Source organism: Aquimonas voraii, assembly GCF_900101825.1.
Lineage (GTDB): Bacteria > Pseudomonadota > Gammaproteobacteria > Xanthomonadales > Xanthomonadaceae > Aquimonas > Aquimonas voraii.
Genome location: NZ_FNAG01000006.1, coordinates 1 through 115,343 on the forward strand (window position 1 = coordinate 1; position 115,343 = coordinate 115,343).

Sequence of the window (115,343 nt, forward strand, 5' to 3'; positions counted from 1 at the left end):
ACTCCGCGGTGTAACGCTTGCGCTTCGACATGGACACTCCTTCAGCTCACTATGAGCCTTCCTGAAAGTGTCCGCAGAATCGGGGTAGAACCCAAGGACCGAGGCGAGGGTCAAGCTCCGGTCGGCCGGGGCCCACCCTATGCGGTCTTCGGTTTGCGGGTTCGGAGCGTCGGAGCGTCGGAGCGTCGGAGCGTCGGAGCGTCGGAGCGTCGGAGCGTCGGAGCGTCGGAGCGGATGCTGCCTGCACCGCTCGCGCTTGCAAGCCCGCGCTCACGCCCCCAGCTAGGGACATTCCGGGCGCGACCGCGCCGCCACCCATGTCCCACGCCGCCATGCGCGAAAGCTTCCATGCCACCACCATCGTCAGCGTCCGCCGCGGCAGCGAGGTCGTCGTCGCCGGCGACGGCCAGGTCACCCTCGGCAACACGGTCATGAAGGCCAATGCGCGCAAGGTGCGGCGCATCGCCGACGGTCGCGTCGTCGCCGGCTTCGCCGGCGCTACCGCCGATGCCTTCACCCTGTTCGAGCACTTCGAGGCCAAGCTGGAGAAGCACGGCCAGCTGATCCGCGCCGCCGTCGAACTGGCCAAGGACTGGCGCACCGACCGCCGCCTCGGCAAGCTCGAAGCGCTGCTCGCGGTCGCGGACCGCGAAACCTCGCTGATCATCAGCGGCAACGGCGACGTCATCGAGCCCGAAGGCGGCCTGATCGCCATCGGCTCCGGCGGCCCCTTCGCCTTGGCCGCGGCCCGCGCCCTGCTCGAATCCACCGATCTGCCGCCGGACGAAGTCGCGAAGCGCGCGCTGAAGATCGCGGGGGATATCTGCATTTACACCAACCACAACGTGGTCCTTGAGCAGCTGTGAGCTGCCGGGATTAGGGATTGGGGATTCGGGATTCGTACAAGCGTGCTGCGGCGAGCATTTTGCTCTTCGCTCTTACGAATCCCGAATCCCCAATCCCGAATCCCCTCGCAACCCCGCCCCTCCAGCCGGCCTCCCAAAGCCTCCACACACACGGCAACGACGGACCGAAGCGCAATGAACATGACCCCCCGCGAGATCGTCCAGGAACTCGACCGCTACATCGTCGGCCAGAACGCGGCCAAGCGCGCGGTCGCGATCGCGCTGCGCAACCGCTGGCGGCGCATGCAGCTGGACGAGGGCCTGCGCAATGAAGTCACGCCCAAGAACATCCTGATGATCGGGCCCACGGGTGTGGGCAAGACCGAGATCGCGCGGCGGCTGGCCGCGCTCGCCAACGCGCCCTTCGTCAAGGTCGAGGCCACCCGCTTCACCGAAGTCGGCTACGTCGGCAAGGACGTCGAGCAGATCATCCGCGACCTCGCCGACCAGGCGGTCAAGCTGCACCGCGAGCAGGCCAAGACCCGCGTGCGCAGCCAGGCCGAGGACCGCGCCGAGGAGCGCATCCTCGACGCCCTGCTGCCGCGCCGTCGCGACCCGTCCGGCTGGCCGATGGCCGATGAGGGCGGCAGCGATTCCGACACCCGCCAGAAGCTGCGCAAGCAGCTGCGCGAGGGCAAGCTGGACGAGCGCGAGATCGAGATCGAAACCCAGCAGAACCTCGGCCTCGACATCATGACCCCGCCGGGCATGGAGGACATGGGCCAGCAGATCCGGCAGATGTTCAACCAGATCGGCGGCCAGAAAGCCCAGCGCAAAACCGTCAAGATCCGCGCCGCCTGGCCGCAGCTGATCGAAGAGGAAGCCGCCAAGCTGGTCAACGAGGACGAGGTCCGCCAGCAGGCCATCGAGAACTGCGAGCAGAACGGCATCGTCTTCATCGACGAGATCGACAAGGTCGCCAAGCGCTCGGAAGGTTACGGCGCCGACGTCAGCCGCGAAGGCGTGCAGCGCGACCTCTTGCCGCTGGTCGAGGGCTCGATGGTCAACACCAAGTACGGCACGGTGCGCACCGACCACATCCTGTTCATTGCATCCGGCGCCTTCCACCTCGCCAAGCCGTCCGACCTGATCCCCGAGCTGCAGGGCCGCTTCCCGATCCGGGTTGAACTGACCGCGCTGACCCGCGAGGACTTCCGCCGCATCCTCACCGAGCCCAAGGCCGCGCTGACCCGGCAGTACCAGGCCCTGCTCGGCACCGAGGGCGTCAAGCTTGAATTCACCGACGACGGCATCGAACGCCTGGCCGCCATCGCCTACGAGGTCAACGCCCGCAGCGAGAACATCGGTGCCCGCCGCCTGCACACCGTGCTCGAACGCCTGCTCGACCAGATCGCCTTCGAGGCCCCCGACCGCGAAGGCGACACCGTGCGCATCGATGCAGCGGAAGTCGACGCCAAGCTCGGCGCGCTGGTGAAGGACGAGGACCTGAGCCGCTACATCCTCTGAGTCGCCAGCGGGCGGGCGAGGAGCCGCGCGCACCTGCGAGACGATGATCGAAGGGCGGCGGAAAGCTCCCGGGCGCGGCAGGGCAACAGCACATTTGGTTTCCCGGAACAGACAGCCTGCAAAGTTCAAGACAGCCGGCACTACCGTCGTGAAGCTTCCGTTGCACACCGGTGCAGAGTGAATTAGTCTTCAGGACGACGGAGCCACCGTCGATCATGGAGAAAACTAATGAACCGGAATGAGATGGAAGAAGTCATGCCCCCCCAGAACCAGTCATCGACCGAGTTGGCGGATTTCGACGACATGATGCTGCCACCTCAGGATCAGCGCCCGGCACTCATGTTCCGGGCTGAGGCCTGAACGAGGCACTGCCACTGCAGGTCCCAATAGGCGCCTGCGGTGGCCGCTAACTCACAGGCAGACGCCTCGACACTCGGCAGGCCCAAGCTAGAAAGTAAATGCAACAAGCGGCTCAAGACTACAGCAGATTAACCCAGTTGCTGCGGGGGGCACGAAGGGCGAGGTCACCCAGATCGTTGGGCCTGGACGTTCTCCCAATTGCGATCCAGATTGCCGAAGAGACGATCAGGCGTCAGTTTCTTGACCAGACCTCGTTGGAATCCGCTGATCTGAGAACAGGACTCATCGTTTACCGAAGCAGCGAGATCGAGATCTGCCTTGTTGAGGTGCGCGCCGATAACACGTTCCTCATATCCAGTTTCCCGAGCACTCACCTTTTTCTTGAACCACTCTTCTCCGCTGCGACGATTTACGCATCATCAAGTCCAGTCTCGGCACTAACCACCCAGATCAGACTGACTCCAGTTCATGACTGGGCAGACTTCAGCGGCGGGATTCTTCTCCCGCCGGGCTTCGGGCTGGCATTACCAGAAGGCTCACGCAGCCTGAGTTTCCAGGCAAGACTTCTGGGCAGCTCCAATCTTTCTCACGTTGTGTGCGGCCGCACTCTCCAATCCACTGGCATACGCCTTGAGAGTTCGACACCGTACAGACTGGCTGCGATCCTGGACGCCGCGCGAGATCTGCCGTGCGACTCGCTGGATCGAGCGGCTTCTGCTCTCGTGGAAACCGACTTGTTCTTTTTGAAGGCCCGGGCTAGGAAACGATTGGGATCTCGACCATGAAGAAGTTTGGCCGAACCAGTCTGCCGCCCATTTCGCTGGACGAGTTCCTTAGGGACTTCGGGACCAACCCTATTGGAGTATCGCCAGAAGGTGATGAACGCGCTGCCCTCGCCCTCCAGCAGCTTTGTCTGACTCGGGATATTTTGGGAAATTGGGCTCTGAAGGTCGTAGAAAGCGGCATGCAGGAGCAGCATCGAAACCCTTATGACGTTACCTCATTCGTGCTTTGGCGATCGCCATGCTGGATGCTGCGCGCGAACGTTTGGTACCCCCTGAATGAAAACACCCCGGCCTGGGCGAAGCGCGCCGCAGCCAATATCTACAGGATTGGTCACAACCACGACCAGACGCTGATTAGCTGCTGCTTCTGGGGCCCGGGATATCAAACGGTGACAGCTTGCGCTGTTGACGAATCCAATTCGGCGAGATTCGAGTTAACCCCATCTACAACAGTAGATTTCGGCCCCGGCGAAGCCATAATCTATGACGCGTTCTGCGACTTCCATGCTCAACTCCCTCCAGACCAGATCACGGTATCCATAAATCTAATTGGAACGTGGCCTTCGGCCAAGCGCGATTCAAAGATCGTGGACCTTGATTCAGGGAGAGTTCTTGGGTCCGCTTCCAGAAGAAGCGAGCATGAAGTCCAGCTCAGCAAAGCGATGCAAAGACTCGCGGAACTGCGAGCAGATTGCGAGCTCAAGATGACGAGTCCGCACTCAGTAGCATAGCGATTTCTTGCATGCATTCACTGCGAGTCCATTCACGGGCGATAGACCGGCATAGCCGGCACTCGCAGTAGCCCAAAGGCGCCGTTCAGGCCACCTCGCGACCGCCTACTCCGTTCTGGCGTCTTATGTCTGCAAGCGTTTGGGCAAGGTGTCGTGGAAGCAAGCGACACCTGGGGTGGTGCGCTTCAGGAGGCCCTGCTGGTGACCAGTCCGGTCAACTCGACCGCGAAGGCGACACCGTGCGCATCGATGAAGCGGAAGTCGACGCCAAGCTCGGCGCGCTGGTGCAGGACGAGGACCTGAGCCGCTACATCCTCTGAGGGGCCTGGACGCCACCTGATCGATCGGTGGCCGCCCCACGGATGGCGGCCGTCACCGGTTCAGGCGACAATCGGGCGTCCGGCAGCGCCATAGCGGCGTCGAATGGCCGAAGGGGAACCGGGGCGAATGAGCAGCGTGCTCGAAAACACGCAGCAGCAGGACGGCCGCGCGGTCGCGCTGCTGCGTGCCCTGCTGGTGGCCGACCTGGTCGATTCCACCGCCCTGGTCGAACGCCTCGGGGATGCGCGCGCCGCAGACGTTCTGCGCCAGCACGACCGTCTGGCCCGCCGCCTCATCCGCGAGCACGCCGGGCAGGAGATCGACAAGACCGACGGCTACCTGGTGATGTTCGAGCGCCCGGTGCAGGCCGCTGCCTTCGCGCTGGCCTACCAGCGTGCCTTGCGGGAGCTTGCGGGCGATGCCGGGCAAGCGCTGCGCGCGCGCGTCGGGATCCACGTCGGCGAAGTCATGGCCTGGCAGAACAGCGCCGAGGACATCGCCCGCGGTGCCAAGCCCATCGAGGTCGAGGGCCTGGCCAAGCCCGTCGCCGCACGCCTCATGGGGCTCGCCCTGCCGGGCCAGGTGTTGATGTCGGCGACGGCCTTTGGCCTCGCCCAGCGCGCCCACGACGAACTGGAAAGCGCCGGCTTCCAGCCGCAGTGGCGGCGCCACGGCGACTACGCGCTGAAAGGCGTACCCGAGCCGGTGACCGTACACGAGGTCGGCGAGACCGATATCGCTCCGCTGCGCCCCCCACACGTGGGCGGCAAGGCGCAGCGCGTGGTGCCCCTGTGGCGACGCCCGTTCGTGCTGGTCGCCGAGTTCGCGGTGGCCCTGCTGGTGCTGGGCCTGTTCGCCTGGGACTACCTGCGGCCGACGCAGGCAATTGCGTTTTCGGCGCGCGACTGGGTGGTCATGAGCCAAGTCCGTAATCTGACCGGCGACGAGCGATTGGACGACGCGCTGGACGCCGCCTTCCGCATGGGCATCGAGCAGTCGCGGCATGTGAATCTGTTTTCGGATCTGCAGGTGGCGAGCGCACTGCGCCGCATGGGCGCCGAACCCGCGCAGCCACTCGTGCGCGATGCGGCCGTGCAGCTTGCCCAGCGCGAGGGCGCTCGTGCCGTGTTTGCGCCGAGCGTTGCCCAGATCGGTGAGCGCGTACGCGTCAGTGTCGATCTGATCGATCCGGTCAACGGGCGCAGCGTCGCGAACCACTCTCGTGATGCTGAGTCCTTGCAGGAGTTGCTCCCCGCCGTGGATGCCGTGACCCAGGAACTTCGCGAGGCCCTGGGTGAATCGCTGACCAGCATCAGCGAGACCTCGGAGCCGCTCGAGAAGGTGACCACCGGCAACCTCGAGGCCTTGAAGGCCTACTCGCTGTCACTTCGCGAGATGGCGCAACAGAGGCCGGCCGAGGGGATCGCGCTGCTGCGGCATGCAATCGAACTGGACCCCGGCTTCGCGGCCGCGCACGGAAAGCTGGCAGGCCTCTTTCTGGGGGCCGACCAGTTCGCGGCCGCCGAGGCTTCGCTCAAGGCTGCCCGCCAAGCGCCCGAGCGCTTGTCCGCACGCGAGCGGATGGGAATAGAGGGCCTCGCGAGCTTCTTTGGCAGCTATGAATCCATGCAGCAGACCTGGCTCGTGTTGAGCCAGCTCTATCCAGACTATCCGGCAGGGCCGCAGAATCTCGGCGTGGTGCGTTGGTACTTCGGCAATGATTTTGCCGGCGCAGCCGAAGCCTTTGACACGGCAAGCCGTATCCAGAACCCGCTGCGCAGCTTCTCGCTGCAGCAGTTCGCCAGCATGCAAGTCGCGCTTGGCCATAACGAGGCCGCGGAAGCCGCCCTGAAGGCGGCTTTCGATGAGGGCCAAACATCACTGTTCGACATTCAGGTAGATCCCCTTCTCGTGCAGCGCCGCTATGCGGAAGCGCTTGCCGCGTCCACCTTCAACCAACGCCCCGAACCGCCACAGATGCGCACCTGGAAAGCGTTGCGGAGGGCGGCGATCCATCTCGACCAAGGGCAACACGCCGCAGCGCTGGAGGTCCTGTCCCAGTTGGAATCGAGCTTCGGCGATCAGATCCCCGCTCCCGACCGCGTTCGGCTCGCGCTTGCCCGGGCGGCGGTGGAGCCGCAACCGACCCCGCAACAGATCAGCACATGGGTCGAACTGCTCGAATCCGAAGCAGCCAGAACTGCGACCCTCGAGTACGCTGATCGACCGACGGAATATCTGGTTCTTGCCCTTGCACTTCGGGCGGCGCGCTGGGGCGAGACCGAATCAGCGCTGCGGGCTGCAGAAATCATTCGCACGCGCCAGAGCGGATTGGCGCTGCCGGTGATGGAAGAGCTGCAGAGCGCGATCGCCTGGGAAACGGGAACCGAGCCTTCTCGACCGCATAGCTCGGTCAACAGCCTGCAACGGGTCGGCAGCGAGTACCGACGGAAGCGCGACGACGCTCCAGCAGAAGCAGAGAAGCTGGCGCGACAGCTGTGCGCGGCGCGAGGCGCGGCGATGTCGGAATGGGGCTTCGGCTTTAGCCTGATGCTGCAGAACCTGATGGACAGCAATCGGGCCTGTCTGGATGCCGCTGACATGGCGGACGCCCGAGGCTCAGCCGCCGAAGCGAGCGCACTGAGAGATCCTGTATTGAGAGCATTGGCCGGCGGCTGACGGGAAAGTCCACGGTGACCCCACCGTGACTGGGCCCACGGTGCACTCGCCGCGGGCCCAGTCGGCGAGGCGCTACTCGACCATGAAGATGAAGAGACCGGTCTGGCCCTCGAGCTTGGACGCGAAAGCAGCGCGATTGGCCTGGATCGACTCTTTGGTGGGCAGACGGCGGATGGCGGGCACGTGCGCCGGATCGACGTTGATACCGAGCGTGTGCAGTGCCAGTGCCGGGTTGCCGAGGAATTGCTCGCGGAAACTGTCGTCGCTGCCCAGCTTGTCGAGAAGGGTGTTGGTGACTTCAGGCGTGAAAACGCAGTTGGACATGATCGACTGGCTCCGTGGTGGGTGCGATGGGTATGGTGACTGTCAGCACTCGGGCGGCACAATGCGCGCCCTGTACCGCGCAGGAGCCTAGCATGCTGATTCGTCGGCTTGAGCCGCTCTTTTCGGAGCGCGTCGAGCAGCTGGAGTTCGATCTGGCCACGCTGTTCGGCAGCACCAGCGGGTTTGGTGCACGGGCACATTGGCGGGTGCTGAGCCCCCTGCACGACGCGCCCTTCGAGTTGGCCGACGGCGACTTCCATGCCCTGATGAGCATTAGCGGAAAGCTCTGGACGGAAGTCACCGAGGTCGGCGCCAAGCTTGGCGAAACGCGGCTTCAGCAGTGGCTTGAGCAGGGCCTGCTTCAGCGCTGGCAGCCCGACAGCGGCGAGACCCTCGCCCACTGGCACGGCCCCAGCGCCGTCATGCACCGGCATGCGCGCTGGCGCAATGTGGATGCCAGCGCTCCCGAAAGTGCCGATGCACCGCGCTCGCTGGCGGAGATGGTGGCGCGCTATGGGCCACCGCCTGACGAGTATCTGCGCCGCGCCGACGCCCGCGCGCACACACCACTGCCCGCGCCCCAGGCCGGCGCACTCGAAGCGCTGTGCGCACGTCGCGTGACCTGCCGCAATTTCGATGCGGCGCGACCGATTACAGTCGAGACCGCGGCCAACCTTCTGCATGCCGTGTTCGGTCAGCAGGCGCGCGCCGAGGTCACGCCCGGTGCCTTCGCGATCAAGAAGAACAGCCCCAGCGGCGGCGGCCTGCATCCGATCGAAGCCTGTGTGCTGGCGCAAGGGGTTGCCGGTGTTGCCTCGGGCCTTTACCACTATCGCGTGGACGCACATGCACTCGATCTGCTGCGTTCACCCGACGAGCTGCCCGGCGACTTCGCGCTGACTGCGGTCGCGGGTCAGCACTGGTTCCATCAGGCACCGCTGCTGGTGTTCCTGGTGGCGCGCTTCGAACGCAGCCAGTGGAAGTACCGCAACCATCCCAAGCTCTATCGGGCAATCACGCTCGAAGCCGGCCACCTCTCGCAGAACCTCTACCTCGCCGCTACCCAGCACGGGCTGGGCGCCTTCATCACTGCGGCAATCAACGAGATCCCGATCGAAGACGCGCTGGGCCTGGACCCGATGCAGCAGGGCGTGCTGGCGATTTGCGGCATCGGCCACCGTGCCGCCGAGCGAACCACGGTCGAGCTGGATCCGGCCGGTACGGTCTGGCCCGTGGCGCCCTGAACCGCACTGCCGCACAATCGACCGCCTGAACGACCCTGGCCGGACGCCGGGTTCGTCACGCGGGGCCGGGAGCCCGCTTGAGCTGCGCGTCTGCCCCGCGGGCCGGCCGCGCGGCTGCCGTGCGAGGAGCTGCGATACCAATGAACGCCCAGCTTGCACCGGATGACAGCGACATCGAACCTGCGCCCGAGGGCGCGCAGGCGCTGCTGCGCAGCGTGGTCATCACCGACCTCTGCGATTCCACCGCCCTGGTCGACCGCCTCGGGGATGTGCGCGCCACCGAGCTGATCCGCGCACATGACCGTCTCCTGCGCGGCCTGATCCGCGAGCACCGCGGGCAGGAGATCGACAAGACCGACGGTTTCCTGAGCCTTTTCGAGCGGCCCATCCAGGCCGTGGCCTTCGCGCTCGCCTACCAGCGCGGCTTGCGTGCGTTCTCGCTGGAGCACGGCATCGAGGTATCGGCGCGCATCGGCCTGCACGTCGGCGAGGTGATGACCTGGCAGAACGACGAGGCCGATATCGCCAAAGGGGCGAAGCCCACCGAGGTCGAGGGCCTGGCCAAGCCGGTGGCGGCGCGCCTGATGGGCATGGCCCTGCCGGGCCAGATCCTGCTCTCGGGCGTGGCCTACACCCTGGCCCATCGCGCCGAAAGCGAACTGGGCGCCGCGCTGTCGAGGCTGCAGTGGAAAGCGCACGGCGACTTCCGCTTCAAGGGCGTGGCCGAGGCCGTGCCGGTCTACGAGATCGGCGAGGAAGGCATCGCCCCCTTCAAGGCGCCGGCCTGGAGCGGCAAAGCCCACCGCGAGGTGCCGCTGTGGCGGCGACCGGTGATGTTGGCCTTCGAGGCGATTGCCCTGATCGCCGCCCTGGCGCTTCCGGCCTGGCATTTCCTCAAACCCGAGCCAGCGATCGCGTTTGCCGAGCGCGACTGGGTGGTGCTGGCCGACCTGCGCAACCTGACCGGCGACCCGCGCTTCGACGACTCGCTGGAACAAGCCTTCCGGATCGGGCTTGAGCAGTCGCGACATGTGAACGTGCTGTCCGATCTGCAGGTGCGCGACACCCTGCAGCGCATGCAGCGCGACAGCGACAGCCCGGTGGACCGCAGCATCGGCGCCGAGATCGCGATGCGCGAAGGCGCCCGCGCCCTGGTGCTGCCGACGCTGGCGGAAGTGGGGGGGCGGCTGCGGTTCACGGCCGAAGTCATCCACCCGAATACCCAGGCGACGGTGTATTCCGAATACGCCGACGGGCGAGGCGCGGAAGCGGTGCTGCCGCTGGTGGACGAGGTGAATCGCAAGCTGCGCGGGCGCTTGGGTGAAGCCGTGGATCAGGTCAGCGAAAACTCGCGCGCGCTGGAGCGGGTGACGACGCCGAATCTCGATGCACTGAGTGCTTACACACGCGCACGAGCGCTCCTTCTTGAGCGAAATGTGTCGGATGCCATTTCTCTGTTGAATGCCGCGCTTTCGCTGGATCCGGAATTCGCAGCCGCCTCGCTGGAACTCGCGATCATCATGAATGATCGTCTCGATCCTGAAGGCGCCCTCGCGCACCTCAAGCTCGCTCTAGCTAACTCGAACCGCTTGACCCATCGCCAGATTCGACATGCATCAGCGCTGGAAAAAACAATCGCGAGCGCTCCGGAGGAAGCGATTGAAGCGTGGCGCACCCTGACAATCGAGTTCCCAGACTTCTATGTCGGCTGGGGAGCGCTTGCGTGGTACCAGTGGATATACATGAACGACTTGGCAGCTGCCAGGCAGGCTGTGGAGAGGAATATCGACGCCCGCAACCCTCGACGCAACGTCGGGCACTACCTGCTCGGCAGCCTCCTACTCGCAAGCAACGACCCGCTTCAGGCGATCGAGCAGTTCAAGGTGGCGGAAGAGCTCGGACTGAAGGTTGAGAACAGAATCTATAGCTCGGCATACGCGGTACAACGGGATTTTTCCCGCTCTCGCTCAGTGCTTGAACGCGGCACAGTGAGCGATGCGAGTGAGGGCGGCGCGAGCAAGGCGTTGGCGTTTGCGACTCATCTGGCTGATCGTGGTCGCTTGAAGGAGGCCCAAGAACTGCTCGCCCGGACAAGAGCATCGATCGAAGGACAGCGAGGCTTCCCTTCCCGTGTGCTTGCAATCGCAGAGAGCGCGGTGCTCACAGCCGAAGACGAAGAGCATCACTCCGTTTTGGCTACCGCTCTGGCTCGCGCGCTTTCCGACCAGGATCGCGAAGCGCGGTCAACCCTGTCACTGGAAGCGTCGACGCGAGCCTTGGAAGCATGGGCAGCTGCTGGCCTGTCCGAGCCGCTGGCAGGCGAAGCCTCAACGCCTAGGGACGTCGCTCGATCCCAATCAGTTAGGGCACAGATCGAGGCATTGGAGCGCGCCCGGCGGATGCGAGTAGAGGGACAGGCAGCAGCGGCTGCTAAGTTCCTAGGCGATCGGATTTCAGTGACTAGTCCTTTCGCCATGCGGGTGGAACTGATGCGCGCGCTAGTGGATGCTGGAGACTTTGAGGCGGCCGAGGCTCATGCAAAATGGGTCAGCGAGAACCGCGGCCGAGCGTATGTTGAGCCAGACGTGCTCTACGGCTTGGCGCCCTACAACGCCTTCTGGTCATCACGCGCGCTGTTGCTGCTTGCGCGAATTCACCTAGAGCTCGCGCAACGCGACGCCGCCAAGAAATACCTCAGCGAATTCGAGGCAGTCGTAGACGAGAGCGAACTGAGCAGCGCCACACTCCGAGAGCTTGCAGAGATTCGGAGTCAGCTACAGCCTGCTGCCTCGTAGGCAAGCTACGGATTGACGCGCCCGGGAGTAACTCTCAGCTTTGTGCTCAGTACCCTTTCAGGGTCGGCACAATCATCATCATCGCATCCTTAAACTGCTCAGCCGCGACGTCCTTCGCCAGCGCCTCAAACACCCCCTTGTCAGCCAAGGCCCTCGGTGCAAGACAGGCCGACTTGAGCTCGCCGATCACGCCCTGCGGCACGCCCACTTCTTCCAGTGCGGCCTGTGGATTCTTCTCGAAGCGGGCGCGGAAAGCGTCGTCACTGGCGAGGCGCTTGAGCAGGCTGAGGCCGGCTTCTTGCGGAAGCGATGCGGACATGTGAACCCCCCTGTGGTTGTCGCTGCCGGAGTGTAGTCGAAACGCATCCAGCGTGAAGCACCTTCTTTCGTATCATCGCCGCCCACGCTCCCCGCTCCGGTGACCTGCCCATGTCCGACCCCACCCTGCTTGCCGCGCTGCTCTCCACGGCCCTGGCGTCCGGGGCGGCGGCCCCGCCGCGCGATGCCGCGCTTGCCGAAGCCCTCTCGGGGCTGTGGTGCTTCTCGCGCGACGAGGGCCGCAGCTGCTGGGCCTGGGAAGAAGTCACCGCCGATGGCGGTCTGCGGGTCTGGGGGCAGACACCCGATGGCTTGAACCGCTTCTGGTCCGAGGGGCGCTACACCGTCGAAGGCGTGGTGACCTGCGTCGAGATCACTGCCTCCAGCGAGCACGCGCCGCATGTGGCAGGCGATGCCTTTTGCGCCGAGGTGGTCCACGTCGATGAACGCGTCCACCGCTTCCGTGCGGTCGGCGGCACGCGCGAGACGGTGACCTACCGGCTGGCCGACACCGCCGAAGCGCCGCGCTTCGAAGACGCGCGCGCCAGCCTGGCACCCGCGCTCATTTCGCCCTGAGGGCTTGCGCTGCGAGCTTGCGCTGCGAGGGCGCGCGGGCACTGCGATGGCACGCGCTGCACCTGCGCGGCATGGCCGCGCTGGCGGCAAGCCTGGCGGGCGCTGCAGATTCGCCAGATGCGCGCCGGCGCGCCGCAGTGCGCAGCCGCGCCTGCGCAGCCCCGGCGCGTTCCGCGCGCATGCACTTCAGCAGCCCACCCGAACGAAGCGGCGCACCGCTACCATTCCCCTCCCACGTTCTGCGAAGAACCCCATGCGCCTACGCCGTTGTCATGCCCTGCTGATCGAACCCCGCGAGGTTCGCGAACTCGACCTTGAGGCGCTGCTGATGGGCCAGCCTCGCCTAAGCAGCACGCGACGATGGATCGCGCTGGCCGCCCATATCGACGACGAGATCGAGCTGAGCGCCGAGCAGCTCGCGGCGCTGGGCGACATCTCCAGCGAAGACGCGGTGGAGCACGCGGCACTTGCCGAACGTTTTGGCGCCGCACTGATCGACAGCCTGGTCGCGCAGCGACTGCTGCTGGCCGCGGACGAGTCCACCGAGGCCGATGCCCCGCTGCGCGCCGACGCCGCAGTGCGCAGCGGCCACTGGCGCGGCCTGGCGGCGGTGATGCATCGACACCTGCGCTGGCGCGGCGTCAACAGCGAAGAAGCACGCACCTCGGGCGCGCTGGGCAATAGCGACCAGGAGATCCTGGAGCGCTTGGGCACGCCGCCCGAGGTCTCACGCGCGCGCGCCAGCGCGGAGGCTGCACAGGCCCTGCCTGCGCCGGCAGCCAACGTGCTGCCCAACAGCCCGCTGCGCGCCACCTGCCGCAACTTCGATGCTTCGCGCCAGCTGCCGCTGGAGGCCCTCGCCACTGTGCTGCATCGCGTGTACGGCGCGCAGGGCCGCAGCGTGGTGTCGGGCGTGCCGGTGCTGAAGAAGAACAGCCCCTCGGCCGGCGGCCTGCACCCGGTGGAGGCCTATCTGCTGGTGCGCCATGTCGAGGGGCTGGCGACCGGCCTCTACCACTATCGCCCTGACACCCACGCCCTGGAGCCGCTGCAGCCCTTGAGTGACGAAGAGGCCTCACGCTGCGCCAGCCTGTTCGTGGCGCACCAGCCCTGGTTTGTCGATGCACACGTGCAGGTGATCCTGGCGGCGCGATTCCGTCGCAACTACTGGAAGTACCGCAACCACGCCAAGGCCTACCGCGCGGTCATTCTCGACTCCGGCCACCTCTCGCAGATGCAGTACCTGGTGGCCACCGAGTTGGGCCTGGGCGCCTTCATCACCGCCGCCGTCAACGAGGGCGACATCGAAGACGCCTTCGGGCTCGACCCCATGCAGGAAGGGGTGATCGCCGTCACCGGCTTCGGCTGGCGCGGCGAGCGCATGGAGGTGCTGGAGTTCGACCCCTTGAAGCAGGTGTGGCCGGCATGGACGGCCGAGCCGCAGGGCTGAGCGCCGCCCTGCCTGCACGTTTCGAGCCGGGCGCGATCTGCGCCGGGTTCGGTTCTGCCCCTGACGCGCCTGCGGCCAGGGTTTTCATCTCAGAAATCCAGGAGGTTTCCATGTCGCAGTTCGATGCCCTGAACCGCTCCACGCTTGATCACTCCGCGCACGCCTTCGACCGCTCAAGCGCAGCCGATACCGGCACGCCGCCGCAGCAGGCGCCGCGGCCACGCTTGAGCCAGCAGCAGGCGCTGGAGCTGGTGCGTCTGCTGGCCAGCAGCGACAGCTTTCGCGCGCTGACGCTGAACCACCCGCAGCAGGCGCTGGAGCAGCTGGGCCTTGCGCCGGAAGCAGCCCTGCGCCTGCTGGAACCCAGCGCCGCCACGACCTGCCGCCTGGCGGACAAGGCCGTGTTCGCCGAGCTGCTGGACGCGATGCAGGCTGGCGCTACAGCGTATCGCATGGATATGTCCGTGCCGCAGATCCGCATTCGCTGAGTTGCGGGCCACCGCCAAGAGCGAGGCGAGGCGGGGCAGCGCGAGCTGCCCCGCCTCCCTCGGGAACATCGAACGTGTAAGGCTGAGCCGGAACCGACAGCCCCGGCAGGAGGCGCGCGCGGCGGCACCGTTACGCCCAGCCCCCCGCCGACGCGCGCTACGCGAAGGAAAGCCTGGGAACATGCATCGCCATCGCGACACTGGTCGTCTGGCTTCGCATGTCCCGCAGCAGCGCCTCGAACACCGCCTTGTCCGCCAGCTGCCGCTCGCGCAGACACTTGCGGTCGAGCATGCCGATCACCTCGGCCGGCACGCCGATCGACAGCAGGGCCGTCGCCGGATCGGCGGCATAGATCGCGCGGAACGCATCGTCCTGCGCCAGACGCGCGAGCAGAGCCTGGCCCTGGGCCTGGCTCAGCGAGCGCGTCGGGGCTGCTTCGAGCTGCGCATCGTTGGCGGTGTCGAGGGTCTGGTTGTGGGCTGTGTACTGGTCCATGGGTCAAATCTCCCGAGCGGATCGAAGTGGTTTGAAGGGGTGGCCGCGGCCTGCAGCAAATCGGCGCCTGCTCATCGAACTGCGGATGCGGCAACGCAAGCGCAGCCCGGCGCAGCGTACGCCAGCCCGATGCGCGAGGGTGAGCTCCGGGCTGTCATTTGCGCCGCCGAATCGTGCGGTGGCTCGCATATCCTGAAATGGGTCGATCCGGGAGCTTGCTGTTAGCCAACCTATTCAAGCTCTCTGTCAGCGGCGCTCGGCGCCACCCGCACGGCGTCGCCGTTGCCCCTCTCGCATGCATGCACTGAAGAGTCCACGTGCGACGCATGAGACGTGGCGAGCGGGGTGCGATGGGGCACACTTGGCGATTCGTTCTGTGGGAGGTCTGTGGCGTGGCGATCAAGCGGTGCAAATTGGTGGTGCTGCAGCTTCGAGAAGAGCGTGCGGTGGATCTGGAAGCCCTGCTCTCGGGCGCGCCCAGCGTGGTTGCGCGAAACCGCTGGGTGGCCCTGGCGGCACATCGGGATGGCGAGGTGGAGCTGGATCAGAACGAGATCGCCCTGCTGGGTGCGGTCACGTCGCTGCATGGTTCGGAAAGAGCCGCCCTGGAGGCGCGCTTTGGCGCGGCGGCGGTGCAGCGGTTGCTGGATGAGCAGCTGCTCTGGGACGCCGCCACGCAGGCTTCGCCCGAGCCCTCCATCCTCGATGACTGGCACCCCTTGTCGGCGGTGGCCCATCGGCACTCGCGCTGGGCCGGGGTGGACACAGGCGCGGCGGCCGAGCAGTTGGCCCGTTCGGGGCAGCGCCTGACCGATGCACTGGGCGAGGCACCGCCCACCGTGGCCGAACCCGCAGCGACCTCGGCCCGGATCGACTTGCCGTCGGTGTCGCAGGGCGCGCTGGCCGAGCTGTGCCGCAGGCGCGTGACCTGCCGCAATTTCGATGCGGGCCGACCTGTCGCGCTGGAGACGATGTCACGGGTGTTGGCCGGCACCTACGGCGCCATCGGTGAGTTCGCGATGGCGGGCGTGCAGGTGGTCAAGAAGCCGGTCGCCTCGGCCGGCGGGCTGCACGCCATCGAGCCCTATGTCATCGCGCAGCATGTGGAAGGCCTGCGGCCTGGGCTGTACCACTACAACGGCGTACAGCACAGCCTGGGCCCAGTACAGCTGCTTGAGCCTCCGGCGCTGCGGGCGCTGCTGAGCGAGGCGCTGGCCGGCCAGTTCTGGTTCGAGAACTGCCCGGTGTTCGTCGTTCACGTCGCACGCTTCGGACGCAACTTCTGGAAGTACCGTCGCCACGCCAAGGCGCTGCGCGCGCTGACGCTGGATTCAGGCCACCTCTCGCACCAGCAGTATCTGGCGGCCACCGAGTGCGGCCTGGCGGCGTTCATCACCGCAGCCATCAACGACCACACGCTGGAAGCCGCCTTCGGCCTCGACCCGATGCAGCAGGGCGTCATGGCCATCAGCGGCTTCGGCTACCGCGGTGGCGCGATGGAGAACCTGGAGTTTGATCCCAACACCGTGGCGTGGGAGAACTGGGCGACCGAGGCGGCGGGGATGGAGTGAAAGAGCGCCGCGCGTGAAGCCGCGCGGCGCTCTCATCCACGATCAACTGCAAGGTCAGCGTAGGCTTTCGAGCCCCTCTCTGAGCCGAGCCTAAAGTGGGTCGACCATGGAATCTCAGAGAGACCCGTGACCCGCTGAAGCACCACTGGCAGCCGTGGCGGAGCGAGCGCCTAGCGTCTGCACGGCGCTCAGCTCTCTAGACTCGGACATCTGAACCTTCAGATGGTGGATCGAAAACGACATGGCCAGCCGGAAGGACTCGCCGCCGATGTCGGAAAGAATCTTCTCGAAGACGGCCTTGGGGGCTGCTTCCTGAGGCGACAGGCAACGGGGAGACAGCTGCATCATCTGCTGCGGGGAAAGGCCGATCTGCCGCAGGCCTTCAATAGGATTACGCGCGAACAGCGCGCGGAAGTCATCGTCAGCCGCCAGTCGACGGATCAGCGATTCGCCCAGGGGGCCGTCCAGAAGTACGTTGCTCATTTCTTGGCTCCAGAGTTTAGTTAGGCATCGGCGTGATAGGTACGCTTCAGGAATGATCCGAGAGCCTTCTTGACGCCGACGCCTCGCGAGTGTGCCACGCGTGCAGAGGATGATTGAAGGGAGGACGGGCTTTTTGTAGGAGCGAGCTTGCTCGCGACCCGTAAGGTGGATACAAAGCTCAGGCTGCGGTCGCGTGCAAGCTGGCTCCGAGAACCGCGCGCGGACCAATTCAGGCTTCTTCTAGAACACCTGTACCGCGGTCCGGAGCTGCGGCGTTCTGGGGCTTTCCGCGAGGCTTGAGGAAATCGAAGACTGCGGCTTCAGTCCCATCGCCACCTGCCCAAGCGCCCTGCCCTGTGCCACCCTGCGCCGATGCATCACGACTGGACGACTCTGCCCCTGGGCGCCGGGGGGCGCAGCCTGATCGAGGCCAGCGCCGGCACCGGCAAGACCTGGACGATCGCCGTGCTCTACCTGCGCCTGCTGCTGGAGCAGGGCCTGTCGCCGCGCGCGATCGTGGTCACCACCTTCACCGAAGCCGCGGCGCAGGAGCTGCGCGAGCGGCTGCGTCGGCGACTGCTGTGGGCGGAGACGCGGGCAGCGGCTTTCGTGAGCGCGATAGACCGCGGAGAGTCACTGGGCCCCCGCCTGCGCGGGGGCGACGGGGATGAAGCGGCTTCGCCTGGTTTTGCCGCGGGAGGCACACAGGGCGTCGAGAGCACCTCCGATCCCGCCCTCGACTGGCTGCAGGCCCGCTGGCGCACCCCCGGCACCGCCGCGCGCGACCTGCAGGCGCTGCGGCTGGCGCTGGCCGAGCTGGAGCACGCGCCGGTCAGCACCCTGCACGGCCTGTGTCGGCGCATCCTGGCCGAGCAGCCGATCGAAGCCGGCGCGGACTTCCGCGCAGCCGAGCTGGTGTCCACCGAGAGCCTGCTGGACGAGCTAAGCGCCGATTTGTGGCGTCGCCTGCAGCAGGGCTCGGAGGACGAGCCGCTGTACCGGCTGCAGCGGATGACCGGCAAGCCGCTGTCGCTGGCCCAGCTGCGCGGCCTGCTGAAGTCGACGCTGATGGCCGGCATCGAGGTCGAAGCGCCAACGCTGCCAGCCGAGGACTCGGAGACGGCACGACGGGCGCAGCCGGATGCCGCACGCGCGGCGCGGCTGCAGGCGGTGGTGGACAACGCGGCGCTGTTCAACAAGCGCGCCAAGCTGCCGCGCGCGCTGGCCGCGCTGGCGCAGGCCCTGGACCCCGCGCGCAACACGCAGGGCCTGCCGGCCTGGCAGTGCCTGGGCGCGGACGACATCGAAGTGCTGGCGAATGCGCGCGCGCTCACCGGGGTCAGCAAGCCCGGCAAGACGCACGCCGGGCTGCTCGCCGCCACCGAGTTCGCGGCCGCGCTGTGCGAAGCCGTGCTGGCGCGCATGCAGGCAGCGCCGCAGGCCTTTCTGCATGCATTGGCCGCCGCCGGGCGCGCGCGCATGGACGCACTGCTGAGTCTGCGCCGGCAGCAGAGCTTCGACAGTCTGCTGGAGAGCGTGGATGCCGCACTCGCGCGGGAAGCGCAGGCGGCAGGGGATGGCGGCCGGCGGCCACTGGCCGACACCCTGTTCGCGCAATGGCCGGTGGCCCTGGTGGATGAGTTCCAGGACACCGACGCCCTGCAGTTCGGCATCCTCGATCGCCTGTATCGCGATGCTGCCGGCCGCGAGCGCGGGCGGCTGGTGATGATCGGCGACCCCAAGCAGGCGATCTACCGCTTCCGCGGCGGCGACATCCACGCCTATCGACGTGCGGCCGAGCAGGTCGACGAGCACCTGAACCTGGCGGTGAACCAGCGTTCGTCGCGCGCGCTGGTGGCCGGCTGCAATGCGCTGTTCGCGCTCGGCGGCGAGGCGCTGTCGACGGATGCCGACCACGACATCCGCTACCTGCCGGTGCAGGCCGCGGGCCGCGCCGATGACAAGCCCTATCGCGTCGGCGGCAGCGCGCCGGAAGCTGCGCTGGTGCTGCATTTCCAGGCCGATAGCGCCGGCGGCCAGGAGGCGCGCCGACAGACCGCGCTGCGCGCCTGCGCCAGCCAGATCGTCGAACTCTTGAACGATCCTGCCCATACGCTGGACGGCCGCCGCCTCGGCCCGGCCGACATCGCCGTGCTGCTGCCGCGTGCGGCCGACATCGCGCGCCTGCGCCTGCTGTTGGAAGCGCGCGGTGTGCCTTGTGTCGCGACCAGCCGCGACAGCGTGCTGGCCGGCGACACCGCGCGCGAGCTGCAGGTGCTGCTGCACGGCGTGGTGCATCCGGGCGATGCCGGCGCGCTGCGTGCGGCGGCCGCCACGCGGCTGTGGGGCGCGCGCTTCGCCGAGATCCGCCGCTGGCAGGACGAGCCCGAGGGCCTGCAGCAGGTGGCGCTGCGCTTCCGCGCCCTGCATGCCGTGCTGATCGAGCGCGGCGTGGCCGGGGTGATCGAGGCCCTGCTGGACCAGATCGCCGAGCGCGCGATGTCGACGCGACGCGGCGAGCGCCTGCTCACCGACCTGCGCCATCTCGGCGAGCTACTGCAGGAGGCCAGCGAAGACCTCGGCGGCCCCGAGGAGCTGCTGGCCTGGCTGCAGCACCAGCGCGAGGGCGCGGCGGTCGACGAAGCCGCCGCCGACGAGCGTCAGCTGCGCATCGAGTCACAGCAGCCGCGGCTGCGCCTGTTGACCCTGCACGCCAGCAAGGGCCTGGAGTTTCCGATCGTGTTCCTGCCGCTGATGTGGGCCAATGGCGCGGGCAGCGACCGCGCGCCCTGGCGGCGCAGCGATGCGCACAGCGCGCGGCCACGCCTCAGCTATGCGGAAGAGGCCAAGGCCCAGCAGCAGGCCGATCTGCAGGATGAGCGCTTTCGCCTGCTCTACGTGGCGCTGACCCGCGCCGTGCACGCCTGTCATGTGTACGCGCTGGACCCGACGCGGCCGAAGCGCGCGGGCTGGAACCTCCAGGCGCATCAGGGCGTGGATGCCGCACCGTTGGATGTGCTGATGCAGCGCGCGTTCGAGGCGCGACCCGAGCTGGCTGCGGCCTTGCAGGCAGGCGAAGCACCGGCGCTGCATCCGATCGGCCTGCGCGCAGCGTGGCCCGCGGCGACTCGCACGCGCTTCGCCGAGGCGGACCGCAGCGACACGCCGCGCCGCGCGCGTGAACTGCGGCCGCTGCCGGCGCGCGCGCCCGAGGCCAAGCACAGTTTCACCTCGCTGAGCCGCGCCGGCCGCGCGCAGAGCGAGGCCCTGCTGGATGCGGAAGCGCCGGCGCAGGACGAGTCGCTGCCGGTGGAGGCCGCCCGCCTGGAGAGCGTTCACGACGAAGCTCCGCATCCCGACCTGCTGGCCCTGGCCGGCCTGCGCGGCGCCGGCTTCGGCAACGCCCTGCACAGCCTGCTGGAGCTGCGCGTGATCGGCACGCCGCTGGTGCAACAGCTGGAGCATGTGCAGGCCACGCTGGCCGGCGCGGGCCTGCGCACGCGCGACTTCGAGCCACTGGGGCTGGCGCGCTTCAGCGAGCGCCTTGCGCAGCGCCTGGATGCCGCCCTGGCGGCGCCGCTGGGGCTGGAACACGCACCCGGCCTCACCCTCGCTGAGGTGCCGGCGCGGGACCAGCGCGCCGAGCTGGGCTTCGACTTCGCCCTGCCCGAGATCGCGCTGGCGGATCTCGCGGCGGCCTGCGCGCGGCACGGCGAACCCGAGCTGGTACCGGCGTCCTCGCGACGGATCGCGGGGCTGATGAACGGCAAGATCGATCTGGTGTTCAGGCTCGGCGAGCGCTTCCACGTGCTCGACTACAAGGGCAACTGGCTGGGCGAGCGCGTGGGCGATTACCTTGGCGAACGTCTCTCCGCGGCGATGGACCACAGCCATTACCGCTTCCAGGCCCTGCTCTACACGCTGGCGCTGGACCGCTACCTGCAGCAGCGTCTCGGCGATGCATATGGGCGTGAACAGCAGCTCGGCGAGTGTGTGTACCTGTTCTTGCGCGCGGCGGGGCTGGCGCCGGGTGCGGGCGTGTGGCGGCAGCGCTTCGCACCGGGCCTGATCGAGGACGCGCAGGCGGCATTGGCGGGCGCATGGCACACGGCGGTGGCGGCATGAGCGCCGCCTGGGACGAGGCCGGTCGCTTCGATTTCCGCCGCCGGCTGGGCGAGGGTTTCGATGGCGAGGACGGCGAGCTGCGCGCCATCGACCGCGCGGTGGCGCGCTGGGTGCTGGCGCACGGCGGCTCGATGCTGCTCGCGCGGGTCGCGGCGGCGGCCAGCCGCGCCGAGGGCGAAGGCGACAGCGTGCTGGTGCTGGCCGGGGACGGCAGCGGGCGCTTCATCGCGCCGCTGAGCGAGGACGCACTCGCGGCCCTGAGGAACGAACCGCTGGTGGCGAACGTCGGACAGGCGGCGCGGATGGCGGTGGGCGGAGATTCCGATGCCACCGCAGCGGCGCACGGCTGGGCATTTGTCCTCGACGGCACGCAGTTCTACCTGCGGCGCAGCTTTGCGCATGAGCAGGCGCTGGCGGCGATGCTGCGGGCGCGGCGCGGGGATTCGCCTGCGTCGCGGATCGGCACCGGGGCGGCGACCAGCTCCGCTGGGCCAGGGCCCGCCCTATGGGATGTCGAGGGCGATGCCGGCGGCGATGCGGCAGCGGGCGTGAGCGCTGAAGCGCTTGAGCGCTGGATCGATCAGCTCTTCGGCGGCGATCGCAGTGCGGCGGTGCAGGCGCAGCGGGCGGCGGTGGCGGGCTTCATGGATCGACGGCTGTTCGTGCTGACCGGCGGGCCCGGCACGGGCAAGACCACCACGGTGCTGCGCATGCTGCTGCTGCGGCTGCGCGCGCATCGGCAGCGCTTCGGGGCGTTTCCCCGTCTGCGGCTGGCCGCGCCGACCGGCAAGGCCGCGCAGCGGCTGGCCGAGAGCCTGCAGAGCGGGGCGGCTGCCCTGCGGGAAGGCAAGCGATCTGCGAGCGCCCTGGCTGCCGGCTCGAGGATGGATTCCGATGAATCTTCCGCTGCAACCTCAAGCACAGCTTCTGCCGCAGGCACGAGGGTCGCGACAACCGCGACGGGTCCCGACGCGCTTGCGGCTGAGACGCGCGCCATGCATGCGCGGACATCCACTGGAGATTCAACGGCTCGCCCCGCGCTCGATGCCACCGAAGCCGACGCGACAGCCTTCGATACCGACTGGGCGCCCGCGCTCGACCATGTGCTCGCCGCGGAAGCCGGCACCCTGCATCGCTTGCTCGGCAGCCGCGGGCCGGCGCGCGGACATGCCTGGCATTCCGGCCGCAGGCTTCCGCTGGACCTGCTGGTGATCGACGAGGCCTCGATGGTCGATCTGGCCCTGCTGCGTGCCAGCTTCGAGGCGCTGCCCGAAGACGCCGCCGTGCTGCTGGTCGGCGACGCCGAGCAGCTGGCCTCGGTGGGCACCGGCTCGGTGCTGCGCGATCTGGTCGAGGCCCTGCAGAGCGATCCACGCGGCGATCTGGTCCGGCTGCAGCACAGCTTCCGTGCGGAGGCCGCGCTGCAGCCGCTGAACGCGGCGATCGCGGCCGGCGATGCCGCAGGCTTCACCGAAGCCGCGGCGCGGGCGGGCGAAGCCTTCGCGCTGCGCGCCGTCGGCGATGCGCGCCGTCTGCAGCAGGCCTTGATCGAGCACACGCAGCGCCTGCACACAGCGCTGGATGCAGGCCAGGTGTTCGCCCCTTTGCCGATCGATGAGTCCGCGCAGAGGGCGGCGATCGCGCGCGCCCACGCCGCCCTGCGCGAGGTGCAGTTGCTCTGCGCGCTACGCGAGGGGCCGTTCGGCGCCCTGGCCTGCGATGCCGCCATCGACAGCGCGCGGAAGCGCCGGCTCGGCCTGCCCGAGGGCCAGGCCTGGTATCCGGGGCGCGCAGTGATCGTGCTGCAGAACGACTATGCCGCCGGCCTCTTCAACGGCGACATCGGACTCTGCCTGCGCTCAGCCGACGGCAGCCTGCGGGTGTGGTTCGAGGCGCGCGGCACGGAGGGCGCGGGTCCGCGCGGGCTCGCCCCAGGCGCCCTGCCCCTGCACGGCGGCGGCTTCGCGCTCAGCGTGCACAAAAGCCAGGGCAGCGAGTACGGCGAAGTCGCCCTGCTGCTGCCGCCCGATCCCGAGCACCCCATCCTCGGTCGCGCCCTGCTCTACACGGGCGCCACCCGTGCACGCCGCGCGCTGTCGCTGTGGAGCACCGAGGCCGCCCTGCGGACGGCGCTCTCGCGCCCGACCCAGCGCGTCAGCGGGCTCGCGGCGCGGCTGACGCCGGCCAACGACCGCTGACGGCTGCATCGCGCAGCCTCGGCGGCGTTTCCGCTGGCCGCACCCGTGCGCCCGCCGGGAGCAGTGAAGGCCGGCCTCGATTCGCAGTGCCCTGTGCGGCTTCTGGGCGGGCCGGAACAGGTCAAGGCTTCAGCGGTTCACCGCTGCCGCTTGAGGTGCAGTCCTCGCGCGCCGACCACGCACGTGCGCATTCGTTCGCGCCTGCCTGGGCCCAGCGCAGTCGCCACCCTGGGGAAAGCGAGTCGGGCAGGCCGGGGCGGAATGCGGCCGCCAATCGTCTCGGCAGGGGCCTGCGCCGACCGTCCTTGCGCTCAGCCGGCTTCGGCGAGCCGCTTCAGGCTGGCCAGCCCCGCTTCGAAGTCCGGGCCGACCAGACTGTCCATGAACAGGCCGAACCAGCGACTGATCGGATTGCCGCCCATATCGCCCTCGTTCGACCAGGACAGGCGCACGCCGCTGCCGGCAGGCTCGATGCGCAGCACGCCCTTCGACTCCATGCCGAAATCGGGAAAGCGCAGCACGTAGTCGACGCGCTCGCCCGGCACCGCGGCGGTGAACTCCATCGCGCCATTGCCCTCGGTCGCGCTCTGCCAGGACCAACCGGCACCCACGCCGGCTTCCGGCCCCGTGTATTCGATCCGCATGTCCGGGTCGCGCGCGTTCCAGGCCGACCAGCGCTTCCACTCGCGCGGCGAGGCGATCAGCGCATACACCTCGGCGGCCGGCGCCTCGATCTGCACCGCACGTTCGACCTTGAAGGCCGAGGGCAAGGCGAAGCCCACGGCGACCAGCAGCACGACGGCCACGACCAGCGCAGCCAGCAGCTTCAACACGAGCTTCATCAGAGTCCTCCCCCCGGAAGAGCCCTGGAGCCTAGCAGCCTCAGGCCCCCCGAAGCATGCCGCGGGCGCGCATCGCAGGTAGCGCGGCTGCATCGCCCCGCGCCGGGCGTCGCCCGCGCAAGCTGCTACCGTTGCTGCGGCCCCGACTGGAAACCGCACGATGTCCAGACTGCTGTTCTTCCTGCTGCTCTGCCTGCTGTTCCTCGTGGCTGCGCCGCTGCTGGCGCAGGACATCTCCACCCCGCTCGCATCGCCTGTCGAAGCAGCGGTGCTTGATCCCGAGACGCTTGCCAGCACGGACACGCAGGCCACTGGGACGGGAATCGAAAGCGGACCGCCGGTCGATGCGCTGGCCCAACACATCGACGGTCTGGTCGAAGCCCTGCGCCGCGAGCATCTGCTGCCCGGCGTCACCCTCGCACTGGTGCGCGCGGACGCACCGACCCTGCTGCGCGGTTATGGCCATGCCGACCTCGCCGCGCGCACGCCTGTCGATCCGCAGCAGACCCTGTTCCGCATCGGCTCGGTGTCGAAGACCTTCATCTGGACCGCGGCCCTGGTGCTGGTCGATCGCGGCCAGCTCGACCTCGATACCGACGTCAACACCTATCTGCAGGCGGTCAAGGTCGGGCCGGCCTTCGATGCGCCGGTGACCATGCGCCAGCTGATGAGCCACCGCGCCGGCTTCGAAGACAGCTTCCAGGTGTTCGCGGTCGGCGACGACGATGCGCGGCCTCTGGCCCAGCTGCTGGCCGAGCACCAGCCCAGGCGCGTGTATCCGCCGGGCGCGCGGACGTCATATTCGAACTGGGGCTCGGCGCTCGCCGCGCAGGTGGTGGCCGACATCGCCGGCGAGGACTACGGCAGCTTCCTGCGCCGCGAGCTGCTGGATCCACTGGGACTGCGCGACACCGTTTGGGAAGGGCCGACGCGGATGGACGCCGCCACCCGCGCGCGTCTGGCGCAGGGCTACAGCGAAAGCGGCGGCGTGCTGAAACCCGAGCACGAGCTGCAGCTCGGCGCCTACTGGCCGGCGGGCGGCATCTCAACCACCGCGGCCGACATGGCGCGCTGGATGCGCTTCCATCTGAACTCGGGTGAGCTCGATGGGCGTCGCCTGCTGTCTGCAAGCACCCATGCGCTGATCTGGACGCGTCCCTACAGCGACCGCGCCCAAGCCGCGGATGTCACCCACGGCTTCATCCAGTCGCCCTTCCGCGGGGTGACGCTGACCGGTCACGGCGGCGCCACCGAGAGCTATCTGAGCAATCTGGTGCTGGTGCCCGAGCTCGGCCTTGGCGTGTTCGTCAGCCAGAGCAGCGGCGCCAGCCGGAACCTCGTGCAGCGCCTGCCGGAACAGCTCGTCGAACGGCTGCAGGCGCTGCCTCCTTCGACACCACTCGCGGCCGAACACGGTGACCCGGGGGCGCTGGCCGAGGTGGATGGCGACTACCTCAGCAATCGCCGTGTCTTCAGCAGCTTCGCGGCGATCTTCGGCGCTTTCGACGGGCTTGCCCTGCGGGCGGTCAACAGCGACACGATCGCGCTGGACGCGGGTACCCGCAGCGGCGAGTACCGACGCATCGGCGAGGACCTGTTCGAATCGGCCTTCGGCCAGCGTCTTGCCCTGATCCGCGGCGCCGATGGCCGCGTGGCCGCGTTTGCCGACGGCAGCGGCGTGCACAGCTTCGAGCGTGTCGGCGGCTTGAGCTCGCCGCAGTGGCTGTTCGCAGCGCTGGGCGCCAGCCTGCTGCTGGCTGTCTCGACGCTGGGCGGGGTGGTCTGGCGGCTGGGACGCAAGCGCTATGGCGGCCCCACCGATGCCCTGGTCGGCGGCGTGTCGGTGCTGGCGGCGTTGTGCGTGCTGGCCCTGATCGGCTGCTTCGTGGCGGTGTCGATCGCCTTGCAGGATGCCGGTGCCGCCGACCTGCCCGGCAACTATCCGGTGCCGGCGATGCTGTGGACGCACTGGGCGGGATGGGCGGTGGTCGCGGCCTCACTCACCATGCTGTTGATGCTGATGCCGGCCTGGACGCGCACGCGCTTCGGCCTGTGGCGCAAACTGATGTTCACCCTGTTCACCTTCGCCCTGTTGTCCCTGTCGGTCGAGCTGTGGCTGTGGCGGGTGATCGGGGCGGCGGTGGTGTGAGGGCGGGGATCGGGGATCGGGATCGGGATCGGGATCGGGATCGGAAGAGTTTCGGCCTGAGCCGCGACGCGAGCCACCCGAATGCCGACCTCCCCTCTCCCCTTGAGGGAGAGGGGCTGGGGGAGAGGGGTAGGAAGCTTGCGGCGAAATTTCACCCCTCTCCCCAACCCCTCTCCCACAGGGGGAGAGGGGCTCAACAGCGGGCTTGCGGAAGCTCTACGAAGCCCGAAGCCCGAAGCCCCAATCCCCAATTTCTAACCCCGGCTCTTGCCCACCTCGGCGCGCATCTCCGCGATGACCTTGGCGTAGTCCGGCGCGTTGAAGATCGCCGAACCCGCGACGAAGGTATCGGCGCCGGCCGCCGCGATCTCGGCGATGTTGTCGACCTTGACGCCGCCGTCGACCTCCAGCCGGATGTCGCGGCCCGAGGCGCGGATGCGCTCGCGCGCCTCGCGGATCTTGGGCAGCACCGAGGGCAGGAAGCTCTGGCCGCCAAAGCCCGGGTTGACCGACATGATCAGGATCAGATCGATCCGGTCCATCACGTAGTCGAGGTGGTGCAGCGGGGTGGCCGGGTTGAAGACGAGGCCGGCCTTGCAACCGGAGTCGCGGATCAGCTGCAGGCTGCGGTCGATGTGCTCGCTGGCCTCGGGGTGGAAGCTGATCAGGCTGGCGCCGGCCTTGGCGAAGTCGGGAATGATGCGGTCCACCGGCTTCACCATCAGGTGCACGTCGATCGGCGCGGTGATGCCGTGCTTGCGCAGCGCCTCGCAGACCAGCGGGCCGACGGTGAGGTTGGGCACGTAGTGGTTGTCCATCACGTCGAAGTGCACCCAGTCGGCGCCGGCGGCGAGCACGTTGCGCACCTCTTCGCCGAGGCGGGCGAAGTCGGCGGAAAGGATGGAGGGTGCGATCAGGGCTTTCGACATGGCGGCCTCGGGACGGCGGGGGGTTGGGGTTCGGCACGCGCGCGATCAGCCTTCGCGCTCAGCGCGGATGCGGTCGTAGGCGGCGTTGATGGCGCGCGCGCGGGCCTCGGCGCGACGGCGCACGGCGGCCGATTCGTTGGCGACGCGATCGGGATGGTGGCGCGACATCGCGCGGCGGTAGGCGCGATCGATCTCGTCCATCGAGGCCTCGGGCGCGACTTCCAGCACCGCATAGGGGTCTTCGCCGCGGGCGGGCCGCGGCGAACGCAGGGCCAGCCAGCCGCCGTCGAAGCCCCAGCCGATCAGGAATCCGAGCACCGCACCGGCCGGATGACGCAGCAGGATCCAGCCGAAGGAGAAACCCAGCAGTCGGCCGGCGTAGCGCATGGGCTAGTTGGCGTCGCTGTTGGCGGCCGCGGCTTCAGCCGCCGCCGCGCGCTGGCCCTGCCGCGGCTGGCTGGCATACCAGAGGGCCAGGGCGTCGAGGTCGGCGTCCTGCAGCGCACCCACCACCGCCTGCATGGGCGGATGGCGGCGCTCGCCGCTCTTGTACTTCTGTAGTGACTGGCGCAGATAGGCCTCGTCCTGACCGGCCAGGTGCGGGTTGCCGGGCGCCAGCGCGATGCCGTCGACGCCGTGGCAGCTGGCGCACATGCCGAGCTGGGCCGGGCGTTCGATCGGCGCATCGCCGGCCGGCGCACCGGGACTGCAGGCGGAGAGTCCAAGGCCCAGCAGGGGGGCCAGCATCAGGGCGCGTACGTTCATGGCCGCGCATTCTACCGGCCCGGTGTCTGCGCAAGGTCGGCGTCCGAAGCGATGACTCTGTCCGCGAGAGGAATCCGGAAGCACGTGCCGGCCCTCACGCTGGGAGCCCCGCGCCGGCGCCGCTAAACTGTCGCGCTTTCCGCCAGCCCGGGCCTCCGCCGTGACCACGACCCTGCACCAGTCCGACCTCGACCTGCCGCTGCTGCACCGGGGCAAGGTGCGCGATGTCTACGGCCTGCCGGAGAACCAGCTGCTGATCGTCGCCAGCGATCGTCTGTCGGCCTTCGACGTGGTGCTGCCCGACCCGATCCCGGGCAAGGGCGAGATCCTCTGCCAGATGTCGAACTTCTGGTTCGCGCAGACGGCCGCGCTGCAGCCCAACCATCTGTCGTCGACGCCGCTGGCCAGTGTGCTGCCGGCCGGCACCGACCTCGCCCTGTACGCCAAGCGCAGCGTGGTCGCGAAGAAGCTGAAAGCCCTGCCGGTGGAAGCCATCGCCCGCGGCTACCTGATCGGCTCGGGCTGGAAGGACTACCAGCGCACGGGGGCGGTCTGCGGCATCGCCCTGCCCGCCGGCCTCCGCCAGGCCGAGGTGCTGCCGGAGCCGATCTTCACCCCATCGACCAAGGCTGCGGTGGGCGACCACGACGAGAACATCGGCTTCGACCGCGTGGTCGAGCTGATCGGCGGCGAGCTGGCCGAGGCCGTGCGCGCGGCAACGCTGAAGATCTATCGCTTCGCAGCGGCCTTCGCCGCCGAGCGCGGCATCCTGATCGCCGACACCAAGCTGGAGTTCGGCCTCGACGAGCAGGGCCAGCTGATCGTGATGGACGAGATGCTCACCCCCGACTCCTCGCGCTTCTGGCCGGCCGACCAGTACCAGGTGGGCATCAGCCCGCCGAGCTACGACAAGCAGTTCGTCCGCGACTACCTGGAGACGCTCGACTGGAACAAGACCGCGCCGGGCCCGCGCGTGCCGGCGGACGTCATCGAGGCGACGCGCGCCAAGTACGCCGAAGCCCTGCTCAAGCTCACGGGCATCGTCGCCTGAGCGTGACTTGGGCCTGCGCGACGGGCCCGATGTTGTTGAACGGATCGCTCGCACGCACCGCAGGCACAGGCCGCGGGCGACCGCAGCCCGCGCCCTGCACCCACCCCGCGTGGCGCGAGCACGTTCGCCCCTGATGACGGCCGCCCCTCGCGGGGCTACGACTTTGGTCTTCGCAGCAAGGCCTTCGAGTCTTGGGAGGCGCCCCGCTCGCGCGAGCGACGCCCCCTGCGCGGCCGCACGATCGCGACTTACAGCGGAATCCGCAGCCGCCGCATCAGCTTGCCCATCACCCAGGCCGGGCCGATCAGCAGATAGACGAGGTCGGTGAAGAAGCTGGGCTTCTTGCTTTCGTAACGGTGGCCGATGTACTGGCCGATCCAGGCCAGCACGAAGACGCCGATCGCCAGCCACAGCAGCTGCGTGGCTCCCAAGCCGAGGTACAGCATGTGGGTGATGAAGCCCACGGCCACCAGTTTGAGCGCCATCACCAGACCCAGCGGGCGCGACAGCCGGTAGTAGTAGATCGCCGCCATCGCCATGACCATGCCCGCCCAGGCCCCATCGCGGCCCAGCGCCGGCGGCACCGGGATCAGCCAGAGCAGGGCGATCACCGACCACAGGATCAGCGGCACGCAGACCACGTGGATGGTCTGGTTGGTGGGGTTGCGATGGTCGTCCGCGTAGTTCGCGAACAAGCGTTCGACGGGGCGGCGCTCGTTAGAGGGCAAGGAGTCGTCGGTGGTGTTCATCAGCACGGCGATGGGCTGGAGCGGTCGGCCACGGTAGGGGTTTGGCGAAGCCCGGACAAGACCGTGGAAGCAGGTCGGGCAGCCCGAAGGGCTGTCCGAAAGCTCTGGCTCTTGGCTTCAAGCGGCTGAGCGACGAAACAAAACCGGAGCGAGCGTGGCGCTCTTGGTGGGCCAGGGCCCACCCTATGAAAGCCGCGAAGGCAGGCAGCCCGAAGGGACTCGGAGCGCGTGCGGCGCCCCCCGCCTCGAGCCCTCTCCCAAGGGGTGAGGGGCGGGCGCAAGCGCCAAAACGCGAAAGGGGCCCCGAAGGGCCCCGTGCTTCCGTGCCGTCACCCTCGGGCGACGTCGAAGCCTCTCAATCGTCGCCGGACAGCAGATTCATCAGGTTCAGCAGATGCGAGAACAGCACCACGATGCTGCCGAACAGGCTGACGGTGATCATGATCGGATTGGCATTGGGCTCGTGGATCAGCCGGCTGACATCCCACAGGATGAAGCCGCTCATCAGCAGCACGGCCGCACCCGAGATGGTCAGCGACAGGGCCGGGATCTGCAGGAACAGGTTGGCGATGACCGCGACGATCAGCACCAGGGCGCCGACCAGCAGGAAGCCGCCCATGAAGTTGAAGTTCTTGCGCGAGACCACGGCATAGCCGGCCAGCGCGGTGAAGATCAGGGCAGTGGCGCCGAGCGCGTTGAGCACCACCGAAGCACCGCCGGGGATGCTCAGGTAGGCGCCGATCATCGGGCTGAACAAGAGGCCGACCGCGAAGGCCCAGCCGAACGTGGCCAGGATCTGGGTCTGGCCGCTGCCGATGCGCGAGATCAGGAAGGGGCCGCCGATGAACAGGACCATGAAGGCGATCGCCATGCCCAGTCCGGTCGGTAGGCGCAGGCCGAGACCAATGCCGGCGCCAACGGCGGCGACGCCCAGCACCAGACTCAGCAGGATGAAGGTGTTGCGGACCAGGGTGTTGGTCGCGGCGACGGGCAGGGCCGCGGCGATGGGAACTGCAGGACGCTCGTTCATGGCGGTCTCCGTGAGTGGATGTGGCCTGCGATGGTAGCCGCTGGCGCCGTCAAAGCGCCCTGCAGGCGGCTCAGCGCCGCCGCGGTGGCGTCGAGCGCACTGTTCGGCCAGACCGGACAGGCGGCCGCGCGGAGGGCGCGGCCCGGGCGGCAGGTTCGGCGTCGAGAATCCTGAGCTCGCCCGGCTGCAGACCCGCCAGCGCGTGCGGGCCGATCGCCGTGCGGATGAGTCGCAGCGTGGGCAGGCCGACGGCCGCGGTCATCCGCCGCAGCTGACGGTTGCGCCCCTCGCGCAGCACCACCTGCAGCCAACTCTCCGGCACCGATTTGCGGAAGCGCACCGGCGGGTCGCGCGGCCACAGCCAGTCGGGCGGGCCATCGAAACGCGTCACCTCGCACGGCAGGCAGGGACCGTCCTTGAGCAGCGGCCCCGCGGCCAGCGCACGCAGCTGAGCGTCCGTGGCCTCGCCCTCGACCTGCACCACATAGGTCTTGGACCATTTGTGCCTCGGCTGGGTGATGCGGGCGATCAGCGGGCCGTCATCGCTGAGCAGCAGCAGGCCCTCGGAGTCGGCGTCGAGGCGGCCGGCGGGATAGACGTCAGGAACGTCGACCCAATCGGCCAGGGTCGGTCGCCCCTCGCCGTCGGTGAACTGGCAGAGCACGCCGTAAGGTTTGTTGAAGGCGATCAGCATGGGCAGGGCCTCAAACGACCGCGGCCGCACGAGGCGGCCGCGGTCGTTCAGCAGGGTTCGGAAGTCGTGAGGCCATGCGGACCCAGTCCAACCTGTCCTTGATCAGCGTTCTCGCCTGCCAGGGCGGGCGAGAACGCTGAATTCTTCAGCCTTGTCTCAAGACTCCGAGCCGCCCTCGCCTTCAGGATCGCCATCGCCCGCAGGCGGGGCCGAATCGCTGGCGGCCGGCTTGACGAAGCGCAGGGTCATGCGGTCCGACTCGCCGATCGCCACGAACTTCTCGCGGTCCTCGTCACCGCCACGCAGCACCGGCGGCAGCGACCACACGCCATTGGCATGGTCGCGGGTGTCTTTCGGGTTGGCATTGATCTCCGACTTCTCTTCGAGCTTGAAGCCGGCGGCCTCGGCCAGCGCGATCACCTGCGCCTCGGTCACATAGCCGCTGCGCCCATCGGGCTCGGTGCCTTCGGCGGCGCGGTGCTCGACGATGCCGAGGGTGCCGCCTTCGCGCAGCACGTCATAGAAGCCCTTGAAATAGGCCGGTGCTGCGCCCGAGGGCATCCAGTTGTGGACGTTGCGGAAGGTCAGCACGGTGTCGACCGAACCGGGCGCACCGAACACCGGATTGGCAGGATCGAACTGCACCACCTGCGCCTTGCCGTAGACCTCGGCATTGCCGGCCAGCTTCTCCTGGAAGCTCTTCAGCGCGTTGCCGTAGTACTCGGCGGCGCGCTCGTTGGCAGCCTTGGCCGGGTCGACCACGGCGGCGATATAGCTGCCGCCATCGCGCAGCAGCGGCGCCAGGATCTCGGTGTACCAGCCGCCGCCCGGGGTGATCTCGAGCACCACCTCGGTGGGCTCGACGCCGAAGAAGCCGAGCGTCGGCGCAGGGTTGCGGAAAGCATCACGGGCGACATTCTCGGGCGTGCGCCAGGCGCCGGCCACGGCCTGCTCGAGCGGCGACTTCACCGGCTCGGCGGGGGCCGGTGCGGGCTCGGCGGCCTTCGGGGCTTCCGCGGGTGCGGCGGCGGGCGGGGCCTCGGACTGCGAGCAGGCGGCCAGCGACAGCACGATCAACAGCGGCAGGGTTTTCTTGAGCATGGGGGACTCCTCGCGGGGTCTGCAGGGTTCAGGCGCCACCGGGAGCGGCGACGCGGTCGGATGCAGCGGGGCACGCTAGCACAGGCGCGTGAGGATGGAGATAAGGCGGGTGCCTGATCCTTGCGCAGAACACGGCTGCGGGTCGGCCTCGGCCACGCGCGCGACTGGGGCGAGCGACAGGACGAAGCGGAGCGCGCTTCGTCCTGTCCTGCGCAGGCTGGGCTCAGTTGCAGACCGACTGATAGACGCAGGCCACCCACTGCGGCTGATCGACGAACGGGTTCCGATTGCCCTGGTAGGTCTGGATCAGGGCATTGCGCAGGCGTTCGGCTTCGTCCGGCGGATCCTGCTGATGCCACTGGATCAGGGTCGAGAGCCGGCCCATGTAGCCCACCGAGGCATTGCCCGAGGTGCCGACCACGAGGCTCAGATCGTTGGTGAGGCGCAGGTCGGGCTCGGCCGCGCCGGTGCCGCCGTGGCTGCCACCTTCGTAGCGGATGTCCATGTAGAACATCGCGCGGGCCACATTGCCCTTCAGCTTCGACCAGACCTCGAACACGCTGCCGTTGGTCCAGTTGGAATTGCCCGGGTACGCGCCGCTGCCGCCGCCCTGCCCGGCATAGGCGCCGGTCGGGTACTCGGTACAGCCGCTGGGGCAGTTGTCGTACGCCTTGTTGCCGCGCGCCGCGTTGTAGGCGATGTCCGAGGCCATCAGCATGTGCAGGTCGGTGTAGGCCGAATTGGTCGGGCCGTCGTTGGGAAAGCCCAGCGAATTCGGCCAGGTGTGCTCGCGGTTGTAGAAGTCGTTGCCGCCGGCGACCTTGGCATAGGACGCATTCTTGTAGACGTCGAGGATGCGGCCGCTGTTGAGCGGATCCTGCTCGGCCTGGTTCAGAACGTCCCAGGTGTCGGTGGTGCTGGCGGTGTACGGGATGCGCGTGTGGTCGTCGATCAGCGCATGCAGACTGGCGCGCAAGGCGCTGGCGCTGCCGGTCTGCACGCCGCTGTAGTAGCCCGACGGCGGCGCGCTCGCCGTGTCGAAGCTCGGCGTGAGATTCACGCCGCTGAAGCTCGTGTAGGCGCGGATCGCCACGTGCCAGGTGCCGGCCTGCGGGCTGGCGAAGCTGCAGGTTTCGGCATTGCCGGTCTGATACGGGCGACAGTCGTAGACCGTCGTGGTGGGCGCGCTGCCATAGCGCACGTAAAGGTCGGCATCACCCGTCCCACCACTCATCGCGAAGCGCAGGTTGCTGGCGCCGGAGGGCACGTCCAGGGTGAAGGCCAGGCTGCTGCCGGCCGTCGCCGCAAGACCCGTGCGGGTCACCCCGTTGCTCAGGCTCGTGCCGCCGTCGCCACCCCCACCTGCCGCCACCAGGGTCTGCCCGCTGTTGCAGGCACCGAAGCTGGCCGCGCGCGGCGCCTGCCAGGTGAAATCGCTGGCGCGACTGCCGCTGCCGGCGAGCTGCAGGGACTGCCCGACCGGGGTGGTCGCGGTTTCGGCCACGGCGATCGGCGTGGCCACGCGACCGGCGGCGGGGCCGTCGGTGGCGGTGAAGCCGCCCTCATAGCTCAAAAGCTGGACGACGGCGCCACCGGCGTCGATCAGCGCAAACCCATCCGGGCTGCCGTTCTGGATACCCGGCACATTGACCACCACGGTGCCGTGGCCACCGCACTGGTTGGCGGTGGTGCCCGAGAGGCTGTAGGTCGCGTACTGGCGACCGTCGCTGCCGTTGTAAAGCACCAGCTTCCAGCCGCTCAGCGAAGTGCCGGCCGGGGCGATGAGCTCGACGCGCTCGCCGCTGTCGGTGCCATTGTTGTCGTAGTGGAATTCGTTGATGAAGACATCGGCGCGGGCAGCGCCGGCGGCCATCAGGCACAGCGAAGCCAGCGCACTGCAGGCAGGCGCGAGTCGTCCACGCAGGGACAGGGTCATGGGAACTCCGTAAGCCGCGCGCCGCGGCATCCGGCCACGGTCACGCTGCGGAAACGAGCGGTTCCGCGTGATGCGCGGGCCCTCCCCGGCCCTGCATCCGGCGGTGGCGGCCACCGCGGCCGCCCCAGCGCGCGCGGGAGTCGCTCCCGACGCGGCGCGCGGAGTCTGCGGCTTTCGCGTGACGCTGTGAAGTCAGCGCGCCTGCAGGCGGTTGAAACGCCGCCTGCAGGCGCAGCCGGGGCGGGCCGAGTCGGAAAAGCAAGCGCGAAAGCGGCCGCTTCGTCGGAAGGCGCTACCGACCCGTGCCGGGCCGCTGTCTTGAAAGAATCCCCGGAACGGAGTTCTTCGACACGCCGCTAAACCCGCAGCCGCGACGGATACGGCGGCACATCGGCCAGCGCGCCGGCGCGGATGTCCTCCTGCAGGGCCAGCCACCAGCCGACGGTGAAGATCTCGCCGTGGGCCTCCAGCAGGGCCTCGCGCAGTTCGGGCGAGAGCCCGAGGAACTGCGGGAACTGCTCGGGGAAGACGTCGTTCTCGTCGACGTGGTACCAGGCGCCGGCGTGCAGCTCCTCGTCCTCGTGGCGTGCGGTTGGCAGGGCGCGGAATCGACACTCGGTGACGAAGCAGAGCTCGTCGTAGTCATAGAAGATCGCCCGGCCGGCGCGACTGATGCCGAAGTTCTTCAGCAGCAGGTCGCCCGGGAAGATGTTGCTGCGCGCGAGGTCCTTGATGGCTTGGCCGTAATCGACGATGGCAGCGATCGCGCGCGCCGGCTCGACCTCGCGCAGGTAGAGGTTCAGGGGTCGCAGGCGGCGCTCGATGTAGCAGTGCGAGAACACCAGGTCTTCGCCGTCCGTCTGCACCGTCTCGCGGCAGCCCTGCAGCAGTTCGTCGAGCAGGGCCGGAGCGAACTGGCGGCGCGCAAAGCGCAGGTGGCGGAACAGCTGCGCATCGACCAGGCGGCCGACGCGATCGTGGTGGAAGACCAGCCGGTACTTCTGCTCGACCTCGGCGCGGGCCATGGTCTTCGGGTAGGCGAAGCGGTCGCGGATCAGCTTGAACACCACCGGATAGCTGGGCAGGGTGAACACCGCCATCACCATGCCGCGCTCGCCGTCGGCGTGGACGAAGGCCTCCTCGGGGTGGCGCGCGAGATGCGCGAACAGGTGCCGGTAGCGCTCGGTCTTGCCCTGCTTGGCGCGGCCCAGCACGGTGTAGAGCTCATCCACAGGCTTGTGCGGCAGCAGGGTGCGCAGGAACACCACCGCATCGCCCACGGTTTCGAGATCCGCATGGAAGTAGCTGCGGGTGTAGCCGAACAGCACGGCCACCTGGGCGCGCTCGGTGATCAGCGCATCCACGCGCAGGCCCCGCTCGGTGTGCATCAGCGCGATCACGATCGGCGCAAACCGGCTCTCGCCATAGACGCGGCCGACCAGATAGGCGCGGCGCTCGCGGTAAAACACTGTCTCCATCAGCTCCAGACCGCGCACGGGCGGCGCCTCCCAGTCGGCCAGCTGCTCACCGATGCGTTCCGCCAGCTTGCGCGCGCAGTCCTGGGGGTCGGCATAAGGCACCGCGAAGGGATAGTCCGCCAGCACGCGCGCGAACACCGCGGCGAGGTCGCCGGCCACCGCGTAGCTGCGCCGCGCCACTGGATGGGTGATGCGATCGGTGGGCGCGATCGACAGCGCCACGAACTCGATCGCCGCATCCACGCCGCGGGTCGCGAAGAAGCGCCGAGTCAGTGTGTTGAAGAAGGTCTTGTACAGTTCCTGGTCGAGCAGGCCGGCGATCAGCTCGGCATAGCGGGCGTGGATGCGCGCCCACAGGGCCTTGTCCTGCGACTGTGCCTCCAGCTGCGCGGCGAGGCGTGCACCGGCGGCGGCGACGCAGCGGTCGTAGAGCTCGATGCGCTCGACTGCATCCGAGCGCGCGCCCAGCCAGTCGCGCTGCTCGAAGCGCCGCCGCGCGCGTTGGGTGATCGCGCGGAAATGGGCGTTGTAGCCCTCGAAGGCGTCACGGATGGAGGTGGACGCCAGTTCCACGCGCGCCTCGTCGGGCGTGCGAGGCTGCATAGATTCGGATGAGAACTCACTCATGTCGGTCGGGCCGGGCAGCGCGATGGGGATCAAACCGATCTTCCGCGCGATCGGCTTGCGGCAATGTGGTCTCAAGCCTTACACCATGAATGACTTGTCAGGAACGCCCTGACCCTGCATGCGACGTATCAGGCTATTTCCTTCACCTGTCGCGTGAATAATGCACCCGTGCCCGCGTTGTTCTGCGAGGCGCTCCGGACCGGCTCTCCGACCTCCCCCACGGCCCCGGTCCCATGCTCTCCCCGAAGCACACAGCCGGATCGCAGGATGCGATTCGGCTGTTTCGTTTCTGGCTCTCGATGCGCATCTGCCGAGCGCGTCGCCCCACCCCAAGGCAAGCCTGAAGAATCCAGCGTTGCCGCCGGCCATGCAGGGCGCGCCCCTGGATCGAGCGCGCGCTGCTTGATCCAGCGTTACCGCGCGAAGCGAAGGGTCGCCGCGCAGCGGCCGAACGAGTCCGGACCTGGGCCGGACTCGCGACCACGGATCAAGGCGATGAGGGACTCGATCAGCCTTGCCCTAAAGTTCGCGCGCATCCAGCCGTTATCGATCCCGAGCCGCACAGCGGCCCGCACCGGCCCCGGTGCGGCGGGGCCTGGGTTGCCGCCTTGCTCCGCCGCACCGGGGTCACTTTCACCACACTCTCAGGCGTGGCGCGCCCACAGGCGCTCGAACTCGGTGCGGAAATCCGCGACCAGCTGGGCGTGCTCGATCACCATCAGGTTCTCCTCGTTCGAAGTGCTCGCGCTGCGGGTCCAGTTGAAACTGCCGTTCAGCAGCAGGCGGCCGTCGAAAACCGCGAACTTGTGGTGCATGTGGTAGCTGCTGCGATCCACCCTCACCGGCAGGCCCTGATCGCGCAGCCAGACGACATCGCTGCCGGCGTCGAAGGCTTTGTCGTTGTCGGTGATAAGGCGCACCGCGACACCTCGGCGGTGGCACTCCAGCAGGGCCGCGGCAAGCAGGTCATCGGCGAGGGTGAACACGCAGACATCGACCTGCGTGCGGGCCGCGCGGCACAGCGCCAGGATCTTCTGCCGACAGCTCTCGCCCGGGCTGAAGTGCGCGCTGGCGGGCTCGCGCGCGACCTGCGCCTTCAGGTCCAAGGTCTTGACCACCTGCTCCAGCCACTTCAGCGCCGGCTGCGCCTGCGCGGGGTCGGCCACCAGCTCGCGCACCAGAGCAAAGGCGCGGTTGCGCAGGAAGCGGATCGCATCGGGCGACAGCGACTGGCCGAGCTCGCGCAGCTCGTCGCGCTCGTCCACGCTGAGCTTGAGGTCAGCGAGGCTGTCGCGCAGGGTCTGGTCGAGCTGGTTGAAGTCCATGCGCAGGCTCCGGATGAAGGCCCGCGATGATCGGCGGATGCGGCCCCAGCGTCGAGCTTCGGATGCGGCTTGCCAGAGCGCGCCGGATTGGCGAGCCTGCCTGGCATCCAAGCCGACGCCTGCGCCCGACCGATGACTGCGCATCCGAACGACCTCGAATTCCTGCAGGCCTGGCGCGCGGTCGGCGCGGCGGGCGACGCACTGACCTGCCTTCAGGCGCTGCGGGACGCCTGGCGCGAACCGCAGCGGCACTATCACAGCCTGCAGCATCTTTCGGAGTGTCTGGACCTGCTGCGCGCGCATCGCGCACTGGCCGAACGACCGCACGAACTCGTGCTGGCGCTGTGGTTCCACGATGCGGTCTACGATCCGCGCGCCAAGGACAACGAGCAGCGCAGCGCCGACTGGGCAGCGCAAGCGCTTGGCGAGGCCGGCGCCGATCCTGCAGCGACGGCGCGCATCCACGCCCTGATCCTCGACACCGCGCATGCCGCCGAACCGGCGCCCGGCGACCCCAGCCTGCTGGTCGACATCGACCTCGCCATTCTCGGCGCAGCCCCCGAACGCTTCGCCGAGTACGAGCAGCAGGTGCGCGGCGAGTACGTCTGGGTGCCGGGCTTCCTCTTCCGCTACAAGCGCCGCCAGCTGCTGCGCGAATTCGCGAGGCGCGAGCCGCTGTACCGCACGCCAGCCCTGCGCGCGCGGCTTGAGGCGCAGGCGCGGATCAACCTTGCGCAGGCGATCCGCTGAAGGCCCGGGCGCTCAGCGTCCGAGCCTGAAGCCCAGGTTGAAGCCCTCGCGCCGCCACACCCAGGCCAGCAGCAGATACCAGGCCGTCATCAGCGCGCCGATATGCCACTCCAGCAGGTTCTCCATGCGGTCCTTCAGCTCGGGATCCTCGAAGCCGTTGGCGACGGCGGTATAGCCCAGACCCAGGGCCAGCATCATCAGCGAGATCGCCAGCCAGACCGTGCCGACGCGGTCCCAGCGTCCGAGCCGGCGATGCCAGTGCCGCACCACCACCAGCTGCGCAAGGTAGACCGAAGCGAAGTAGAGCTGGGCGCCATATCGGCGCAGGAAGCGATAGGCCTCGCCATCCGTTCCGAGGAAGGTGGCGTAGACCGCCAGCACCAGACCGGCGAACGGCGCCAGCAGCCAGAGACTGCTACCCGCCCGGGACTCGCCTGTGCTCTGCCGCAGCCAGACGATGGTCGCCAGCCAATGCAGGGTGAGCAGCAGCGCCGAAGGCAGCATCAGCAGCCGGAACAGGTGATTGCCCAGCCCATGCCGCGCCGCCCGACTGATCGAAGTGCAGCCTTCGAAGTAAGGCACGCAAGCAGGCACGTGGCCGGCCTCGATCGACAGCGCGTAAGCGAGGTGGGCGGCGAACACGGGCACCAGGGCGACGGCGAGAGGCAGCGGCCAGAGGGCGTAGCGGCGGTCAGTCATGGCGGAGGCCTCGCTGGGTTCGAGCGACCTTGGCTCCCAGTTCGGACACAGACGGAAGTCACGCAGAATCCGAAGTCACGCAGAAGCCAGAGCGGTCGCAGGCACAAGTAGGCGATCGCAGCGCGCTTGCCGCAAGCAGGCTTCCGCTACTGCTCTCGCAGGCGAGGCTTGAGCTTGGCGCTCGACCAAACCTGCGCCCGACAATGCACAAGGCCGCCCAAAGGCGGCCTTGTGCGTTCAACCCATCACAGCGCCCGCTTACATCGCCTTGATCAGCGCGTCCGCGAACTCCGAGCACTTCACTTCCGTCGCGCCGTCCATCAGGCGGGCGAAGTCGTAGGTGACGGTCTTGGCGCCGATGGCGGCGTCCATGGCGCTGATGATGGCGTCGGCCGCTTCGGTCCAGCCCATGTAGCGCAGCATCATCTCGCCGGACAGGATCACCGAGCCCGGGTTGACCTTGTCGAGGTTGGCGTACTTCGGCGCGGTGCCGTGGGTGGCCTCGAACACGGCGTGGCCGGTCATGTAGTTGATGTTGCCGCCCGGGGCGATGCCGATGCCGCCGACCTGCGCGGCCAGGGCGTCGGAGAGGTAGTCGCCGTTCAAGTTGAGCGTGGCGATCACGTCGAACTCGTTCGGCCGCGTCAGCACCTGCTGCAGGGTGATGTCGGCGATGGCGTCCTTGATGATGATCTTGCCGGCGGCGACCGCGGCGGCCTGCTCTTCATTCGCAGCCTTCTCGCCGCTGGCGGCCTTGGTGCGCTCCCACTGGTCCCAGGTGTAGGTCTTGTCGCCGAACTCGCGCTCCGCCAGGGCGTAGCCCCAGTTGCGGAAGGCGCCTTCGGTGAACTTCATGATGTTGCCCTTGTGCACGATCGTCACCGACTTGCGGCCGTTGGCGATGGCGTACTCGATGGCGGCGCGGATGAGACGCTCGGAGCCCTCACGCGAGACCGGCTTGATGCCGATGCCCGAGGTCTCGGGGAAGCGGATCTTGCCGAAGCTCTTGGGGAAGTGTTCCTTCAGAAGGTTCAGGAACTTCGCGTTCTCGTCCGAACCCTGCTCGAACTCGATGCCGGCGTAGATGTCCTCGCAGTTCTCGCGGAAGATCACCATGTCGACCTGGTCGGGACGCTTGACCGGGCTCGGCACGCCCTTGAACCAGCGCACCGGACGCAGGCAGACATAGAGGTCGAGCATCTGCCGCAGGGCGACGTTGAGCGAGCGGATGCCACCGCCGATCGGCGTGGTCAGCGGGCCCTTGATCGAGACGAGGTAGTCGCGGCAGGCCTGCACGGTCGAGTCCGGCAGCCAGGTGCCGAACTGGTTGTTGGCCTTCTCGCCGGCGTAGATCTCCAGCCAGTGGATCTTGCGCTGGCCGCCGTAGGCCTTCTCCACCGCCGCGTCGAGCACGCGCACCGAGGCGCGCCAGATGTCCGGGCCGGTGCCGTCGCCTTCGATGAAGGGGATGATCGGGTTGTTCGGCACCTGCAGCTTGCCGCTGTCGATGGTGATCTTGGCGCCGCCGGCGGGCGGGGTGAGGGTCGGTTCTGCCATGGGGATCCTCCCGGTTGCGGCCGCCGCCGCGGAGGCGGGGCCTTTGGATGAAAGCTGTGCCTGCAGTGATGCAGGCCGGGCGCGGTCTCAGTGCCGCGCAACGCAGCGCGCCATTGTCGCCTGCGGGGGCGTGAGCGTGAAGTGCGGCCTTCGGCAGGCGCGGACGCTTGGGCGGACTCAGCCGCGCGGCCGGCGCGCCGCCACCTCGGGCCCCATGCGGGCGAGGTCGATGCCGCCGACTTCGTAGCGCAGGCTCTGCTTGCCGCCGCGGATCGGCACCTCGATCTCGATCCAGCGGGCGGTCTTCAGCGCCTCGAAGAAGCGCCGGTCCTCCTCGATGAACATGGCCGGCACCGGAGCACCCTCGGGCTGGCTGGCCTCGAAGCGCACCGGGTTTCCTTCATCAATCTTGAGATTGACGTTGCAGCGCGCGCCGCAGGCGATGCGGCCGCCGGGCAGCAGGATGTAGACGTTCTGGCCCCACTCCGGGTGCCGGCGCAGCACCAGCTGCGGACGCTCCTCGCGCGGCTTCTGAGTGCTGCCGGCTTCGTACATGAAGGCCGTGTAAGTGGTGCCCTTGACCTCGCCCACCGCGTGGTAGACCCAGAGGTTGGCGAGACGCGTGCGCTCGCGGTCGGCGGCGGCCATGGTCTCGATCTCGGCCATCGCCGCCTGCACCTTGGCGGCGGCCTCGGTACCGGGGTACTTGGCGAGGATGTCCTGGGCATAGGCCCGCGCGAGCTGGCCGCGGCCCTCGGCGCGCGCCTGGTCGAACAGGGCGATCGCCTCGTTGGCGGCGGCGCTGTTGACGGTGGGCCCGCTGGGCGGCGGTGGCGGCGGCTCGGAGCAGGCCGCCAGGGCCAAGCACAGGGCCAGGCCGCTGCTGATCGTCAGTTTCGGGTGCATGCAAGGCTCCTTGCGAGGGGCTTGGGGTGCGGGCGACGGGCAATGTCGCCAGCGTGCAGGATTCAGGCCGCTGCCATGTCCGGATAGAGCTGCTCGGCGCGGCGGAACAGCACCCAGCTGGTGGCGATGTACTTGTCGCCACGCTGGGGCCGGTTGCCACGGTGGGTGTGGGTGAAGGCGGCGGGTGCGATCAGCAGGCTGCCGACCTTGGGCTTGACCTTGCGCTCCTGGTACAGGAACTCGGTTTCGCCCTCGTCGAAGCCGTCGTTGAGGTAGACCGTCCAGAGCAGGGTGCGGTGCAGGCATTCGGCATCGCGGTCACGGGGGTAGAGCTCGCAGTGCCAGTAGGGATAGCCGCCCTCGCCGGCGCGGTAGCGCTGCAGGTTGATGGCGCCCGGGCGGAACACCTGCTGCAGCACCGGCACCAGCCGGTCCGCATTCATCCGCTCGACGTCGCTGGCGTCGAGGCGGCGCACCTCGCCGCTGTTCGGGTCCTGCATCTGCAGCATCAGCGGCGCGATGAGGGTGTGCGGATAGCGCCGCAGGTAGGCGACAAGGCCATTGAGCATGGCCGTGTTCAGCGCCTGCTCGGCGTCTTGCCACTCGGGCCGACCCGAGATCGTCAGGTCGCTGCTGTGCTTGAGCTCGGGATAGACGCCGCCCCCGACCGCCCCCGGCTGGAGCTGGTTCGACCGCTCGAAGCGCTGGATCAGTGCCGCGCACTGCTCGCGGCTGAGCGCATTGTCGTAGACCTCGATGAAATCGTTATGGCTGTGGCTCATTGCGCGACCCGCTGGACGTGAGGACCCGGTGATGGCCGATTCTACGCGCAGGCCGTGGACGGGGAGGCGGCCAAGGAGCCGGCGCACTGGCGTACACTGCGCGCCCTCATGGACCCCCGCCTCGACCTGCGCCAGGTGCGCCGAGCCTTCGGCCGCGCCGCTTCCGACTACGCCGCGATCGCCGTGCTGCAGCGCGAGGTGGAATCGCGCCTGCTGGAGCAGCTGGTGTTCGCGAAGGGCGAACCCGCGCGGATCCTGGATCTTGGCTGCGGACCCGGTCGGGCCAGCGCCGAGTTGCGTCGGCGCTATCCGAAGGCCGAGCTGGTGGCGCTCGATCTCGCGCTGCCGATGCTGGTCGAAGCTGGCCGTGGCTGGCGCTGGTACACGCCGAAGTCGAAGCGCTTCCATCGCGTCTGTGCCGATGCCCGCGCCCTGCCCTTCGCCGAACAAAGCTTCGACCTGGTGTTCTCGAACCTCTGCCTGCAGTGGATCGAGGACCTGCCGGCCGTGCTTGACGGCCTGCGCGGCCTGCTGCGGCCGGGCGGCCTGCTGCTGTTCTCGAGCTTCGGCCCCGACACCCTGTACGAGCTGCGCGAGTCCTTCGCCGCCGCCGATCGCGCACCCCATGTCTCCAGCTTCACGCCGATGCAGGCGGTGGGCGATGCGCTGATGAGCGCGGGCTTCCGCGACCCGGTACTGGACACCGACCGCTTCACCCTGACCTATCCCGACGTCCGTAGTCTGATGCGCGAGCTGCGCGGTATCGGCGCCGGCAATGCCTGGTCCGATCGTCGCCGCAGCCTGACCGGCAAGGCGCGCATGCAGCAGGTGTTCGAGGCCTACGAGCAGCACCGTCGCGAGGGCGTGCTGCCGGCCACTTACGAGGTCTTCTACGCCCAGTGCTTTGCGCCCGAGCCCGGCCAGCCGCGGCGCCGCGAGGGCGGCGGCGAGATCGCCAGCTTCCCGGTCTCGGGCCTGAAGATCCGCCGCAAGGTCTGAGGCCGCGCGTCGCGCTCACGCCGCCTGCGCGCCTGGCTCACGCGCGCTTGGCTGTCTCGCGCGCAGACTGCCGCCGATGCTCAACGCGCTCGCCAGCCTGTTCTTCTACGCCCGCTTCCTGCCCAGCTTCTCAAGGCTCGGCTACGTCCGCCGCGCCCGCGGCTTCGAAGCGCTCGACTTCGATTTCCGCGGCCAGCGCTGGGTGGTCAGCGGTGCGACCGGCGGCATCGGCCGCGCGATCGCACTGGGCGCAGCAGCGGCCGGCGCCGACGTGGTCGCCCTGGGCCGCGACGGCGCACGCCTGCAGGCGCTGGACGCCGAAGGCAGCGGTCGCATCCACGGTTTCAAGGTCGATCTGGCGAGCGTCGCGGCCACCCGCGCCACCGCCAGCGCGCTGGCCCGCGCAGGTCGTGTCGACGTGCTGGTCAACAACGTCGGCCTGATGCTGCACGACTTCCAGCGCACCGCCGAGGGGATCGAAGCCGGCTTTGCCACCAACCTGCTCAACCATTTCGTGCTGACGGAAGGGCTGCGCGAGGCGGCTGCACTGGATGCGCGCAGCGCAGTGATCTCGATGAGTTCGGGCGGGCTGTACGGCGCGCGGCTCGACCTGGCCGCGCTGGAAGCGCGCTCGGCCGAGGATCACAACGGCCTCGCCGCCTATGCCCAGCACAAGCGCGCCCAGGTCGAACTGACCCGCTGGTGGAATGGGCTCGGAGAGTCGGCGCCGCGTGCCTATGCCATGCACCCGGGCTGGGTCGACACCGAGGGCGTACGCAGCGCCCTGCCGCTGTTCCGCCGCGTGCTGGGCCGCTGGCTGCGCAGCGCCGAAGAGGGCGCGGATACCGCGCTGTGGCTGGCGGCAAAGCGCCCCGCGCGGGCGGCCGCGGGCGGGCTGTGGCTGGACCGTCAGCGCGAGACCGAGCATGCCTTCGGCTTCACCCGCGGCGGCGCTGATGCGGCAGCTCTGGTCGCGCACCTGCGCAGGCGGCTCGACGCGCTCTGAGGCGCGTGCCCGCCAGCGCTGGCGGCGGCGCCCGCTGGCCGGCATGCTCAGGGGATGACACGGCCCAGCCCGGACCCGAACGATGCGCCAAACCGGCGCCGCATCGTCCACGTCGACATGGACGCTTTCTACGCCTCGGTCGAGCAGCGCGACGACCCGAGCCTGCGCGGGCGCCCGGTGGTCGTCGCCTGGAAGGGCGCGCGCTCGGTGGTCTGTGCGGCCAGCTACGAGGCCCGTGTGTTCGGCATCCGCTCGGCGATGCCGGCGATCCGCGCCGAGCGCCTCTGCCCCGAGGCGGTGTTCGTGCCGCCCGACTTCGGCCGCTACAAGGCGGTCTCGGCCGAGGTGCGGGCGATCTTCGCCAAGCACACCGCGCTGATCGAGCCGCTGTCGCTGGACGAGGCCTACCTCGACGTCAGCGAGGACACCCAAGGCCTGGGCTCGGGCACGGCGGTGGCGAAGGCGATCCGCGCCGAGATCCGCGAGACCACCCAGCTGACCGCCAGCGCCGGGGTGGCGCCGAACAAGTTCCTCGCCAAGATCGCGTCCGACTGGCGCAAGCCCGACGGCCTGTTCGTGATCCGCCCGGAACAGGCCTTGGATTTCCTCACACCGCTGGCGGTGGGCAAGCTGCCCGGCGTCGGCAAGGTGATGCAGGCCAAGCTGGCCGAACTCGGCATCCAGCAGGTCGGCGAGCTGCGGGAGCTGGGTGCCGAGGCGCTGATCGCCCGCTTCGGCCGCTGGGGCCGGCGCCTGCACGAGCTCTCGCTGGGCATCGATGAGCACCCGGTCGAACCCGAGCGGCCCAGCCTGCAGATCTCGGCCGAGGACACCTTCGCGGTGGATCTGGAGCTCGACGCGATCGGTGCGGAGCTGGAACCCTTGGCACGCAAGGTCTGGGCGTCGGCGCAGCGCTCGCAGCGGATCGGCCGCACCGTGGTGCTGAAGCTCAAGACCACCGACTTCCGCATCCTCACCCGCAGCCTGAGCTCGGACTCACCGCCGTCCTCATGGCAGGAACTCTTGCAGATTGCACTGGCGCTGCGTGCGCGCGTCGACTTGCCAAAACGCACGCGCTATCGGCTGGCAGGCGTCGGGCTCGCGAACCTGGTGGAAGCGGAAAGCCTGCCGCGGCAGGGCAGTCTGTTCGGACGCGGGGAATGAGCCGCCGCATGCACTGTGTGCTGCAGCAGGCCTCCGCTTGAAGGTCACCCCGCCGCGGTGACAGCGCTCGCACTGCGAGCGCGAGATGACTGCGGACTCAGCGACGCGCCAGCAGGTAAGCCGCACCGTCGCAGAGCGCGAGGCCCCAGTACCAGGCCGGCACCAGCACTTCGTGGCGGACGCGATCCAGCGTGTGCAGCAGGGTCAAGGCGAACATGGTGAGCTCCGAGGGCCGCTTCAGACAGCCGGGATGGACTGGGGCGATGCCTGTGACCAGCAGCTTCCGTGCCAGATTCCGGAAAGCGGAACCGCTCACAGTTCGCCCCGTCCGCGCGCCGGCCGGTGCACCGGTCACGGCGGAAAACCGTCCGCTGGTCGATGCGCGGCTGAACCCCGAAACACTTCCTTACAGTCGCAGGACAAGCCTTTGCACGCTGGGGCACTAGCTGACGCGGCTTGACAGCCCGCCTCACAGGACACTCACACTCGCCCGCCACCCACGCATGGACGCCCCGCATGGCCGACGCCCCGCAGACCTCGCAGTTCGCCCTGCTCGCGCAGCGCCGCTTCCTGCCCTTCTTCCTGACCCAGGCGCTGGGGGCCTTCAACGACAATCTGTTCCGCAACGCGCTGATCGGCCTGGTCATCTATCGCGTCGGCACCGACCAGGAACAGAGCCTGCTGTACTCGAACATCGCCGCGGCGCTGTTCATCCTGCCCTTCTTCCTGTTCTCGGCCAGCGCCGGCCAGATCGCCGAGAAGTATGAGAAGGCGCGGCTGATCCGCCTGATCAAGTTCGCCGAGATTCTGATCATGATGGCGGCCGCGGTCGGCTTCGCGCTCGGCTCGGTCGAGCTGTTGCTCGGCGTGCTGTTCCTGATGGGTACGCAGTCGGCCTTCTTCGGCCCGCTGAAGTACTCGCTGATGCCGCAGCACCTGAAGCCCTGGGAGCTGGTCGGCGGCAATGCCTGGGTGGAAGCCGCGACCTTCATGGCGATCCTGCTCGGCTTCCTCGCGGGCGGGCCGCTGATGCAGCTCGAGAATGCCGACCTCTGGGTGTCGGTCTGCGTGATCGGGCTCGCCATCGTCGGCTGGGGCGTGAGTCTGGCGATTCCGCCGGCACCGCCGACCGCGCCGGATCTCAAATTCAACTGGAACGCGATCAGCGAAATCGGCCACACGCTCGGCACCCTGCGCGGCCGCACCGCGGTGCTGAACTCGGTGCTGGGCATCAGCTGGTTCTGGTTCTACGGCTCGCTGGTGCTGGCCCAGCTGCCGGTCTATGCGCGCGACACGCTGGGCGGCGAAGCGGCGGTGATGTCGGTGCTGCTGGCGGTGTTCGCGGCTGGCATCGGCGTCGGCTCGCTGCTGTGCGAGAAGCTGTCCGGTCACAAGATCGAGATCGGCCTGGTGCCGCTGGGCGCGATCGGACTGTCGGTGTTCGGCATCGATCTCTATTTCGCCCAACCCGCAGACGTCGGCGCGCTGGGGCAGTCGGTCAGCGAGGTCTTCGGTCAGCCCGGACGCTGGCGGGTGCTGATGGATCTCGCCCTCATCGGCCTGTTCGGCGGCTTCTTCATCGTGCCCCTGTTCGCCCTGATCCAGTCGCGCACGCCGCGCGAGGAAGTGTCGCGGGTGATCGCCGCCAACAACATCCTCAATGCCCTGTTCATGGTGCTGGCGGCGGGGCTCGCGATCGGCCTGACCGCGCTGGAGCTGAACATTCCGCAGATCCTGCTGGTCACGGCGGTGCTGAACGCGCTGGTGGCCTGGCACATCTTCCGGCTGGTGCCGGAATTCCTGATGCGCTTCCTGGTCTGGCTGCTGATGAGCCTGCTTTACCGGCTGCGCGTGCGCGGCGTCGAGCAGGTGCCGGACGAAGGCGCCGCGCTGGTGGTCTGCAACCACGTCAGCTTCATGGACGCGCTGCTGATCTCGGCCTCGGTGCAGCGACCGATCCGCTTCGTCATGTACTACAAGATCTTCAACATCCCGGTGATGAGTTGGGTGTTCCGCACCGCCAAGGCGATTCCCATCGCTGGCGCCAAGGAAGACCCCGCACTGATGGAGAAAGCCTTCGCCGAGATCGACGCGGCACTGGCCGCCGGTGAGCTGGTCGGCATCTTCCCCGAGGGCCAGATCACCCGCACGGGCGAGATCAATCCCTTCCGCTCCGGCGTCGAACGCATTCTCGCCGCCCGCCCGGTGCCGGTGGTGCCGATGGCCCTGCGCGGCATGTGGGGCAGCCTGTTCAGCCGCCGCGACTCGGCCCTGCGCCGAATGCGCCTGCCGCGCCGCTTCCGCGCCCACATCGAACTGGCCATCGATCCGGCCCTGCCGCCCGAAAAGGCGACGGCTGCAGCGCTGCAGGACCTCGTGCAGGCGCTGCGGGGCGATTGGGCATAGGGTGGGTCTTGACCCACCCGATGGGCTCGGAGCACCGAGGCCAGTGCCGAGCGCACGGTGGGTCTCGACCCACCGCATCGACGGAACCGTGCAGACCCCCTGCCCTTCGCCTCTGGACAAGGCGTAGCGCGCCCGGCACCGTCCGGCGGTCACCCATCCTGCTCGAAGGAGCTACGCATGTTGCGAACACTGGGCCTGCTCGTCGCAGGCAGCCTCACGCTCCACGGCGCGCAGGCCGCCGAGCAGCGCGTGCTGAACCATGAAGACCTCTGGCTGATGCCGCGCGTGTCCGCGCCGGTGCTGAGTCCAGACGGCCGCCAGGTGGTCTTCACGCTCACCGAGCCGGCGTACAAGGCCGAGGAGCAGGTCAGCGATCTGTGGATCGTGCCGGCCGACGGCAGCGCCGAGCCCCGTCGCCTGACCGCCACCCGCGCGCCGGAAGCCGGGGTGGCCTGGAGCCGTGACAGCCGACGCATCGCATTCTCGACCAAGCGCGAGGCCGATGCGCAGAACCAGATCTACGTCCTCGATATCGACCGCGCCGGCGAGGCGCAGCGCGTCACCAGCCTCAGCACCGGCGCGCGCACGCCGCAGTTCTCGCCCGACGGCCGGCAGATCCTCTTCGTCAGCAACCTGCACCCGGATGCCGCCAGCGAAGAGGACAGCAAGCGCATCGCCGAAGAGCAGAAGAACCGCAAGTACAACGCCCGGGTCTACACCGGCTTCCCGATCCGCAACTGGGACCGCTGGCTGGACGAAACCCGGCCGCGCGTCTTCGTGCAGACCCTCGGCGAAGCTGAAGCCCGCGACCTGCTGGCCGGCACGGCCCTGCTGAAGAGCGCGGGCTTTGATGGCCGCACCACGCCCGGCAGTTCGGAGCTTGAGCCGGTGTGGACGCCCGATGGCGAGTCGATCGTGTTCGTCGCCACCACCAACCGCGACCGCGCGGCCTTCGACTTCACCCATGCCGATCTCTGGCAGGTGCCGGCTGCCGGCGGAGAGCCCAAGCGCTTGACCAATGCCGGCGTGGAAGGCGTCGGCGACAGCTATGCCACGCCGCGCTTCACCCCGGATGGGCGCCAGCTGCTGGCGCTGGTCAACGCGCGCAACGGGCGCATCTACAGCACCACCGACCTGGCCCGCATCGACTGGCCCTCAGGCAGCGAGTCGCGCCTGCGCATTCCGGGTGATCTCGCGGTCAGCAGCTATGCGGTCAGCGCCGACAGCCGCAGCCTCTACCTCTCGGCCGAACACGAGGGCTACGAGAAGCTCTGGCGCGCCGATGCGCGCAGCGGCAAGGTCGAGCTGGCATTCGCGCCCGAGCGCGGCGTCTACACCCTGGTCAATGCCGGCGGCCGCGGCAGCCAGGCGCGGATCATCGCCCTGCACGAGCACGCCGCGCAGCCGCCGGAGGTAGTACGCATCGAGCGCGGCGGCCGCGCCGTGCCGCTGACCCGCTTCACCGCCGAGCGGGTCGCCGCGCTCGACCTGCCGCCGGCCGAGCACTTCTGGAGCACCGCGCCGAACGGCAAGCAGATCCACAACCTGCTGATCCGCCCGCCGGGCTTCGATCCCGCAAAGAAGTACCCGCTGTTCGTGGTCATCCACGGCGGCCCGCACACTATGTGGCGCGACATGTGGGTGCTGCGCTGGCACTACCACCTGCTGGCCGCTCCGGGCTATGTCGTTCTGCTGACCAACTACACCGGCTCGACCGGCTTTGGCGAGGCCTTCGCCCAGGGCATCCAGGGCGACCCGTTGAAAGGGCCGTCGGACGAAATCAACGACGCCGCCGACGAGGCCATCGAGCGCTACGCCTTCATCGACGGCACGCGCCAGTGCGCCGGCGGCGCCAGCTATGGTGGCCACCTGGCCAACTGGCTGCAGGCCAGCACCACCCGCTACCGCTGCCTGGTCAGCCATGCCGGCCTGATCAGCCTGAAATCGCAGTGGGGTACGTCGGATGTCGCCTACGGCCGTGAAGTGGCACAGGGCGGCCCGCACTGGCAGGACATCCCGCTGTGGACCGAGCAGAGCCCGATCACCTACGCCGAGAACTTCAAGACGCCGGTGCTGGTGACCTTCGGCGAGAACGACTACCGCGTGCCGATCAACAACGGCCTCGAGTACTGGGCCGCACTGCAACGCCAGCAGGTCGAAAGCCGACTGGTGATCTTCCCCGACGAGAACCACTGGATTCTGAAGGGCGAGAACAGCCGCTACTTCTACCAGGAGGTCCACGACTGGCTGGCGCGCTGGCTGCAGCCCGACGCCGGCTGAGACGCCAGATCGGAACTGCGTAGACGCGAAGGGGGCCAGCCCGCCCCGTTCGCGTCTGCGCGACGCGCTGGTGGCACGTGCATGGCGCGGCGCTCGGAGCCGCGTTGCTCACGCCTGCGTTCCCTTGCCACAACTGCGGGCTCGCGTGTCACCGCCAGGCCCACGAGTCTGGACGTTCTCTGCCGTCTGAACCGGCCCAGTCCGAGGCCACTTGCCTGCGGCCAGTGAATGGCTCCTGCGCCGCCGACGCCCCGATTGCGTGCTTTTCACGGGAATGCGCTAATGCGCGCCGGAACTCCGTGGGGGAGGACCCGGGCGCTCGCAATGAGCGCCCGCGCGCTATCCAGCGTTTTCGGGGGGAAGGACACATGCGCAGGCAATCGCCGCGTAAATCTTTGGTGTGGCTGTGTGGCAGCCTGATCGGCGGCCTCGGTGCGTGGTCGGCATTGCCGGCCCAGAACGCCGCGGCATTGGAATACGAATTCGCCGAGATCCATGAGGCCGAGGCGCTCGCGCCGCCGGGCAAGCCCGGCGCGCCGTCGATGGGGTCGCCCCTAGGCGCGGCGCCCGCCCTGCTGGGCATGGGCTTCGACGGCGAAATCGAGCCCAACAACAGCAGCGCCACGGCCAGTCCGCTGGCCGAGCGCCAAGGCGTCGTGCGCGCCAAGCTCTGGCCGGCCGCCGACATCGACGTCTTCGCGATCGCGGCGCAGGCCGGCGACCGCCTGTACGCGGGGGTGATGACCTCCGCCTCCGCCGGGTCCGGCACCGATTCACTGCTGCAGGTGATCGCGCCCGATGGCACGACGGTCATCGAGGCCGACGACAACGACGGCAGCTTCGCCGGCACCTCCTCAGGCGTTGCCGGCACCACGCTGACCAGCGCGGGCACCTACTACCTGCAGGTGAGTTCGCCCAGCGCCACAGCCACCGTACGGCCGTACGAGCTGCACTACCGCCTGCAGGCAGGCTCGCCCACGGCCGAGGTGGAGCCCAACGATACGGCGGCAACCGCGAATCCGCTGCCGGCCAGCGGCTGGGTCAGCGGCGCGCGCGGCATCGCCGCCGCCACCGAACAGGACTGGTACAGCCTGAGCCTCAACGCCGGCGACACCGTCTTCCTGTCGCTGGACCTCGATCCCGAGCGCGACAACGTGCAGTGGGACGGTCGCCTCGGACTCGGCCTGTTCGGCGATGCGAGCAACCAGATCCTGGTCGCCAATGACACGTCCACCGGATCGGTGGCCAACCCGCTTTCGGAAACCCTGTTCATCACGGTCAAGGAAGCCGGCACCTACTTCGCCTTCGTCGACTCGGCCAACGCGGCGGTGGGCGGGCCCACCGCCACCTACCAACTGAGCGTCAGCGTGCAGCCGGCCGCCAACGAGGGGCTGAACTGCACCACCTACACCAGCACCGATGTGCCGGTGGCGATCGGCCCCAACCCTGGGCTTGCGACCTCGACGATCACCATCCCGGGCAATCCGCGGATCGCCGACTTGGATGTGAGCCTCCAGCTCAACCATGCGTTCATGAACGACATCGACGCCCAGCTGGTCTCACCGGCCGGCAACAGCGTCGGCCTGTTTACCGACATCGGCGCCACGTCCGCGGGCGGCCAGGCGCAGATGGATACCGTGTTCGACGACGAAGCGGCGATTCCGCCATCCTTCACGGCCCTGCGCGGCCTCGCACTGAAGCCGGAGCTCAACTACCGCTTGGCCTGGTTCGACGGCACCGACGCCGGTGGCACCTGGACGCTGGAGCTGCGCGACGACGCCAACACCGACGGCGGCAACCTCACCGGTTGGAGTCTGCGGGTCTGCGAGGCACCGCCGCCGCCAACTTGCGCCGCCGGTTTCACCCCGGTCACCGTCTACAGCACCGATTTCGAAGCGGGCGCGGCAGGCTTCACCAGCAGCGGTATCGCCAACGAATGGGAGCTGGGACTGCCGGCGACGGCCGGCACCACGACCACCAACCCGATCGCTGCGTTCAGCAGCTGCGCCAGCGGCAGCAGCTGCTGGAAGACCGACCTCGATGGCACCTATGACCTCAGCAGTTCGCAGGATCTGTTGTCGCCGAACATCGATCTGAGCGGCCTGCAGCCGCCCGTGCTGGTGCGCTGGTCGCAGCGCTACCAGATGGAGAGCGCCAACTTCGACCGCTACCACGTCGATTTCCGCCAGGTTGGCAGCGGCAGCGGCTTGCGCCTGTTCGAGTGGGCGGATGCGACGATGGCCAATGCCGTCGGCAACCCCACGCTGCAGATCCCAGCCGCCGCCGGCTGGAGCCAGAAACTCGTGCGCGCCGACGCGCTGGCCGGCCAGAACACCGAGCTGCTGTTTCATCTGGACAGCGACACCACGGTCAACTTCGCCGGCGTCGCGATCGACGATGTCAGCGTCACCGCCTGCCGCGCCCTGAGCGCCGACCTCGCGATCACCAAGACGAACGGCAGCACCACCTCGGTGCCTGGCGGCAGCACCACCTATACGATCACCTCGAGCAATGCGGGCCCGGATGCGGTCACCGGCGCCACGGTGACGGACACCTTTCCGGCCGCGCTCACCTGCAGCTGGACTTGCGTGGGCGCCGGTGGCGGCACCTGCACCGCCGCCAGCAGCGGCAACCTCAACGACAGCGTGAATCTGCCAGCCGGCGCCAGCGTGACCCACACCGCGACTTGCGCAATCGCGGCCGCGGCGACCGGCACGCTCAGCAACACCGCGACCATCAGCAGCACGATCACGGACCCGACGCCCGCCAACAACAGCGCGACCGACAGCGACACGCTGAGCCCGCAGGCTGACCTGTCGATCACCAAGACCGATGGCCAGACCGCAGTCCCAGCCGGCGGCTCGACCGTGTACACGATCACCGCCAGCAATGCCGGCCCCAGCGACGCGCCGGGCAGCACGGTCGCCGACACCTTACCGGCGGCCTGCACCAGCGTCAGTTGGACCTGCGTCGCTGCCGGCGGCGGCACCTGCACCGCGGCGGGCAGCGGCAACATCGGCGACGCGGCGAACCTGCCCGCCGGGGCCAGCGTCAGCTACACCGCGAGCTGCGCGATCGCGGCCGCGGCCAGCGGCACGCTGAGCAACACCGCCACCGTCAGCAGCGCCGTGACCGATCCGACGCCGGGCAACAATGCGGCCACCGACAGCAGCTCGGTACTGCCGCCCGGCGCGCTTGGCGCCAGCCCGAGCACGCTGAGCTTCGGCACCGTGAGTGTCGGCGCCACCAGCGCCAGCCAGACCGTGACCCTGTCGAACAGCGGCGGCAGCCCGCTCACGATCGCCAGCCTGGGCGCGGCAGCCGCTCCGTTCGCCCTCGTGGGCGGCAGCTGCGGTGCGGTGCCGATCACGCTGGCCGCCGGGGCGAGCTGCACGCTCGCCTACAGCTTCAGCCCAAGCGCCGCCGGGCTGGCGACGCAGTCGCTGACGGTCAACGCCGGCAGCGCCGGCAGTGCCAGCCTTGCCTTGAGCGGCATTGGCGGCGTCGGCAGCCTTGGCCTGCTCAGCAGCAGCCTCGATTTCGGACGCGTGCAGGTGGGCGCCGGCGGCCAGCTCAGCCTGACCCTCACCAACACCGGCAGCGGCGGCCTCGACGTGACCGGCCTGTCGGCGGTGAGCGCACCGTTCGCCCAGATCACCGGCGGCAGCTGTGGCGTCGTGCCCTTCAGCCTGGCCGCAGGCACCAGCTGCACGGTGCTGTATCGCTTTGCACCGACCGCGACCGGCAGCTTCAACCAGACCGTGACGGTGAGTTCGACCGCGGGCAGCGCCACCGCCAACCTGGTCGGCATCGGCTTCGTGGTCACGGCGGTGGATGCCATGGATGCGCGCAGCCTGAGCCTGTTGGCGCTGATTCTCGGCCTGATCGGCTGGGTGACCCTGCGCCGACGCGGCTGATCCGCAGGCCTGATGTAGTACGACGACGCCCCCGGGCTTTCCCGGGGGCGTCGTCGTTTGTGTACTCCGCCGGTTTCGGATGCCGCCGCTCTTCGGCAGGGGGGCATTCGAGAGGCAGCCTGCTGGCTCGGCCAAGCACGGACGATTCGACCAGGCGCCGGCCTACGCGAGTGATGGAGCGTGAGGTGGCACGGACACGCGCCAGAAGGCCGACTCGAAACCCCTCCGAGGGAGGGGCGTTGTTCAACAAGCTGCTAGAGTCCGCGCCCATGGCCCCAGCCGATCGCGACATCACCGTGCTCCTCGACGCCGCCCGCGCCGGTGACGGCACGGCCTGGCATCGGCTGGTGGAGCTGGTCTATCCCGAACTGAAGCGACTGGCGCGCAGTTCGCTGAACGCCAACCGCCACAACACCCTCAACACCACCGCGCTGGTGCACGAGTGCTATCTGCGGCTGGCGCGCGCCGAGAACACGCCGAAGGACCGCGGACACCTGCTCAGCCTGGCCGTGCGGATCATGCGCCAGGTGCTGATCGACCACGCCCGCGAGCGGCTGGCGCAGAAGCGGGGCGGCGGCGCGATCGCGGTCACCCTCGACGACGATGCCGCGATCGAACTGCAGCAGTTCGAACTGCTGGTCGAGATCGACTCGGCCCTGCAGCGGCTGGCGGCCATCGAGCCGCGCCAGGCCGCGGTGTTCGAGCACCGCTACTTCGGCGGATTGAACGACGACGACACCGCCGCCGCGCTGGAGATCTCGCCGCGCACGGTGCACCGTGACTGGGATGCCGCGCGCGCCTGGCTCGCAGAGGCATTGAACGCGGGCGCCTGAGCGCCTGCGATTCGCCCTCGCCTTCCGCGGTTGATTCTGCGCTCGCGTGCAGCACGCGCTGCGCTTTCGTCGACGCTGAGCGCTGCGCTCGGCAGGCTGGCTCTGGCGCATGCTCCACGTCGCCGCTGGCACTCAAGGCCGCGCGGCGCGGGCCTCGTCGCGGATCGCGATCGCACGCAAGGTCCGCGCGTGCTCCGGCCCCAGGCTCTCGCCAAGGATGGCGATGGCCTCGGCGAACGCCGCATCCGCCGCCTCGGGCCGCGCCGCCGCCTCCAGACTCAGCGCGCGGCCGATCTCGAACATGCCGGTCTGCCAGGCGCGCGCGCCGAGCTTGCGCCCTGCCCCCTCGACCGCCCGCGCGTGCATCGCCAAGGCCTCGTCGAAGCGGCCCTGGCGGCGGTACAGCCCACCCAGGTTGTGCATCAGGCTGAGCGTGTCCGGATGGTCGGCTTCGAGCAGCTCGAGCTCCAGCGCGAGCACGCGCTCGTACAGCGGCGCGGCTTTGTCCAGCTGACCCTGCAGCACATGCAGAAGGCCGAGGTTGGCCATCGCATTGCGGGTCAGCGCATTGGCCTCGCCGAACAGCTCCAGGCGTCCGGCCAGGACCGTTTCGAACAGGGGCTCGGCTTCGTCGTAGCGCTTCAATTCCTGCAGCACGGTCGCGGTCTCGCTGGCGAAGCGCAGGCTGATCGCATGGCGCGCCCCCAGCACCGCCTCAGCGTGCTGGCGCCCCGCCTGCAGCTGCTGCAGGGCCTCGTCGAAACTGCCGGCATGGCGCAGCGCCACGCCCAGATCGAGTTCGGCGGAAATGGTGTCGGGATGCAGCTCGCCTAGCGCCGCGGCATAGCTCGTGCGCAGCCGGCGCAAGGTGGCCACGACCTCGGCATCGCGGCCGAGCATGCGCAGCGAATCGGTATGCTCCTGGCGGATCCGCGCGGTGCGCAGCGCGTCTTCGCCGAGCCGATCGGCACTCAAGGCCAGCAGCGTGGACTGCAGGGCCTCGGCGCGGGCGTAGTCACCGCGGTGCCAGGCCAGCAGGGCCTGGAGGCGCACACGCTCCATCGCCATCGGCAGCGCGCCGGCCTCCAGCCGCATCAGCGCTGGCGCGGGCTGGGCGTCCACATACGCGGCGAGCGCGTCGAGATCGCCGCGATCCAGATCCAGCCAGGCGCGCTGCAGGGCGAGATCCGCCTGCACTTCGTCGCGACGCGCCTCCGGCAGTCGCGGCAGCAGGGACTGCGCCTGTTCAAGTTCGCGCAGGGACTCGTCCAGGCGCCCCAGCCGCTGGTACAGCGCGGCCAGCGCCTGGCGCACGGTCAGCTGCTCCAGCGGCGCCTCCGCGAAACGCGTGCCAACGCTTTCGGCAGCGCGATCCAGGGCCTCGCGCACGCTGATCTCGCGGCTCTGCGCGATCTCGGGCGAGGCCGCGGCGAGCAGGTCATCGGTGAGGAACTCGAGGGCGGTGGTTGCCACCTGCGCCTGGTACGTCGCGAGATCACGCTCCGCACGGACGCGCAGCGCCGACCAGGTGCCCAGCGCGGTCAGCGCCAGCAGTACAAGGCCCGCCGCCAGCGCGGAGTAACGATGGCGCTGCAGGAACTTGCGCAGGCGGTAGCCGCCGCGACGCGGCAGCGCGCGCAGCGGGCGCAGCTCGAGAAAGGCACGCACGTCGGCCATCAGCGCTTCGACCGTGGCGTAACGCTGGGCCGGTTCGGCCGCGCAGGCGCAGGCGATCAGCGCGCGCAGCTCGGCCGGCAGGGGGCTGCTGTCGAAACGCTGCTCGCTGGCTTTCGCATGGAGCACGGTGGTGGCGGAGGTCAGCGCCTCGGCTTCGGCCTCGCTGCCGGCCAGCAGGCGCTGCAGCAAACGACCAAGCTGGTAGATGTCGGCGGCCACCGTGAGGCGCTCGCCGCGCACCTGCTCGGGGCTGGCATAGCCCGGCGTGTGTGCGTGGTTGGCGAGCGCATCGTCCTCGCCGATCAGCTGGACGATGCCGAAGTCGAGCAGCTTGGCCTGGCCATTGGCCGCCACCAGCACGTTGGAGGGCTTGATGTCCCGATGCAGCAGGCCGCGCGCATGCGCATAGGCCACCGCCTCGCCGACCTGCAGGAACAGGCGCAGTCGCGCCCGCAGGTCGAGATCGAGGGCGCGCGCATGCGTGTCGATGCGCTGGCCCTCGATGAACTCCATCGCCAGCCAGGGCTGGCCGTCGACGCTGTGGCCGCCGTCCAGCAGCCGCGCGATGTGCGGATGGCTGAGATCGGCCAGGGCCTGGCGTTCACGGCGGAACAGCGCGCGTGCGCCTTCGTCGCTGCCGCCGCCACCGATCCACTTCAGCGCGACCGTCTGCGCGTACTCGCCGTCGGCGCGCTCGGCGCGATAGACCACGGCCATGCCGCCGCGGCCAAGCTCTTCGACGATGGCGAAGGGCCCGATGCGCTCACCCGGCTGCGGCAGCCGCGCGCGCTCGCGTTCGCGCAGCAGCGAAGCGGCAGCGGCGCCCAGCAAGGCGCCACCGGTGGCGAAGTCATCGGGTCGAATCGGCATGCGCGGCCCCCTGCCCGGCGCGGAGGCCCAGACTAACCGAGACGGGGGTGGCAAAGGTTCCACCGCGGCAGCGCGCCCGCGCCGTCGGCTACTCGAAGCCGCTGCCGAACAGCGCGGAAGACTGGAACAGCAGCAGCTCGCTGTGCAGCTGCCCCAGGCCGCTGCCGGCCGGCGCCGCGGCATGCTCGGCCTCGATCCTCACCAAGACCTCCGTGTCCAAGGGCAGCATCAGCGTGCTGCGCCACAGGCTGCTCTGGCGGACCATGGCCGGCAGCGGCGTAAAGCTCTGCCCGCGATCCAGCGACAGGCTGGCGCGCGGCAGGCCCGCGACCTCGGGGGCGGTGCTGCGTACGCCCCAGAACAGCCGCCGCAGGACATCGCTGTAGGCGAAGGCCTGACTGGCATGGCGATCGGGCGGCGCGATGCGGGCGATGCCCTGGCGCGGCTCGCCGGCGATGCTGGCGAAGCTGCCGATCACCCACAGGCGGCCGTCGCTGCCGAGGCTCAAGCCATCGGCGCTGCCGGTGAACGACAGGCTCCAACCCGGATCGTTGGCGCCGCCCGCCTCCACCCGCTTCAGCAGGCCGCCGTTGCCGCCCAGCAGCACGCGCCCATCGGCCTGCAGGGCGACCGCGCTGACCCGGGTGGTGCCGGCGTTGACGGTGGGCGCGAAGCTGCCGAGGCTGCCGTCCGCCTCCAGCCGGGCGACGCGGCTGCGCGCCTGCCCGCCGATGCTGGTGAAGGTGCCGCCGACATAGACCTCGCCGTTCGGGGCGATCAGCAGGCTGTCGACGCGGCCATTGGGGTTGGGCGTGAAAAGGGCCTGGATCGAGCCGTCCGCGCGCACCTTGGCGAGGTTCTGGCGCGACTCGATGCCCAGGGCACCAAAGCTGCCGCCGAGCACGATGCCGCCGTCCGGTGAGACGGCAATCGCGCGCACCACGGCCGTCGAATCCATCAGCAGATTGAAGCCGGTGTCGAGGCTGAGATCGGCATTCAGACGGGCGATCGCGCGCCGCGCCACGCCGCCGATGCTGGCGAAGGCGCCGCCGATGAGGATCTTGCCGTCGGCCTGACGGGCCAGCGCGTGGACGGTGTTGTCGGCACCGATCGACAGCGGCAGACGACCGCCCGAACTGTTCTCGATCAGCAGCAGGTGGCTGGCCACCTGGGCGCCGACTTGGGTGAAGTCGCCGCCCACCAGCAGGCGATCGTTGTCGAGCGGCAGCAGGGCCAAGGGCACGCGATTCAACGCGTGGCTGCTCGCCGGCGCGCGGCGGCCGCGGTGGTCCAGCTTGACCAGGCGTCCGACCGCGACCCCATTCAACTGGGTGAAGTCACCGCCCAGCCAGACGCCGTCCTCGAAGCTGGCCAGGGTGGTGAACACGCCGGTGTCGGTCTGGATGCGGAACTCGGCGTCGACCGTGCCGTCTGCGCGCACCCGGCCCAGGTTGCGCTGCTCGACGCCGTCGAGCGTGCTGAAGCGGCCACCGACGAGGACACTGCCGTCGGCCAGCTCCAGCAGCTCGCGCACGTTCTGCCCGTCCGGCCGCGCCAGAGGGCCGACCGCGCCATTGCTGCGGAGCAGAGGAATGCGCAGCAGGCGGTCGGTGCCGGCGACCTGCGAGAGGAAGTTGCCGGCCACCAGCACTTCGCCATTGCGGCGCTCGATCACGCGGCTCGCGCAGCAGCCGATCGGCAGGCTGAGGTTGTCCGGGCTCAGGCTGCCGTCGGCGCGCAGGCGCGTGTAGCTTGTCTGGTTCTCGCCGTTGACCGAGAAGAAGTTGCCGGCCACCAGCAGGTCGCCGTTGCGCGCCTGCTCGATGTCGAGAATCTCCTGCGTGATTCGCGCCTTGAAGCCGGGATCCGGACTGCCGCTCGGGTGCAGGCGCACCAGCGAACTCGGTGTGCCCGAGCCCGCCAGCCCGTCACTGCCGACGATCAGGCCGCCGTCGCGCACGCGCTTCAGGGCGAGCACGGTGCGCCCCTGGTACTGCGGCTGATCGGGATGCAGGCTGAAGTCGCCGTCTTCGGCGACGAAGGTTCGAATCAGTCGCACGAGGCTGTTGTCGATCAGGCTGAACTCACCGCCGACGAAGGCACCGCCACTGCCATCGGGTTCGATCGCATGGACCCGGCCGAAGCGCGCCGGAAAGGCCGGCAGCACCGCGCCCTGGGCATCCAGCACGACCAGCGCGCCACGGCTGCTGCCGCCGGTGAACAGATCGAAGCCCCCCACCCACACGCGTCCGTCGACCACGGCCAGCGCGTGGATATCCGCACCGCGGACCGCTTCCGGAAAGCTGGTGTCCGGACTGCCGTCAGGGTTGAACCGGCGCAGCGCGCTGGTGGTGCCGTCGAAGCGGGCCGCGACATAGACCCTGCCGTCGCCCGCATCGAGCAGCGCCTGCACTTCGGCTGAGGCGTCCAGCACCGGCGCCCAACCGTCGCGTGCGCTCTGAGCGGCCGCGCGCTGCGGCCCCGGCATGCACAGGATGAGGAAAAGGACGGCCAGCAGTGATCGGATCGACATGGCGGAGTCTCGGCGCGGGTCGCAGGAGGTCACGCGCAAAGGCCCTCGGTTCTGCCATCGCAGCGCGAGCGCGAACGCAGCGCGCTCCGGCCCAGGCGATTACTTACTGCGGACAGACGCCCTCGAAGCCATCGCTGAAGCCACGCACGGAACCGTCAACGATGCGTATCTCCAGCACGCCGAAGGGCAGCAGAGCCGCGCCGACCGGGTCGACCAGGCGCAGGCGGAAGGTCTCGTCGGGCTCGCCGTCGGCATCGGCCGCGATGGCGATGGCGATGCGCTTTGCCGCCAGATCGCCGGGACCCCAGCTCAGGACCTGGTCCGCGGGCGGGGAGTAATCGGCGTCCACGGTCGCCGTGCCCGTCTCATGGCGCAGCTGCACGCTGACGCTGGCGACGCCACCGCTCGGCCGCTGCACCCGCACTTCGAGTTCGCGGCCTTCCAGCGCGGTGGCGCGGCAGCCGCTGAAGCCGACCTGCTCGGGACCGGGGTCGGTGGCGGTGTGCGATGTGGTCGCCGTGAGATTGCCGCCCGTCGCGCTGGCGAAGGCGCCGCGCAGGGCGTCGTAGGTGGCGGTGAGCGTGCGCGTGCCGACCTGCGGCGCGATCAGGCTGCACAGGCCGCGGCTGACGTTCGGCGTCGCCGTTGGCTGCAGCGTGGCCTCGCAGCGCGCCGGGGGCGTGGTCGGCAGGTTCACCACTGCCACGCCGTTCGGCTTGAAGGGTCCGCTGGTGGCGGTGGCGATGACTTCCACTTCGAAGGGCAGCCCGGCCGGCCACGGATCCGGCGTATCCGCCACCGTGATCGCGGCAGTGTCGAAGCTGAACTCGCTGCTGCGGCCCTCGGCATCGGTGGCGATGGCGACGATCACGTCGTCGGCGCTCAAACTCATGCCGGGCGGAACCGCCAGGCTGACCTGCTTCTCGGTCTGCGCCTCGGCCTCCAGGTACACGTCGCTGTCGAGCAGGACTTCGCCCTCGTCGCCGAGCGCGCGGTAGAAGTCGACGCGCAGCGGGTAGCTGGCGTTGGCTGGCGCGGTGTCGACCCGGTAGCGCACCGAAAACGTGCCCGCGCCGACGCTGTAGGCGAGGATCTGCGGGTGGTTCTGCAGGTTGTTGGCGCCGCTGTCGGCATCGCCGGCATCGTTGGGCGTGCGCCCGGTCGCCGCGCCACCCCCCGCGGTGGAGTGCGGGAAGTCGAGGCCGATGCCGGCATTGTCGAGCAGGGTGTTGCCAACGAACTCGATCCGGCTGAGCGGCAGGCCGTTCTGCACGAAGGCCACCGACCCCAGCGAGGGCGAATTGGAGCCCTGGGCGATACCGGCGGCGAACGTGTTGCCCTCACCGGCACCCAGCCCTCCGACTCGCACCGCGTGTCCGTTGGCGCTGCTGCCGGCGTCAAAGAAGATGTGGTCGCGCTCTACGCCGATGCGGGTACCGTCAACGGCCAGGCCGAACACATTGCCCTCGATGCGCGCGGTGCGGTCCATCAGCGCGCCAGCGGTGAAGCGCAGGCCGCCGCCGAAGCCGCCCGAGAAGTTGCGCACCGGTCGCACCAGGCGGTTGTCGGTGAAGTCGATCTGCGCCACCGGCGCCGGCGGCGAGACGTTCTGCTGGCTGCGGATCTGGAAGGCGTCGCGCAGCGGCAGCGGGGTGACGCCATCAGGCGCCAGGCCGATCAGGTTGCCATGCACGCGCAGGCTGCCGGTGGCCGCGCAGACCTGTGCGCTGCCGCCGCCGGGCAGGCCGTCGACGTCACGACCGCTGCCGGCGATGACATTGCGATCCTCCGGGTTCGGCCCGCCGATCAGCACCTCGCTGGCGGTACACACCGACAGCGACAGCACATGGCCGTTGCCGCTGTAGTCGGGCGCAGTGCCGGCCGCGGTGACGCCGAACCAGTTGCCCTGCAGCACGAAGCGCGGCCGCGCGCCCGAAATCATGCCCCCGCTGGGCAGGAACATCGCCACCCCGCGCAAGGTGAACGCACCCTGCCCCTCGAACAGGCGGAAAGAGTTGAAGCCGGGCGCATTCGTGATCTCGATCCTGAGCTCGGCGTTGTGGGCGCCAGGCGCCGGAATCGTGTTGGGCTGCGCACCCGGCTGGGTGTAGCCATCAATGGTGAGGGGCTGGGTCACGCTGAAGTCGGCGGCAACAGCGATCCGGCATACGCCGGTGCTGGCGCTGCAGCCGGGGTCGGAGAGCGGGATGTCGAAGACGATCTCGTCGGCATCGATCGCGGCATTGGCGCGGGCGATCGCTCCGCGCAACGAGCAGTCTCCGGGCGCCGCGGTACAGGCGGTGAGGCCGGCGCTGTCGCTGCTGCTGTCGACCGTGAAGACCGCAGCCTGCGCGGACGCATGGACGAGGCAGAACAGCGAGGCCAGCAGGACAGGCGGCAGCAGTGGGCGGTTCATGGCGGGTCACCGAGGAGGCAATGAGGCATGCGGTCATCGGGGGTCACGCAAGAGCGCCCCGATTTCTGCCATGCCCCGTGGGGATTCGCGCTGCGCGCCCATGTCGACCTCTGCGCTTGCACTACTCGAAGCCGTTGTCGAACACCCGGCTGAAGTCCGGCACCTGCAGCCGGTACAGCTCCTCGCCGACCGCACCGCGCGCAGTGAACAGCACGCGTCCGCCGACGCGCCGCAGAGCGAAGGGATTGCTGCTCGCCGGACCTTGGGCGAGATCGCCGCCCACCAGGTCCAGCAGCTGACCGTTCAGCAGCAGGCGCAGCTCGCGACCGTCGTTGACGGGCGCACTGCGATGCGCGGCGAACACGAGGGCGCCGCCGTCCAGCGCCACCGCCTCGCGCCCCACCGCCTGCAGGGTCTGGGCGGCGCTGTCGTAGGCGCAGCGGGTGCCGGCTTCGCTGCCATCGCTTTCAAACAGGGCGCAGCCGGGCTGCTGCGAGCTCACCGCGCTGAAGTAGACCCGACCGTTGGCCTGCGCCAGCACGCCGTGCAGGCTGGTGTCACCGAAGGCGTTGCCGGGGCCGGCGAACAGATCGATCACGCGGCGGGTGCCGGCCAGCGTGCCGTCGCTGACGTACAGCTCGCGGCCGTGGCTGACGCTGAAGGCGGTGAAGAAGACCCGCCGCCCATCGCTGACGAAATCCTGCGGAAAGCTCGCCGGCGGGCCGGGGTTGATGTCGAGCAGGCGCTGCGTGCCCTGGCCGGTGCCGTCGCTGACCCAGAGCTCCTCTCCGAACACGCCGTCGTCCGCACGGAACACCACCAGATCGGGCAGACCCGCGCGCCCGCTCAGCGTTATGAGCTCGCCCGGCCGGCTGGACTCGGCGCCGGGGCGGATATCGCGCACCAGGCTCGGCGCGTCGTTGGCGTCGAGCGCGAACAACTCCATCTCCGAGCTGGCCGTCTTGGCTACGAACAGCAGGCGCGAACCCACGGCCGCAAGCAGTCTGCGGTTACTGAAACAGAGGTTCTGCACCCGCCGATCACCGGGCTGCGAGAGATCGGTCACCACCGCTGTGCCGGCGGCGGTGCCGTCGCTGCGGGCGATCTCGACATCGCCGAAGCTGTTGTTGTCGGTGGTGGCCAGGAAATAGACGGCGCCGTTGCGCTCGACATAGCACTCCAGCGCATCGGTCACCGCGGGCAGGCCAAGGCTCTCGCTCTGCCCCGCGGCGGTGCGGGTCATCAGCACGCTCTGTGCACCCGTGTGCCAGAAGCGCCCGAGACGCTCGCCGATCAGGTCGGACATGTCCGGCCGCGGCACGGGCGGCGAGAGATCGGCGGCGTCGAGCTCGAAGTTGAGACGCTGGCTGCCGTCGAACGCCGAGACGAAGGCGCGATCGCCGAAGCTCGCCACCATCCTGACCTGGCTGTCGCCGACCGCCGCGCGGAAGCTGCCCAGCGGCAGCGTGCCCACGCCGAGCCCGCTGCTGAACCAGGGGTCGCCGTCGTTGATGTTGGCGTTGCCGGGCGCGTGCGCGAACATCACCGTGGTGCCGCTGCTGGCCATGACACGGATGAAGCCCGGCTGGCTGAGCGCGCTGCCGCTGATGTCGAGGGTGCCGGCCGCGGTGCCATCGCTGACCCAGAGCCGGGCCGCACCGCCCAGCGCGGGGTTGGGAAACGCCATGAACACGCGGGTGCCATTGCCGCTCAGCAGGCGGCTGAAGCCGCTGACCACGGCAGGCACTCCCTGGCTGCCGTTGACCAGCTCCTTCAGCAGCGTCGTACCGGCGGCGGTGCCGTCGCTGACGTGCAGCTCGCGACCCACGCCGCTGGCAAGACCGGTGAACAGCAGCCGGTTGCCCAGACTGATGAGCGCCTCGGGCGAACTGCTCGACAGCAGCAGCGTACCGGCGGGGCTGCCGTCGGTGACCTTGAGCTGGCTGCCGCGCACGTAGAACAGGCGGAACAGCGGTGCATTGAAGGTCAGCTGGCCCATGGCGAAACTTCCGCCTGAGCTGTCGAGCAGCTGCGAGCTGGCGGCGCTGTTGCCGAACACGCGCAGCTCGGAGAGGTTCTGGACGAAGTCGCTGAGCACGAAATAGGTGTTGGGGCCCAGTGCGACGAACTCGGAAATCCTCCGGTTGGGCCCGAGGTCGAGGCCCCCCACGCCGCTGGTCCCCGAGGGTGCGCCGCTGCTGCTGGCATAGCTCAGCAGGCGCAGCTCGGTGCCACCGCCGGGCCCGACGGCGAGCAGGCAGATCTGGCTGGTGGAGCACAGCTGCACCTGACCGGGATTGGACGAACCCGGTCCCGCCACGAGGTCGGCTTCCAGCTGCACGCTGCCGCCGGCGAGGCGCCAGAGCTCACGGCCGACATCGGAACGCGTGGCGGTGAAGAAGGTGCGCGCGACGGGGCCGCCGCCGGCACTGAAGCTGACCCGGCGGAAGGCCTCGGGCCGCGAAGAGCCGGCGCCGGGTTCGATGTCGGCGACCAGCTGCGGGGAGCTGGCGGCCGCGGCCAGCGACCACAGCTCGACGCCGGTACGACCGTCGTTGCCGGTGAAGTACAGGGTCGACCCTTCGATGTGGAAGTTGGGCCCGATCGGAAAGCCGTCGCACACCCCCGGGCAGAGGTCGAAGAACAGGCGCGTGTTCTGCGGCGTGCCATCGGTCTCCCAGAGCTCGGTGCCATGTTCAGCGGTGCGCTGGGTGAACAGGTAGCGACCGCCGAAGCTCACCGCGCCGCTGAACTGCCCGCCGGTACCGCCGACCTGGGAGGCATTGGGGCCAGTGTTGAAGTCGGCGCGCAGATCGACAGCAGACTGTGCCGCGACGGGCGCGCAGACGACCCAGGCCAGGGCAAGGACCCACAGGCGCGCGCAGGCGCGGGTGGAGGCAGCAGTCATGGCAGTTCCTGACGATGGTCGCGATCCGTCCTGCCGGGGGTCACGCAAAACCGCTTGCGGTTTTGCCAGATAGAAGGCGCACCGCTTGCGGTTTTGCCAATGAGAAGAGACACCGCTTGCGGTTTTGCCAGATAGAAGGAGCACCGCTTGCGGTTTCGCCGGAGAGAAGAGACACCGCTTGCGGTTCGGCCAGACCAAAGGGGCAGCGCTCGCGGTCTGGCCAAGGACAGGTGCGGCATCGCGAGCCCTTTCGCCCGCACTCGGGTGTCCGCAGCGGATGGCCTGGCGCGGCCCCGGGCGGCGACCTGCCGCGACGGACTGCGCTGCAGTCACCGCCACGGCGAACGCCCTACACTGCGCGCCTTCCTCACAGAACATCGACGACGCCCGCCATGGCCGGATCCAGCCTGTTCGCCCTGATCGACGACATCGCCAGCCTGCTGGACGACGTCGCCGCGATGACCAAGCTCGCCACCAAGAAAACCGCCGGCGTGCTGGGCGACGACCTTGCGCTCAACGCCCAGCAGGTGACGGGTGTCAGCGCCGATCGCGAGCTGCCGGTGGTGTGGGCGGTGGCCAAAGGTTCGCTGGTGAACAAGGCGATCCTGGTGCCGGCGGCGCTGGCGATCAGCGCCTTCCTGCCCTGGGCGATCGTGCCGCTGCTGATGCTGGGCGGTGCCTTCCTCTGCTTCGAGGGCGTCGAAAAGCTGGTGCACAAGTGGCTGCATCGCGCCGAGGTCGAGGCCGAACACCAGGCGCGTATCGACGCGGTCGCCAATCCCGAGGTCGATCTGGTGGCCTTCGAGCGCGACAAGATCAAGGGCGCCGTGCGTACCGACTTCGTGCTCTCGGCCGAGATCATCGTGATCGCGCTGGGCACCGTGGCCACCGCCAGCTTCAGCCGCCAGCTCGGCACCCTGGTGGGCATCTCGCTGGTGATGACGATCGGTGTCTATGGCCTGGTCGCCGGCATCGTCAAGCTCGACGACCTCGGCCTGTACCTGACCCGGCGCGCGTCAGCGGCCAAGCAGGCGATCGGCCGCGGCATCCTCGCCGCCGCGCCTTGGCTGATGAAGTTCCTGTCGGTGGCCGGCACCGCGGCGATGTTCCTGGTCGGCGGCGGCATCCTCGTCCACGGCATCGGCCCCCTGCACCACTGGGTACAGGCGACCCTGCCCGCGCTCGGCGGCTTCGCGCTGCCGGCCGAAATGGCCATCAACGCCGGCGTCGGCATCGCCGCAGGATCGGTGCTGGTGGCGCTGTGGATGGGGGTGCAGAAGCTGCGCGGCGGCGCGGCGCACTGAGGCCCGCGCGCCGCGCACTTCCGCCCGCTACCCCTCCGGCGCCTGCATGACATAACCCGCCGTCGCTGCGGCCGGCGGCTCGTCGACGCGCTCGAAGCCGTTGGCGAACACACCAGTCGGCGCACGCATGTCGCGCACCGCCACCGCCGCCGGGCCCGGCGCCGATTCGATGCCCGCGTCGGTCAGCGCGGTGACGCGATACCAGTGGGTGCGGCCCTCGGCGCCGGTGAAGTCGATGAAGGCCGGCACGAAGCTCGAGCCCACCGGCGTCCAGTCCTGCTCGCCGGCGGCGTTGGCGGGATTGGCCCGCCAGATGCGCCAGGCGCTGACGCGAGCGTCGGTCGCCGCCGGCCATTCCAGCAGCACGTGGCGATCGCGCTGGCGCACTTCGACCTCGGGCAGGCCGGGCACTTCGAGCGCGCCGATGTCGGCGCTGCCGACATCGTTGGCACCGTCGGCATCGGCCTGGGTGCCGAGCTGCACGCGCACGAACAGCCGCCGCGTTTCATCGCGACCGAACTGCGCGGGCACGGCCACCTGCAGATCCACCAGCGCCTGACCGCCCGGCCCGAAGGCATTCAGATCCGTGCGGCCGGCGAACTCGCCAACCCCGGGCTCGGCGTCCCAGGCGGCCTCGATCCGCAGCGCCTCGCCGCCGGCCGCGCCCTGCCAGGGCTTGCCGCGGGCGCGCAGGGCCGCCTGCACGCGGATCGTGCCGCCGGGCTGCAGCACGGTATCGACGGGCAGGACGGCTTCCACCGCGAAATCGGGCGCATCGGCCAGGCTGAGCAGCTGCAGGCTGCCCTCGACCGGCGTGCTCTTGAGGGTCGGACGCAGCGGCTCGAAGGCCAGACTCTTTTCGAACGCCGCGACGTTGAACACCGGCGCCGCGCTGACGTCGGCGAGCGCCAGCAGTCCCTGCGTCGCCGGGTTCTGCACCAGCACCGGGTTCATCCACAGCCCGGCGCCATCGCCCAGGGTGAGCAGGGACGTGGGTGCGGCGTCGAAGCGCGGCACCACGCTGACCAGGCTGCCGGTGCCGGCGAGCATGCCGATCGGGTCGCCGGGGGCCGCGCGCAGGCCCTGCGCGTTCGGGCTGAAGCCCAGCCCGCGGAAGGCCAGCTGCACGTCGTCGCCGGCGGTACGCAGCAGGGTCGGCGCTTCGGCGCGCAGGCCGCGGCCGAGCGCATCGGTCTGGCGCTGGCTGGCAAAGCTGCAGCTGTTGCTGCTGCAGGTACCGAGCGCACTCCACAGCTCGGCCTGGTTGCCGATCTGCGCCGCCCCGGCCGGGTGTGCCGTGAACGCCAGCACCGGCCGGCCCTGGGCATCGCTGGTCAGCGCCTGCCAGACCACGCCCTCGGGCGCGCCGCCGACCGGCGCCGGCACGCCGCCGGGCAGCACGCGATACATCAGCTGGCGCGTGGCCTGCGCGGCCAGGCTGCGGCCGCCGGCGCGGGTGAAGCTGACGATCGGCACGCCGTTGGCATAGGTCGCACGCGCGTGCATATCGCTGCCGGCACCGGGCTCGGCGACGCGCGCCGGCGCGGTCCAGGCGCCGTTGCGGAAGAAGGCGTGCCAGACCTCGAAACGGAAGCCGAACAGATCGGCGCCGGCATCGCGCGTCCACACCGCCAGCACTTCGCCGCCGGTCGGGCAGCCGCTGCTGCCGGCGGGACAGGCCGCGAGGCTGACCTGCCCTTCGCCGCCCGCGCCGGGCGCGGTGAGGTTCTGCGCCGCGCCCCAGCTGCCGTTCTGCAGCCGACGGAACGCGAGATGTCGGCTGGCGGTGGCAGCCTGCAGGCTGGCGGCGCGGAAGGCGCTTTCCGACAGCGATGAACGCTCGTAGACCAGCAGCGCCTGGCCGGGCGCGTGGTAGGCCAGCTGCGGTGCGCTGGCGCCGACCGCAGCGCCCAGATCGACCGGCGCCGCGAAACCGCCGCCCTGCCAGGGGCGGAACTGCACCCGGCCCTCGCGCGCCTCGGCCAGCCCCCCCTGGCCCAGCGCATCGAAGGCCGCGCTGACCGGCGCCAGCCGGGTGATGCCCAGCGCTGCCAGCCGCGTCGAGGCCTCGGACTTCACACTGCCCAGGTCCGGGATCTGGCAGCTGTTGTTGGGCTCGCGCTCGTCGATCGGCACTGCCGTGTCGCCGAACTCCACGCACAGCGGGCACAGGCCGACGCTGACGTCGTAGCGCACCTGCATGCGGAAGCGGAAACAGGGCTCGCTCTGCGCAGGGTCGAGCCGGCCGTTCACCACCGTCACCGGCATCGCCACGCCGAAGCTCGGGGTGAAGCCCGCGGTCATGTCGACCAGGCCCAGCACCGCGCTGAAGTTGAAGAAGGCATCGATGGCGCCGCCCACCGAAGGCTGGGTCTTCAGCAGGCTGGCCAGCTGGCCGGTTTCCAGATCCAGCTCGGCCTGCATCTGCACCAGCAGGTCGGCCCAGAAGCGGGCGTCGATACCGAAGGTGGCGGCAGCGATCGGCGGCACGCCCCAGGCGAAGCGGAACACCGGCATCCAACCCGTATCGAGGATGCGCTCAGGCCCGATCGTCTCGCTGTAGGCCAGGCCTGACCGGGTCGCACTGCGCGGCTCGGCCTCGCGATTGACCGTGCGGTTTTCGCTTTCACCGACGCGCACGAAGCTGGTCTGGCCGTTGGCATCGAGACTGCCGCTCAGGCGCTCCTCGCCCTGGCTGCGGTTCTCGAGCGTCGGCATCTCCTGCGGCGGCGTGGCGTTCACCGCCACCGGATCCGGCCGCACGGTCATCTGCAGGTGGGCGCGCGCCGGCGTCCACTGCGCGAGGCTGCGGCTCAGCATGTCTTCCGGCGGCTGCCGCCACCACAGCGGCGGCGGGCGGGTTTCCAGCTTGAAGCGGTACTCGCCGAAGGCACTGGCCGGCGTGCCCTGCACGCGGATGCGGTAGCGATCGACGCCCCAGGGGCTGCGGTGGAAGCCCGGCAGCTTGACCTCGAACTCGGTGTCGCCGGGGCCGGCGCAGGCCTGCGAGGGGCTGACCGGAAAGCTGCCGAGGGTCTGCTCGACCCACTGGTTCTGCGCATTGCGCACCCACTTCGACAGTAAGGCCGACTGCACCACGCCGAACAGCCCCTGATCGAGGGTGAAACGGACCGGCAGGTCACCAGCGATATTCAGGCCCTGCGCATCATTGAACGCGCTGCCCGGGAAGGTGGTGATTGGGCCCCAGGTCGCCAGGCCGGCGGCGTCGACGCTGCGCGGCAGGCCGCCGATGTCGGGATCGAGCGGCAGGCTGATGGTGCCGCTGTAGGGTCGCAGCGTGTAGACCAGCAGCGGGTTGAAACCCAGCGGGTTGGTGCACTCGAAATACTCCAGCGAGTCGCCGCCGCAGAAGGTGCCGCCACCGTGCTGGTAGATGATCGGATACTCGATGCCCTGGGCGATGCCGCCGTCGGCGTTCGCGGTATAGCCCACGGTGAGCCCCGAAGCGCGCAGCAGGATCAGGCTCTCCAGCGGCGCATTGTCACCGGGGCCGGACGTGTTGCCGTCATTCGCCTGCTGGCCGAGGTGCCGGGCCGAGGCGGCCACCAACTCGGTGAAGGTGAGGGTGACGGTGACCTCGCCGTTGGCGTCGGTCTCGCCGCGCCAGAGCGTGACCGGGCACTGGCCGAGGATGCGCGCGTAGAGGGCGGGTGCGGTCTGCTGCAGGATCGGCCCGAGCTGGGCCAGATTGTTCAGCGCCATGCCGGGGTTGGAGGCCGCCACCGGCCGCGTGCCCTTCGGCTCGAGCCCTGCCAACGCGCGTCCCGGCTCACGCGGCAGGATGCTGCCGACGTTGCCATCGATGGTGACGATGCCGCCCTGGATCGGCTGGCCGTCGGGCGTGCGCAGACGCACCCGGAACTGCACCGGATCGCCCTCGGCCGGCAAGTTGACGCTGCCGGCGGGCAGGCTGAAGGGCCCGCGGCTCGGGCTGCGCGGCGAGGGCGGATCGGGCTCGGTGAACACGATGTCGGTCTGGCCCTGGCCGCTGGCCGGCAGCTGCAGCGGCAGGCCACTCCAGATCGAGCGCACCCAGCCACGGATGGCGAAGCTGCCGTCGGCAGCGACCACGCCGCGACCGTCATCGAGCGGTAGCACGCGACCATCCGGCAGGCGCAGGTTCAGCCGCGCGCGCAGGCCGGCAGGGCTGCCCTGGCGCAGCTCCAGACGGCCGCTGACGGTGAAGGCCTCGCCGATACGCAGATTCGCGGGCAGGCCGGCCAGGTTCAGCACCCGCGCCGGCGCGCTGAAGCCCGCGGCCAGCACGCGCACGCTGCCATCGCCGGCGGCGATCACCTGCGCACCTTCGAGCTGCTCGACGCGCAGGCTGGCGTTGCCACCGGTCGGCGTCGCCGCCGGCAGGCGCAGATCGACCGCCGCCGTGGCCGCACCGCCGTCGAGCAGCTCGGGGCCGAACACGCGCTGGCCGTTGATGCGGACCTGGGTCGGCGCCGGGCGCAGGCCGCTCAGGGCAAGCCGCAGCGCGTCGCCCGGCCGCAGCGGATCGGGGGTCGCAGTGAGGCCGAGCGGCGCGCCCACGGTCAGCGCGCGGCTGAACACCTGGGCGCCATTGCTGTTGTCATCGAGGGTGAGCGTGTAGCTGCCCGGGGCGATCGCACCCAACGCCAGCGAAGCGCGGACGCTGCCGTCGGTGCCGGTGTTCAGCGCGCCCGACTGCAGCAGCACCGCACCGGCGGTGCGCAGGCGGAAGCGGTAGCTGCCGGCCGCCGGCGGCACCGCCGCCAGGCTGAGCGTGGACTGCGGCGTCGGCAGCGCCGGCGTCACCGCGATCTGCGCCCAGGCCGGGATGGCCAGCAGCGCCAGCACGAGAGTCAGCAGGCTCCGCGCGGCGCGGCAGGCGGCTAAGCGTGGAAGGAGAACATGCATGGTCGTCGCTCCGGGCCCCCATGGCCGCTCCCCTGCAGGAATGCGGCCAGAGGACGAAAGCGAACGCTGACGCCCACACCAACACCAACACCAACACCCAATAGGGTGGGCCCTGGCCCACCATGAACTCGAACCACACCCTGCCCGCCCATCCGCGCAGGCCCCTGCGAATCGAGGCGAGAGGCCTGTCCACCCACGCAGATGCCGACGTATTCCAGGCCACGGTGGGCCAGGGCCCACCCTAGGCGGGATTCGAATCGCCAATCGCCGATGCTGGGGCCGACGCCTCAGCTGTGCTGGCCATGCGGGCGATCGCGCGGTTCAACTTCATGCGTACGCCGTCGGCGCTCTCGCCGAGCTCGGTCGCGATCTCGGCGAAGCTCATGCCGAACTCGAAGCGCATCAGCACCAGCGCGCGGTGGGCGGGTTCCAGCCGCTGCAGCGACTGTTCATAGGCCAGCCAATCGTCGGGATCAACCTCGGCCGCCGGCAACGTGGCCGAGGCCGCGACATCGTCCTCGCCGCCCGGACCGAGCACCGGCGAAGCCCCCTGCCGGCGCAGGGTTTCACGCAGGGCATTGATCAGCACCGTGCGCAGGTAGGCGAAGAAATCGCCGGGCGACTCGGTGCGGATCTGCGGCAGGCGCTCAAGCACCCGCAGCCAGGTGATCTGCAGCAGGTCGGCGGTGTCCTGCTGATGCCGCAGGAGCTGCGGCACGCGGCCGCGGGCGAAGCGCTGCAGCAGCGGCCCGACCCGCGCCACCAGGGCCGCACGCGCCGCCGCGTCACCGTCGCGGATGCGGTGCAGCAGAAACGCAGTGGTGTGGCCGGAACTGCTCGATTCACCCATGGCCGGGCGGAGCCTGCGCGTGAGGACCGCCACACTGTGCGCAGTTGCCGGCCCTGAATCAATCGCCCGGGGACGGCGGCCGCGCCGCCGCCCCACACAGGTTGGCGTGGGACAAAGAGCCCCCCGCCGCCAAGGCTCAGGGCGCGGCCTCGAAGCCGTTGGCGAACACCCGGTTGGTGCCCGCCTGGTAGCCACCCCCGGCACTGCCACCGCGGACCAGGCGGAGGAAGCGCGGCATCGCTTCGGACTTGAGCGCGAAGCCAGCGCGCCCGGAGCCGAAGTCGAAGTACCAGACCGCCACGGCGTTCTGGTGCACCGTGGTCGAGGTCCAGTGCAGGCCCTGCGCCGGCGCGTTCGGAAACACCTGCTCGTTGATCGCCGGAGTGCGCCGGCAGGCCTCGTGCAGGCTGGCCAGCTCCTTCAAGTTGGGCATGCGCCAGTCGCTGTGCCCGGCAAAGCCGGGCGCGCCGTCGCCATCCGCATTCGAGTCGCCCAGATTGATCGCGCGCACCAGCTGCAGCGCATCGCGCCACTGGGTCAGGTTCTGCGCCGTGCCGCTGCAGCTCGCACCGCTCCAAGCCTGGCCCAGCGAGCAGCGCATCCACTGCAGGCCGCTGGGCCGGTGCACGGCGGTGCCGTCGTTCTGGAGCTCGAAGTCCGCCGTGGGCGTGGACGCCGCGACCTGCGCGTTGAAGCAGCTCTGCGCGCTGACCGGGCCGACGGCCGACAGCGCCCACAGCACGGCGAGGAGCGCAGGCGTTCGCGTGCAGATGTCCCAGGGCCGACCGCGCGATCCCGCGGCTGCAATGCCGGCACTCATGGCGCGCTCCTCACCAGCCGCACCGAGGCGGCCAGGGTCTTGCTGGTGCCGTCGACCGGGGTGCCGTACTCGAAGTACAGGCTCCAGGCCTGGTCGCTGAAGGCCGCCGGCGTACCCGTCCAGGTGACGTTCGGCACCGGGTTCTGCGGGTTGCCGAAGTCGCCGGTCACGTCGGGAAACATCGCGGTGTCGATCGCCGGCCAGCGCGTGCCGTAGTGGACGATCGATTCCAGCTCGCGCCGGGTCGGCATGCGCCAGTCGCTGCTGCCGCAGAGGCCGACGGCATTGACCGCTTCGACATAGCCCGCGCTGTCGCAGAACAGGCCGCCCGGGTTGCTGTCGGCGTCGTACCTGTCGAAGCACTCGCCGCGATTGCTGCCGCCGGGATCGCCGCCGTTGCTGGCATTGGCGCTGCCGTCCGGCCGCTGCGCGCTGCTGTACCAGCTGTAGGTCCAGCGGCGGTCGCGAAGTGCAGGCACCGGCGTATGCGTCCTCACCTCCCAATCCAGCCCGGTGACGTGGTCACGCACGCAGGACCAGCGCGTGCCGGCGGCCTCGCTGCCGGCATCGAAGCCCTGCGTATCGCTCGCCCAGGCCTGGTCCTGCACCGGCAGCGGCTGGCCGTCCGCACCGAGCTTGCTGAAGTCGAAGCCGGCAGCGCCGCGGCCCTGCTTGGCGAGGGCGCCTTCTTCGAAAGCGATGTCGCGGCCGTGGCGCGCGTCCTGGCCGGGGAAGTCCGGCGGATCGGGCAGCGGCGAGACCGCCGTGGCGGTATAGGTCAGACGCTGGCCGGTGTCGTTCAACCGGCCGGTCTGGGCCAGCACGGACGCGGCCGGCAGGCTCGCCAGCAGGGCGAGCGGAATGCAGCGGAGTATCGGCATGGGGGCGACCTCGATCCGGCGATGGACGGATCGAGGAATGCGGCAGGACGAGCGAAGCGAACGCGGCGCCGCTCAGCCGCTGGCGCGCGCCGGACCGATCAGATCCCAGCGGTTGCCGTACAGATCCTCGAACACCACCACCTGGCCGTAGGCCTCGCTGCGCGGCGCGCCATCGAAGCGCGCGCCGGCAGCGGCCAAGCGCGCGCAGTCGGCGTCGAAGTCGGTGCTGCGCAGAAACAGCCAGACCCGCCCCCCGCCCTGTCGGCCGATGTGCGCGGCCTGCGCCTCGGTGGCGGCGCGCGCCAGCAAGACCTGCATCGACCCCGGCACGCCGACCACCACCCAGCGCTTCTCCGGCGAGAGCGGCGTGTCTTCGAGCAGGCTCCAACCCAGCGCCCGGGTGTACCAGGCGATGGCCTCGTCGTAGTCGCGGACCAGCAGGGCGAACTGGAACAGCTGTGGGGGCGTGGGCATGGGTGTGCTCGTCAAAGGAGGCTGTGAAGTGTGCCTGCCGACAATGACGAGGATCAGAGTGTTGTCCTGCGTCCTAGGACATGGAAAACTCCGCCCATGCCCGGAATCAAGAGTCAAGACATCATCCTGCTGCTCAAGCTGGTGAGCTTGGAGCGACAGCTTGGCCAAGCCCGCGTGGCCGAACTCAGAGCGCCCGCAGAGTGGATGGGCTGGACACCAGCCTCCGAAGAAGCCGGCGCAGCTGATCTCGATAACGAAGCCGACCTCTACGCCGTACGCAGCCTGGAGTTCAGCACCGGTATCAGCAAGTCCGAGGTCAGCGGCGGCCTGCGCCGCAGCCGCAGCGTCGGCCTGCTGCGCACCGATCGCCGCAGCGGTCGCCCCCAGGTGAACACCCAGGGCCTGCTGGAGTTGATCCAGTACGGACTGAAGTACTTCTTTCCTGCTGAGCCCGGCCCACTCGTGCGCGGCATTCCCACGGCGCATGCGGCTCCGGTGCTGGCGGGCCGGCTGATAGCAGCCGGTGAAGACATCTACGTCTGGCCCGATGCCCAAGGCCTGCGTCAAGGACAGGGCATCGCCCCGCTACACCGCTGCGTGCCGATCGCGGTGCGACGGGATGCCTGGCTGTATGGCTGCCTTGCCTTGGTGGATTCGATTCGCATCGGGCGAGCTCGTGAATCCATCGTCGCCGCGAAACTCCTGCAAAGCCATTTGGGGATAAAGCCATGAGCGGCTTCGCGCTGATGCATGAGGAGATGATCGGAAGAGTTGTCGAAGCCCTGGGCGAGGAGCTTCGTGCGCAAGTCGCATTCGTCGGCGGCTGCGCCACAGGCTTTCTGCTGACCGACCCGATCGTACGCAACGCCGTCCGCTCGACCGAGGATGTCGACGTGATCGTGCATGCCGTGGGTGCTGGGCCTTGGTACCTTTTGCAGGAGCAGTTGCAGAAGCGCGGCTTTCGACCTGCCGAAGATGAAGTGATCTGTCGGACTCGTCTTCGAGACGGCAAAACGCCAGAGCTCCTGGTCGACTTCATGCCAGACACACCCGACAACATCCTCGGCTTCAGCAACTACTGGTATCCGGACGCGCTGAGAACGGCGACATCTTTCAAACTTCCGAACGGGCTCGAAGCGCGCATCGTCACCGCGCCATACTTCCTCGGCACAAAGCTTGAAGCATTCAAGGGGCGCGGTCGCCGCTCGCCTCTCGGCAATATGGATGTCCTCGACATCCTGCTTGTTGTCGATGGCAGGCAAGAACTCATTGGCGAAGTTCTGGATGCTCCAGTTCGTCTCCGGGAGTACATCGGCACCGAAATTGCGGCTCTGCTTGAACTCCCGATGTTCGACTATGCGGTGCAGAACACGGCAGAGAGCCCAGACCGCGAAGACCTGATCTTCGATCGCCTCGAACGCCTGGCTGCGCTGCGAGGCACCTGAGGCTCGGACCGACCGCCAGCGCACGACGCCCGATCGCGCCGGCCCGCCTCCGCCGATCGCCCCTGTTTTCAATCTCACCCCGCGAGCCTAGGGCTGCACTGCGCCCGGGAAAGGCGGCGAAACCCCATGGCATCGAGCCGACTTCGGCGCTTGCGCAAAGCCTCCCGGGCTTGTCCGCCCTGCGGCGGCATGCGCCTCGCCGCGGCCGGCTTCAACGATTCCCGATGGCCAATTCCCCATTCCCGGCGGCCTTCACACCTCCGCGCTTGCCGCCTCGCCGGTTACCACATAAATTTGTGCTCATGTCACTCACCGACCGCCAGCAAGCCATCCTCGATTTCCTGAGCGCCCGCCTCGCCCAGGACGGTTCGCCGCCGAGCCTGGCAGAGATCGCCGAGGCCTTTGGCTTCAGGCAGGCGCGCTCGGCGCAGGATCACCTGCGCGCACTCGAGGCCAAGGGGCTGATCGAGCTGAAGCCCGGCAAGGCCCGCGGCATCCGCCTGCTGATGCCGACGCCCGAGGCCGGGCTGCCCCTGGTCGGCCGGGTCGCGGCGGGGCGGCCGATCCTGGCCGATGCGCACATCGAGCGGCATGTCGCGGTCGACCCCGGGCTGTTCCGCCCGCGCGCGCACTTCCTGCTGCGCGTGCAGGGCGATTCGATGGTCGATGCGGCCATCCTCGACGGTGATCTGATCGCCGTGCATCGCACCCCCGAAGCCCGCGACGGCCAGATCGTGGTCGCGCGCATCGAGGATGAGATCACCGTCAAACGCCTGCGCCAGCGCGAGGGCCGCCTGCAGCTGCTGTCGGAAAACCCGGCCTATGCGCCCATCGATATCGATGCAGCCTCCGGTGACAGCTTCGCCATCGAGGGCCTGTTCGTCGGCGTGCTGCGGCTGGGCAGCGGGAGCACGCCATGAGCGCCGAAAGCGCCACGCCGCTGGCCCAGCTGCTCACCGATCCGCGCCTGTGGCGCGCCGGCAGCGCGCGCAGCCAGCGCGCGGCCGAATCGACGGGCCTCACCGAACTCGACAGCTTCCTGCCCACCGCCGGCTGGCCGCAGTCGAGCCTGAGCGAGGTGCTGTTCGCCGCGGATGGTCAGGGCGAACTGAGCCTGGTGCTGCCCCTGCTGGCGCGCCTGAGCAACGGGCGCGGCCGCCTGGTGCTGGTGGCGCCGCCGTATCGCCCGTATGCGCCCGCCTTGGTCCAATGCGGGATCGAGCTGGATGCGCTGGTGGTGGTGCAGGCGCCGCCCAAGCAGGCCCTGTGGGCGGCCGAGCAGTGCCTGCGCGCCGGCTGCTGCGCAGCCGTGCTGTGCTGGCCGGATGCAGGCCGCGACGCCGACGAGCGCAGCCTGCGCCGGCTGCAGCTGGCGGCCGAAGCCGGCCACAGCCTGGGTCTCGCCTTCAGGCCGCTGCGTGCGGCCGCGCAGACCTCGCCGGCGGCGCTGCGCCTGAGCCTTGATGCCGACGGCGAGCTGCGCGTGCTGAAGGCCCGCGGTGCCAACCCGCCCGCGCGCAGCCTGCGCTGGCGGCAGCGCGCGCCCAGAGCCCTGAACGCGCCCGAGCCGTCGTCAGCGCCACGGGCAGCCTGCGTCGTCGAGGCGAAGGGCCTTTGCGAGGCCTATCGCGGGCCGCAGCCTGGCCTGTCGTCTGTTCTGCCCCTGCACTGAGCGCCGATGAAAGCGCCGCCCGCCGACTGCAGCCGCCGCTGGACACCCGTCGCAGCAAGGCGCTGCCCAAGGCCTGCGCGCCTCGCCACGAACGCCACGCGGCCCCTTCGCTACGGCGTCCAGTTCTGTCACGCGCTCTGATGCCGGCCCGCCATGTCGACTTCCACGCCACCGCCCCTGTGGGCCGCCGTGCATCTGCCGCAGCTGGCGCTGGACGCCGTGCTGCGCCAGCAGTCCGAGCCTGAGGCGCCGCTGGCGCTGATCGAAGGCCCGGCGCAGCGTCGCCGCGTGCTCGATGCCAACCGCGCTGCACGCAGCAGCGGCGTGCAGCGGGGCCACGCACTGGCGGCCGCACGCGCGCTCTGCGCCGAGCTGCGCGTGCTCGAACACCGCCCGCAGGACGCGCAACGCCTGCTGGAGCTGCTGGCGGCCTGGGCCTACCGCTACAGCTCGATGGTCTGCCTGCCGCAGGCCGATACCGTGGTGCTGGAGGTGGGCCGCAGCTTCGGCCTGTTCGGGCAGTGGCCGGCCTTCGAGCGCCGTCTGCGCGCCGATCTCACCGCACTCGGCGTGCAGCACCGCATCGCCGCCGCGCCCACCATCAGCGGCGCCAGCCTGCTGGCCGCGTATCGCGATGGCCTGGCGGTGGATCGACCCGACCCGCTGAAGCACGCGCTCGACCCGCTGCCGGTCGAAGCCCTGCCGCTGTCCGGGCGCGAAGCCGACAGCCTGCGCGGCATGGGCCTGCGCACACTGCGACAGGTCTTCGCCCTGCCACGCGCGGGGCTGGCGCGACGCTTCGGCCCCGAGCTGCTGGGGCGTATCGATCGTCTGCTCGGCCATGCGCCCGACCCGCAGGACCTGTATCGCCCGCCCGAACGCTTCGCTGCCCGCGTCGAATTCAGCTACGAGATCGAACACTTCACGCCGCTGCTGTTCCCCCTGCGCCGGCTGTGCAGCGACCTCGCCGAGTTCCTCACCGCCCGCGACGGCGGCGTGCAGCGCTTCGTGCTCGCCCTGGAGCACGAGGGCAGGCCCGCGACCACGCTGGAGATCGGCCTGCTCACGCCCGAGCGCGAGGCGACGCGCCTGTTCGAACTCGCCCGCGGCCGGCTCGAGCGCCTGCCACTGCCCAAGGCCGCACTGGCCCTGCGCCTGGAGGCCGACGAGCTGCCGCCTTTCATTCCGGCGCGCAACGATCTGTTCGACACCGCGCCCGGCCAGACCGAACCCTGGGAAGGCCTGCGCGAACGCCTGCGCGCCCGGCTGGGCGAAGACGCCCTGCAGCAGCTGATGCTGACCGGCGACCCGCGGCCCGAGCGCGCCCAGCAGTGGGTGGCCACGCGCAAGCAGCGCGACCCGGCCCAGCGCCCGGTGCCGCGCCCGCCCTGGCTGCTGCCCGAACCACGCCCGCTGCGCGAGGCGGTCGCCGCCGTGCTGGCCGGGCCCGAACGCATCGAAGCCGGCTGGTGGGATGAGGCCGACCAGCGCCGCGACTACTACCTCATCGAAACCCGCAGCGGCCAGCGCGCCTGGGCCTTCCGGCCGGCGGGCGATGCGGCGACTCCGAACGGATGGATGTTGCAGGGATGGTTTGCTTGAGGGCGGGGAATCGGGAATGGAGAATCGTTTGAAGCCGATGGTGTGGAGGCAGCGCGCTTGCGCGGCGTTGTCGTGCGAGACGCAGAACGCAGGAGCGCCGTGCGCGAGGGCCGGGAGGGATTCGGGATTCGTTTGAAGCCGGTGGCTTGAGGATCGACGGGCACGCCGGGTGCAACGCATCAGAGCGGGTTTCATAGGGTGGGCCCTGGCCCACCATGCGCTCGATGCTCGCCCCGGTCCTGGAAATCAGTGCGCTTGATTGACGGGATGCGCGGTCAGGATCCGGATTGGTGGCAACAGTGCGGCGCGGGAACGTGCTGCGGAGGCATGTGGGCCAGGCTTGATCGGGGCGAGTGCGGAGCTTTCGGTGGGCCAGGGCCCACCCTATGCCTGCGGCTTGCGGCTTGCGGCTTGCGGTTGCTGTTGCTCCGGCTCTTGCGGGCAGGAGCCCGCGCTCTTGAACGGGGCCCCTGGGAAGCGGCGGGAGTTCGTGGATTCGCCCGCAGGGGCGCCGGCAGGGAGGCCGGCGATGTTCGTGACAGGCCAGGGAGGGCCTGTCCACGAACACCCACGGACTCACGCGAACCCTTCGCGCACGGATGCGCGAAGGGCGCGGACGAGGGGTGGCCTTTCTTTGGCCTACCTTTCTTGACTCCGGGCATCCTGCCCTCCGCCCCTCCGGGGCCGCCTTCGGCGTTCGCGCCGCTCCTGCGGCGCAGTGGCCACGCAAAGAAAGGTAGGTCGGACAGCCCGCAGGGCTGACCGAAAGCTCTTGCTCTTGCTCTTCGCTTCCAGCGGCAAACGCCAGCGGCAGCGGCAGCGGCAGCGGCAAGCGGCAAGCGGCAAGCGGCAAGCGGCAAGCGGCAAGCGGCAAGCGATGAGAAACACACAAAGCACGAGCCAAGGCTTCCCGCTCGGCCAGGTTCAGGGCGCCCGCTCCGCCCGGCCCCTCCCCAGCCTGCCTTCGCTTCGCTCGGGCTCCAGGGCTCATCGGCTGCCACCGGCAGCCGATCAGCGACCCGAACCGCTTCCCCAAGGGAGAGGGGCTCCTATCGGCTCTTCGCTCGATCTCTCGGATTTATGGCAGCCACCGACAACCTCGTTCCCCTGCCCCGCACACCCAGCCGCGACAGCACCCGCGGCGAAGCGCCTCCGCGCCCGAGCCCCAAGCGCCCCCGCAGCACCACCCCGCCCTACGCCGAACTGCACTGCCTCTCCAACTTCAGCTTCGGCCGCGGCGCGTCCAGCGCAATGGAGCTGTTCGAGCGCGCGCGGGCGCAGGGCTACAGCGCGCTGGCGATCACCGACGAGTGCTCGCTGGCCGGCATCGTGCGCGCCTACGAGGCGGCGAAAGCCACTGACCTCAAGCTCATCGTCGGCGCCGAATTCAGCACGCGGGACCGAGCCTTCAAATGCGTGCTGCTGGTCGAGGACAGCAGCGGCTACACCGCGCTGTGCGAGCTGATCACCCGCGCGCGCCGGCGCTCGGAAAAAGGCGAGTACCGCTTCGAGCGCGCCGACCTCGAACCGGCGCCGCCGGGCCTGCTGCTGCTGTGGATTCCGCAGGCGCTGGCCGAGGCTGAACTCGTCGCCCAGGGCCAGGCCCTGGCCCAGCAGTGGCGCGATCGCTGCTGGCTGGCGGTCGAACTGCATCGCGGTCCGGACGATGAAGCACACAAGCGGCAGCGGCTCGATCTCGCCGCGCGCTGCGGCCTGCCGGCGGTCGCCTGCGGTGACGCGCACATGCACATCCGCGCGCGGCGACCGCTGCAGGACTGCCTGACTGCGCTGCGCCACCGGCTGAGCGTGGTCCAGGCCCGCGGTCTGCTGTTCCCCAACGGCGAACGCCATCTGCGCACGCGGCGAGCCCTGCTCGCGATCTACGGTGATGGGTTGATGGCGGAAACGCTCGCCATCGCGGAGCGCTGCTGCTTCAGTCTCGGCGAGATCCGCTACCGCTACCCGCGCGAGGTGGTGCCCGAGGGCCATACGCCGGACAGCTGGCTGCGGGCGCTGACCGAACAGGGCGCGCGCTGGCGCTGGCCACAGGGCGTGCCGGACACAGTGCAGGCACAGATCGAGAAGGAGCTCGCGATCATCGCCGAGCTCGACTACGCGGCCTACTTCCTGACCGTGCACGACATCGTCCGCTTCGCGCGTGAGCGCGGCATCCTCTGCCAGGGTCGCGGCTCGGCGGCGAACTCGGCGGTCTGCTTCGCGCTGGGTGTGACCGAGGTCGACCCCGCCCACAGCCAGCTGCTGTTCGAGCGCTTTCTGTCGAAGGAGCGCAACGAGCCGCCCGACATCGACATCGACTTCGAGCACCAGCGCCGCGAGGAGGTCATCCAGTACCTGTACACGCGCTACGGCCGCGAGCGCGCGGCGCTGGCGGCCACCGTGATCTGCTACCGCAGCCGCAGCGCCCTGCGCGATGCCGCGCGCGCTTTGGGCCTGTCAGCCGACCAGCTGGAGCAGCTCAGCGCGGCCTCGGCGCGCGGGCAGAGTGCCGTGCCGATCGAGGAGCGCCTGGCCGAGCGCGGCTTCGACCTCGACAGCCCGGTGGTGCGCCGGCTGCTGCAGATCGCGAGTGAGCTGAAGGGGTTTCCGCGCCATCTCTCGCAGCACGTCGGCGGCTTCGTGATCTCGGACGCGCCGCTGTCGACCCTGGTGCCGGTCGAGAACGCGGCCATGCCCGAGCGCACCATCATCCAGTGGGACAAGGACGACCTCGATACGCTCGGCCTGCTCAAGGTCGACTGCCTGGCGCTGGGCATGCTGAGCTGCGTGCGGCGCTGCCTCGACCTGCTGCGCGAGGCGCGCGGCATCGAACTCACGCCGGCCACCATTCCGGCGGAGGATGCCGCCACCTACGCAATGATCCAGCGTGCCGATACCGTCGGCGTGTTCCAGATCGAATCGCGCGCGCAGATGGCCATGCTGCCGCGGCTGAAGCCCCGCACCTTCTACGACCTGGTGATCGAGGTCGCGATCGTGCGGCCCGGGCCGATCCAGGGCCGCATGGTGCATCCCTACCTGCGACGTCGGCAGGGCCTCGAGCCCGTCACCTATCCCTCGGCCGATCTGAAACAGGTGTTCGAGCGCACGCTAGGCGTGCCGCTGTTCCAGGAGCAGGTGATGCAGCTGGCCATCGTCGCCGCCGGCTACACGCCCGGCGAGGCCGACGAGCTGCGCCGCTCGATGGCGGCCTGGAAGCGCCGCGGCGGGCTGGAGCACCATCGCGCGCGCATCCTCGAAGGCATGGCCGCGCGCGGCTATCCGCCCGAGTTCGCGGAACAGGTGTTCGAGCAGATCAAGGGCTTCGGCAGCTACGGCTTTCCGGAATCGCACGCCGCCAGCTTTGCCCTGATCACCTACGTCAGCTGCTGGCTCAAGTGCCACCACCCGGATGCCTTCGCCTGCGCCCTGCTCAACGCCCAGCCGCTGGGCTTCTACTCGACCGCGCAGATCGTGGCGGACGCCCGCCGCCACGGCGTGCGCGTGCATCCGGTGGACGTGCGCTACAGCGCCTTCGATTCGCACCTCGAGGCCGGCGGCGCGACCGCACGCGGGCCGATCCGGCTCGGCCTGCGCGAGGTGCGCGGGCTGAAATCCGAGGCGGCACAGCGCATTGTCCTGGCGCGTGCGCAGAGGGACTTCCGCGATGTCGAGGATCTCGCCCATCGCGCCCAGCTCGACCGCGGTGATCTCGGCCTCCTGGCCGAGGCCGGCGCGCTGCGCGGGCTGGCGGGACACAGGCACCGCGCGCGCTGGGCGGTGGCCGGGGTCGAGACCCCCCTGCCCCTGTTCGAGGACCTGCCCACACCCGAGGTGCAGGTCAGCCTGCCGCCGCCGAGTGCCGCCGAAAACCTGCTGGCCGACTACGCGCGTACAGGTCTGTCGCTGGGGCCGCATCCGCTGGCCCTGCTGCGGCCGCAGTTGAATGCGCTGCGCTGCAAGCGCTCGCGCGAGCTGGCGCAGATGCGCAACCGCAGCCATGTGCGCTACGCCGGCCTGGTCAGCCTGCGCCAGCAGCCCAGCACCGCCAGCGGCGTCACCTTCGTCACCCTCGAAGACGAGGACGGCATGGTCAATCTGGTGGTCTGGCAGCGGGTGGCGATCCGCGATCGCCGCGCCCTGCTGGAATCGCGCCTGCTGCTGGTGGAAGGCCACCTCGAATCTGCCGACGGCGTGCGTCACCTGATCGCAGGTCGATTGACCGACGTCAGCAACCTGCTGGGCGCGCTGGATGCGCGCTCGCGGGATTTCCATTGAACCGAAGGGCGGGCAGACAGGCCAGAACGCAGAAGGGGCCGGCAGTGCCGGCCCCTTCTGATCCACGTGCCTGAAGTCTGCGAAGACTCCGCCGAGCCTCAGCGCGGAATCTTGACCGTCCAGCCGGCGGTCCAGTTGTCGCGCGGGCCGGCGAAGGCGCCGCGGTAGTTGGCGGGGCGGAAGAAACCGTCGCTCAGCGCCTGACCGTTGCCGAGCAGCGGCGAGTTCGCCGCGGGCAGGAAGCCGGTGATCGCGGCATCGCCGGTCGCCGTGTTGCCGGCGCCGGTGCCGAACCAGGTCGCCACCGAGTAGGGATCGCTCGAGCTCGAACCGAACTGGGCGCTGCCGCAGCTGCCGATGTGGCTGTGGGTGAAGGTCAGCTGCTCACCCTGCGCCGAGGCCGAGCCCAGGGCGAAGGTGCCGGCATCGTCCAGATTCAGGCAGGACTCGCGGTAACCCTGGATCAGCACGTTGGCGTAGTTGCCGCCGGAACCGCGGCGAATGCGGGCGCCGTCGCGGCTCACTTCGGGGTTACCGATGAGCGTCAGGTTCGACACCATCGGCCGGGTGCGCGGCTGCTTGTCGTTGTTGCTGCTGTCGTTGTCGGACTCGATGCCGTTCGAATCGTTGTTCTGGTCCGGGTTGCTGCCCTGGAAGCCAAGCGCGAACTGGATCTTGCCGTTGTAGCCCTGGTCGAAGTCGAAGCAGTCGTCGCCCATGTTGGAGCACACCAGGTAGCGGCCGTTGACGCTGCCGCCGAAGAACTCGAAGCCGTCGTCGAGGCCGCTGTCGACCTGCACGTTCTCGAGCACGGTGCCGCTGCCGACGCCCAGCAGGGTCAGGGCGTTCAGCTCGTTGTCCGGAGCGATCTGCTGGCCGGCCCACAGGATGCGCACGTAGCGCAGGGCGCCGGAGTTGTCGTCAAGCACCGGAGTGGCGTTGCCGTATTCGATGTCGGGCACCGCCTCGAACTGGCAGCGCTGCTGGGCGGTGCCGTCGTTGCAGATCGAGCGACCGGCGATGACGATGCCGGCCCACGAACCGGGGACTTCCTGCGGGCCGGTGAAGGTGATCGGCTGTTCCTTGGTGCCCTCGGCCCAGATCTGGCCGCCGTTGACCACCGAAATGAAGTTGGGGCTGCTGTTGTCGGTCGAGCCAATCACGGTGACGCCGGGAGCGATCACCAGATCTCCGCCGTTGGCGACGTTGACACGCCCACGCACGATGTAGTTCTTGCCGGCCGGCAGGAACAGGCGTCCGGTGATCTCGTTCGGCAGCTGGCAGGCATTGCCCACCGCGGTGGTGCCTTCCGGGCAGCTCGCGACGGGCTCATTGCACTGTCCGGAGGTCAGCTTCTTCAGGCCCAGCGAGGGCTCGAAGACGAAGTTGGCCGGGGTCAGGTTCGAGCCGGCCGCCGGCGTGATGTCCATGGTGATGCCGTCGCAGCTGAAACCCAGCGTGGCCGTACCCAAGGTCGCCGGGGTCGGGCTGCCGCGCTCACTGAAGCGGCCGCCCGTGTAGCGGAGCACAGGAACATTGGTGTAGTCGTTCTGGCCTTCTACCAGCTGCGTGGACACGATCGACCAGACCTGCGAGCCGTCGTTGGCGTAGGTGAAGAAGGCGCCGAAGAAGATCTTCTGGTCAGGCAGCACGTCGACCAGCAGGCCCTTGTTGTCGTCGCCGGCGACGTTGGTCCACGCGCCATCGAAAGCTTCGGTCACGATGGTGGCAGAAGCCGGGCCGGCCAGGGCCAGCGCGCACGAGGTCGCGAGCAGGGTCTTGCGGATGGAAAACATGGGGGAGCTCCGTAAGGGGAAATCGCGCCGACGGTGCCGACGGGAGCTCGCACACTAAGAAGCTTTTGTTTCAGTCAGCCTGCGTACGCATGACCGTTTGGTGACAGCGGTCCGCGAGGCCGACGCAGACACGCCAGGGCGGAAAGGTCGTGGGCCGCGTTTGCGGCCACCCGGCGCGAAAGCGCGGAGCCCAGCCAGCCCTGCACGCAGGCACGCGACACCGCATGCCTGCGCGGCCAGCAGGCTCGGCGCCTGCGGACCGGTCCGCTCACGCGCGACGGCGGCTTCCGACGTTCAGAACTTCCACTCGACCGAGAAGGCCGCCTCACGCCCCTTGCGGTAGCGGTTGGTCGGCTGGTCGCCCTGCAGGAACTCGACGTCCGGATCGAGCAGGTTGCGCAGGCGCAGCTTGAGCTTCCAGCCCTCCCAGGGCAGCGCCTGCGAGAGGGTGAAGTCGAGCTGGCCGAAGGGCTGTTCATAGATGTCGGGCAGGCCACTGTCGCCGACCCGCGAAATGCGTTCGCCCGAGACGTTGTACAGCAGGGTCGCCTCGGTTCCACCGTCCGGCTTCTGGTAGGACAGGCTGAAGTTCACCACGTAGGGCGACTGGCCCTGCAGCGGACGCAGGGCGTTGGTCTGGGTGCCCTGCTGATCGCCAAGATCGATCTCGGAGTCGATCCATGCGTAGTTGGCGCCGATGTACACATCCGCCAGCGGCAGTCCGCGCAGGAAAGCCGGCAGCCAATCGATGCGCTCCACGAAATCCAGCGACTTGTAGAGGTCGAACTCGACGCCGCGATTGACCGCCTCGCGGGCGTTGCGCAGGCCCAGCAGCTGATCCGAGGCCGGCACCTGCACCAGCTCGATCGGGTTTACGAAGTCCTTCTGGAACAGGGCGACCGAGAAGCTTTCGGACGGCGAGAAGTAGTACTCCCAGCGCAGGTCGAGGCTCTCGATCTGCGCCTGCTGCAGCTGCGGATTGCCCTGCACGCGCACGTCAAGCAGCGGGTCGACGAAGTCGGCGGGCGACAGCTCGCGGAAGTCCGGGCGCGACACCGTTTCGCTGTAGGCCAGACGCAGCTGGGCCTTGTCCGAGTAAGCCCAGGTCAGGGCGCCGGCAGGCAGAAGATCGTCGGCCTCGACACGGCCGACAACCGGCGCCGCATTCGGATTGAAGGGCGGCTGATTCACGACCTCCTGGACATTGCGCTCCTCGCGCGCGCCCAGGTTGAGGCGCCAGTCCTTCCAGCCCAGATCGACGCCGAGGAAGGCCGAGTCGAGCGTCTGCGCCGCGGTGTAGGCGTCAGCAGACTGTGTGGTTTCACTGAGCCTGAGACCGTCCGGGCGGATCTGCTCGGGCGTAAACACGGTTTCAAGATCGGTGATGTTGATCCCTCTTCTGCCGAGGAAGACAAAGCGGCGGATGAAGGAATCGCGCTCGCGCTCCAGCCGGCCGGCGCCGCCGAACACCGCCAGCTCCCAGTGTTCGCCGAACTGCAGCGGCAGGCGGAAGTCGATCCGCGCCTCCTCGGCGTCATCGATCAGCCCCTCGAAGCGACTCACCAGGCTGCCGTCCCACTCGTAGCGTTCATCCTGCGAGTCGAGTTGGAAGCGGTAGCTGCGCCGCGCCGGAGAAACGCGCTGCGCCCGCGAATTGGTGTACTGCCAGTTCAGCAGCAGGTTGGAGAAGCCGGTGATGACGTGCTCGCCAGTGAGCTGGCGAGTGGTCAGCTCGTTCTCGACCCACTCAAGCTCGAAGTTCTGCTCGTCGTTGCCGGAGCCACCGATGCCCTCGCTGATCTGCGCCTGATCGGTGGTCTGGCGGACCTGGAAGGCCGTGCCGGTCACCGCATGATGCTCGCCAATCTTGAGGCCGGTGCTGAAGAACAGGCCAGCGTCGATGGCACGCTCGGTGCGCTCGAGATCGAAATCCGACAGCGGCACCAGCTGACCGTTGCCCAGCACGCTGTAGGTCGCCCTCTGTTCCTCGCGCGAATCCCAGTTCTGGCTGTAGCGGGTCGAAAGGATGTAGCCCAGGCTCCACGCATTGTCGGCGAAGGGCAGGTCATCGCCCACCGAGAACGAGAAGCCGGTATTCGGGCCCACCTGCTTCGGACGGATGTTGAAACCCTGGGCGGCGATGGCTTCGCCATAGGCCTCGAGCTGCTGTGGATCGGTGGGCAGGCGACCATCGAGCAGGCCGGCCGGCGCCTCGCGCGCACCGTCGTCAAAGCCCGTCCAGTCACGGCCACCACCGGTGTAGCGCAGACCGTCATCGCCGGTGGTGCCATCCGCCCATCCCACCGTTCCCGACGCGCGCAACAAGAAGCTCTCCGGCACGCCGCGGGTGCGCAGCTGGATGGTGCCGCCACCGAACTCACCGGGCATGTCGGCGGTATAGGTCTTCTGCACGACGATGCCGTTGAGGATCTCGGTCGGAAACAGGTCCAGCGGCACGACGCGACGAGTGGGATCGGGGCTGGGCACCTGGGCGCCATTGATCACCACCGACGAATAGCGCTCACCCAAGCCACGCACATAGACGAACTTGCCGTCGACCAGGGTCAGGCCGGTCACGCGCTTCAAGGCGCCGGCGGCGTCCGAGTCGCCCGCGCGCGAGATCTGTTCGGCGCCTAGGATGTCGGTCACCGCCGAGCTGGTGCGGCGCTCTTCGACGAAGCTCGCCAGCGAGCCTTCGATGAAGGGCTCCAGCACCACGAACTCGGGCAGCTCGACGCCGGCCGGGGTCAGCTCGATGGCCTGCTCGGTGGTCTGCTCGCTGGCGATGCTCACGCCCTCGAAGCTGCGCGAGGCGAAGCTCGGCGCCAGCACCGAGATCGCATAGGTGCCGGGCGGCACCTCGGCGCTGAAGCGGCCTTCCGCGTCGCTGACCAGATCGATGGGTGTGCCGGACACATAGACGCGCGCGCCGGCCACCGGCTTGCCGTCTTCGCTGTTGAAGACGCGGCCGCTCAAGGTTCCCGGCGGCCCCAGCTCGGGCTTGGCCTCGGCGGCCGCGGCGGCACCGGCGTTGGTGCTCTCGATGAACACGCTGGGCGCGGCATCGGGGTAGAGCGTGGCGATGATCTGTGCGTCCTCGTCCTCGACCAGGTTCAGTTGGAGGCTGAGCACTTCGGCGCCGCCACGCAGCACGCGCAAGGTGCGCGCGCCCGGCTCGATCCTGAGGTTCAGGGCGCCGTCGCTGCTGGTGCGTCCGCGCGCTGCGGCGTCGATCTGCACTTCGGCATCGGCCACCGGCCGGCCTTCGTCGAACAGGTAGAGCGACAGCTCGGCGGGCTCGGCCGCGCCCGCCGTGGTGGTGACGAGGGCGGCGATGGCGAGAGCAAGCAGGCGGCGCTTCATGGCGTGGCGTTCCAGGGATCGTGGTGCCCGCGCCGCGCGCAGGCAGGGTGCATCAGGCGCAGGCCCAGGGCGTATCGGCGCATTCCTGCATCAGCCGGCGCAGCTCGGTGGCGCGACGGAACAGCTCGGGCCGGGTCAGCACCTGCAGATGGCCCTCGACGCGCTCGAACTGGCCCAGGCGGTACCAGGCGTAGGCCAGCGCGTAGCGCAGGTCTTCGTCGTCCCACAGGCCGGCGCGACGCAGGGCACCTTCGAGCGCGGTGACCTCGGCGTACTTGCGGGCCGCGATCAGCAGGCCGACGCGCTGCTTCAGCTTGCGCTCGCCGTCCTCGACGCGCGCATTCAAGTTGAGCGCGCGCGCGGTCTGGCCGGCTCGCCGATACAGCTCGGCGGCTTCGACCAGCAGCTCGGGCTCGCGCTCGGCCTGCGCGGCCATCACTTCGGCCGCGGCCAGCGGCTTGCCGCTCTCCAGCCAGGTCTGCGCCAGCGCGCGTGCGATCGCGCCGTTGTCGGGAAACTTGAGCCGCGCAGCTTCGAGAAAGCGCAGGGCCTCCTCGAAGGACTTGCTGCGGCGGAGCGCGGTGCCGATCGCGGCGTAGTCCTCGGCCTTGGGCTCGCCGCGATTCAGGTAATCGCGGCCCAGCTCGGCGGCCTCGGCGTACAGACCGGCCTCGACCAGGTAGAACACCTGCCGGCGCTGGAAGCCCAGGTTCCCGGGAAACCGATCACCCGCCTCGCTGAGCGTGTCCAGTGCCGCCTGGCGCTGGCCCTGCATCCACTGCGCGTGCGCGCGCAGCAGCCAGGCGCCGCTGATGCCGTTGACGGTTTCACCGGCCTCGTCCAAGGCCTGCACCGCCTGTTCGTAGCGCTCCAGACCGAAGTAGGCCTGGGCGCGGTAGAGGTGGATCATGGGCTCGGCCTGGCCGGCGCCGACCGCGGCGTCGAAAGCCTCGGCGGCGGTTTCGAGCTGCTGCTGCTCCAGCGCGATCAGGCCACGCACGGTGTGGTACTTGGCGAGGTCGATGCCCTCGACGCTGAGATCCACGCGGGCCAACGCCTCGGCGGCGCGTGCGGCCTCGCCGTCGCGCATCAGCAGCGCGGCCAGTTCGACGTAGTCGACTTCGTCGCTGCTCGTGTCCTGCGCGATCGCAGTGAGCGACAGCGCCAGCAGCAGCGCGAGTACAGGCAGGTGACTCATGACAGGTTGAACCTCACGCGCTGGGTGGCCCACACGCGCACGTTCTCGCCGCGATAGGTGGCCGGCTCGAACTTCCAGGTCTGCACGCCGGCCACGGCAACGTCGTCGAAGACGCCGGCAGGCTGCGCTTCCAGCACCTTGACGCGCTCGACCTGGCCGGTCGGGCCGATCAGCACGCTGAGCAGCACGTAGCCGGTCACGCCCTGCGCGCGGGCGCGCGGCGGATAGGTCATCGGCGTCTGCAGGATCGGCCGCGGCGCGACGTCCACCGTGTCGTCGGTCATCACCACATCGCCGCTGTCACCGAGGATGTCGTTGCCGAGACCCAGCTCGTTGGCGTCGAAGCCGGGCAAGCCGAAATTCAGGCCGGACAGGCCGCTGTCGAGGCCGACGATGGGTGCGGGCGCGCTGCGCTGCGGCGGGCGCTTGGGCGGTTCGGGTCGGCGTACCGGCTCGGCGGCGGGCGGCTTTTCGCGCTTGACCACCTCGATCGAGCTGAACGCGCTGCCGTCTTCCCCCTCCGGCTTCTGGAAGGGGCGATTCATGAACAGCACCAGGCCCAGCACCAGAGCGGTGCCCAGCGCAGACGCGCCCAGCCCCGCCAAGCGTGGATCGCGGAGCTTCATCAGCCTTCCCCAGCTTCAGCAACCGTGGCGACGCCAACATCCTCGGCGCCTGCAAGCCGCGCGGCGTCGACGACGCGGATCAGCTTCTCGGCCGGCACCTGGTCGTCGGTGATGACCAGCACCGATTTCTGGGTCATGCCTTTCAGCTGGTCGCGCACCCGCGACTGGATGACCCATTCGCGCACCGGTTCGCCGTCGAGGTAGGTCTCGCCCTGGCGGTCGATGTACAGACGCACCGCCTTGGTCGAGGCCACCGTCTGCGTCTGCGCGGCCGGACGGTTGATGTCCAGCTTCATGTCCTTGACGAAGGTCGTCGAGACCATGAAGAAGATCAGCAGGATGAAGGTCATGTCGATCATCGGGGTGAGATCGACGGCGGCTTCGGGGGACTTGCTCTGACGACGACGCAACATGAGCGGACAGCCTTAGGCGGTAGCCGGCGCAGCCGGCACGTGGCGGTGGTCGGCTTCGGGGTCGAAGCGGCTGATCAGCAGATCCTTGATCTGCGCGAGGTCGAGCTCCAGCTGCTGCTGGCGCCGGTCGAGGAAGAACTTGACGATGACCCCGGGCACGGCGACCACGAGGCCCATCTGGGTGGTGAACAGGGCCGTCGAGATGCCGGCGGCGATACCGCCACCCTGCGAGAACAGGCTCATGTCGCCCAGTGAGCGGAAAGTCTCGATCATGCCCGCGACGGTGCCGAGCAGACCCAGAAGCGGGGCGATCGAAACGACGGCCGTGATCACCGTGGCGTGCTGCTTCAGCTGGCCGTCGAAATCGCCGAAGGCTTCGTCGAGGTAGCGTCGCAGGTTGCTGCGCGGCTGCGCGCAGACCTGCATGCCGCGAACGATGGCCTGATCGACGATACCGTCCGGCGCCTTGGCGCGGCCGTCGGCGTAGCGCTTGATCAGCACCCGGACATTCTTGCGGCTGCCGCGCTGCAGCAGGGCCCAGCGCGCGCCGATGGCGTACCACAGCACCACCGCACAGACGACCAGCACCGGCATCACGAATCCGCCGGAGCCGATGTAGGCGCCGATCGATTCGAGGAGGCTGCTGTCGGGGTCGAGTCCCAGGGCCATGGCGGTCGTTCGTCCGGGGCTCTGGGCTCAGGCCGCGTTGCGCGCGGGCTGGCCGCTACGCACGTCCTGGTAGAGGTTGACCACCTTCAGCGCGGCCTTTTCCATGTCGTCCTTGATGCTCTCGGCCCAGCCGTTCAACAGGCTGCCGAACAGCAGGGCGGGAATCGCCACGATCAGGCCCTGCATCGTCGTCACCAGCGCGGTGGCGATACCACCCGAGAGCAGCTTGGGATCGGACGTGCCGAATTCGGTGATGACATCGAAGGTCTGGATCATGCCGGTGACGGTGCCGAGCAGGCCCAGCAGCGGCGCGACGGCGGCGATCATCAGGATGTAGGCGCCGAAGCGGTTGAGGTGCGTCGACTCGTGCAGGATCGACTCCGAGACGATGTCCTCGAGGTGCTCGCGCTCGCGATCGAGGTTGCGCAGGGCCGCGGTGACCACGCGCGCAGCCGAGCCCTTGAAGCGCTTGGCAGCGGCGATGGCGTCATCGATCTTGCGCGCACGCACGGCCGGCGCCACGCCGTCCATGATGTTCTGGATGCTGGCGCCGGCGCGCTGCAGGAACAGCGCACGCAGAACGATCAGCAGCGCCGCCGACAGGCCGAGCAGCAGGATGATGTAGCCGATCAGCCCACCCTTTTTCATCTCGGTGACGAAGCTCTTGTCTTCCGGATCGAGCACGGCGGTGTTGGCGTTCTCGAACAGGTAGGCCTTGAGCGTGGCCGGCAGCTGGCCCTGGGCCAGGGTCTGCGCGCTTTCTGCGGCCGGGTCCTTCCACAGGCGGAAGCGACCGCCGCCCGCAGGCACCAGCGCGCCGCTGCCCTGCTCGCTCACCCCGTAGGCGGCGATGTTGCCGAAGCGAACGATCTGGCCCTGCACCTCGGTACCGTCCGCAAGGAAGAACGCGCCGGGCTCGCGGCGGATTTCGCCGAGCACGCGCAGCTGGGCGATGCCCTGCTCGAACATGCCCTGCAGCTTGCCGAGCTCGTCGCGCGCCGCGAAGTCGTCGGCCGACAGGGTTTCGTTGCCGAAGCCGGCCAGCGTGCTGCGCGCCTGCTCCAAGGTCGCGTCGATGAAGCCGGCGTTCTCGGCCAGCGCAAACGCCGCCTGCTCGATGCGGGTGAGTTCCTCGGTGGCGGTCTCGGCCTCGGCGCGCTCGGCAAACACGCGGTTTTCCAGGGCGGCCACCTCCGCTTCGAGCCGCGATTTCTGTGCGGCGGTCTGCTGGCGGATCTCGGCGACGCGCGCGGTGAGCTCGCGCTTCTGGGCTTCCAGCAGCGCGTATTCGCGGCGATAGGCCTGTTCGACGTCCACGGTCGGCGCGGGCGCGGCCGTCGCGGGCGTTGGCGCCGCGGTGGCGGGCTGCGCGGGTGCGCTGTCCTGGGCAAGGGCGGCGAAGGGCATCACGCAGGCAAGGACGAGGGAGACAAGGCGGTTCATCGGGCGGCTCCGGCGGCAGCCAGCGGCAGTTCGAACCAGCCCTGGCGGATCTGCTTGCCCAGCGCATCGAACAGGTTGCGCACCTGCGCCTGCTGGCTGGCATCGGTGAGTTCAACGAAGGCCCAGCCGCTGCCCTGGCGCTGGGCCTGGCCCAGGCGGCCGTCGCGGGTGCGGAAATACAGGGCCATCGAGCCCAGCTTGGCGACGTCGGCGAGCACGCGCTCGTCGCCGAGCTGGATGGTCTGGCTGTGCAGGCTGTTGTCGCGCGAGAGCCGGAACTCGTCCTCGAAGTAGGCCCACAGGCGGTTCACTCCGCGCTGCGCCGGCACGCTGCCGTTTTCCAGCTCACCGCGGAACCGGTCGAGTTCGCCGAGACGCTCTTCGATCTTGAACGGAAGACCGGACTGGATGTGCGCCTTCAGGGCTTCGATCGCAGCGATCAGGGCCGGGCGCAGGTTGTCGCCGCTGGCGCCGGCGGCTTCGATCTCGGCTTGCTTGGCGGCCAGCTTCTCGCGCGCTTCGCGGGCGGACAGGCCCTGGCGCTCGGCGCTGTTGCTCAGCTCGGCCTTCTGCTGGTTCAGGCCCGCCAACATCACTCGCTGCTCCTCCCGCAGCAGTTCCAGCTCGGCGTTCAGCTGCTCGACCTCGCCACGCAGGCGGATCAGGCCCTGGGCCAGTTCATCGGCCGCGTCCTGGGCCGGGGCGGGGGCGACAGCCGAGAAGCACAGGGCCGCGAACACAGCCAGTACTCGCGGTCGAAACGCGTTGGGGCGGGTCATGGAAGCTCCGGACAGCAGAAACGGCGCGGCAGAAGCTGCGCGACAGCCGCATACGCTATGACCGGGCGGTTGCGCTTTTATGACAGGGCGGTCATGCACTTGAAACATCCGCGCGCGCAGCAGCTGCGCGAAGCGACGCGAGCGGAGCTGTGATGACGGGTCCGCCAGAAGCCTGCTGCTCCAGGATCCGCGGCGAGCGCGCGCTCATGGTGGGCCAAGGCCCAGCCCATGGAAGTCGGGGTGAGCGGAAGTCCGACGGGTTGGCCGAAAGCGTCGGCACGCCGCGCAGAGCGTTGCGGCGGCGAGGCCAGCCCCGAAACGACAGTGCAGCCGAGTAAGGCCACTGACCCGACAGACGAGGTTCACGGATCACGCGAAGCCGCATCGCGCCACATTCGAATCCGCAGCCGCCAACCGCTCCACTTCAGTGGCAATTCACCCGCCCATGCCAAGACTCGGCCAGTGATGCGCGCCGCCTGCGAGCATCAGGCTGCTGGACGCCAGCCGGTGCGTCCTGACTCGGGGAGTACGCCATGAATCGCTGGAAGACCGCCCTGCTGCTGCCGCTGTCGCTGCTGCTCGGCGGCTGCGTCACCTACCCCACCTACAGCTACCGCGACGGCACGCCGGTGCGCGACACGCACTACGTCGGCGACGATACCTACTACAGCCCGGCCAACGGCGACTACGGCGACTACTACAGCAGCAGCTACCGCTACGGCTCCGGCGGCTATCGCTACTACGCGCCGGACTACGTCAGCTACTCGGCCTACTACTCGCTGTTCTGGCCGCTGCACCGCTGGTACCACGACCCCTACTGGTACCCGGACTTCCATTACGGCGTGACCTACTTCCCGCGCAACTACTTCAGCGTCAGCTTCCACAGCGGCTGGCGCGGGCACAGCCTGTCGCACTGGGGCTATGGCAGCGGCTACAGCATCGCGCTGGGCTACAGCCACTGGTACTCGCCCTACCGCTACAGCTGGGTCGACAGTTACTACGACTGGGATCGCTATCGCTTCCACTATCGCGAAAACCGCCAGGGCCACGGCAACTACGCGCCAGCCTACAGCCAGCCGCGGTTCGGAAACGCGCGCAACGCCGCCGAGCGCCTCGCCTCGCGGGAGCGCGAACGCTCGGCTCCGCGCGGCGACGGCATCGCGACGGGCCTCGGCGTTCCCGCGGTGCGCGCCTACGACGGCGGCCGCGCGCCCTCGCGAGGCGCGGACTATGGTCGTCGCGGCGACACGCGCCTTGCGCCGGCCTCGGCGCCGATCACCCTGCCCGGCCCGACCATGCCCGCCCGCGAGGTCGGGTCCGGGTCCGGCTTCGATCGCCGCGAGCAGCGCAGCGCGCCCGTGCGCACGATCGAGGGCGGCCGTCGCGGTCTCGGCGATCGCGGCCCCGACAGCCAAGGCCTGGCCCTGCCCGCGACGCCACGCTCCGAGGCCCCCGCCCTGCAAAGCGCGCCGGCGCGGGTGTACGAGGACACGCCGGACGCCCGCGACCGCTACCGCAGCCGCGACTTCAGGCCGGCTGAGGACTACCGGCAGGCGCCGCGCATTTCGATGCCCGCGCGCGAGTATCGCGAGCCGCAGCAGCAGTTCGCACCGGCGCAGCGCTTCGAACCCGCCGCCCCGCGCGGCGAGTTCCGCACGGAGCGCGGCGGGCGCGGCTCGGACTTCGGCGGCCGCAGCGTCGATGTGCCGGCCCCCCGCGTGGAGAGCCCGCGACAGGAGATGTTCCGGAACACCCCCAGCGAGATCCGCAGCGAGCCCGCGCCACGCTTTGACGGGAGCGGGCGCGAGCAGCGCGGAGATCGTGAGTCCTCGCGCGCGCGCGAGGCGCTGCCGTTCGACTGAAGAGGCCGCGGACGAGCGATCCGCGGCGGCTTCGCAGGTTGGCGGTACGGACTGCGCCGATCATGGGAGAAACGCAGCATCGGCCGGGGTGCGGTCGCATCGTGAGGAGCGAGCAGGGAGCCCTTGGCAGCTTGTTGAAAAGCTCCCTTCCGGGGAGTTCTTCAAGTTCCCGGTGCGGCGCAGGTCCGCAGAGCCTCAAGACACATCAATCGCTTAGGCGCTTGCTTCGCCGTCCCGATCCTCCCTGGTCGGGCTGGCAGGCTGTTTTTCAACAGGCTGCCAGGGTGACAGCCAAGTCCAGCGACGGAGCAGCCACGTCGCAGCCAAGCGTGCCGCCCGCGCCGGCTCGGCGCAGGCTGGCTGTTCTGACTTCAGGCGGCGAGTCGCGCCAGGGCGTCGCGGATCATCCGCTGCTGCCGCTGCAGTCGCTCCAGTTCGGATTCGCTGGCGCGCTGGCGGGCCAGTTCCTGAGCCTGCTCAACGCGGTACAGCTCGACCATGAGGTCGTGGCGGTAACGCAGATCTTCGGGCGTGTCGAAGTGCTCGATGGCGTTCATGGCTTCAGTTCCGGATGCGGTGTTTCCGCTCCGCCCCACCGTCTTGGGTGATGGGCTTCACAGAGGTTTGTAAAAAAGCTTGCACAGGCCGACCAGGCGGCGGCAGAATCCATCGCGTTGACGCTTGAGGTCGGGTTCTGACGCACAGCGGTCGCGTCTCCTCCCCCTCCGGCACGCTCATCGGCGCCCGGGCCAACGGTCCCCTGGATTCCCCCTGTTCCTAAGACTGCCGGGCGCCGACTCTCCTCCGATCTGAGCAGCTGGAACGCGGGCGCCATCGCGTTCTTGCCTGATGTCACCTTTGCGTTTCGACACAGCGGTTGCGCACTGTGTCGGCACCCGGCACGCAATCGCCCACAGCCAGACGCTGCACCTTCGCAGGCGCGCTTCCGAAGGCTGGGGTGTGTGCCTCGCGCTTGGATGACGCTGGCGCTGCGGCCGCGTCATTCCGACCGCGGCCGCGCGCCGTGCTACCCCGCCGCGCGCATGGCCGGTCCCTGTTCCAAACCCGGCCACCTTGCGGTCAGCCGCCGCGGGTGCAGGGCGGCGGATGCACTTTGCGTGCCAAGAGGGCCAGCGTTCACGTTTCGGCGCGACAGATCCGGGGGCACAGCCTCAGAATCCGCTCCCTGCCCTCGCCTCTCGCTGGATCACCCGGACCGCAGCCATGGACCATTTCGATGTCATCGTCGTCGGCGGCGGCCACGCCGGCACCGAAGCCGCGCTGGCGGCCGCCCGCTCGGGCGCGCGCACCCTGCTGCTCAGCCACAGCATCGAAACCATCGGCGCGATGAGCTGCAACCCGGCGATCGGCGGCATCGGCAAGGGTCATCTGGTGCGCGAGGTCGATGCGCTGGGCGGCGTCATGGCCTGGGCCGCCGACCGCGCCGGCATCCAGTGGCGCACGCTGAACGCCTCCAAGGGCCCGGCGGTGCGCGCCACGCGCTGCCAGGCCGACCGCATGCTCTACCGCGCGGCGATCCGCGAGGCGGTGGAGAACGCACCCAACCTGCGCCTGTTCCAGCAGGCCGTCGACGACCTGCTGATCGAAGGCACTCGCGTGGTCGGCGTGCGCACGCAGATGGGCCTCGACTTCTTCGCGGCGGCCGTGGTGCTGACCGCCGGCACCTTCCTGGCGGGCCGCATCCATATCGGCCCCGCCCAGTACAGCGGTGGTCGCGCCGGTGATCCGCCCGCGGTGGCCCTGGCCGAGAAGCTGCGCGAACTCGATCTCGGCGTGGGGCGACTGAAAACCGGCACACCGCCGCGCATCGACGGCCGCACGCTCGACTACTCGGCGATGGAGATCCAGCCCGGTGACGACCCGGCGCCAGTGTTCTCCTTCATGGGGACGCGCGACGCGCATCCGCGGCAGGTGCCGTGCTGGATCACCCACACCACCCCCCGGACCCACGACACCATCCGCGGCGCGCTGGATCGTTCACCGCTGTACTCGGGCCAGATCGAAGGCACCGGCCCGCGCTACTGCCCCTCGATCGAGGACAAGGTGGTGCGCTTCGCCGAGCGCGACTCGCACCAGATCTTCGTCGAGCCCGAGGGGCTGAACACCCACGAGATCTATCCCAACGGCATCTCGACCTCGCTGCCTTTCGACGTGCAGGTGGAGCTGGTGCGCTCCATCCGCGGCTTCGAGAAGGCACAGATCACCCGCCCCGGCTATGCCATCGAATACGACTTCTTCGACCCGCGCGGGCTGAAAGCCTCGCTGGAGACCAAGGCCATTGAAGGCCTGTTCTTCGCCGGCCAGATCAATGGCACCACCGGCTACGAAGAGGCGGCCGCCCAGGGCCTGATCGCCGGCCTGAACGCGTCCCGCCATGCGCGCGGCGAGGCGCCGTGGACACCGCGCCGCGACGAGGCCTATATCGGCGTGCTGATCGACGACCTGATCACCATGGGCGCGCCCGAGCCCTACCGCATGTTCACCTCGCGCGCCGAGTACCGCCTGCAGCTGCGCGAGGACAATGCCGACCTGCGGCTCACGGCGATCGGGCGCGAACTCAAGTTGGTCGACGACGCGCGCTGGGCGCGGGTGAGCGCAAAGCGCGAGGCGATCGAGCGGGAGACCGCGCGCCTCGCGGCCCTGTGGGCGGCCCCGAACAATGCGCTGGGCGCAGCGATCGCCGCGCAGCTTGAAGTGCCGATCAGCCGCGAGACTCCGGTGCTGGATCTGCTGAAGCGCCCGGAAATCGACTACGCGAAGCTGATGCAAGTCGAGGCGCTGCAGCCCGGCATCGACGACGCCGAGGCCATCGAGCAGATCGAAGTGCAGACCCGCTACAGCGGCTACCTGGATCGCCAGCGCGAAGAGATCGAGCGCGCACGCCGCAGCGAAGGCACGCCGATACCCGCCGACTTCGACTACACCTGCGTCACCGGCCTGTCGGCGGAGGTGCTGCAGAAGCTGCGCGCGACGCGGCCCGAAACCGTGGGCCAGGCCAGCCGCATCCCCGGCATGACGCCCGCGGCGATCTCGCTGCTGCTGGTGTTCTTGAAGCGGGGATTGGGGATTCGGGATTCGGGATTGGGCGAGCGCGGCGCGGCAAGCTCGGGCGCAGCGCGATAGCTCCGCCGCAGGGCATGAGAACGCTGCTGAGCCCCTCTCCCCGTGGAGCGGTTCGGGGACGCTGATCGGCTGCCGATGGCAGCCGATGGCCCCGAGAGCCCGAGCGAAGCGAGGTGGGGTTGGGGTGAGGGTTCGGGCGGAGCGCGGATGCGAATCTCGCACGAGCGTGCCGAAGTCTCATTGCCGCGACATCCTCGCGCTTCGAACGGCCCCTCATCGGGGGCTGCGCGCCACCTTCTCACTTGGGGAGAAGGGCAAAGCGCGGATCCTCGTCGCCCCCAATCCCCAATCCCCGCTCCCAGGCCTCCAACCAAAGCCACAGGCCGCTCACACCCTGCGGGCGCACACTCCGGGCCCTGCCCATCCGCCGGAGCCCGCCATGCGTCTCTTGCTCGCCCCGCTCGCCCTGTCCCTCAGCCTGCTGCTGCAGGCCTCGCCCGCCAGCGCCGCCGATCGCATCACCGGCCAGCCCTTCACCACGCGCTCCGAGGTCATCGCACCGTCCGCGATGGCGGCAACCTCGCATCCGCTGGCCACGCAGATCGCGCTCGACGTGATGAAGGCCGGCGGCACTGCGGTGGATGCGGCGATCGCGGCGAATGCCGCCCTCGGCCTGATGGAGCCCACCGGCAACGGCATCGGCGGCGACCTGTTCGCCATCGTCTGGGACCCGAAGACGCAGAAGCTGCACGGCTACAACGGCCACGGTCGTTCACCCGCAAACCTTTCCCTGCAGTGGTTCATCGACAAGGGCTATCAGGACATCCCGCCGCGCGGCCCGCTGCCGGTCAGCGTGCCCGGTGCGGTCGCCGGCTGGTTCGACCTGCATGAGCGCTTCGGCAAGCTCTCCATGCGCCAGGTGCTGCAGCCGACCATCGACTACGCGCGCCGCGGCCACCCGGTCCACGAGACCATCGCCTACTACTGGGAGCGCAGCGTGCCCGCGCTTTCGCAGTACCCGGGCTTCGTCGAGCAGTTCACCCTCGACGGCCGCGCGCCGCGCAAGGGTGAGATGTGGAAGAACCCATTCCTTGCGAACACGCTGGAGACCATCGCCCACCGCGGCCGCGATGGCTTCTACAAGGGCGAGGTGGCGAAGACCATCGCCGACTACGTGCAGGCCCAGGGCGGCTTCCTCAGCGTCGAGGACCTTGCCGAACACCGCGGTGAATGGGTCGAGCCGGTCTCAACCAACTACCGCGGTTACGACGTGTGGGAATTGCCGCCCAGCGGACAGGGCATCGCTGCCCTGCAGATCCTGAACATTCTGGAAGGCTACGATCTGAAGTCCTACGGCTTCGGCAGCTTCGAGCATGTGCACCTGTTCACCGAGGCCAAGAAGCTGGCCTTCGAGGACCGCGCGCGCTGGTACGCCGACCCCGAGTTCGCGCCGGCACCCGTGGCCGAGCTCATCAGCAAGGACTACGCCGCCGAGCGCCGCGCGCTGATCAATCCGCAGCGCGCCGCGCGCACCGTCGAGGCCGGCAATCCGCGGCTCAACGAGGGCGACACCATCTATCTCACCACCGCCGATGCGAGCGGCATGATGGTCTCCTTGATCCAGTCGAACTACCGCGGCATGGGCTCGGGCATGACCCCGCCGGGGCTCGGCTTCATCCTGCAGAACCGCGGCGAGATGTTCGTGCTGAAGGAAGGCCATGCCAACAGCTTCGCCCCGCGCAAGCGTCCCTTCCACACCATCATCCCCGCCTTCATCACGCGCGACGGCAAGCCCTGGATGAGCTTTGGCCTGATGGGCGGCGCCATGCAGCCGCAGGGCCATGCGCAGATCGTCATGAACATGGTCGACTTCGGCATGAACCTGCAGGAGGCCGGCGACGCCCCGCGCATCCACCACGACGGCAGCACCGAGCCGACCGGCCAGGCCCTGCAGATGACCGACGGCGGCGTGATCGAACTGGAGACGGGCTATCCCTACGAGACCGTGCGCGCACTGATGAATGCCGGCCACAGCGTCAAGTTCGCCAACGGCCCCTTCGGCGGCTACCAGGCGATCGCCCGCGACCACGAACAGGGCGTCTACATCGGGGCCTCGGAAAGCCGCAAGGACGGGCAGGCGGCGGGCTACTGATCGGGGTGCGGCTGCACCCACTCGAGCCGGGCCCTGCCGGCGGCGCGCTCGAACCAGACGAAGGCGTTCTGCTGGAAGCGGCGCATCAGGGCATGCGCCGCCTCCAGCGCAAGACCCGGCACCAGCAGGCTGGGTTCGTGGTGGTCGCCGACCTGGGCGCGACCCAGGCCACGCAGCGCCGGCAGACCGAGCGCCTCGACGGCAGATCGCAAGCGCGCCATCGCTTCACGGTTCTCGGCGTCGGTTCGGATCTCGCTGCGCGGGTTGCAGGCGGTGATGAAGGCCGCGGCCGCGTAGCCCTGCAAACGCAGCCAGTGGCTCAGCCTTTCGCAGGGCTCATCGATGCGCAGCCTGCACTGCAGCCGCGGATCCTCCACGACGTAGTCGGTGGCGCGGTAGAGCGGCTCGAAGCGTTTGCGCAGGTCGTCGTCCATGCTTCGCAGGCTTGCAGGCGGCGATGTCCGAGGCAAGCCGCCACACGCGATCGCAGGCTCGATTTCAGGCCGCGACGCGCGTTTGCGGCTCCACGGCCAGGGCTGCGGCCTGCAGCCCGCGCTGCAGATCGGCCCAAAGATCCTCGACATCCTCAAGGCCTACGGACAACCGCAGCGTGCCGGGGCCGATGCCGTGCGCCGCCAGCACCTCGGGGGCGACCACGCGATGGGTCAGCCCGGCCGGATGCTGGATCAGGCTGTCGACCGAGCCCAGGCTGACCGCGACCGTGTGCAGCTCCAGGGCCTGCAGGCAGGCGCTGGCAGCGGCGTGGCCGCCGCGCAGCTCGAAGCTCATCAGGCTGCCGGGACCACGCAGCTGGCCGCCCAGAAGATGGGCGTTGTTCACCGTGCCGAGGCCCGGGTAGTTCACCCGCAGCACCTGCGCATGCGCAGCCAGACGCTCCGCCAGCACGCGCGCACTGGCCTGTGCCGCTTCGACGCGCAGCTTGAGCGTGGGCAGGCCGCGATGCAGCAGGTAGGCCGCCAGCGGGTGCAGCAGCGCCCCCGTGGCCGCACGCACCTGGCGCAGCTTCTGCGCATGCGCCTCGCTGCAGGCGACCACGCCGGCGATCACATCGCCGTGCCCGCCGAGGAACTTGGTCGCGCTGTGGAGCACGAGCGCGGCGCCGAAATCGGCCGGGTTCTGCAGCACCGGCGTGGCGAAGGTCGAATCCACCAGCACCGGCACGTCGCCGGCCGCCTGCACGACTTGAGCGATATCGACCAGATCCAGATTCGGGTTGGCCGGCGTCTCGATGAAGACCAGGCCGGTGTCGGCGTTGATGGCGCCTGCGATGTCTTCGGCCTCGAGGAAACGCACCCGCGCGCCAAGCAGGCCCGAGCTCAGCAGGTGATCGCTGGTGCCGTAGATCGGTCGCACCGCCAGCACTTCGCGGCCCTGCGCAAAGGCCAGCAGGCAGGCGCTGACAGCGGCCATGCCCGAGGCGAAACCGACGGCCGCCTCGGTGTGCTCGAGCTTCGCCATCGCCTGCTCGAAGCGCGCCACGGTCGGGTTGAACAGGCGCGCATAGATCGGGTTCGCCGCGCTGGCCGCACCGCCGACCAGAGCATCGAAGCTGGCCGTGCCGGTGGTCAGATCGGTGACCGGGTAGGTGGTCGAGAGATCGATCGGCAGGGCATGCACCCCCAGCGCGCCGAGGTCATCGCGGCCGGCGTGGACGAGGTCGGTGGCTAGCTTCATGGCGGCAACTCGATTCGGGCGTGAGGCATGAACTCTGGCGTATCGGCCGCGGTTCGGCGCATCATCCGAACAGAATTTCGCGAGATCGCCCTGACCCGCCCCATGGACCGAATCGACGTCGAGCTTTTGCGCCTCTTGCGCAACAACGCGCGACTGCCCAACAAGACCCTCGCCGAGAAAGTCGGCGTGGCGCCTTCGACCGCGCTGGAACGCATCCGGAGGTTGCGGGAGTCGGGCGTGATCGAGGGTTACCACGCCGAGTTCGAGCCGCGCGCCGTCGGCATCGGCCTGCAGGCGATGGTGGCGGTGCGCATGGCGCGGCATTCCCGCGAGCTGCTGGATGGCTTCCGCCAGCACCTGCTGCAACTGCCCGAGGTGCTGGCCTTCTATCACGTGGCCGGCGCCAACGATTTCCAGGTGCATGTGGCGGTGCGCGACTCCGACCACCTGCGCGACTTCGCGCTCGATGCCTTCACCCGCCGGCCCGAGGTCGCCCACATCGAGACCTCGCTGATCTTCGAATTCCGCCGCAGCCCGGAGATGCCGATCTATGTCGAACAGGACAAGGATTGAGCCGGCGGCGCGATGGCCAGAACCTTGGGTGATGCACACGCTGTGATTCCCCTGCTGCTCACGGGGCCACGCCGGACACTCTGGTCCAGTGCTCTGTCCGCTCGTCCCCTCGCCCGGGGAACTTCCTTCTGGGACGTTCTTCGAGGCGATGGTCCCGTGCAAGTCCGTATCGCCTCCGACACATCGATCGCATTCGCGCTCGCTTCGTCGATCCCCCGATCCCCGGCCGGGCTGACAGGCCGCATCTTCAACAGCCTGCTTCAGCCAGGGCCTCCACGACTCGACGGCCGCCCGGGCAGTACAGCAGCGCCCACCGTCCAGCGCCGCTGGCGCATTCAGCCCATCGGGCAGCCCAAGTCGACGATGGCGCAGCTGCCGCCGCTTTACGCTGTTCCGCTGGGTTGAGCCGTCGATACGCCCTGCTAGCATTCGCATGAGCCTTCCACCGCTGCGCAGGCCTCTTTCAGGCCACGCAGCCCTCCTGCTTACCCACCTACCTGAAGAATTCAATGTTCCTCACGTCAGTCGATCGCAGTGAAACTCGGCGAAGCCGCCCTCATCTCCCCCATCGACGCGCCCAGATTTCCCGTCACTGGGCGGGGCTGCTCATCCTCTGGCTGTGGCTGCTCGGTACAGCAGCGCCCGCGCTCGCGCAAACGCCATTCTGGGTTGGCTTCCAGGTTGAGGGTGAAGTTGCCTACATCCTGCGCAAGTCGCCTTCCGAGATCCTGCGCTACGACCTCGCGACGGAGCAGTGGCTGCCCGCACTGCCGCTGCAGGACGAACCTTCTGCGTTTGTCGTGGGGACGAGCCATATCTTCATCGCATCCGATCGCAAGATTGAGCGCGTGAGCCTGGAGGGCACGGGCAAGACCCATGTCGCCAACACACCGGACTCCATCCATGGCCTGTTCATCAACGGCGACATCCTGATCGCCAACCGTAGCCGCGGGTCGTACACCCGGTTCTCCAGCTTCAACACCGACAGCAATGCCCTGATCGACACGTACGAGAACTATCCGCGCTCGATGGTGGGCGCCTCGCATTCACCTTCGACCAGGCGAATTTTTGGCCGCACCGAGAGCAGCAGCCCAGGAAGTCTCATGGGCCTCACCTACGACAGCTCGGGCCACTTCCTGGACCAGGATGAAATTGGCCACTACGGCGCCTATGGATCAGCCAACCGCACCTGGGCATGGCCGGATGGTCGCAAGCTCGTGGACAACAGTGGCAACGTCCATCTGGGCCTTGACCTCAGCTTTGCGGGAAGGCTCACGAACAACATCAGCGACGTCGCCTTTCATGGGCTCGACGTTCCCATCGTTCTGAGCAACACCCAGCTCATCGCATTCAACCAGGCCTTGATCGAAACCGGTCGCGTCGCCCTCGCGCTACCCGGCAGGGGCCTCGCGGTTCGGGCCGGCACGGTCTTCGTTTTCAACGAAGACAGCGCATCACCCCAGCGCATTGGCGTGGAAAAAGTGCCGCTCAGCGCCCTGTCGCCCGCGCAGCCGGGAGCCCCCGTCTCGCCCATCGGGCTCGACTACACCGTGACGTCTTCGGCGGTGGATGACGACGGCATCGTCTATCTCTTGAGCAAGGCGCACAGCAGCATTTTCCGCTGGGACATCAGCAGCCAGGCGTATCTTTCCACGATCTCCCTGCCGGTGACCGGCGATCTGATGGTCTTCAGCACGGCCCTCAACGCCCTGTTCCTGCGGGGGCTCGATCGGACCGTGTACCGGATCAACCTTGCACCCGCGGTGGCAAGCGTCGAGCCCTTCGCCACGCCGCCCGACCTGTACTCGCGCATGATTCCGATGGGGTCGGATCTTCTCGTGGCTGCCAGCGGCAGCTCGACCCAACAGTGGGTGTATTCCTCCACTGGCGCTCTACTGAGCAGTTCGAGCCACTGCTGCCACACATTCCACTTCTTTGACGCCCCCCGGAATCGCCTGTTTGTCAACGCAGCGCACCTGACCTACCTCGGCAATGGTCAGTTCTCGGGCTCGGCAGACTTCTACGCCCCCGGAAGCTACAGTCCACTCGGGATCTCGCCCGATGGGCAGCAGATTCTCGCGGGCCAAGGCGTGCTGTATCAGGCAAGTCCATTGCAGGCCATCGGCTACCTGTCGAACAATGTTTCGTCGGTTGCGTGGATCGGCGCCGACCGCATGCTCACCGTGCTCAACCCCGGCCCCGGCGGCAGCACAAGTACGACAGTGCAGCGCTGGTCGCCCGGCTTGGCGATCGAGGCCGAAGTGTTGCTCCCGGGCTCACACGTCGCATTCCATGCCTCGGGGAACCGGGTGGTGCAGATCACGAACGAGTCCGGGCGGCCACGCCTTTATGTGCTCGACGACGCACTCGGCGTGTTGCCGCCCGCGACGCTGGACGCTCCCTTGCTTGAACTGGCAAGCGCGAGCGCCTTCGGCATCGCACTGCAGTGGAGTGACGTGCAGGGTGAGCGCGCCTACGACATCGAGCGACGGCAGGTGGGAGGCGCGGACTGGCTGCGCGTGGGAGTGGTCGACCGCGACACGACCCGTTTCACCGACGTCGATCGGCACAGCGGACGGCAGCTTGAGTACCGCGTGCGATCGCGCAACGGCAGCCTGGTTTCAGCGTGGTCGAACCCGGTCGGCGTCGATCTCAGTACCGGAAGCACGGGGACGCCTGTGGACCCCAACGCAGTCGCTTTCACCGTCGACAAGGCAGCGATGGGCCGCGACGGCCGCATCTACATCCTCTCCACGGCACACCGCAGCGTCTTCGTGTGGAACCCCCACGGGCAGCGCTTTGAGCGGACGATCGCCCTGCGCAGCCAGCCCGAGCACCTCGCCTACTCCAGCACCCGAGACGCGCTCTTTATCGGCTACGCCGACAACTCGCTCTACGCCATCGACCCGAAAGCAGAGATACCGGTCGAGCACCGCCTCGCAGACACAGAGTCCCGCCCGATTGGGCTGTTGGCAGCGGATGATGTGGTGGTTGCAAGCACCGAAGCGGGATGGTCACACAGCTTCAGTCTGGCCGGCCAGCGGGTTGGGAGCAGGAACTGGGGGAGATGGATCGCCGAAGGGGTGTGGAGCTCTGCACGGCAGCGGATCTACCACTTTGGTGGCTTCGCTCTCGCATACACGCCTGTCGAGCGAGATGGGACGCTCGGTTTCGTGGTGGAGAACGGTAACGTCAAGCCGCTGCAACTTTGGCATCCGATCCGCGTCAGCCCGGATGGAAACCGCGCGGTCACCGGCTCGGGCCACGTCTTCGATGCCAATAGCCTGGAGCACCTGGGCACTCTGTCCCGCGAGATGATAGACGCCGCATGGCTCGGCGGAGAGCTGCTCACGCTGCGCCGCGATGGACTTTACTGGCAGCCCTCGGAGCTTTCGGCCGCTGAGCGGGTGGCCGACATCAGTGGCCTGGGCAGAGGCGTGTTCACCACACCTTCGGGCAGGATCGTGACGGTGGTCCAGCAGGGCGTTTCAACCGTTCTCACCGTTTACAACAGGTCCTTCCAGGTGATCACGCCGCCCTTGTTCGCCGATGGCTTTGACTGACGTGTCGCACGACTTGCGGGTGTGCAGCGGACCGGCTGGACGCATGCGAGGTTCCCATGCGTCCAGGCGAAGCCATGCAGCGCCCCGGCCTGCAACACCAGCGTCCTGATCGTGGTCTGTTCGCTCGCGAGGCGCGGCAAAGGGGCGGCTCTGCGACCCGAGGTCGCCCATATCGAGACATCGCTGATCTTCGAATTCCGCCGCGGCCCGGAGATGCCGATCCATGTCGAACAGCGCGAGCACTGAGCCGTTGGCACCCTTGCGCAAGCCCGCGCTGCTGCGCGCGCTGGCGGCCCTGCCCGATGCCATCACCGCCGGCGTGTTCCTGGTGCTGTGGGTGGCGCCCTTTGCCTTCGGTGAGTCCGGCGTGCGCAACGGCATGCTGCTGATGCTGGTCGAGTTCGTGCTAATCCACGCCACTGCGATGATGGGCGCGACGGTCGAGGCGCGCTCGGGGCGAGTGGCCAAGGTCCGCGTGCTGCTGGGCTTCGGCCTGCTCTACGCGCTGTTCATCGGTGCCTTCGCCTTCGCCTTCCGCGAGTGGTGGCCGGTGTACGCCTTCGGCTGGCTGCTGCTGGCCAAGCTGATGCGCCTGTTCGGCAGCGCCGACAGCGACGAGGCCCGCTGGCAGCGCCACTCCGACTGGGCCCTGACCTGCATGCTCTACCTGGGCGGCGTCTTCGCCACCCTGTTCCTGCCGCTGCCGCGGCTTGGCATCACCCGCGAGATCCAGCCGCAGCTCGGCATCGAAGGCAGCGGCGAATGGGTCAGCAACCCGCACATCGTGATCGCCTTCGGCGCCCTGTACTTCGGCGCACTGGCCTGGGCGCGCTGGCGCGATTTCCGCTTTCCGCGCGCGCATCTGCCGAACCTGAAGAAGCCGCCGAGCACCTAGGTGCTGCGGGATCCGAAGTGCGGATATCCGATTCGAGTTCACGGCACGGGCCAGCCGCCGGCTGAGGGCCTCATCGAACCCGGGGCTGGAGTCCTTGCACCGCGAGTCGGCCCTGGGGCACGGAGCTCAGCAACCGCGGACCGGCTCTGCCGCGCGGGCGGAAGGTGAGCTGCCGCATCCGCGCAGCCGGGGGCGCGACTCAGGCGGCGCGAGAGGCCTCACGCTGGGCGAAGAGATTCCCGCAGCGACGCCGCGAGGCCTTCGCGGGGTCTCACGTCCACGTATTCACGTCCCCCTTGGCTTCGCCCGATGCGTGGCCTGTGCGGTCCAGGGGTCGTCGGGCCAGGGGTGCTTGGGATAGCGGCCCTTCAGCTCTTTCTTGACCTCGGCATAGGTGCGCTCCCAGAAGCCGCGCAGGTCCTGGGTCACCTGGATGGGGCGGCCGCCGGGGCTGAGCAGGTGCAGGGTCAGGCGCACGCGGCCCTCGGCAATCGCAGGCGTGTCGGCGAGGCCGAACAGTTCCTGCAGCTTCACCGCCAGCACCGGAGGCTGTTCCGGCACGTACTCGATGGCGCGCTCCATGCCCGAGGGCACCGTGATGCGCGTGGGTGCGAGACGGTCGATGGCCTGGCGCTGGCTGTGGTCGAGGCGCGAGCGCAGGGCTTCGCCGAGCAGGGCGGCGTCGATCTGCGACAGCCGCGTCTTGCCGCCGAGATAGGGGCCGAGCCAGGTGTCGAGTGAAGCCAGCAAGGCTTCATCGCTGACGTCGGGCAGGCCCAGCTCGGGGCAATGCGCGCGCAGCAGGGCGACGCGCTGCTGCCACTGCCGCTGCGCCTCGCTGAAGTCCAGCACCTGCAGGCCGAGACGGCGGATGCCGCTGATCAGGCCCTGCACGCAGAGTTCGGCGTCGGGTTTGCCGATCGGCTTGCGGCTCAGCACGATCTGCTCATAGCGGCGCACGCGCGAGGCGGTGACCGCGCGCGCGGCTTCGTCCCAGCCGGCCTCGTCGCGCTCGATGAAGCGCTCGGGGAATTCCCGTTCAAGCGCCTCTTCGTCGAAGCCGGTGGCGCGCAGGATCAGGCCGTCGCCGCTGTCGGCGCGCAGCTCGCTGATCACCAGCCAGGGCTCGCCGACCAGGGGCGAGTCCGGCATCAGCTTGGCCATGCGGCCATTGGCCAAGGCGTAACGCAGGCGGTCGTTGGGCAGCACGTGCGCGATGCGATCCGGAAAGGCGTGCAGCAGCAACTCGCCCAGGCGGTGCGGCGAGGCGCTGGCCACTTCGGCATTCGTGTCCAGGCGCCGACGCCAACTGCGCGCGGCCTGCTCCACGGCCATGAGCGCGCTGCGATCGGTGTCGTGGCCGCCGCGGCGGGCGCGGAAATCCTGCAGGGCCTGCCAGCGGCTGGCCCAGTCCTCGCGACGGCGCGACTCGCCGCGCAGGACGTCGCGGCCCTCGATCAAGGCGACCAGGTCACAGGCCAGCGCGCGCGCCTGCGCATCGGGTGCCGCGCACAGCATCGCGGCAAGACGCGGATGGGTGCCGAGCTTGAGCATGCGCCGGCCCAAGGGCGTCAGCGCGCCCGAGGCATCGAGTGCGCCCAGCGCGCGCAGCAGGTCTTCGGCTTGAGCGAGCGCGCCCGGCGGCGGTGCGTCAACGAAGGGCAGGGCATCGCTGCCCCAGGCGCGCAGCTCCAGCAGCAGGCCGGAGAGCTCGACCTGCATCAGCTCGGGCCGGCGCGCAGGCTCCAAGCGCTGGCTCTCCGGCCACAGGCGATAGCAGACGCCAGGCGCCACGCGGCCGGCGCGACCGGCGCGCTGGTCGGCCGAGGCCTGCGAGATGTTCACCGTCATCAGCTTCGAGAAGCCGGAGTTCGGATCGAAGCGCGGCTCGCGCGCCAAACCCGAATCGATCACCGCCTTCACTCCGGGCAGGGTGACGCTGCTCTCGGCGACATTGGTGGCCAGCACGATGCGGCGGCGGCCGTCGCTGGAGGGCTTCAGCACCGCGGCCTGCTGCTCCACCGGCAGCTCGCCGTACAGCGGCAGCACCTCTGCGTCCGCCGCCTGCGCCGACTCGAGCAGCAGGCGCTCGCCGCGCTGGATCTCGCGCAGGCCGGGCAGGAAGACCAGCAGGTCGCCGTCGGTTTCGCGCAGGGCGAGTTCGACCGCGCGCTTCAACTGCGCGTCCTCCGGCTCGTTGCCCTGCCGCGGCGGGTAGGCGATGCGCACGGGATGACTGCGGCCGGCGCTGGTCAGGCGCGGGGCGTCGAGCGTCTTGGCCAGACGTTCGCCGTCGAGCGTGGCCGACATCACCACGAGGCGCAGGTCGGGGCGCAGCTGGGACTGCACTTCGAGCGCAAGGGCCAGCCCCAGGTCGGCGCTGAGATGACGCTCGTGGAACTCGTCGAAGATCAGCGCGCCGATGCCGTCGAGCAGCGGATCGTCCTGGATCAGGCGGGTGAGGATGCCTTCGGTGACGACCTCAATGCGCGTGCGCGGGCCGACCTTGGATTCGAAGCGGATGCGATAGCCGACGGTGTCGCCGGGCGGCTCGCCGCGTGCGCTGGCCATGAAGTTCGCGGCGGCGCGCGCGGCGATGCGGCGCGGCTCCAGCATCAGCACCTTGCGGCCTTCGAGCCATGAGGCATCGAGCAAGGCCGGGGGCACGCGCGTGGTCTTGCCGGCGCCGGGCGGGGCCTCCAGCACCAGCCGCGGATGTCGCTCAAGGCTGGCCAGGATCTCGGGCAGCAGGGGATCGATGGGAAACGCGTCGGACACGGGCAGCACAACCGGCAGGAAAGAAAACGCCGCCGCGGGCGGGCCGCGGCGGCGTAGTGTCCACGATTTGGCAGCTGCGCTTCAGCGCTTGCCGTTGACCCGCTGCACCAGGGCCTGCACTTCGCTCTCGAAGGCGATGTAGCCGGCCTCGGCCTGCTCGCGCTTGCGCTGGGCGACGGACTTCAGCGGTGCGGCTTCACGCAGTGCCGGCGTGTCGTCGACGTTCGCCGCCTCGACGCGCTTGCTCGGCCCGCGACCGGTCTCGACAAAGGTGCGGCTGGCCGAGCGGAATCCACGCAGCGGATACAGCACGTAGTTCAGCGGATTGGCACTGCAGGGGAAGATGGTGAATCCGCCGTCGTTGTTGCCGGTGGCGCCTGCACTGAAGTACTCGGACTGCACCGGCGCTTCGTAGTACATGCACAGGCGCTGGCCGCTGCTGTTGACGCTGTTGTCATCGACCACGATCGATTGCCGACGGCGGTCGCGGCTGTAGAAGCCCGAGGCGCCATTGAAGCGCAGCGCATTGGCGCTGCACTCGGCGTCCAGCGATGTCTCACTGCGGCAGCCATCGAAGTACCAGGTGCCATCGCTGAGATTGGCCTCATCGAACACCAGCACATCACCACTGAAGCGGAAGGCACCGTAATTGGGGTAGTCGCTGAAATCGAGGTTCAGGCTCCACTCGCCCAGCATCTTGGTGACCTGGATCGGCGCAGAGCCGTCACCGCCGCGCTTGTAGTAGTAGTAGTAGCGCTCGATCGGCATGCTGCGGGTCGGCTGCGGCGGCACGTTCCAGGTCAGGGTACCGCGGGTCGGGTCATTGGCATCGAAGGCCAGACGCAGGCTGCCCACGCGCTGGCCCTGCGGCGGACCGCTGTAGCTGCAGCCGGCGCACTGCGAACCTGTGAAGCGCAGCAGGTCGCCTTCGTAGAGGGCGTTGCCGTTCATGAAGCCCGCCGAGGTGTACCAGACCGGCTGGCCGTTGGTCTCGCCCAGGTAGCCGGTGAAGGCCAACACATTGTCCTGCAGCTCGATGGTGAACCCGGAGCCGCTCTCGTTCGGGTTCCACCACAGTCCAGCCTCGGGCTGGTAGGCCTGGGCGCTGCCAGCAGACACGGCAAGCAGGAGGGCGAGGGTCTTGCGCATGGGAGGCTCCGGTGACGCTGTGGGCGCGCGGACTGCGCGGTGAACGGACCCTAGGCCCGAAGGGCTTAATCGCGACTTAGCGGAACTGTCGGCGCTGCCGTCGCATGCATGGATCAGCTGCGCGCGCGACGAGCGGCTCGCGCCAACCAGCGCAGCATGGGTTGCCACGGCTCCGCCTGGATTCGCACGGCCTCATTGTCGTAATCGAACAGGCTTTTGCCCAGCGCCGCCAGCAACACGTAGCTCTGGGAATCGCGCAGCTCGGCGCGCAGGGGCCAGGGCCATTCGGCGAGCTGGGCCAGTGCGCGCTGGCTGGCCTGGGTGGTGAGGCGCAGTCGGTTGGCCACCAGCCCCACCTGCAGGCTGCCCTCGGCCATGCGCCGATGGCTGGACAGCGCATCGAGAAAGCCCGCCGTGGCTTCGAGGTCGAAGGCCGAGGGCAGCACCGGCACCAGCAGGGCATCGACGCGTTCGATCACCGCCTTGAGCGTCGACGGCTGCGAGCCCGCCGGCGCATCGAACACCAGCCACTCGGTATCCGCCGGAACGCGCTTCTGCCAGCGGCCGTCCTCGCCGTGCAGGCCCAGCACGGCAGGCGCTTCGGCCTGGGCGCGCCGCTCGCACCAGTGCAGGGACGAACCCTGCGGGTCCAAGTCCACCAGGGCCGCGCGCCGGCCCTGCACCGCGGCCCATGCCGCGAGCTGGGTCGCGATCGTCGACTTGCCGCAGCCGCCTTTGCTGCTCGCCACCAGAACCGAGTGCATGCGCCACCTCGCCTGCCGTCGTGACTGTCGCGGACTGTAGCAGCGTGGTTCTGGCGCGCGCTCGCGGCCACAACGAAACGGGGCCCCGCAGGGCCCCGTTTGCGATCACGCACAGCGCCGATCAGGCCGCCTGCGAGGCCTGCTCCACCGGCTGCTGCCAGCGCGCCAGCAGCGTCTCGCGCAGCTGCTTGGCCTGCGCCATGTGCGCTTCCTTGACGTGGCCGAAGCCGCGGATGCGCTCGGGCACGCGGGCGATCTCGACCGCCAGCTCAAGCTTGTCGGCGCTCAGCTCACCCAGCAGGCGCTCGATCGTGCTGCGGTATTCCTCGATCAGGGCGCGCTCGGTGCGACGCTCTTCGGTGTAGCCGAAGATATCGAGCTTGCTGCCGCGCAGGCCCTTGAAGTGCTTGAGCAAGCCGAAGGCCTTGAGCATCCAGGGGCCATACTCGGCCTTCATCAGCTTGCCGTTCTCGTCGCGCTTGGCGAACAGCGGCGGCGCCAGGTTGAAGTGCAGCTTGTAGTCGCCCTCGAACTGGCTGGCCACGCGCTTCAGGAAGTCGCCCGAGGTGTAGAGGCGCGCCACTTCGTACTCGTCCTTGTAGGCCATGAGCTTGAAGTAGTAGCGGGCCACAGCCTCGGTGAGCTTGGTCGAGCCGGGCGCGCGCTTCGCCTCTTCCGCACGCACCGTGTCGACCAGGGCGCGGTACTTCGCGGCGTAGGCGGCGTCCTGGTAGTCGGTGAGGAAGGCCACGCGGCGCTCGATCATCTGGTCGAGGTTGGCCGACAGACGCAGGTCGTCCAGCGGCGCCGGGGTGATCGCAGTTACTTCGGCCGTCGGCTTGGACAGTCCCGCGGCCTCGGTGACCGCCTGCAGGTCCACCGCGGCGAGACGACCCCAGTTGAAGGCCTGGGTATTCATCTCGACGGCGGCGCCATTGAGCTGCACGGCGCGCAGGATCGAGTCCAGCGACAGCGGCACCAGGCCCTGCTGCCAGGCGTAGCCGAGCATGAACAGGTTGGTGGCGATGGCATCACCCAGCAGGGCCGTCGCCAGCTGGGTGGCGTCGACCAGCATCGGCTCGCGGCCGCCCAGCGCCACGCGCACGGCCTCGATGATGTCCTTGGCCGGGAACTGCATGTCGGGCTTCATGGTGAAGGGGCCCGGCATGGCCTCGTAGGTGTTCAGCACCACCGCACTGCGGTCGGCGCGCACCTTCGACAGCGCCCAGTAGTCGTTCACCACGACCATGTCGCAGCCGAGCACCAGGTCCGCCTCGCCCGCAGCGATGCGCACGGCATGGATGTCGGTCGGGCTCTTGGCGATGCGGATATGGGTCGTGACCGCGCCGCCCTTCTGCGCCAGGCCGGTCTGGTCGAGCACGCTGGCACCCTTGTTCTCCAGATGGCCGGCCATGCCCAGCAGGGCGCCGATGGTGACCACGCCGGTGCCACCGACGCCGGTGATCAGGATGTTCCAAGGCTGCTCCAGAGTGGACTTGAACTGCGGCATCGGCAGGCTGGAGAGGCGCTCTTCGACGCTGACCCGCTTGCTCTTCTTGAGCTGGCCGCCCTTGACGGTGACGAAGCTCGGGCAGAAGCCCTTCACGCAGCTGAAATCCTTGTTGCAGTTCGACTGGTCGATGTCGCGCTTGCGGCCGTACTCGGTTTCCTTCGGCAGCACGGAGACGCAGAAGCTCTGCACGCCGCAGTCGCCACAGCCTTCGCAGACCAGGCTGTTGATGACCGTGCGCTGCTGCGGGTCGACCATCTTGCCGCGCTTGCGGCGGCGGCGCTTCTCGGTGGCGCAGGTCTGGTCGTAGATCAGCACGCTGGTGCCCTTGACCTCGCGCAGGCGCTTCTGCACGGCGTCCAGATGGTCGCGGTGTTCGAACTCGACGCCGGCCGGGAAGATCTCGGGCTTCGACCACTTCTCGATATCGTCCGAGACCACAACAATCGTCTGCACGCCTTCCGAGCGCATCTGGTGGGCGATGTCGGGCACGGTCAGGGTGCCGTCGACCGGCTGGCCACCGGTCATGGCGACGGCGTCGTTGTAGAGGATCTTGTAGGTGATGTTCACCTTGGCCGCGATCGCCTGACGGATGGCGAGGCTGCCCGAGTGGAAGTAGGTGCCGTCGCCGAGGTTCTGGAACACGTGCGGCGTGTCGGTGAACGGCGCCTGCCCGCACCAGGTCGCACCCTCGCCGCCCATCTGGGTGAAGGTGTCGGTGCGGCGGTCCATCCAGGTGACCATGTAGTGGCAACCGATGCCGCCGAGCGCGCGCGAACCCTCCGGGACCTTGGTCGAGGTGTTGTGCGGGCAGCCCGAGCAGTAGTGCGGCACGCGCGGGAAGTTGGCGCGCGGCGCGGCCAGCTCGGCCTCCTTGGATTCCATCCAGCGCAGGCGCTGCTCCATCGCCTCGGAGCTGAAGAAGCGCTTCAGACGCTTGCCGATCACCTGGGCGATGGTGGCAGGCGTGAGTTCGCCGGTGCTGGGCAGACACCACTGGCCCTGTTCGTCGTACTTGCCGACCACGCTGGGGCGGTGCTGCCAGTTGAACATGTACTCCTTCATCTGCGACTCGACGAAGGCGCGCTTCTCTTCGACCACCAGCACG

78 protein-coding genes and 2 pseudogenes (1 of these 80 running past the window's edge) are annotated in these 115,343 nt (G+C 69.1%); 37 read left to right on the plus strand and 43 right to left on the minus strand.

The window, feature by feature from the left end; translation table 11 throughout:
- Positions 1-317 precede the first annotated feature (317 nt).
- From hslV to BLP83_RS10960, 6 genes are all read left to right on the plus strand, one after another.
- Positions 318-866, plus strand: coding sequence for an ATP-dependent protease subunit HslV (gene hslV, locus BLP83_RS10950; RefSeq protein WP_245680022.1), 549 nt, complete (start codon positions 318-320; stop codon positions 864-866).
- Between the two features lie 174 nt (positions 867-1,040).
- On the plus strand, positions 1,041-2,372 hold the full coding sequence (hslU, locus tag BLP83_RS10955; protein ID WP_425389006.1) for an ATP-dependent protease ATPase subunit HslU: 1,332 nt from the start codon (positions 1,041-1,043) through the stop codon (positions 2,370-2,372).
- Between the two features lie 228 nt (positions 2,373-2,600).
- Complete coding sequence (locus tag BLP83_RS19270) at positions 2,601-2,732, plus strand: hypothetical protein (protein WP_281187125.1); 132 nt, start codon at positions 2,601-2,603, stop codon at positions 2,730-2,732.
- A 781-nt stretch (positions 2,733-3,513) separates the two neighbouring features.
- Complete coding sequence (locus BLP83_RS18325) at positions 3,514-4,248, plus strand: hypothetical protein (RefSeq protein WP_143006651.1); 735 nt, start codon at positions 3,514-3,516, stop codon at positions 4,246-4,248.
- Positions 4,249-4,373: 125 nt separating this feature from the next.
- Positions 4,374-4,568, plus strand: a complete 195-nt coding sequence (locus BLP83_RS18330; RefSeq protein WP_143006652.1) for a hypothetical protein — start codon at positions 4,374-4,376, stop codon at positions 4,566-4,568.
- Positions 4,569-4,695: 127 nt separating this feature from the next.
- Positions 4,696-7,248, plus strand: a complete 2,553-nt coding sequence (locus tag BLP83_RS10960) for a putative peptide modification system cyclase (protein WP_176764144.1) — start codon at positions 4,696-4,698, stop codon at positions 7,246-7,248.
- Positions 7,249-7,320: 72 nt separating this feature from the next.
- Here the strand turns inward: BLP83_RS10960 and BLP83_RS10965 are convergent, their stop codons facing one another.
- Positions 7,321-7,572: an NHLP-related RiPP peptide gene (locus BLP83_RS10965; RefSeq protein WP_091242569.1), complete on the minus strand. Its 252-nt coding sequence runs from the start codon at positions 7,570-7,572 to the stop codon at positions 7,321-7,323.
- A gap of 92 nt (positions 7,573-7,664) precedes the next feature.
- Here BLP83_RS10965 and BLP83_RS10970 point away from each other — a divergent pair, with 92 nt between their 5' ends.
- Both BLP83_RS10970 and BLP83_RS10975 read left to right on the plus strand, forming a co-directional pair.
- Positions 7,665-8,816, plus strand: a complete 1,152-nt coding sequence (locus BLP83_RS10970; RefSeq protein ID WP_176764145.1) for a putative peptide maturation dehydrogenase — start codon at positions 7,665-7,667, stop codon at positions 8,814-8,816.
- Positions 8,817-8,956: 140 nt separating this feature from the next.
- A complete protein-coding gene (locus BLP83_RS10975; protein WP_091242574.1) occupies positions 8,957-11,611 on the plus strand; it encodes a putative peptide modification system cyclase in 2,655 nt (884 codons plus the stop codon).
- Positions 11,612-11,657: 46 nt separating this feature from the next.
- Here the strand turns inward: BLP83_RS10975 and BLP83_RS10980 are convergent, their stop codons facing one another.
- Complete coding sequence (locus BLP83_RS10980; protein WP_091242577.1) at positions 11,658-11,930, minus strand: NHLP-related RiPP peptide; 273 nt, start codon at positions 11,928-11,930, stop codon at positions 11,658-11,660.
- A 110-nt stretch (positions 11,931-12,040) separates the two neighbouring features.
- On the opposite strand from BLP83_RS10980, the gene BLP83_RS10985 reads away from it, so the two are divergent.
- The 3 genes from BLP83_RS10985 (at position 12,041) to BLP83_RS10995 (ending at position 14,443) form a co-directional block, all read left to right on the plus strand.
- A complete protein-coding gene (locus tag BLP83_RS10985; RefSeq protein WP_091242579.1) occupies positions 12,041-12,505 on the plus strand; it encodes a hypothetical protein in 465 nt (154 codons plus the stop codon).
- Between the two features lie 253 nt (positions 12,506-12,758).
- Positions 12,759-13,955, plus strand: a complete 1,197-nt coding sequence (locus BLP83_RS10990; RefSeq protein ID WP_176764146.1) for a putative peptide maturation dehydrogenase — start codon at positions 12,759-12,761, stop codon at positions 13,953-13,955.
- Between the two features lie 110 nt (positions 13,956-14,065).
- Complete coding sequence (locus BLP83_RS10995; RefSeq protein WP_176764147.1) at positions 14,066-14,443, plus strand: NHLP-related RiPP peptide; 378 nt, start codon at positions 14,066-14,068, stop codon at positions 14,441-14,443.
- Between the two features lie 157 nt (positions 14,444-14,600).
- Here the strand turns inward: BLP83_RS10995 and BLP83_RS11000 are convergent, their stop codons facing one another.
- Positions 14,601-14,939: an NHLP-related RiPP peptide gene (locus BLP83_RS11000; protein ID WP_091242585.1), complete on the minus strand. Its 339-nt coding sequence runs from the start codon at positions 14,937-14,939 to the stop codon at positions 14,601-14,603.
- 392 nt (positions 14,940-15,331) lie between these two features.
- On the opposite strand from BLP83_RS11000, the gene BLP83_RS11005 reads away from it, so the two are divergent.
- Positions 15,332-16,510 carry a putative peptide maturation dehydrogenase gene (locus BLP83_RS11005; RefSeq protein WP_176764148.1) on the plus strand — a complete coding sequence of 393 codons (1,179 nt, stop codon included), beginning with the start codon at positions 15,332-15,334 and terminating at the stop codon, positions 16,508-16,510.
- 114 nt (positions 16,511-16,624) lie between these two features.
- Here the strand turns inward: BLP83_RS11005 and BLP83_RS11010 are convergent, their stop codons facing one another.
- Positions 16,625-16,993, minus strand: coding sequence for an NHLP-related RiPP peptide (locus BLP83_RS11010; protein ID WP_091242589.1), 369 nt, complete (start codon positions 16,991-16,993; stop codon positions 16,625-16,627).
- A 372-nt stretch (positions 16,994-17,365) separates the two neighbouring features.
- On the opposite strand from BLP83_RS11010, the gene BLP83_RS11015 reads away from it, so the two are divergent.
- Together BLP83_RS11015 and BLP83_RS11020 are read left to right on the plus strand one after the other, a co-directional pair.
- A complete protein-coding gene (locus BLP83_RS11015) occupies positions 17,366-21,118 on the plus strand; it encodes a UvrD-helicase domain-containing protein (protein ID WP_091242592.1) in 3,753 nt (1,250 codons plus the stop codon).
- On the plus strand, positions 21,115-23,316 hold the full coding sequence (locus BLP83_RS11020; protein WP_143006654.1) for an AAA family ATPase: 2,202 nt from the start codon (positions 21,115-21,117) through the stop codon (positions 23,314-23,316). The genes BLP83_RS11015 and BLP83_RS11020 overlap by 4 nt, the downstream gene beginning before the upstream one ends.
- A 311-nt stretch (positions 23,317-23,627) precedes the next feature.
- Here BLP83_RS11020 and BLP83_RS18705 read toward each other — a convergent pair whose 3' ends face one another.
- A complete protein-coding gene (locus BLP83_RS18705) occupies positions 23,628-24,158 on the minus strand; it encodes an SRPBCC family protein (protein ID WP_176764149.1) in 531 nt (176 codons plus the stop codon).
- 160 nt (positions 24,159-24,318) lie between these two features.
- Between BLP83_RS18705 and BLP83_RS11030 the strand changes: the two genes are divergently transcribed.
- Positions 24,319-26,307 carry a serine hydrolase domain-containing protein gene (locus BLP83_RS11030; protein WP_091242597.1) on the plus strand — a complete coding sequence of 663 codons (1,989 nt, stop codon included), beginning with the start codon at positions 24,319-24,321 and terminating at the stop codon, positions 26,305-26,307.
- A gap of 254 nt (positions 26,308-26,561) precedes the next feature.
- On the opposite strand, the gene rpe is transcribed toward BLP83_RS11030, so the two are convergent.
- From rpe to BLP83_RS11045, 3 genes are read right to left on the minus strand one after another with little or no spacing between them, the layout of a single operon-like run.
- Positions 26,562-27,236, minus strand: coding sequence for a ribulose-phosphate 3-epimerase (rpe, locus tag BLP83_RS11035; RefSeq protein ID WP_091242600.1), 675 nt, complete (start codon positions 27,234-27,236; stop codon positions 26,562-26,564).
- 45 nt (positions 27,237-27,281) lie between these two features.
- Entirely contained in the window at positions 27,282-27,623 is a 342-nt protein-coding gene (locus BLP83_RS11040; protein ID WP_091242603.1) for a J domain-containing protein, read from the minus strand.
- Positions 27,624-27,626: 3 nt separating this feature from the next.
- A complete protein-coding gene (locus BLP83_RS11045; protein ID WP_245680023.1) occupies positions 27,627-28,001 on the minus strand; it encodes a c-type cytochrome in 375 nt (124 codons plus the stop codon).
- A 160-nt stretch (positions 28,002-28,161) separates the two neighbouring features.
- Here BLP83_RS11045 and BLP83_RS11050 point away from each other — a divergent pair, with 160 nt between their 5' ends.
- Entirely contained in the window at positions 28,162-29,052 is an 891-nt protein-coding gene (locus BLP83_RS11050; RefSeq protein ID WP_091242606.1) for a phosphoribosylaminoimidazolesuccinocarboxamide synthase, read from the plus strand.
- Between the two features lie 248 nt (positions 29,053-29,300).
- Here BLP83_RS11050 and BLP83_RS11055 read toward each other — a convergent pair whose 3' ends face one another.
- From BLP83_RS11055 to BLP83_RS11085, 7 genes and pseudogenes are all read right to left on the minus strand, one after another.
- A complete protein-coding gene (locus BLP83_RS11055; RefSeq protein WP_091242961.1) occupies positions 29,301-29,801 on the minus strand; it encodes an Mpo1 family 2-hydroxy fatty acid dioxygenase in 501 nt (166 codons plus the stop codon).
- Between the two features lie 355 nt (positions 29,802-30,156).
- Positions 30,157-30,831, minus strand: a complete 675-nt coding sequence (locus BLP83_RS11060) for a Bax inhibitor-1 family protein (protein WP_091242608.1) — start codon at positions 30,829-30,831, stop codon at positions 30,157-30,159.
- A gap of 163 nt (positions 30,832-30,994) precedes the next feature.
- Positions 30,995-31,525, minus strand: a pseudogene (locus BLP83_RS11065) (pseudouridine synthase); the annotation flags it as partial.
- Between the two features lie 156 nt (positions 31,526-31,681).
- Positions 31,682-32,626 carry a class I SAM-dependent methyltransferase gene (locus BLP83_RS11070; protein ID WP_091242614.1) on the minus strand — a complete coding sequence of 315 codons (945 nt, stop codon included), beginning with the start codon at positions 32,624-32,626 and terminating at the stop codon, positions 31,682-31,684.
- A 223-nt stretch (positions 32,627-32,849) separates the two neighbouring features.
- Entirely contained in the window at positions 32,850-34,562 is a 1,713-nt protein-coding gene (locus BLP83_RS11075) for an endonuclease (protein ID WP_245680024.1), read from the minus strand.
- Positions 34,563-34,918: 356 nt separating this feature from the next.
- Entirely contained in the window at positions 34,919-36,667 is a 1,749-nt protein-coding gene (aceK, locus tag BLP83_RS11080) for a bifunctional isocitrate dehydrogenase kinase/phosphatase (protein WP_091242965.1), read from the minus strand.
- Positions 36,668-37,311: 644 nt separating this feature from the next.
- Positions 37,312-37,992 carry a phospholipase D-like domain-containing protein gene (locus BLP83_RS11085; protein WP_091242617.1) on the minus strand — a complete coding sequence of 227 codons (681 nt, stop codon included), beginning with the start codon at positions 37,990-37,992 and terminating at the stop codon, positions 37,312-37,314.
- Between the two features lie 132 nt (positions 37,993-38,124).
- Here BLP83_RS11085 and BLP83_RS11090 point away from each other — a divergent pair, with 132 nt between their 5' ends.
- The gene (locus BLP83_RS11090; RefSeq protein WP_091242619.1) at positions 38,125-38,742 is read left to right on the plus strand and encodes an HD domain-containing protein; all 618 of its coding nucleotides are present in this window, start codon (positions 38,125-38,127) and stop codon (positions 38,740-38,742) included.
- A gap of 12 nt (positions 38,743-38,754) precedes the next feature.
- On the opposite strand, the gene BLP83_RS11095 is transcribed toward BLP83_RS11090, so the two are convergent.
- The 4 genes from BLP83_RS11095 to BLP83_RS11110 all read right to left on the minus strand — a co-directional run bounded on the left by BLP83_RS11095 (position 38,755) and on the right by BLP83_RS11110 (position 42,686).
- Positions 38,755-39,441 carry a hypothetical protein gene (locus BLP83_RS11095; protein ID WP_091242620.1) on the minus strand — a complete coding sequence of 229 codons (687 nt, stop codon included), beginning with the start codon at positions 39,439-39,441 and terminating at the stop codon, positions 38,755-38,757.
- 258 nt (positions 39,442-39,699) lie between these two features.
- Entirely contained in the window at positions 39,700-40,998 is a 1,299-nt protein-coding gene (gene icd / locus BLP83_RS11100) for an NADP-dependent isocitrate dehydrogenase (protein ID WP_091242623.1), read from the minus strand.
- Positions 40,999-41,175: 177 nt separating this feature from the next.
- Positions 41,176-41,904, minus strand: coding sequence for a hypothetical protein (locus tag BLP83_RS11105; protein WP_091242626.1), 729 nt, complete (start codon positions 41,902-41,904; stop codon positions 41,176-41,178).
- 62 nt (positions 41,905-41,966) lie between these two features.
- Positions 41,967-42,686: a 2OG-Fe(II) oxygenase gene (locus tag BLP83_RS11110; protein ID WP_091242629.1), complete on the minus strand. Its 720-nt coding sequence runs from the start codon at positions 42,684-42,686 to the stop codon at positions 41,967-41,969.
- A 108-nt stretch (positions 42,687-42,794) separates the two neighbouring features.
- Between BLP83_RS11110 and bioC the strand changes: the two genes are divergently transcribed.
- The 7 genes from bioC (at position 42,795) to BLP83_RS11145 (ending at position 55,291) form a co-directional block, all read left to right on the plus strand.
- Entirely contained in the window at positions 42,795-43,685 is an 891-nt protein-coding gene (bioC, locus tag BLP83_RS11115) for a malonyl-ACP O-methyltransferase BioC (protein WP_091242630.1), read from the plus strand.
- A gap of 76 nt (positions 43,686-43,761) precedes the next feature.
- Positions 43,762-44,691: an SDR family NAD(P)-dependent oxidoreductase gene (locus tag BLP83_RS11120; protein WP_091242633.1), complete on the plus strand. Its 930-nt coding sequence runs from the start codon at positions 43,762-43,764 to the stop codon at positions 44,689-44,691.
- 54 nt (positions 44,692-44,745) lie between these two features.
- Entirely contained in the window at positions 44,746-45,855 is a 1,110-nt protein-coding gene (gene dinB, locus BLP83_RS11125; RefSeq protein ID WP_091242634.1) for a DNA polymerase IV, read from the plus strand.
- Between the two features lie 516 nt (positions 45,856-46,371).
- A complete protein-coding gene (locus tag BLP83_RS11130) occupies positions 46,372-48,261 on the plus strand; it encodes an MFS transporter (protein WP_091242637.1) in 1,890 nt (629 codons plus the stop codon).
- A gap of 177 nt (positions 48,262-48,438) precedes the next feature.
- Positions 48,439-50,541 (plus strand): S9 family peptidase, encoded by a 2,103-nt coding sequence (locus BLP83_RS11135; protein ID WP_091242639.1) that lies wholly within the window; start codon positions 48,439-48,441, stop codon positions 50,539-50,541.
- Between the two features lie 368 nt (positions 50,542-50,909).
- A complete protein-coding gene (locus BLP83_RS11140; RefSeq protein ID WP_091242642.1) occupies positions 50,910-54,458 on the plus strand; it encodes a choice-of-anchor D domain-containing protein in 3,549 nt (1,182 codons plus the stop codon).
- Between the two features lie 269 nt (positions 54,459-54,727).
- The gene (locus tag BLP83_RS11145; protein WP_176764150.1) at positions 54,728-55,291 is read left to right on the plus strand and encodes an ECF-type sigma factor; all 564 of its coding nucleotides are present in this window, start codon (positions 54,728-54,730) and stop codon (positions 55,289-55,291) included.
- 132 nt (positions 55,292-55,423) lie between these two features.
- Here BLP83_RS11145 and BLP83_RS11150 read toward each other — a convergent pair whose 3' ends face one another.
- From BLP83_RS11150 to BLP83_RS11165, 4 genes are all read right to left on the minus strand, one after another.
- Complete coding sequence (locus BLP83_RS11150) at positions 55,424-57,838, minus strand: serine/threonine-protein kinase (protein ID WP_176764151.1); 2,415 nt, start codon at positions 57,836-57,838, stop codon at positions 55,424-55,426.
- Between the two features lie 88 nt (positions 57,839-57,926).
- Positions 57,927-60,371 carry a delta-60 repeat domain-containing protein gene (locus tag BLP83_RS11155; RefSeq protein ID WP_091242647.1) on the minus strand — a complete coding sequence of 815 codons (2,445 nt, stop codon included), beginning with the start codon at positions 60,369-60,371 and terminating at the stop codon, positions 57,927-57,929.
- Positions 60,372-60,474: 103 nt separating this feature from the next.
- Complete coding sequence (locus BLP83_RS11160) at positions 60,475-62,787, minus strand: Calx-beta domain-containing protein (protein ID WP_091242650.1); 2,313 nt, start codon at positions 62,785-62,787, stop codon at positions 60,475-60,477.
- A 121-nt stretch (positions 62,788-62,908) separates the two neighbouring features.
- Complete coding sequence (locus BLP83_RS11165; protein ID WP_176764152.1) at positions 62,909-65,695, minus strand: hypothetical protein; 2,787 nt, start codon at positions 65,693-65,695, stop codon at positions 62,909-62,911.
- Positions 65,696-66,087: 392 nt separating this feature from the next.
- Between BLP83_RS11165 and BLP83_RS11170 the strand changes: the two genes are divergently transcribed.
- Positions 66,088-66,999 (plus strand): DUF808 domain-containing protein, encoded by a 912-nt coding sequence (locus tag BLP83_RS11170; RefSeq protein WP_091242654.1) that lies wholly within the window; start codon positions 66,088-66,090, stop codon positions 66,997-66,999.
- A gap of 27 nt (positions 67,000-67,026) precedes the next feature.
- Here BLP83_RS11170 and BLP83_RS11175 read toward each other — a convergent pair whose 3' ends face one another.
- The 5 genes from BLP83_RS11175 to BLP83_RS11195 all read right to left on the minus strand — a co-directional run bounded on the left by BLP83_RS11175 (position 67,027) and on the right by BLP83_RS11195 (position 74,932).
- Positions 67,027-71,907, minus strand: coding sequence for a hypothetical protein (locus BLP83_RS11175; RefSeq protein ID WP_143006656.1), 4,881 nt, complete (start codon positions 71,905-71,907; stop codon positions 67,027-67,029).
- A 241-nt stretch (positions 71,908-72,148) separates the two neighbouring features.
- Positions 72,149-72,757, minus strand: a complete 609-nt coding sequence (locus tag BLP83_RS11180; RefSeq protein WP_091242659.1) for an RNA polymerase sigma factor — start codon at positions 72,755-72,757, stop codon at positions 72,149-72,151.
- Between the two features lie 136 nt (positions 72,758-72,893).
- Complete coding sequence (locus BLP83_RS11185; RefSeq protein WP_091242661.1) at positions 72,894-73,577, minus strand: Lcl C-terminal domain-containing protein; 684 nt, start codon at positions 73,575-73,577, stop codon at positions 72,894-72,896.
- Positions 73,574-74,458, minus strand: coding sequence for an Lcl C-terminal domain-containing protein (locus BLP83_RS11190; RefSeq protein WP_091242664.1), 885 nt, complete (start codon positions 74,456-74,458; stop codon positions 73,574-73,576). Before BLP83_RS11190 ends, BLP83_RS11185 begins: the two co-directional genes overlap by 4 nt.
- 72 nt (positions 74,459-74,530) lie before the next feature.
- A complete protein-coding gene (locus BLP83_RS11195) occupies positions 74,531-74,932 on the minus strand; it encodes a VOC family protein (protein WP_091242665.1) in 402 nt (133 codons plus the stop codon).
- 30 nt (positions 74,933-74,962) lie between these two features.
- Between BLP83_RS11195 and BLP83_RS11200 the strand changes: the two genes are divergently transcribed.
- The 6 genes and pseudogenes from BLP83_RS11200 (at position 74,963) to BLP83_RS11225 (ending at position 83,923) form a co-directional block, all read left to right on the plus strand.
- Positions 74,963-75,664, plus strand: coding sequence for a transcriptional regulator (locus tag BLP83_RS11200; protein WP_245680025.1), 702 nt, complete (start codon positions 74,963-74,965; stop codon positions 75,662-75,664).
- Positions 75,661-76,377: a hypothetical protein gene (locus BLP83_RS11205; protein WP_091242667.1), complete on the plus strand. Its 717-nt coding sequence runs from the start codon at positions 75,661-75,663 to the stop codon at positions 76,375-76,377. Before BLP83_RS11200 ends, BLP83_RS11205 begins: the two co-directional genes overlap by 4 nt.
- Positions 76,378-76,679: 302 nt before the next feature.
- Positions 76,680-77,297 (plus strand): transcriptional repressor LexA, encoded by a 618-nt coding sequence (gene lexA, locus BLP83_RS11210; RefSeq protein WP_091242670.1) that lies wholly within the window; start codon positions 76,680-76,682, stop codon positions 77,295-77,297.
- Positions 77,294-77,905: pseudogene (imuA, locus tag BLP83_RS11215) on the plus strand (translesion DNA synthesis-associated protein ImuA); the annotation flags it as partial. The gene lexA and the pseudogene imuA, both read left to right, overlap by 4 nt.
- A 297-nt stretch (positions 77,906-78,202) precedes the next feature.
- On the plus strand, positions 78,203-79,651 hold the full coding sequence (locus tag BLP83_RS11220; protein WP_091242673.1) for a Y-family DNA polymerase: 1,449 nt from the start codon (positions 78,203-78,205) through the stop codon (positions 79,649-79,651).
- A 1,080-nt stretch (positions 79,652-80,731) separates the two neighbouring features.
- On the plus strand, positions 80,732-83,923 hold the full coding sequence (locus BLP83_RS11225) for an error-prone DNA polymerase (protein ID WP_091242674.1): 3,192 nt from the start codon (positions 80,732-80,734) through the stop codon (positions 83,921-83,923).
- Between the two features lie 98 nt (positions 83,924-84,021).
- Here the strand turns inward: BLP83_RS11225 and BLP83_RS11230 are convergent, their stop codons facing one another.
- From BLP83_RS11230 to BLP83_RS11265, 8 genes are all read right to left on the minus strand, one after another.
- Positions 84,022-85,719, minus strand: a complete 1,698-nt coding sequence (locus BLP83_RS11230; RefSeq protein WP_091242677.1) for a hypothetical protein — start codon at positions 85,717-85,719, stop codon at positions 84,022-84,024.
- A 294-nt stretch (positions 85,720-86,013) separates the two neighbouring features.
- The gene (locus BLP83_RS11235) at positions 86,014-89,082 is read right to left on the minus strand and encodes a TonB-dependent receptor (RefSeq protein ID WP_091242679.1); all 3,069 of its coding nucleotides are present in this window, start codon (positions 89,080-89,082) and stop codon (positions 86,014-86,016) included.
- A gap of 52 nt (positions 89,083-89,134) precedes the next feature.
- Positions 89,135-90,280, minus strand: a complete 1,146-nt coding sequence (locus tag BLP83_RS11240; protein ID WP_091242681.1) for a tetratricopeptide repeat protein — start codon at positions 90,278-90,280, stop codon at positions 89,135-89,137.
- Positions 90,277-90,906: an energy transducer TonB gene (locus tag BLP83_RS11245; protein ID WP_091242683.1), complete on the minus strand. Its 630-nt coding sequence runs from the start codon at positions 90,904-90,906 to the stop codon at positions 90,277-90,279. Before BLP83_RS11245 ends, BLP83_RS11240 begins: the two co-directional genes overlap by 4 nt.
- Positions 90,906-91,319: an ExbD/TolR family protein gene (locus BLP83_RS11250; RefSeq protein ID WP_091242685.1), complete on the minus strand. Its 414-nt coding sequence runs from the start codon at positions 91,317-91,319 to the stop codon at positions 90,906-90,908. Before BLP83_RS11250 ends, BLP83_RS11245 begins: the two co-directional genes overlap by 1 nt.
- 12 nt (positions 91,320-91,331) lie before the next feature.
- Positions 91,332-91,988 (minus strand): MotA/TolQ/ExbB proton channel family protein, encoded by a 657-nt coding sequence (locus BLP83_RS11255; protein WP_091242688.1) that lies wholly within the window; start codon positions 91,986-91,988, stop codon positions 91,332-91,334.
- 27 nt (positions 91,989-92,015) lie between these two features.
- Positions 92,016-93,431 carry a MotA/TolQ/ExbB proton channel family protein gene (locus BLP83_RS11260; RefSeq protein WP_091242689.1) on the minus strand — a complete coding sequence of 472 codons (1,416 nt, stop codon included), beginning with the start codon at positions 93,429-93,431 and terminating at the stop codon, positions 92,016-92,018.
- On the minus strand, positions 93,428-94,210 hold the full coding sequence (locus tag BLP83_RS11265) for a DUF3450 family protein (RefSeq protein WP_176764153.1): 783 nt from the start codon (positions 94,208-94,210) through the stop codon (positions 93,428-93,430). Before BLP83_RS11265 ends, BLP83_RS11260 begins: the two co-directional genes overlap by 4 nt.
- 533 nt (positions 94,211-94,743) lie before the next feature.
- Here BLP83_RS11265 and BLP83_RS11270 point away from each other — a divergent pair.
- Positions 94,744-96,072 carry a serine/threonine-protein kinase gene (locus tag BLP83_RS11270; RefSeq protein ID WP_091242695.1) on the plus strand — a complete coding sequence of 443 codons (1,329 nt, stop codon included), beginning with the start codon at positions 94,744-94,746 and terminating at the stop codon, positions 96,070-96,072.
- 371 nt (positions 96,073-96,443) lie between these two features.
- On the opposite strand, the gene BLP83_RS11275 is transcribed toward BLP83_RS11270, so the two are convergent.
- Positions 96,444-96,629, minus strand: coding sequence for a hypothetical protein (locus tag BLP83_RS11275; protein WP_091242698.1), 186 nt, complete (start codon positions 96,627-96,629; stop codon positions 96,444-96,446).
- A gap of 667 nt (positions 96,630-97,296) precedes the next feature.
- Here BLP83_RS11275 and mnmG point away from each other — a divergent pair.
- Both mnmG and ggt read left to right on the plus strand, forming a co-directional pair.
- A complete protein-coding gene (mnmG, locus tag BLP83_RS11280; RefSeq protein ID WP_091242701.1) occupies positions 97,297-99,216 on the plus strand; it encodes a tRNA uridine-5-carboxymethylaminomethyl(34) synthesis enzyme MnmG in 1,920 nt (639 codons plus the stop codon).
- 379 nt (positions 99,217-99,595) lie between these two features.
- Complete coding sequence (ggt, locus tag BLP83_RS11285) at positions 99,596-101,308, plus strand: gamma-glutamyltransferase (protein WP_091242703.1); 1,713 nt, start codon at positions 99,596-99,598, stop codon at positions 101,306-101,308.
- On the opposite strand, the gene BLP83_RS11290 is transcribed toward ggt, so the two are convergent.
- Entirely contained in the window at positions 101,302-101,742 is a 441-nt protein-coding gene (locus tag BLP83_RS11290; RefSeq protein WP_091242706.1) for a DUF3293 domain-containing protein, read from the minus strand. The genes ggt and BLP83_RS11290 overlap by 7 nt on opposite strands.
- Before the next feature lie 64 nt (positions 101,743-101,806).
- Positions 101,807-103,003 carry a trans-sulfuration enzyme family protein gene (locus BLP83_RS11295; protein ID WP_091242710.1) on the minus strand — a complete coding sequence of 399 codons (1,197 nt, stop codon included), beginning with the start codon at positions 103,001-103,003 and terminating at the stop codon, positions 101,807-101,809.
- A gap of 102 nt (positions 103,004-103,105) precedes the next feature.
- Between BLP83_RS11295 and BLP83_RS11300 the strand changes: the two genes are divergently transcribed.
- From BLP83_RS11300 to BLP83_RS11315, 3 genes are all read left to right on the plus strand, one after another.
- Entirely contained in the window at positions 103,106-103,576 is a 471-nt protein-coding gene (locus BLP83_RS11300) for an Lrp/AsnC family transcriptional regulator (RefSeq protein ID WP_091242969.1), read from the plus strand.
- A 509-nt stretch (positions 103,577-104,085) separates the two neighbouring features.
- Entirely contained in the window at positions 104,086-107,139 is a 3,054-nt protein-coding gene (locus BLP83_RS11305) for a YncE family protein (RefSeq protein WP_091242714.1), read from the plus strand.
- 223 nt (positions 107,140-107,362) lie between these two features.
- Entirely contained in the window at positions 107,363-108,034 is a 672-nt protein-coding gene (locus BLP83_RS11315) for a hypothetical protein (protein WP_091242720.1), read from the plus strand.
- Between the two features lie 285 nt (positions 108,035-108,319).
- On the opposite strand, the gene hrpB is transcribed toward BLP83_RS11315, so the two are convergent.
- The 4 genes from hrpB to BLP83_RS11335 form a co-directional block, all read right to left on the minus strand.
- The gene (gene hrpB, locus BLP83_RS11320) at positions 108,320-110,812 is read right to left on the minus strand and encodes an ATP-dependent helicase HrpB (RefSeq protein ID WP_176764154.1); all 2,493 of its coding nucleotides are present in this window, start codon (positions 110,810-110,812) and stop codon (positions 108,320-108,322) included.
- Between the two features lie 81 nt (positions 110,813-110,893).
- The gene (locus tag BLP83_RS11325; protein WP_091242723.1) at positions 110,894-111,961 is read right to left on the minus strand and encodes a hypothetical protein; all 1,068 of its coding nucleotides are present in this window, start codon (positions 111,959-111,961) and stop codon (positions 110,894-110,896) included.
- Between the two features lie 113 nt (positions 111,962-112,074).
- Complete coding sequence (locus BLP83_RS11330; RefSeq protein ID WP_091242725.1) at positions 112,075-112,725, minus strand: ParA family protein; 651 nt, start codon at positions 112,723-112,725, stop codon at positions 112,075-112,077.
- Positions 112,726-112,846: 121 nt separating this feature from the next.
- Positions 112,847-115,343, minus strand: partial view of an indolepyruvate ferredoxin oxidoreductase family protein gene (locus BLP83_RS11335; RefSeq protein ID WP_091242728.1) — the 3' portion only. It continues 1,049 nt past the right edge of the window; only the last 2,497 of its 3,546 coding nucleotides appear in the window; its start codon lies off the right edge, out of view; its stop codon occupies positions 112,847-112,849.

Coding starts and splice junctions, on each gene's coding strand:
- icd (WP_091242623.1), bottom strand. CDS start 40,998: ATGGCAGAACCGACCCTCACCCCGCCCGCCGGCGGCGCCAAGATCACC.
- BLP83_RS11155 (WP_091242647.1), bottom strand. CDS start 60,371: ATGTCGATCCGATCACTGCTGGCCGTCCTTTTCCTCATCCTGTGCATG.
- BLP83_RS11075 (WP_245680024.1), bottom strand. CDS start 34,562: ATGACCCTGTCCCTGCGTGGACGACTCGCGCCTGCCTGCAGTGCGCTG.
- BLP83_RS11330 (WP_091242725.1), bottom strand. CDS start 112,725: ATGCACTCGGTTCTGGTGGCGAGCAGCAAAGGCGGCTGCGGCAAGTCG.
- BLP83_RS11000 (WP_091242585.1), bottom strand. CDS start 14,939: ATGGACCAGTACACAGCCCACAACCAGACCCTCGACACCGCCAACGAT.
- BLP83_RS11140 (WP_091242642.1), top strand. CDS start 50,910: ATGCGCAGGCAATCGCCGCGTAAATCTTTGGTGTGGCTGTGTGGCAGC.
- BLP83_RS11270 (WP_091242695.1), top strand. CDS start 94,744: ATGAATCGCTGGAAGACCGCCCTGCTGCTGCCGCTGTCGCTGCTGCTC.
- BLP83_RS11120 (WP_091242633.1), top strand. CDS start 43,762: ATGCTCAACGCGCTCGCCAGCCTGTTCTTCTACGCCCGCTTCCTGCCC.
- BLP83_RS11095 (WP_091242620.1), bottom strand. CDS start 39,441: ATGACTGACCGCCGCTACGCCCTCTGGCCGCTGCCTCTCGCCGTCGCC.
- BLP83_RS10985 (WP_091242579.1), top strand. CDS start 12,041: ATGTCCGACCCCACCCTGCTTGCCGCGCTGCTCTCCACGGCCCTGGCG.
- BLP83_RS10990 (WP_176764146.1), top strand. CDS start 12,759: ATGCGCCTACGCCGTTGTCATGCCCTGCTGATCGAACCCCGCGAGGTT.
- BLP83_RS11325 (WP_091242723.1), bottom strand. CDS start 111,961: ATGCGCAAGACCCTCGCCCTCCTGCTTGCCGTGTCTGCTGGCAGCGCC.
- BLP83_RS11010 (WP_091242589.1), bottom strand. CDS start 16,993: ATGAGCAACGTACTTCTGGACGGCCCCCTGGGCGAATCGCTGATCCGT.
- BLP83_RS11260 (WP_091242689.1), bottom strand. CDS start 93,431: ATGAACCGCCTTGTCTCCCTCGTCCTTGCCTGCGTGATGCCCTTCGCC.
- BLP83_RS11195 (WP_091242665.1), bottom strand. CDS start 74,932: ATGCCCACGCCCCCACAGCTGTTCCAGTTCGCCCTGCTGGTCCGCGAC.
- BLP83_RS11170 (WP_091242654.1), top strand. CDS start 66,088: ATGGCCGGATCCAGCCTGTTCGCCCTGATCGACGACATCGCCAGCCTG.
- BLP83_RS10960 (WP_176764144.1), top strand. CDS start 4,696: ATGAGCAGCGTGCTCGAAAACACGCAGCAGCAGGACGGCCGCGCGGTC.
- BLP83_RS11235 (WP_091242679.1), bottom strand. CDS start 89,082: ATGAAGCGCCGCCTGCTTGCTCTCGCCATCGCCGCCCTCGTCACCACC.
- BLP83_RS11255 (WP_091242688.1), bottom strand. CDS start 91,988: ATGGCCCTGGGACTCGACCCCGACAGCAGCCTCCTCGAATCGATCGGC.
- BLP83_RS10980 (WP_091242577.1), bottom strand. CDS start 11,930: ATGTCCGCATCGCTTCCGCAAGAAGCCGGCCTCAGCCTGCTCAAGCGC.
- BLP83_RS10970 (WP_176764145.1), top strand. CDS start 7,665: ATGCTGATTCGTCGGCTTGAGCCGCTCTTTTCGGAGCGCGTCGAGCAG.
- BLP83_RS11040 (WP_091242603.1), bottom strand. CDS start 27,623: ATGCGCTACGCCGGCCGACTGCTGGGTTTCTCCTTCGGCTGGATCCTG.
- BLP83_RS18330 (WP_143006652.1), top strand. CDS start 4,374: ATGTCTGCAAGCGTTTGGGCAAGGTGTCGTGGAAGCAAGCGACACCTG.
- BLP83_RS11290 (WP_091242706.1), bottom strand. CDS start 101,742: ATGGACGACGACCTGCGCAAACGCTTCGAGCCGCTCTACCGCGCCACC.
- BLP83_RS11250 (WP_091242685.1), bottom strand. CDS start 91,319: ATGTTGCGTCGTCGTCAGAGCAAGTCCCCCGAAGCCGCCGTCGATCTC.
- BLP83_RS10975 (WP_091242574.1), top strand. CDS start 8,957: ATGAACGCCCAGCTTGCACCGGATGACAGCGACATCGAACCTGCGCCC.
- hslU (WP_425389006.1), top strand. CDS start 1,041: ATGAACATGACCCCCCGCGAGATCGTCCAGGAACTCGACCGCTACATC.
- BLP83_RS11315 (WP_091242720.1), top strand. CDS start 107,363: ATGTCGAACAGCGCGAGCACTGAGCCGTTGGCACCCTTGCGCAAGCCC.
- BLP83_RS11135 (WP_091242639.1), top strand. CDS start 48,439: ATGTTGCGAACACTGGGCCTGCTCGTCGCAGGCAGCCTCACGCTCCAC.
- BLP83_RS11105 (WP_091242626.1), bottom strand. CDS start 41,904: ATGCACCCGAAACTGACGATCAGCAGCGGCCTGGCCCTGTGCTTGGCC.
- BLP83_RS11175 (WP_143006656.1), bottom strand. CDS start 71,907: ATGCATGTTCTCCTTCCACGCTTAGCCGCCTGCCGCGCCGCGCGGAGC.
- BLP83_RS11015 (WP_091242592.1), top strand. CDS start 17,366: ATGCATCACGACTGGACGACTCTGCCCCTGGGCGCCGGGGGGCGCAGC.
- BLP83_RS10965 (WP_091242569.1), bottom strand. CDS start 7,572: ATGTCCAACTGCGTTTTCACGCCTGAAGTCACCAACACCCTTCTCGAC.
- BLP83_RS19270 (WP_281187125.1), top strand. CDS start 2,601: ATGAACCGGAATGAGATGGAAGAAGTCATGCCCCCCCAGAACCAGTCA.
- BLP83_RS11300 (WP_091242969.1), top strand. CDS start 103,106: ATGGACCGAATCGACGTCGAGCTTTTGCGCCTCTTGCGCAACAACGCG.
- BLP83_RS11295 (WP_091242710.1), bottom strand. CDS start 103,003: ATGAAGCTAGCCACCGACCTCGTCCACGCCGGCCGCGATGACCTCGGC.
- BLP83_RS11045 (WP_245680023.1), bottom strand. CDS start 28,001: ATGAACGTACGCGCCCTGATGCTGGCCCCCCTGCTGGGCCTTGGACTC.
- BLP83_RS11165 (WP_176764152.1), bottom strand. CDS start 65,695: ATGACTGCTGCCTCCACCCGCGCCTGCGCGCGCCTGTGGGTCCTTGCC.
- BLP83_RS11085 (WP_091242617.1), bottom strand. CDS start 37,992: ATGGACTTCAACCAGCTCGACCAGACCCTGCGCGACAGCCTCGCTGAC.
- BLP83_RS18325 (WP_143006651.1), top strand. CDS start 3,514: ATGAAGAAGTTTGGCCGAACCAGTCTGCCGCCCATTTCGCTGGACGAG.
- lexA (WP_091242670.1), top strand. CDS start 76,680: ATGTCACTCACCGACCGCCAGCAAGCCATCCTCGATTTCCTGAGCGCC.
- BLP83_RS11070 (WP_091242614.1), bottom strand. CDS start 32,626: ATGCTCAAGAAAACCCTGCCGCTGTTGATCGTGCTGTCGCTGGCCGCC.
- BLP83_RS11160 (WP_091242650.1), bottom strand. CDS start 62,787: ATGAACCGCCCACTGCTGCCGCCTGTCCTGCTGGCCTCGCTGTTCTGC.
- dinB (WP_091242634.1), top strand. CDS start 44,746: ATGACACGGCCCAGCCCGGACCCGAACGATGCGCCAAACCGGCGCCGC.
- BLP83_RS11020 (WP_143006654.1), top strand. CDS start 21,115: ATGAGCGCCGCCTGGGACGAGGCCGGTCGCTTCGATTTCCGCCGCCGG.
- BLP83_RS11225 (WP_091242674.1), top strand. CDS start 80,732: ATGGCAGCCACCGACAACCTCGTTCCCCTGCCCCGCACACCCAGCCGC.
- rpe (WP_091242600.1), bottom strand. CDS start 27,236: ATGTCGAAAGCCCTGATCGCACCCTCCATCCTTTCCGCCGACTTCGCC.
- aceK (WP_091242965.1), bottom strand. CDS start 36,667: ATGAGTGAGTTCTCATCCGAATCTATGCAGCCTCGCACGCCCGACGAG.
- BLP83_RS11230 (WP_091242677.1), bottom strand. CDS start 85,719: ATGTTTTCCATCCGCAAGACCCTGCTCGCGACCTCGTGCGCGCTGGCC.
- BLP83_RS11130 (WP_091242637.1), top strand. CDS start 46,372: ATGGCCGACGCCCCGCAGACCTCGCAGTTCGCCCTGCTCGCGCAGCGC.
- BLP83_RS18705 (WP_176764149.1), bottom strand. CDS start 24,158: ATGAAGCTCGTGTTGAAGCTGCTGGCTGCGCTGGTCGTGGCCGTCGTG.
- BLP83_RS11220 (WP_091242673.1), top strand. CDS start 78,203: ATGTCGACTTCCACGCCACCGCCCCTGTGGGCCGCCGTGCATCTGCCG.
- BLP83_RS11150 (WP_176764151.1), bottom strand. CDS start 57,838: ATGCCGATTCGACCCGATGACTTCGCCACCGGTGGCGCCTTGCTGGGC.
- BLP83_RS11185 (WP_091242661.1), bottom strand. CDS start 73,577: ATGAGTGCCGGCATTGCAGCCGCGGGATCGCGCGGTCGGCCCTGGGAC.
- ggt (WP_091242703.1), top strand. CDS start 99,596: ATGCGTCTCTTGCTCGCCCCGCTCGCCCTGTCCCTCAGCCTGCTGCTG.
- mnmG (WP_091242701.1), top strand. CDS start 97,297: ATGGACCATTTCGATGTCATCGTCGTCGGCGGCGGCCACGCCGGCACC.
- BLP83_RS11190 (WP_091242664.1), bottom strand. CDS start 74,458: ATGCCGATACTCCGCTGCATTCCGCTCGCCCTGCTGGCGAGCCTGCCG.
- BLP83_RS11205 (WP_091242667.1), top strand. CDS start 75,661: ATGAGCGGCTTCGCGCTGATGCATGAGGAGATGATCGGAAGAGTTGTC.
- BLP83_RS11240 (WP_091242681.1), bottom strand. CDS start 90,280: ATGAGTCACCTGCCTGTACTCGCGCTGCTGCTGGCGCTGTCGCTCACT.
- BLP83_RS11090 (WP_091242619.1), top strand. CDS start 38,125: ATGACTGCGCATCCGAACGACCTCGAATTCCTGCAGGCCTGGCGCGCG.
- hslV (WP_245680022.1), top strand. CDS start 318: ATGTCCCACGCCGCCATGCGCGAAAGCTTCCATGCCACCACCATCGTC.
- bioC (WP_091242630.1), top strand. CDS start 42,795: ATGGACCCCCGCCTCGACCTGCGCCAGGTGCGCCGAGCCTTCGGCCGC.
- BLP83_RS11245 (WP_091242683.1), bottom strand. CDS start 90,906: ATGAAGCTCCGCGATCCACGCTTGGCGGGGCTGGGCGCGTCTGCGCTG.
- BLP83_RS11265 (WP_176764153.1), bottom strand. CDS start 94,210: ATGACCCGCCCCAACGCGTTTCGACCGCGAGTACTGGCTGTGTTCGCG.
- BLP83_RS11030 (WP_091242597.1), top strand. CDS start 24,319: ATGTCCAGACTGCTGTTCTTCCTGCTGCTCTGCCTGCTGTTCCTCGTG.
- BLP83_RS11275 (WP_091242698.1), bottom strand. CDS start 96,629: ATGAACGCCATCGAGCACTTCGACACGCCCGAAGATCTGCGTTACCGC.
- BLP83_RS11180 (WP_091242659.1), bottom strand. CDS start 72,757: ATGGGTGAATCGAGCAGTTCCGGCCACACCACTGCGTTTCTGCTGCAC.
- BLP83_RS10995 (WP_176764147.1), top strand. CDS start 14,066: ATGTCGCAGTTCGATGCCCTGAACCGCTCCACGCTTGATCACTCCGCG.
- BLP83_RS11060 (WP_091242608.1), bottom strand. CDS start 30,831: ATGAACGAGCGTCCTGCAGTTCCCATCGCCGCGGCCCTGCCCGTCGCC.
- BLP83_RS11110 (WP_091242629.1), bottom strand. CDS start 42,686: ATGAGCCACAGCCATAACGATTTCATCGAGGTCTACGACAATGCGCTC.
- BLP83_RS11145 (WP_176764150.1), top strand. CDS start 54,728: ATGGCCCCAGCCGATCGCGACATCACCGTGCTCCTCGACGCCGCCCGC.
- BLP83_RS11055 (WP_091242961.1), bottom strand. CDS start 29,801: ATGAACACCACCGACGACTCCTTGCCCTCTAACGAGCGCCGCCCCGTC.
- BLP83_RS11305 (WP_091242714.1), top strand. CDS start 104,086: ATGTTCCTCACGTCAGTCGATCGCAGTGAAACTCGGCGAAGCCGCCCT.